The following is a 109971-nucleotide window of genomic DNA, read 5'->3' as shown; positions in this document are numbered from 1 at the left end:
CCGTTGACGGAAGCTTACGGCGTGTGCGATGTTAACGGCGTTCGCAGTAAACGATGTTCACTCTAGTGACAGTGTGTAGCGGGGTGGGGATGTTCGAGAGTTGGGGGCGGTGGACCTACCGGCGGCGCCGGCCGGTCCTCGCGGTGGCGTTGCTGTTCGTGGCCGTCGCCGCGGTGTGGGGGACGGGGGTGTTCGGCGCGCTCTCCCCTGGGGGCGGCTTCGATACGCCCGGGAGCGACAGCGACCGGGCGGAGCGCGTCTCCGAGCGTGAGCTGGGACGGGACGCAGCCGATGTGGTGATCCTCTACCGGGCCGATGGTGGTCTCACGGTGGACGATCCCCGCTACCGGAGTGCGGTGGAGGCGGCGTTGGGGGCGCTGCCGCGTGACAAGGTCGCCTCCACCGGGACCTACTGGTCGACGGGTTCTCCGCAGTTGGTCAGCCGGGATCGTGCGTCCACCTATGCGGTGGTGCGGCTGGCCGGGGACGCGGAGGCCCGGCAGGACGGGTACGAGGCGCTCCGCGGCCGGTTCGGGGAGGTCGGCGGCGGGCTGACCGCGAAGGTCGGCGGGACGCTGGCCACCGAGGTCGCGATCAACGAGCGGGTGTCGTCCGACATCGCCCGGGCCGAGGGGATGGCGCTGCCGGTGCTGGTGGTGCTGCTGATCGTGATCTTCGGCGGGCTGGTGGCGGCGAGCCTGCCGCTGCTGGTGGGCGGGCTGGCGATCCTCGGGTCGTTCACGGCGCTGCACCTGCTCACGTACGTGACCGACGTGTCGATCTTCGCGATCAACATCACCACGTTCCTCGGGCTGGGGCTGGCGATCGACTACGGGCTGTTCATGGTGGGGCGGTTCAGGGAGGAGCTGCGGCGCGATCCGTCCACCGAGCGGGCGCTGGCCGCGACGATGGCGACGGCGGGGCGCACGGTCGCGGTCTCCGGCGTGACGGTGGCGGTGTCGCTGGCCGGGCTGCTGCTGTTCGACCAGCGGTTCCTGCTGTCGATGGGGTACGGCGGGATCGCGACCGTGTTCGTCTGCATGGCGGGCGCGCTGACCGTGCTGCCGGCGCTGCTCGGGGTGCTCGGGCACCGGGTGAACGCGCTGCCGGTCCGCAGGCGGGAGGGCGCGGGGTCCGGCTGGTGGCCGCGGCTGGTGCGCAGTGTGATGCGCCGTCCGATCGTCTACACGGTCGCCACGGTGGGGTTGCTGCTGGCGCTCGGCGCCCCGTTCCTGGGGATCAACTGGGGCGGCGTGGACGGCAAGGTGCTGCCCGCCGGGAACGAGGCGCAGGTCGTGGCGGAGACGCTGGAGACGCGGTTCCCGCGCAACGCCACCAGCCCGATCACGGCGGTCGTGCACGGCACCTCTGATCAGGCCGCGGTCCGCGCGTACGCCGAGCGGTTGGAGGGGGTCTCCGGCGTCACCGGAACCGTCGTCACCGGTGCGAAGGGCGAGACGACCCGGATCGCGCTGGGGTATGACCACGATCCGAACTCCGATGCCGCCCGCGACCTGGTGGTGAGGGTGCGGGACGTGCCGCCGCCGCCCGGCGCCGAGTCCTACGTCGGCGGTGTCACGGCCGCGGTCGTGGACCAGCTCGACAGCATGGGGGCCACGCTGCCCTGGCTGGGGGTGACGGTCGGGCTGGCCACGTTCGTGCTGCTGTTCCTGGCCTTCGGCTCGGTGGTGCTGCCGCTCAAGGCGATCGTCATGAACCTGCTGTCGCTGTCGGCGACGTTCGGGGCGGTGGTGCTGATCTTCCAGGACGGCCACCTGTCGGGCCTGCTGGACTTCACCGCCACCGGGTCGATCTCCCCGGCGATGCCGATCCTGATGCTGGCGATGCTGTTCGGGATCTCGATGGACTACGAGGTGTTCCTGCTGTCGCGGGTCCGCGAGCAGTACGACCTGACCGGCGACAACACCACCGCGATCGCCGCCGGGCTGCAGCGCACCGGGGCGGTCATCACCAGCGCGGCGCTGCTGTTCGTGGTGGTGATCGGGGCGTTCGCCACCTCGGGGATCACCTTCATCAAGATGACCGGGGTGGGCATGGTGATCGCCATCGTGGTGGACGCGACGATCGTGCGGGCGCTGCTGGTCCCGGCCGCGATACGGCTGCTGGGCCGGGCCAACTGGTGGGCGCCGGGTCCGCTGGTCCGCGTGTACCGCCGGTACGGGATCCGGGAGGGCGAGGAGTCTCCGGCGCCCGAGCGCGAGCTCGAACCCGCCGGCACCTGAACCCCGAGGGGAGAACGGGGCGGGGGCGCGGCCCCGGCGGCACGGACCAGGCCGCCGGGGCCGCGCCTGGTCTTGCGTTGGTGAAATCTCGGCCTCACGCCTCCCACGCGCGGTCACGGAGCGATGCGCGGGCGTCACGCCCTGGGCATGATCGGCCCCGTCCTTCAACCGACGAAGGGGAAGATGATGCCGACGAAGAGACGCGCCGCCCTGAGGCGCGCGGCGGTCACCTCGGCCGCGGCCGGGATCGCTCTCGGCCTGATCGCCGCGCCGGCGGCGGCGTGCCCGAAGCACCGGCAGGGCGTGACCAGGGTGAAGGGGCCGACGCACACCTACCACCGCGGCTACTCCGCGGTGAAGGAGGTCGTCACCGTCCACGGCGCGCGCGGCAGGACGGTCGTCGACCTGCGGGTGTCCGGGTTCCCGAGGTCCGCCGCGGGCAAGCGTTTCGGCGCCCACGTCCACCAGAACAAGTGCGGGCCCAAGGCGTCCCATTCCGGTACGCACTACCAGCGGCTGGCCAGGTCGAGCACGCCGCTGCGCTTCAAGGAGATCTGGCTGGACGTGCGGATCGACCGCGACGGCCGCGGCCACTCCCGGGCCGTCGTGCCGTGGCGGGTCGCCAAGGGCCAGCGTTCGGTGGTGATCCACGCCAAGCCCACCGACCGCCGCACGGGGGAGGCGGGTGCCCGGCTCCTCTGCACCACGGTCCCGTTCGGCCGCTGATCGACCGCGCGCGGCGGCGGGTCCGGCACGGGCCCGCCGCCACGCCGCAGGACGTTCCGGTCACCGCCCCTGGTCGGGCCGTCCCGCCACGAAGTCCTGGAACCTCATCATGAACCGCTGCACCGGCGCCCGGAGCCTGCGGTCGCGGACCTGGGCCTTCGACCACTTGCGGGACCCCTCGGTGTAGCGGTGGTGGGCCCACGGCGATCCCGGACGGGCCAGGCGGATCGCGCCGACCAGTGCCAGCGGCCCGATGAACAGGCCGATCAGCCCGGTCCAGGTCTTCCCCTTCAGCAGCGCGATCAGCGACATGGCCAGGTTGAGCAGCAGCCCGAAGGCGATCTGCCAGGGCTCGCCCGGCACGTCCTTCTCGCCGACGCCCAGCGGCCGCAACCCCAGCAGGAGCAGCCCGGAGAGGGCGATCGCGATCATCACGACCTGCACCGACAGCCGCCCCTCCTCGGTCCAGTAGACGTCGCTGAGGTGCAGGACGAGGGCGAACTCGTCCAGGACCAGCGCCGTCCCCACGCCGAACACGGCGGAGGTCGCCGCGGCCCAGCCGGAGGAGACCCCGGGCACGACCAGCCCGCCGATGCCGCCGACGCACATGAAGACCATGCCGAAGACCACGTGGTGGATGTGCCGGCCGCCCGGGGTGACGTTCCCGGGCCACCAGCGGGCCTGCCTGCGGATCATCCGGACGCTGAAGCGGATGAACAGGAACGCGGCGATGAAGGCCAGCAGGAAGCACAGCAGCCGCAGCCTGCCGCCGTCCACGATCTCCTTGGTGAACCACGCTTGCACCGCGACCTCCCCGGGAGCGATTCCCGGGTCGGGCGGGGCGGAGACGGCCCCCGGCGTGTTCTTGACCGATTGCGTGCCCTCCCTTGAAGGGGAGGGCCCCGCGGCCGGCTAGGCGGACTTGCGGCCGCGGGGCTTGGACTCGCCCTTCTTCGACGACGAAGACGACGACGCGGACTGCGACGAGGCGGCCTTCCCACGGCCCTTGGACTTGGCCGGCGGCTTCTTCTCCCCGCGTTCCTTCTTCGCCGCCTCGACGCTGGCGCGCAGGGCCGACAGCAGGTCGGCGGCGGGCTCCTCGGCCGCCTCCGCCTCGGGACGGGTGACCTCGCGCCCCTCGATCTTGGCCTCGATCACGGCCTGGAGCGCCTCCCGGTAGGCGTCCTTGTACTGGCCCGGGTCGAACTCGCCCTGCATGCTCTCGATCAGGGAGGTGGCCATGCTGAGCTCCTGCTTGCGGACCTCGATGTCCTCCTCCAGGAACGGGAAGTCGGGCTCGCGCACCTCGTCCGGCCAGAGCATGGTCTCCAGCACGAAGACGCCCTCGCGCACCCGCAGCGTGGCCAGCGACTCGCGCTGCCGCAGCGCCACCTTCACGATGGCGACCTGGTCGGAGTCCTCCAGCGCGTCGCGCAACAGCACGTACGGCTTGGCCCCCTGCTGGTCGGGCTCCAGGTAGTAGGTCTTGGCGAAGTAGATCGGGTCGACCTCGTCGCGCTCCACGAACTGCAGCACGTCGATGCGGCGGCTGCTCGACAGGGGCAGGTCGGCGAAGTCCTCGTCGGTCAGCACGACAATCTCGCCGCTGGGCAGCTCGTAGCCCTTGGCGATGTCGGAGTAGGGGACCTCCTCGCCGTCCACCGTGCAGACCCGCTTGTACTTGATCCGGCCGCCGTCCTCGCGGTGCACCTGGTGGAAGGACACGTCCCGCTGCTCCGTCGCCGAGTAGAGCTTCACCGGGATCGTGACCAGCCCGAAGGAGATCGCGCCCTTCCAGATACTGCGCATGGTCCGTCCTTACCCCGGGGCCTGTGCTCCTTAGCGTCCCAACCGGTGGCGAATTGCACCAGAACGCGCTCTTGATCCTTTTTTCTCCGAACGAAGGGGAGGGTAAGACGCGGATATGACCATGCCGTGGCCCGTGCACCCCATGATGGCCGCCACCGGAGAACTCCCCGACGACACCGGACGCTGGGCCCTGGAGCTCAAATGGGACGGCGTCCGCGTCATCAGCTACGTCTCGGCCGACGGCGTGCGGGCCAGCGGGCGCCGCGTCACCGAACTGGCCGGCCGCTACCCCGAGCTGTCCGCGCTGGCCGACCTCCTCCCCCACCACGACGTGGTCCTGGACGGCGAGGTGGTCGCCTTCGAGGACGGCCGCCCCAGCTTCGAGCGGCTGCAGCGCCGGATGCACGTCGGCCGCCCCGACCCCCGGCTGATCCGCGAGGTCCCCGTCCGCTACGTGGTGTTCGACCTGCTGTTCCTGGACGGCCGGCTGCTCTACGACGTCCCGTACACCGAGCGCCGGGCGCTGCTGGCCGAGCTGGACCTCGGCGGCACCGGCCCGGTCGAGGTGCCCCCGTTCCTGGACGGCGGCGACACCGCCCAGGTCGCCGAGCTGATGGAGTTCACCAAGGAGCAGCGGCTGGAGGGGCTGCTGGCCAAGCGGCTGGACTCGGTGTACCGGCCGGGCCGCCGGGTCGACTTCTGGCGCAAGGTCAAGAACTTCCTCACCCGCGAGGTGATCATCTGCGGCTGGAAGCCGGGGAAGGGGCGGCGGGAGGGCGGCGTCGGGTCGCTGCTGCTGGGCGAGTACGACGCCAAGGGCCGGCTGTGCTTCGTCGGCCACGTCGGCACCGGGTTCAGCGACCGGGCCCTGGACGAGCTGTACGAGACGCTGTGGCCGCTGCGCCGCGCGGTCGGCCCGTTCGACGAGCCGGTGCCGCGCGAGTTCGCCCGCGACGCCCAGTGGGTTGAGCCGGTCCTCGTCGGGGAGGTGGCCTACAGCGTGCGGACCAGGGACGGCCGGCTGCGCTTCCCCTCATGGCGCGGTCTGCGCGACGACAAGGACCCACTCGAGGTGATCCGTGAGCCCTAAGAAGACCGCCGTCACGGTGGAGGGCCGGGAGCTGGCGCTGTCCAATCTGGACAAGAAGCTGTACCCGGAGTTCACCAAGGGCGAGGTCATCGACTACTACGTGCGGGCGGCGCCGGTGCTGCTCCCGCACCTGAAGGACCGTCCGGCGACCCGGATCCGGTACCCCGACGGCGTGGACGGCCAGAAGTTCTTCGAGAAGAACGCGCCGTCGCACACCCCCGACTGGGTGCGCACGGCGCGCGTCCCGACGCCGGGCAGCTCGTCCGGGCGCGACTCGCTGGACTTCGTCGTGGTGGACGACCTGCCCACGCTGGTGTGGTGCGCCAACCTCGCGGCGCTGGAGCTGCACGTGCCGCAGTGGACGGTCGGGCCGCGCGGCGGGCTGCACGACCCGGACCTGGTGGTGTTCGACCTGGACCCGGGGGCGCCGGCGACGATCGTGGAGGCGTGCGAGGTCGCCCGGCTGCTGCGCGATCTGCTGGCGGAGGACGGCCTCGACTCGTACCCGAAGACCAGCGGGAAGAAGGGGCTCCACCTGTACGTGCCGATCAGAGAGAGCGAACGGACCTCCGAGTACGCGAAGAAGGCCGCGCAGCGCCTCGCCGCCGACCACGGCGACCTGGTCGTCAGCCGGATGGAGAAGCGGCTGCGCAAGGGGAAGGTGTTCGTGGACTGGAGCCAGAACAACCCGGCCAAGACCACCGTCGCCGCGTACTCGCTGCGGGCCGCGCCGAGCCCGTCGGTCTCCACCCCGGTGACCTGGGAGGAGCTGGACGACTGCGACGACGCCGCGGCGCTGGTCTTCTCGCCGGACGAGGTGCTGGAGCGGATCGAGGAGCACGGCGACCTGCTGGAACCGCTGCTGGGCGAGCACGGGCGGGCGCTGCCGTGACGACGACCCCCGATCGGGCCCCGATCCACGGCATAGACCTCGTCGCGGCCGGGTAGTACGTCGCCGCCACGGCCCGGACCTCCCCCAGGAGGAGCGATGAGCGAGATGAACGAGGCCGAGCCCGACCGCGCGACCGCGGCCGAGCCTGACACGGAGCAGGAGGCCGAGCTGAGCGTGGACGCCCCCGAGGCCGACGCGGCCGAGCAGCGGACGGCGCTGCGCGACGACGAGGACCGCTCCGGCTGGCCGCAACCGGTACCCTTCGACGCGGACGAGGCCGACGCGGCCGAGCAGCGGCGGGTGGTCGAGCTCGACGAGGACGACTACCGCTGAGGCCGGACGAGGGGCCGCCGCGGCCGCGCCCGGGAGGGCCCGGGACGGTCCGGGCCGGCTCCGGTCGGGCGACCTCGGTGTTGCGGGTGACCGGCGAGGTTACCGGCGCGTAGGATGTTGGGATTGGTTCCCAGCGACGGGTACCCCTTTCCGTCGCACTGATTCGGTGATCGGAGAGTGTGGTGACCGCGACCCCGGACGCCCGCCCTCGTGGCACGCGACTGCCGCGACTGGCGCGCCGCAGGCAACTGCTCGGCGCGGCCCAGGAGGTGTTCGTCGCCCAGGGCTATCACGCCGCGGCGATGGACGAGATCGCCGAGCGCGCAGGCGTCAGCAAGCCTGTGCTCTACCAGCACTTCCCGGGCAAGCTCGAGCTCTATCTGGCGCTGCTGGACGAGCACGCCGAGGCCCTGGTGAAGACCGTGCGGGACGCGCTGGAGTCCACCTCGGACAACAAGCTGCGGGTGCAGGCCAGCATGCAGGCCTTCTACGACTTCGTGGCCGGTGAGGGCGAGGCGTACCGCCTGGTGTTCGAGTCCGACCTGCGCAACGTGGCCCCGGTGCGGGCCCGCGTCGAGCGGGCCAACCAGCAGTGCGCCGAGATGATCGCCCGCGTGATCGCGGAGGACACCGACGCGCCCGGCGACGAGGCGCACCTGCTCGGCATGGGCCTGGTGGGCATGGCGGAGGTCAGCGCCCGCTACTGGCTGTCCCAGCACCGGGCCATCCCCAAGGACACCGCCGAGAAGATCATCGCCCGGCTGGCGTGGCGCGGGATCTCCGGCTTCCCGATGACGCCCGCCGGCTGACCCCGGCGCCGCCGCGCGGCACGGCGCCCGGGACCGGCCCCGGCACCGGGCCCGGCGGCCGGTCCAGTGCCGGGCCCTGCGCCCGGTTCACTCCGGTTTCACTCGGGGCGAAGCGTCCGGAGGGCGTTTCGCCCCGTCCGCGTGCGACCATCGGAGCAGGACGTCCCGCCGGGGGTGGCGGGGCGGGTGAGCACAGGGAGCTTCGCGTGCAGGTTCGCATCGGCGTCCAGTTCGTGCCCAAGGAGCTGGTGGTCGAGACCACGCAGTCCGCCGACGAGGTGCAGCGGGCGCTGGCCGACGCGCTGGGAGAGGAGCGGGGCGTCCTGGTGCTCCGTGACCAGCGCGGCGGCCGGGTGGTGATCCCGGCCGACCGGGTGGGTTATCTGGAGATCGCCGAGGAGGAGCGGCAGACGGTGGGCTTCGGCGGGAGCCAGTACGCCTGACCTGCGCTTTCATCCCCTTTTCCGGGTCCGTCCGGCGAGGGGCACGTTTGAAACCGACACAACGGGCATATCGATCGCCGACCGCGGGTCGTGAACGCGGAAGATGCACAACGACCCCCAGAAAAACGGATGGTGATCGACCATGCTCACGACGATTCTCTGGTTCATCATCGTCGGTGCCGTCGTCGGGGCACTGGCGCGACTGATCGTTCCCGGCCGCAACCCCATCGGGATGCTGCTGACGATCCTCGTCGGGATCGCCGGCGCGATCCTCGGCGGCGTGGTGTCGGACGCGCTCGGCGCCGGCACCCTCGTCGCGATCGTGTTCTCGGTGCTCATCGCCGCGCTCGGCGTGGCCGTGCTGACCTCGGTGAACTCCCGCGGCGGCGGGCGCCGCTGGGGCGCGCGCCGGCACACGCACTGACGCGCCGCTCCCCCGCGCGGGGTACGGCGCACGAGGAGAACGAAGAGAACACGAACACGGAAACGGCGTCCAGAGAGTCGGCGCCCCGAGACCGGAAGGCCCCCGCGCCCTGCACGCGGGGGCCTTCCGCACGTCCACGTGCCGTCAGGATCGTCAGGACGGGCTGGGCGTGGGCGTCGGAGTGGCCGAGCGCATCTCCTTGAGCACGGCAGGCGTCAGGAAATCCGCGAGTTCGTCCACCGGGACCCTCGCGTCCGTCACCTGGCACACCTGCCCCGCCATGGTCATGTCGAGGCGTTCCACGGCGATCTCGAACCGGGCCTCGCGCGGCGCCAGGGCGATCTGGACCGGCGAGCCGGTCCGCTGGAGGTCGGACGCCTTGATCCGGAAGGGCTTGTTCGCCTCGCCCGGGACCGGACCGGGCCGCAGGCATCGCCGCTCGTCGTGCGGGGCGATCCGGTCGGCCAGCCGGACCAGCCCGGCGGGGGTGAACGCGGCGGCGGTGAACAGGTCGTTCGGACCGAGCGTGCGGCCCGTGACCAGGTCGACGACGATCGTGGCCTCGCTGGTGAAGTTCTTCACCCAGTTGCCCGAGCCGTCCGGGACGGGCGTGACGCCGAACGAGTACGACGCCGAGACCAGCCGGTTCGTCTTCAGGGTGATCTCGGCGGTGGAGTGGACCTCCTGCACGTCCGGGCGGCCCGCGTACTCCCGGCGGTAGGTGGACAGTCCGCGGTCGGACGCGGCGCGCAGCGCGGCGTTGATCCGCCGCTCGACGGCCTTGTCCCGGTGCCCTCTGACGGTGACGTACTGCTGCGCGGCGGCCGCCGCGCCGCCGCCCGCGGGCTGGTTCGCGGTCACCACGCGGGCGCTGACCGGGACGAGCGCGGGCGTGGCCCCGGCGGGCGGCCCGTCGTCGCGGGTGCCGACGGCGTAGGCGCCCACGCCCCCGGCGGCGAGGGTGGTGGCGGCCACGGTGGCGACGATCTTCGCACTGGCGGCGGCGAAGATCCCGCCACCGCCGGCGCCCGAAGCAGTCCCCGCCGCGGTGCCCCCGGCCGCGCCGCCTCCCACCGCCGCGCCTCCCGCGCCCGCCGCCGTTCCTCCCGCCGCAGCGCCTCCCGCGCCCGCCGTACCCACCGCGCCCGCGGCCGTCCCGGACGCCGCGGCGGTGCCCGCCACTCCCGTCGCGGACGGCGCCAGGCCCGCGGCGACCAGCGGGAACATCGCGGCCAGCGCCACCGCCCCGCCCGCCATGGCACGGATCCCGCGCTGCTCCCAGCCCGGCCCGTACGCGGCCAGCGCCGCCGTCTCCAGCTCCGTGACGAACTCCGCCGCGCCGGGCGGGCGTTCGGCCGCGCCCTTGGCCATGCCCCGTCGCAGCAGGTCGCGCAGCGGACCCGGCACGGCCTCCACCGGCACGGCGCCGTTCAGGTGGCCCTCGCGCAGCGCGCCCAGCCCCTCCCCCACGGCGTAGGGGCGGCGGCCCGTCACGCACTCGAAGAACACGCAGGTCGCCGCGTACACGTCGGTCGCCGGGGACGCGGGCTCGCCCAGCCACTGCTCGGGCGCCATGTACGCGGGCGTCCCCGACCGCGAGCCCTCGCCCGCCGGCTCCGCGATCCCGAAGTCGATCAGCTTGCTCAGCCCGTCGCCCCGCACCACCACGTTCGCCGGCTTGTAGTCGCGGTGCACCACCCCCACCGCGTGCGCGGCGGCCAGCCCCAGCAGCGACCCCTTCAGCACGGTCAGCGCCGCCTCCGGCCCCAGCGCGCCGTGCCGCGCCAGGATCTCCTTCAGCGAGGCGCCGTTCACGGCCTCCATCACCAGCGCCGCGCCGTGCTCCCCGTTCACGAACCGGTACAGCCGCACCACGTGCGGGTCGGTGATCCGGCCCAGCATCACCGCCTCGTCCCGGAGCCGCTCGATCGCGGCGTCGTCGCCGTCCCGGCGGACCAGGTACTTGATCGCGACGGGGCTCCCGGTCGCGTGCCGGGCCAGCACCACCCGCCCCTGGGCGCCGGAGCCCAGCTCGCGCACCTCGGTGAAGCCGTCGACCTGCCAGTTCACGCTCATGTCCGTTCCGGGCTCGGGGACGCACCGGGCAGCAGCGCCGCCACCTCGGGCTTGATCAGGTTCATGATCCCGGAGTACGGGACGGGCCAGACCACGAAGGTGCCGCACGCCAGGCCCGGCGCGACCAGGGTGAGCTCCGCCCGCTCCCGGGTGAAGACCACCTGGATCGGTGCCCCGCCCGCCTGGGCGGGTTCGAGGTCGGCGCGCCGCAGGCGGCCGCCGGGCAGGCAGTCGCGCTGGGCGTCGCCGATGTCCGGCATGACGCGGGTCAGCGCGGCGAGGCCGTTCGGGCCCAGGTCGCGGAAGATGTCGGCCGCGGTGAGCGCCCGGCCCGTCCGCAGGTCGACGTTGACGGCGCCCTTGAACCCCGGTTGCTCATCGGCGACCGAGCAGGTGCGGGTCTCGAACTCGTACAGCACCGAGACCAGCCGCGGGCCGCTGTAGCGGACGGCGGCGCGGCTCCCGACGGTGGCGCAGCGCGGGCGGTTGGCCTCGCCGAAGACCGGCCCGGTCACCTGCCTGCGGAGCCCCTGGATCGCCTGGTCGAGTGGCGCGCGCAGCGCGGTGTTGACGCGCCGCAGCAGATCGGCGTCCGGTAGGCCGCTGATCCGGATGAACTGGGCGTTCTGGACCTGGAGCGCGGGCCGTCCCGGCAGCGGGGTCGACTGGTTGAGGGTGGAGACGGCGGCGACCGGGCGCACGGCCGGCTCCTCTCCCCGGTCGGCGGCGACGTAGGCGGCCGTCCCCCCGCCGGCGGCCACGACGGTGGCCGCGCCGACCGCCACCGCCACCTTCGCCCCGGTCGCGGCCATGACGCCGCCGCCCGCAGCCGCACCGCCCGACACCGCGCCCGCGCCGACTCCCGACCCGGCGGCGCTCGCCGCCCCGGCCGCGCTCACCCCCACGGCCGCACCGCCCGACCCGATCGCGGCGGCGCCCAGCGGGAACAGCGCGGCCAGCGCGACCGCGGCCACCGCCAGCGCGCGCACGCCGCGCCGCTCCCAGTCCGCGCCGTACGCCTCGGCCGCCGCCGACTCCAGCTCCGCCACGAACGCCTCGGCCCCCGGCGGCCGCGCGCCCGGCTCCTTGGCCATGCCGCGCGCCACCAGGTCGCGCAGCCGCTCCGGGACGTCCTCGACCGGCACCTCCTCGTTCAGATGCCGGTGCATCAGCCCCGCCGCGGCCTCGGCCCGGAACGGCCGGTCACCGGTCACGCACTCGAAGAACACGCAGGTCGCCGCGTACACGTCGGTCGCCGGGGACGCCGCCTCGCCGCGCCACTGCTCGGGCGCCATGTACGCGGGCGTCCCCGACCGCGAGCCCTCCCCCGCCGGCGCCGCGATCCCGAAGTCGATCAGCTTGCTCAGCCCGTCGCCCCGCACCACCACGTTCGCCGGCTTGTAGTCGCGGTGCACCACCCCCACCGCGTGCGCGGCGGCCAGCCCCAGCAGCGAGCCCTTCAGGATCGCCAGCGCCGCCTCCGGCTCCAGCGGGGCGGTCTCGGCGAGCAGCCGTCCGAGCGACACCCCGTCCACGGCCTCCATGACCAGCGCCGCGCCGTGCCGGCTCGTCACGAACCGGTAGAGCCGCACCACGTGCTCGTCGGTGACCCGGGAGAGCATCGCCGCCTCGTCCCGCAGCCGCTCGACCTCGGGGACGTCGCCGTCCCGCCGGGCCAGGTACTTGATCGCGACGGGGCCGCCGCCCTCGTCGTGCCGGGCCAGCACCACCCGGCCCTGCGCACCGGCGCCCAGCTCCCGCACCTCGGTGAAACCGGGCAGCCGCCACAGGGCCCCGGAGGCCCCGGACGGCGCGCCCGTCATGTCCCTGCCATCGCTCACGAGCCAAGAATGTCAGGATCATGCGCATGCCGTCCGTGACGAACGACGCGGGAACGATCGAGGGGCCGGGAACGTTCCGATGGCCGACTGTGGCCGTCTCGGTCCTTCCCTGAGACGGCCGGGGCCCGGGGGCGCGTCGTCCCATCCGTCCCGCGAACGCCGCCCCGCCACCGCGAATCAACCGCCCCATATACACCAACCTCCGGCGCCCGGGGAATAGCCGTTACGGGTGGAAGCGTTCCTTCCTATGATCGGCCATTGGTGTACGGATCCAACGGTCGGTACACTGCGTCGCGGAGTGTGACCGCACGCAGCCACAGCGAGTGACTGCTTTCAACCCCTGACTGCGGTCGCCGAAGGAATTTTGATCGACGGCTGGTCCCTCCCGCGCGAGCGCGCGGCCACACCTGGCGACCCGGCGACCGTCCCCGCGGGACGGCCCGGCCGGCGCCGGTGTGTTCGATCGGCCCGGCCCACCGCGGCATCGCGGTGCCGGGTCCCGGAGCAGCGCCGCCCCGGGAGCGAGGACCCCGCACTTTTGGAGGCTGGAAGCCCTGGTTACCTTTCGTGAACTCGGGGTCGTACCCGAGATAACCGATGCCCTCGCCAGCGAGGGCATCGTCGACGCGTTCCCCATTCAGGAGCTCGCCCTGCCGATCGCGCTGGGCGGGCACGACATCATCGGGCAGGCCCGCACCGGCACCGGCAAGACGCTGGCGTTCGGCGTGGCCCTGCTCCAGCGCATCACCCACGGCCGCGGCCGCCCGCAGGCGCTGGTGGTGGCCCCGACCCGCGAGCTGGCGCTGCAGGTCACCGACGACCTCCTGGTCGCCGGCGGCAAGCTCGGCACCCGCGTGCTGTCGGTGTACGGCGGCCGCGCCTACGAGCCCCAGATCGAGGCGCTGCGGGAGGGCGTCGACGTGGTCGTCGGCACCCCCGGCCGGCTCCTCGACCTGGTCAAGCAGAAGCACCTCGACCTCTCCGAGGTCGGCGTGCTGGTGCTGGACGAGGCCGACCGGATGCTCGACCTGGGCTTCCTGCCCGACATCGAGCGGATCGTCGAGCGGATCCCCGCGCAGCGGCAGACGATGCTGTTCTCGGCCACCATGCCGGGCGAGATCGTGGCGCTGTCCCGCAAGTACCTCACCCGGCCCACCAACGTGCGGGCCGAGTCGCACACCGAGTCCGAGGCCACGCCGCAGGTCGTCCAGCACGTCTGGCAGGCCCACCAGATGGACAAGCCCGAGATGGTGGCGCGGCTGCTGCAGGCCGAGGGCCGCGGGCTGACCATGGTGTTCTGCCAGACCAAGCGGGCCTGCGACCGGGTCGCCTCCGACCTGGCCGGGCGCGGCTTCGCCGCCGCGGCGGTGCACGGCGACCTCGGGCAGGGCCAGCGGGAGCGGGCGCTGCGCGCGTTCCGCAACGGCAAGATCGACGTGCTGGTGGCCACCGACGTGGCGGCCCGCGGGCTGGACGTCGACGACGTCACCCACGTGGTCAACTACGAGTGCCCCGACAGCGCCGACACCTACGTGCACCGGATCGGCCGCACCGGCCGGGCCGGCAAGGAGGGCGTCGCGGTCACCCTGGTCGACTGGTCCGACCTGACCCGGTGGAAGCTGATCAACGGCACCCTGTCGCTGGACTTCGCGGCACCGGAGGAGACCTACTCCACCTCCGAGCACTTCTACGCGGCGCTCGGCATCCCCGAGGGCACCACCGGCAAGCTCCCCAAGGAGCAGCGCGGCGAGCGCGCCGGGCTGGACGCCGAGGAGCTGGAGGACATCGGCGAGACCGGCAAGGTCCGTTCCTCGCACCGGCGCGACCGGGACCAGGACCGCGACCATGACCGGCCCGCTCGCCGGCGTAAGCGCAGCCGCGCCCGGACCCGCGGCGGCAAGCCGGTCGACGCGGCCGCGCACGAGGGCGCCGGACAGGCCGCGACCAGGGCCGTCCGGGACGAGCCGGCCGCGGCCGACGAGCCCGGAGGCGAGGGCGAGCGGTCCGGCGGAGCCGTCGCGACCGAGCGCAAGCGCAGCCGGGGCCGCCGCCGCACCCGCGCCGGCAAGCCCGTGGCGGAGGGCGAGACCGCCCCGGCCGCCGCGAGCGAGGCCTCGCAGAACACCTGACACCTGACGACACGACGACACCTGACCGACACGACCGACCGACCGGCCGGGATGCGCCGCACCGATCAGCGTCCCGGCTCCCACTGCGGGATCACGCGCTCGCCACGTGATCTCGCAGTGTCCCGCCCGAGACGGCGGGCGACCCGGAGGGCGCGGCCACGGTCGCGCCCCTTCGGCGGCGCTCTCGCTCAGCGCGGCGGGCTCAGCGCCGCCGGTGGTCGCGCAGCCGCACCGCGGCCCCCGGATGGTCGGTGATCAGCACGGCGACCCGCGGATCGTCCAGGAAGCGGCGCATCAGCGGCACCGCGTTGACCGTCCAGATCATGGCGGGGAACCCGGCCCGCGCGCACTGGCGCAGCACGCCGGCCCGCGCCAGCCGATGGTTGAGCGCCACCATGTCCGCCCCGCACTCGCGGATCGCGCGCAGCGGGACGAAGTCGCGCACCGCGCCGCGCTCCCACAGCCCGCGCCCCACCGACAGCGCCGCGGTCACCCCGGGGAAGTCCCGTTTGATCAGCGCGATCGACCCGGCCTCGCGGGTGGTCACCACGAACCCGTCCTCGCCGAACGCCTCCCGCGCCAGCTCCACGGCCTCGTGCTCGCAGCCCCGCTCCTTGAGGTCCAGATGGCCGCGCGCCCGGCCCCCGATGATCTCCAGCGCCTCCGTCACCCGCGGCACCGGATCGGGCGCCAGCTCGCGTACCCGCGCGTAGGAGCAGCGGTTCAGCGGCACACCCGCGGCGGTACGATCGTGATGGACGACCAGGACTCCGTCGGCGGTACGCCGGACATCGATCTCCACGTACTCGGCACCGGACGCCACCGCGTCCCGCAGCCCGGCGAGGCCCGCCTCGTCCCGGCGGTGCGCGGAGATCGCCGCCGCGGCGCCCGGCAGCGGCGGCACGCCGTCGTCCCGTGCAGCGCCCTGATCCACGGCCTGGACGCTACCACCGAAGCGCCTTGACCGGTGTCGTCCCGTCGAGATTGAGTATGGTGGCCACCTGTGAGTACGCCCCGGTTCCTGACCTTGCCCCCCGGCGTTCGCCGGACGTCGGTCGAGACCTCCCGCGGTGCGTTCGCCGTGCTGGAGGCCCTCCCCGGATCGGGTGTGCCCGAACGCCGTCCGGCCCTGCTGGTGCCCGGTTACACCGGCAGCAAGGAGGACTTCCTGGCGGTGCTCCAGACGCTCGCCCGCGCCGGGCGCCGGGTCGTGGCCGTCGACATGCGCGGCCAGTACCAGACCCCGGGGCCCGACGACCCGTCCGCCTACACCCGGGCCGCGCTCGGCGACGACATCGCCGCCCTGGCCGCGGCCCTGGGGCCCGACCCGGTTCACCTGGTGGGGCACTCCTTCGGCGGCCTGGTCACCCGGGAGGCGCTGCTGTCGGGGAACCTCCGGCCCGCCTCGTACACGATCATGAGCTCCGGCCCGGCCGGGCTGACCGGGCCGGTGGCCGCCAGGGCGACGGCGCTGCGGGACGCGATCCCGCAGCTGGGCCTGGGGCAGATCTGGACGCTCAGCCTGGAGCCGGACGCCCGCAGGCGCGGCCTCCCGCAGGAGATCGTCGACTTCCTCCAGGCCCGCACCATGGGCAACTCCGAGACCGCCCTGGTGGCGATGGCGCACGAGCTGCTGGGCTGCCCCGACCAGGTCGACGAGTTGGCCAAGCTGACCGAGGACACCGGGCTGCGCACCCTGGTGCTGTACGGCGAGGACGACGACGCCTGGGACCCGCGCGAGCAGGCGTCCATGGCCGAGCGGCTCGACGCGTCCAGGGTGGTCATCCCCGGCGCCGCGCACTCCCCGGCCGTCGAGGCGCCCGAGACGACCGCCCACGCCCTCACCGACTTCTGGAACCACTGCGAACGCTGCACCCGCTGACCTGCGCCGACGCGCCTGTCACGGGGGCCGGTGATGCGGGCGCGCCCGTGTAATGACACACTTACTGAAGTTTGTCTCACGATGCGAGGTGCGTGCATGCCGGCGACCGTCCAGCCCCCGGAAAGCGTCACCTGGCGCGTCCACATCGACCGGTCCATGTGGGTGGGCGGGGTGCGCGGCCTCATGCTGCAGGCCCTCCACCCCGTCGCCATGTGGGGCGTCTGGCAGAACTCCAACTTCCAGGAGGACCCCTTCGGACGGCTCCAGAGGACGTCCGACTTCGTCGGAATCGGAACCTTCGGCAGCCCCGAGGAGGCGGAGACCGCGGCCAGACGCGTCCGCGACATCCACCGCAGCCTGCGGATCCACAACCACGACACCGGCAGGAAGGAACGCCTCGACCAGCCCGAACTCCTGCTCTGGGTGCACTGCGCCGAGGTCTACTCCTACCTCCAGGTCGCCCGCCGCGCCGGACTCCTCCTGACCGACGCCATGGCGGACCGCTACCTGGACGAGCAGCGGCGCAGCGCCACCCTCGTCGGCCTGCACGCCGAGGACGTCCCCGGCAGCGTCGCCGAGATGGAGGCCTACTTCGCCGAGATGCGGCCCCGGCTCCGCGTCACCGAGGAGGCCGCCGCCACCGTCCGGTTCCTGATGTGGCCCACCATGCCGGACAACCTCAAGTACCTGGCCCCCGGCAAACCCGGCTGGTTCCCCTTCGGCGCCCTGTGCTACTACACGCTCCCGGACTGGGCCCGCCAGATGTACGGAGCCCTGCCCGAAGTCCCCCGGCCCGCCGTCACCACCGCCTTGCGGTCGTTCCGGATGGCGATGAACTCCGTACCGGAACGTATGCACGACTACGCCTTCGCCAAGCCCACCCGCGACATGCTGGACCGGGCCCGCCACCGCCTGGCCGCCGAAGGCTACGACCTGAGCCACGGCCTCTACGGCCTCAAGAGCCCCCGCCGCTGGAAAGAGCGCGAAGCGCTCGTATCCGCCTGACAGAGACGGTAGTAACACTCTGAGGGTGGCGACCCCTCCGACTCCCCGGCAAAAAGCCGGACTGACCCTCCGACGCCTGACCACCGAAAACCAAGAGGGCCGTGCGGCACGGAACCGCGCGGCCTCTTCCCCTTTCGGACGAGCTCAGCCCGTCGACTCAGCCCCGAACGGTCGCTCAAGCGCTGCGATCGCGTGCGAAGCCAGGTTCGAGCGAAGCGAGAACCTGATCGCGAAGCGAGCCGTCAAGGCGAGTTCGGAGCGATGCAGCGATCGCCGCGTTCGCGACAAGCGACGAGCCGCCAGGCGAGGAGCGCAGCTCGCGAACGCAATAAACACAGCGACGAGCCGCCAGGCGAGGAGCGCAGCTCGTGCATGCAAAAACTAAACAGCGGCCCAGGGGTCTTTGCGGGGGGCGGCCTCCAGGCCCTCGGGGCAGTGCCTCGCGAAGTCGCAGTAGGAGCACAGGCCGCCGGGGCGGGGCGGGAAGGCCTCGTCGTACGGGGTGTGGTCGACCGCGGCGCCCTCGCCGGGACGGGGGCGCGGCACCGCAGGCGGGCGCAGCCGTTCGCGGTACGCGGCGTCGGCCTCCGCCGCCTCCGCCGCGATCTGCTCCGCGCGCCGCAGATGCCGTTGCAGCGACTCGTCGGTGTGCTCCCAGACCGCGACCTCGCCGCTGGGCAGGTGGTGCAGCTCCACCCGCCGGCAGGGGCGGCGCAGCACGCGGGCGGCGGCCAGCGCGTACAGCGCCAGTTGCAGGGAGCCGCGGGCGTCGTCGGAGGTCAGGACGTGCCGTCCGGTCTTGTAGTCGACCACGACCAGTTCTTCGCCGCGCGCGTCGAGGCGGTCGATGCGTCCCGACACCGCGATCCGGTCGGTGCGGGTCGCGACCGTGCGCTCCACGCCCAGGGGCTCGTCGGCGGGATCGAGGCGCGCGACGTACCGCTCGACCATCTCGCGGGCCCGGCCGCGCCACTCGGCGGACTGGGCGTCGTCGCGGAAGCCGTCGGTGAGCCAGCCGCGGGCCAGCAGCGACCCGGCGGCCTCGACGGTGCGCTCGGGCTCGGGGAGCCGCCACCAGGCGGCCAGGGCGTTGTGCACGCTGGAGCCCACGCTGTTGTGCGCCCAGGGCGGTCCCTTGGGCGGCGAAGGCCGGTCCAGGTAGGTCATCCGGTACCGGCGCGGGCAGTCGAGCCAGTTGTTCAGCCGTGACGGCGTGCACGTGTAGAGCCGCTGCGGCATACCTTCGAGGCCGAGTTGCTCGGCGACCATGAGAGGAACCGTCCGTCGGAGGCGGGGAGCGGGTCAGTCCTTGTCGCCCTCGCGGGCGAGCTCGCCCCAGCTCTCCCAGCGGGCGTCCTCGTCGCCGACCGTGGTCTCCTCGCCCTGGCCCGGCAGCACCCGCAGGTCCTTGGGCAGCGGCGTCAGCAGCGCCCCGATCGAGTTGAGCTGCTTGCGCAGGTCCTCGAACTGGCCGCCGATGGAGCCGGGCCGGTTGCGGTGCAGGGTGTCGCCGGAGAACAGCACGCCGAGCTGCTCGCTGATCACGCAGACCGCGCCGGGGGTGTGCCCGGGGGTCTGCACGATCTCCAGCTGGGCGTCGGCGATCTCGAACACGCCGCCGTCCTCCAGCCAGATGTCGGGCTCCACCGAGCGCAGCGCCTTGGCGTCGTCCTCGTCCTCCTCCTCTTTGGCGAGGCGGCCGAAGTAGTCGCGCCACAGCAGCCGGTCGGCGCGGTGCAGGGCGATCGGCGCCCAGTTCTCCTCGTCGTCCTCGCCGGCGGCGGCGACCTCCAGCACCACGCCGAGGCGGTGCTCGTTGCCGTCGGTCAGGATGACGGCCATGACCTCCCGGTCGCCGACCTCCTTGAGGATGGCGTCGGCGTCGTAGGCCGGGTCGATCACGATGACCTCGTCGTCGTCGCCGACCAGGTAGGTGTTGTTCTCGACGTCGTACTCGGTGTCGTCCAGGGTGATCGTCCCCGACGTCACCACCTGTTCGATGCGCGCGTCCACGCCCGCACCCTATCGCGCGCCGTCCACCGGATGGGGACGCCGGAGATCGTCCGGGCGCGCCTTGCGGCAGGACGATCTCCGGCGGGTCCGGCGTGGGCTCAGGTGCTCGTGAGTGGTCGTATGGTGCCGGAGGTCGAGGTGAGGAGGGCCTCGTAGGCGGGGACGGCGGTGGTCTCGCGGCCGAGGCGGTCGTCGGGGAGTTCGCCGTGGTAGTCGCTGGAGCCCGTGCCGAACAGCCCCAGCCCGGCGGCCAGGTCGCGCAGCCGGGCCCTGTCCTCGGGCGCGTGGTCGGGGTGGTCGACCTCGATCCCCGCCAGCCCGGCCGCCGCCAGCTCCTCGATCGCCTCGTCGCCCAGGGTGTAGGCGCTCCGCCCCGGCCGCGGGTGGGCCAGCACGCAGGCGCCGCCCGCCTCCCGGACCAGCCGGACGGCGCGGGCCGGGTCCAGCGGGTACGGGCCGACGTGTGCCCTGCCGCCATCGGCGATCCAGTCGCCGGTGAACGCCTCGTCGAGGGACGCCACCACCCCGGCCTCCACCATCGCGCGGGCGACGTGGGGCCGTCCCACGGATTCGCCGCCGGCCAGCTCGCGCACCCGGTCCCAGGAGACGTCCGCGCCCAGGGCGCGCAGCCGGTCGACCATGTTCCGGGCCCGGTCCACCCGGTGCGCGCGGATGGCGGTCAGCTCGGCGGCCAGGGCGGGGGCGGACGGGTCGAAGAGGTAGCCGAGCAGGTGCAGGCTGCGGCCCTCGTACCGGCAGGACAGCTCGATGCCCGGAACCAGCGTCAGCCCCTCCGGGAGGGCCCGCGCGGCGTCGTCCCAGCCCGAGACGGTGTCGTGGTCGGTCAGCGCCAGCACGTCCAGCCCGGCCTCCCGCGCACGGCGTACGACCTCGGCGGGCGGCCGGATCCCGTCGGAGGCGTCGCTGTGGCTGTGCAGATCGATGCGCATGCCCCGTATCTACCAGGAAGCGGTGACGTCAGCTCTCCAGGCGGGGGCTGAACGCCCCGTACGGAAGGTCGACCTCCATGCCGGGCTCGCGGAGGTCGATCAGGTGGGGCCGTTCCAGCATCAGGACGCCGGCGTCCGCGGGCCACAGCACCACCCACAGCCATTCGCCCATGGCCTCGCCCACGTACACGGCCCGGTCGGGCTTGGACGGCACCGCCCACATCGGGACCGAGTGCCCGCAGGTCGCCGTGGGCCCCTGGACGTCGATCTTGACGTCCGCCGGGCTGCCCTCGAAGACGTTGCCGGGATCGGGCGCGTCCAGGCCCGCGTAGAAGGCCCCCAGGCCCGTCCCCGGCTGCTCGGCGATGAGGAGCATGTCGGCGGGGCCGCGGAGCAGGCCCGGCCCGGACAGGGCGACCGTGCAGGCGCGGGCCCCGGTACGGTCGTCGCCGACCGTGCAGAAGCCCGTGACAAGCCATCCCAGGGGCAGCGGCCACGGCACCCACACCGGCACCCGGGCCTCGCGGAGGACGGCGGCGAGCCCTTCGGCGCTGGGGCTTCGGGGCGGCTGCCTCGGCAGCACCACGCCGTGAGCGTCGCAGCTCCAGTCGCTCGACCAGAGGCTGGGCGCGTGCAGCGGCCCGCCGCAGCGCGGGCACGTGGGCTCCGCCCTCATGGCTACCAACAGTGCGGTGTAAGGAGTCTTCACGTCAAGTTGTCCCAGCTCAACCCGGCGGAAAAGGGGCACAAAATGCCCGGGCGCGGGGGCACGGAGAATGGGCACGTGAACGTGCGCTGCGTAGGGGGAATCGTCCGGGACGGCTCGGGCCGGCTGCTGATGGTCAAGCGCGGCCGCGCGCCCGCCGCCGGGACGTGGTCGGTGCCCGGCGGCCGGGTCGAGCCGGGCGAGAGCGACGAGGCCGCCGTCGTCCGGGAGATGCGCGAGGAGACCGGCCTGGAGGTGGCCGTGGGCCGCCTGGTGGGCACGGTGGAGCGGCCGGGCCCGGACGGCGTCACCTACGAGATCCACGACTACGAGGTCACCGTGCGGGGCGGCGCCCTGCGCGCCGGGGACGACGCGGCGGAGGCCCGCTGGCTCACGCCCGCCGAGCTCCGCGCCCTCCCGGCCGCCCCCGGCCTCCTGGACGCACTGGGCGGGTGGGGCCTGCTGTGAGATGGTGGGCCGGACGAAGGCATCACCGCGGTCGGGGGAGCCATGCGCCGGACGGGGTCGCCGCCGGCACTGCTCGCCGGCCTGCTGGCCCTCATCGTCATCGGCACCGTCGTGCTCGTGCGGACCGTCTCCTCCGATCCGGACGAGACCGGCCGCCCCGCCGGAGCCCCGCCGCCCACGGCGCCGGCGCGGACCGTCCTGCCGTCGCCGTCCGGCGGCCTGCCGAGTTTGGGCCCCGCGACCACCTACGCCGCCCGGGTCAAAGACTCCCGCGCGGTGGTGGCCCTCACCGTCCAGAACGGCGCCGCGATCGCCTACGTCTGCGACGGCGAGCGGCTGGAGGCCTGGCTGCGCGGCCGGATCCACCCCGAGGGCCTGATCCGGCTGCAGGGACCCGAGGGCCTGGTCACCGGGTCGGTGCAGGGCGACAGCGTGGTCGGGGCGGCCAGCCTGGACGAGGACGGCCTGTTCGCCTTCCGCGCCGGGGCCGTGAAGGCGCCCGCGGGCCTGTACCGCGCGACCTCGACGGTTCGGGGGTCCCGGCTCGCCGGCGGTTGGATCGTGCTACCCGGCGGTGACCAGGTCGGCGTCGTCACGCTAGGGCGGGCGACGCGTCCCGCGCCCGCGCTGAAGCCCGCCGCCGGGGCCGTCACGGTCGACGGCGTCCGGGTCCCGGTCGCGCCCGCCGACCCCGCCAAGCCCTGACCCCGGGGCGGACGGTCAGCGCCAGCCGGTTCCGGGGCTGATCTGGGCGTCGGGCACGTCGTCCACCGGATCCCCGGGAGCGGTCGCGCCCGCGTGCTCCGCCTCCGGCCCGGCCGGAGGGGCCGGAGCCTCGGGCGAGGCGAGCGCGGCGGCGTCGGGATCGGGCACCACGGTCTGGATCCTCAGCCGCTTCACCAGCCACGTCACGGCGACCGCGTACAGCACCATCGGGATCACGTCGGCCACCACGTACTGCCACGGCACCGCGCCCTGCACGATGTCGAGCTGCCCCACCGCGGCCGGGATCAGGAACGCCATCAGGTTGTTGAACACGTGCAGCGCGATGGCCGCCTCCAGGCCGCCGCTGCGCACCGTCATCCAGCCCGCGATCGCGCCGAAGACGAAGACGTCCAGCATCCCCCAGCCGGTGTAGCCGTGCCCTGACGTGAACAGCGCCGACCCGATCACGATGCCCGGCCAGGGCGTGCGGAACACCACGCTGAGGGCCCGCCCGACCCGTCCCCGCCGGGTCTCCAGCGTGCACGCCCCGACGGCCTGCAGCAGCCAGCCGCGGAAGACGTACTCCTCGGCGGACGCCTGGAACGGCACCAGCGCCACGATCAACGCGGCGGCGACCAGGAAGCGCTCCCACCCGACCCACTGCTCGGCGGCCGGTGCGGGGTCGTCCACGGCCAGGCCCGCCACCCAGGACGTGCCGAGCGAGACCGCGCAGAACGCCAGCGCCAGCCCGGCGCAGACCAGCAGCCAGCGCCAGCGCAGCCGCCCGACCACCGAGGACACCGTCCCGGGGCGGCGCCGCTGCACCCACCAGGGCACCAGCATCGCGAACGGCAGGAAGACCGCCAGCGCGGCCAGGTTGAAGCCCAGATCGGCGATCTCGTTGCCGAGGATGGTGGTGCCGGAGCCGGTCCCGTCGGGCACCTCGCCGGTGACCACGGCCGCGATGACCATCGCGCCGATGCCCAGCACCATCACCGAGGAGAAGCCGCCGAACAGGATCGCGAGCGTCCCCACCCAGGGCCGCCACCAGCGGTGCACCGCCGTGCGGGCCATGCGGTGGTACGGCGATCCGGGCGGAGTCGGCACGTCCCACGGGCGCTTGACCGGAACCCCATAGCCCGCGTAGGGCATCCCCTGCGGGCCGTAGGGCTGGGGATATCCGCTCTGAGGCGCGTACGGGTGAGGGTAGGGCTGGTGCTGAGCCTGCGGGTGCCACTGGTATTGCTGCGGGTGCGGGTACGGCTGTTGTTGCGGATGCGGTTGGGTGCCGGGCGGAGCCCCGTAGAGGTGCGGGTAGGGCGGCGGGTATTCACCCGGACCAGGCCCCTGACCAGGGCTCATGCCAGGGCGGGTGTCGGGAGCCATCTCAGGCCAGCCCTGAGGGCCCTCCTGCGGCCCCTGTCCCGGCCAGGCCGGTGCCGGGGACGGCGGGGACGGGTTCGCGGGAGGCAGAGGCGCTGCGGGCCCCTGAGAGCCGTTCTCACCCGGCAGCCCGGGATCGGGCGGAGCCCAGCCGTTGTCCGCCGGATCCGACACGCGCGACCTCCCTGTTGGGTCAGCGGCCCGAAGGCCCTTCCGCTGTAACAGAGCGTACGTGCCGGAAGGCGACGCTTGTGCCGATAGTGATCCCGCGGGCCGGGGCCCTCAAGGCACCGGTCAGGCCTCGGGCGGCTCGAACGCCGAGGTGCGGACCAGCCCGGCGGCCCGGCCCTTGGCCGCGATCACCAGCGCCATCTTGCGGGACGCCTCGTCGATCATCTCGTCGCCCAGCATCGCGGCGCCGCGCCCCTCCACCCGCGTGCTGTGGTCGTAGGCGTCCAGGATCAGTTCCGCGTGGTCGTAGTCCTCCTGCGCGGGCGAGAACACCCGGTTCCCGGCGTCGACCTGCGACGGGTGCAGCACCCACTTGCCGTCGAAGCCGAGCGCCGCCGACCGCTGGGCCACGCGCGTGAAGGCGTCCACGTCCCGGACGTTGAAGTACGGCCCGTCGATGGCCTGCAGGTCGTTCGCGCGGGCGGCCATGAGGATGCGCATCAGGATGTAGTGGTAGGCGTCGCCCTCGGTGTAGCCGGGCGGCTGCTCCCCCACCACCAGGGTCTTCATGTTGATCGAGGCCATGAAGTCGCCCGGCCCGAAGACCAGGGTCTCCAGCCGCGGCGAGGACGCGGCGATCGCGTCGATGGCGACCATGCCCCGGGCGTCCTCGATCTGGGCCTCGATCCCGATCCGGCCCGGCTCGTACCCCATCGCCTTCTCGATCTGGGTGAGCAGCCGGTCCAGCCACTGCACGTGGGACGGGTCCTGCACCTTGGGCAGCATCACGCAGTCCAGGGCCGCGCCGGCGCCCTCCACGACCTCGATCACGTCGCGGTACGCCCAGTGCGTCTCCAGGTCGTTGATCCGCACCACGCGGACCTTCCCGGTCCAGTCACCCTCGTTGAGCGCGGCGACCACGTTCTTGCGGGCCTCCTCCTTGGCGCTGGGCGCGACCGCGTCCTCGAGGTCCAGGAAGATCTCGTCGGCCGGGAGGCCCTGGGCCTTCTGGATAAAACGGGGGTTGCTGCCGGGGACCGCAAGGGTGGTACGTCGCGAGCGCATGGCCCGGATGCTATCCACCGCCGTTTTGTGGCACGCTGCCGGTATGCCTGCCGGTACGAGCGACGCCGCCGCCGACCCCGCCGACCAGCGGGCCGGGGAGCCGTCCGGGGAGTCCACGGAGTCCAAGGAGTCCGCCGGGCGGAGCTGGACGGCGCTGGTGGAGGAGGCGGCCAAGAAGTCGGGGCTGCTGTGGCTCGACCTGCCCGGTCTCCCCCAGCCCCGCGCCGCCTGGCACCTGTGGCACGACGGCTCGGCCTACGTGCTCACCGGCGGCGAGGGCGAGCAGCCGCTGCCGGGCCTGCCGGAGGCGGAGCGGGTGCCGGTGACGCTGCGCAGCAAGGACAAGGGCGGGCGGCTGATCTCGTTCGTCGCCGCCTGCGAGCGGGTCGAGCCGGGCACCGGGCTGTGGGACGAGGTCGCCCCGCTGCTCATGAAGGACCGCCTCAACGCCCAGACCCACGAGGGGCAGCTGGTGCGCTGGGCGGAGGAGTCGTACATCGTCCGGCTCACCCCGACCGGCGAGGTGATCGAGGGGCCGCACGACCGGCCGGAGGGGTACGCCGTGGTGCGGCCGGTGCCGAGCCCGGCGACCACCGCCGGTCCCCCGCCGCGGCTGCTGGGCGGGAAGAAGCGCCGCGTCGACCGCTGACCCGCCCGCGCCGCTTCGCCCCCGCTTCCCCGCCCCCACTTCCCCGCTTCCCGTTTCCCCGCCGTCCCCGGTTCACATCGGGAGCTCGCTGTTCGCGCTGATGGCGCGGAGCTTGTCGGGGTTGGCGACCATGTGGATCTCGGCGATCCGGCCCTCGCCGTCGACCTCCAGGGTGATCGTGGCGATGGGGCCGTCCGGTCCGTCGAGCACCAGGCCGGGCAGGCCGTTCAGCTCGGCCCACCGCAGCCGCATGTCCTCCGGCCGGACCCCCGCGTAGGGCAGGCCCGTCACGGCGACCACCCAGCGCGCCACCTTCGCCGCGCCGTGGATCGTCCGCCGCGCGGCCCTGACCTTCCCGCCGCCGTCGGTCCACAGCACCACGTCGGGCGCCAGCGCCTCCATGAGCTTGTTGAGGTCCCCGCCGAGGGAGGCCTCCAGGAACAGCTCGGTGGCCTCCCGCCGCGCCCGCCGGTCGGTCTCGAACCGGGGACGGCGCGCCTCCACGTGCTTGCGGGCCCGGGTCCCCAGCTGCCGCACGGCCGTCTCGGAACGGTCGAGCGCCTGCGCGATCTCCCCGTACGGGAACCCGAACACCTCCTTCAGCAGGAAGACGGCGCGCTCCAGCGGGCTGAGCGTCTCCAGCACCACCAGCATCGCCATCGACACCGACTCCGACAGCTCGGCGTCCTCGGCGACGTCCGGCGCGGTCAGCATCGGCTCGGGCAGCCAGGGGCCCACGTACGACTCGCGCTGCGCCTGCGCCGACCGGAGCCGGTCCAGCGCCAGGTTGGTGGTGATCCGCACCAGGTAGGCGCGGGGATCGGCGACCCCCGACCGGTCCGCCGCCGACCAGCGGAGCCAGGCGTCCTGGACGGCGTCCTCGGCGTCGGCCGCGATGCCGAGCATCCGGTACGCGACCGCGAACAGCAGGTTGCGATGCTCCTGGAACACCGCGTCCGGTCCCCCGCCGGGCTCCTCGCCCATGACCGCACCGCCTTCCTGGCCCCCGCCGGGCTTCTCGTTCACGACCGCGCCGCCTCCCTGCCGCGTCCTCCGTCCCGCCCGGGGCCGGACGGGATCTCGCAGCGGTCCTTGAAGCCCTGGCCGGTCAGCCCGGCCGCCGCGTTGAACCGCGAGCGCAGGTTCTCCAGCGCCACCATCATCGTCAACTCCACCAGCTGCCGCTCGTCCAGGTACCGGCGGAGGGCGGCGGTCAGCTCGTCGGTCACCTCGGGCGGGTCGGCGCTCATCGCCTCCGCGTACTCCATCACCAGGCGCTCGTCCTCGTCGAACAGGTCGCTGTCGCGCCAGTGCGGGACGGCCTCCAGCTTCTCCAGCGGGACGCCGTGGGTGGTGGACTCCCAGGTGCCGAAGTCCACGCACCACGAGCAGCCGATCCTGACCGCGGCCGCCATCACCGCCAGATCCTTGAGCCGGTGCGGCACCGCCTTCCAGCGCAGCGCCTGCATCTCCATCGTCGCGTACCCGGTGGAGACGCCCATGTGGTGCCCCATCGCGCGGCCCGGGTCCAGGTCGGTGCCGAACTTGCGGCGGAAGAACCAGGAGCCGACGCGGTAGCGCAGCGTCCGTGGCGGATCGAGGGAGATGCGGGCCATGACGTCCTCCGTTTCGCAGTCCCCGCGTCCTTCGCGGGACGTCACCAGCAAGGACGCGGCCGGGCCCGAGGATGTGACACGCGTCCGCGAAGCCGCACGCGCGCCGTCCCCCCGCCATGTACCCGTTCCCCGCCCGACCCCCGCCCGTCCCCCGGCGGGGATCGGATGACCTCGGTGATCGTGGGTAACCTCCGTCCCATGACCGGAGTTCCGGCGCGGGTGTTCATCGCGCGGCTCGCCGGGATCGCCGTGTTCGACCCGGCCGGCGACCAGGTGGGCCGGGTCCGCGATGTCGTGGTGGCGCTGCGCCTGGGCTCCCGGCCGCCGCGGGTCCTCGGGCTGGTGGTGGAGGTCTCGCCGCGCCGGCCGGTGTTCCTGCCGATCACCCGGGTCACCGTGATCGAGGCGGACGCGATCGTGTTCGACGGCCGCCTCAACGTGCGGCGCTTCGAGAAGCGCGAGTCCGAGACACTGGTGATCGCCGAGATGCTGGACCGCACCGTCCGGCTGGTGGAGGGCGACGACCCGGTCGCGGTCGTGGACGTGGCGATGGAGCCCACCCGCACCCGGGACTGGCTGGTCAGCAAGGTCGCGGTGCGCCGCATCAAGGGCGGGCGCAACGGCCGCCCCGGGCGCGGCCGCACCCCGCTGCGCCGCCCCGGCGGCGAGACGATGGTCATCGACTGGGACGCGGTGCACGGCTTCTCCGCCGTCGAGCACGGCCAGGGCGCCGCCGGGCTGATCGCCGCGTTCGAGCGGATGAAGCCCGCCGACCTGGCCGGGATCGTGCACGAGCTGACCGCCAAGCGGCGCAGCGAGGTCGCGGCCGCGCTGGACGACGAGCGGCTGGCCGACGTCCTGGAGGAGCTGCCGCAGGACGACCAGATCGAGATCCTGGGCCGGCTGGAGGTGGACCGGGCCGCCGACGTGCTGGAGGCCATGGACCCCGACGACGCCGCCGACCTGCTCGGCGAGCTGCCCACCGAGCAGCGCGAGCGGCTGCTCACCCTGATGGAGCCGCAGGAGGCGGCCCCGGTGCGGCGGCTGCTGACCTACCCCGACGACAGCGCCGGCGGGCTGATGACCACCGAGCCGGTGGTGGTGCCGCCGGACGCGACCGTGGCCGAGGCGCTGGCCCGGATCCGCAACCCCGACCTCAACCCCGCGCTGGCCGCCCAGGTGTACGTGTGCCGCCCGCCCACCGCCACGCCCACCGGCCGCTACCTGGGCACCGTGCACTTCCAGCGGCTGCTGCGCGAGCCCCCGCCGACCCTGGTCAGCGGGATCGTGGACAGCGAGCTGGACCCGCTGCGGCCCGCCGTCTCACTGCAGGCCGTGGCGATGTACCTGGCCGCCTACAACCTGGCCGCGGGCGCCGTCGTCGACGAGAACGGGCACCTGCTCGGGTCGATCACCATCGACGACGTCCTCGACCACCTGCTGCCCGCGGACTGGCGGGAGAACGTGATGGACGCCACCGCCGAGGCCGTCGCCGACCCCGAGGAGGAGGCGCTGCGCGGCGGCCGCTCCGGCCTGACCACCTGATCACTCGATCAGCTGATCACTCGATCGGCCGATCGACCGACCACCGGCACGACGACTCGGGGAACGCACTGATGACGACGCCACGCCTGGACCAGCCGCGCGAACTGCGCCGCACCCTGCTGCCGCGGCCGCACTACGACCCGGAGTCCTTCGGACGGCTCGCCGAGGTCTTCGCCCGGTTCCTGGGCACCGCCCGGTTCCTGGTCTACATGACCGCGTTCGTGGCGGTGTGGATCGGCTGGAACATCCTGGCGCCGTCGTGGCTGCGCTGGGACCCCTACCCGTTCATATTCCTGACGCTGATGCTGTCGCTGCAGGCGTCGTACGCGGCGCCGCTGATCCTGCTGGCGCAGAACCGGCAGGGCGACCGCGACCGGGTGCAGTACGAGCAGGACCGCTCCCAGAACGAGCGCAGCATCGCCGACACCGAGTACCTCACCCGGGAGATCGCCGGGCTGCGGCTGGCGATCAGCGAGGTGGCGACCCGCGACTTCCTGCGCTCGGAGCTGCAGCAGATGCTCAAGGAGCTGGACGGGGAGCGCAAGGAGTCCCATCCCACGCTGTCGTGACCGCCCTGCCGCCCGCCGCGGAAGGATCGCCGCCCGGCGGGGGCTGGTCGTCGGCGAGCTTGCCCATGACGTGGGCGAGCGTCCGCAGGTCGTCCTCGTCGAGGCGGCTCAGCACGGAGTCCTGGACGCCGCGCCGGTAGGTGGGCCCCGCCTCGTCCAGCTTCGCCCTGCCCCGCGGTGTCAGGACGGCGTACAGGCCCCGCGCGTCGCTGGCGCAGGACTCCCGCTCCACCAGGCCCTCCCGCTGCATCCGGTCGACCAGGCGGGTCAGGCCGCTGCGCGACAGCAGCACCCGGTCGGCCAGGTCGTTCATCCGCAGCCGCCCGCCCGCCGATTCCCCCAGCCGGGTGAGCACGTCGTAGGAGGCGAGCGCGAGGTCGTGCTCGGCCAGCAGATCGGCCTGGAGCCGCCGGGAGATCCGCGCCTGGGCGCGCAACATCGCACGCCAGACGGCGAGTTCCTCGGCGGAAAGGGAACCGCCAGGGATGGTCACGACACGATCGTAGCGGGCCGGGTTCGCGACCACGGCCGGTCAGTTCATACCATGGGGGCATGGCCTCCCAGTTGACGACGGAGCAGGTGACCGAGGCGCTCGCCACGGTGAACGATCCCGAGATCCGCAAGCCCATCACCGAGCTCGACATGGTCAAGGGTGTCGACATCGCGCCAGGCGGCGCGGTACGCGTCGGCATCTACCTGACCGTGGCCGGCTGCCCGATGAAGGACACGCTGACCCGCGACGTCACCCAGGCCGTCTCCCGGCTGGAAGGTGTGACGTCGGTCGCGGTCGACCTGGACGTGATGAGCGAGGAGCAGCGCAAGGCGCTGCAGACCAAGCTGCGCGGCGGTGAACCGGCCAAGGAGATCCCGTTCGCCAAGCCCGGCTCGCTGACCAAGGTGTACGCCGTGGCCAGCGGCAAGGGCGGGGTCGGGAAGTCCTCGATCACCGTCAACCTGGCCGCCGCGCTGGCCGCGCAGGGCCGCCGGGTGGGCGTGGTCGACGCCGACATCTACGGCCACTCGGTGCCGCGGATGCTGGGCGTGGACGCCCCGCCCACCAAGGTCCAGGACATGATCATGCCGCCGTCCGCGCACGGCGTGAAGGTGATCTCGGTGGGCATGTTCACCGCCGGGAACCAGCCGGTGGTGTGGCGCGGCCCCATGCTGCACCGCGCGCTGCAGCAGTTCCTCGCCGACGTCTACTGGGGCGACCTCGACATCCTCCTGATGGACCTGCCGCCCGGCACCGGCGACATCGCGATCTCGGTGGCTCAGCTGCTGCCCTCGGCGGAGATCCTGGTGGTCACCACCCCGCAGCAGGCGGCGGCCGAGGTGGCCGAGCGGGCCGGGGCGATCGCGGCGCAGACCCACCAGCAGGTGGTCGGCGTGATCGAGAACATGTCGTACCTGACCTGCGCGCACTGCGGCGAGCGGCAGGAGCTCTTCGGCTCCGGCGGCGGGCAGACGGTGGCCGACGCGCTGACGAAGACGCTCGGCACCCGGGTCCCGCTGCTGGGGCAGGTGCCGATCGACGCCCGGCTGCGCGAGGGCGGCGACAACGGCACCCCGCTGGTGCTGTCCGACCCCGACGCCGAGGCGGCCAAGGAGCTGCGCACGATGGCCGACACGCTGGGCGGACGCTCCCGCGGCCTGGCGGGCATGTCGCTGGGCCTCAGTCCCAAGCGCCGCTGACCCGTCCCGAACACCAACGACGCCCGTGGCCGGAGCCCCCGAAAAGGGGCTCCGGCCACGGGCGTTCCAGGGCTCTGAGACAGCCCCGCGTTCCAGGCTTCGCGTTCCAGGGGCCCACGTTCAGGGCCCCACGTCAGGGCCTCGCGTTCCAAGGCCTCGCGTTCCAGGAGCCCTCACGTTCCAGGGCCTCCAGGGGCGTCCTCGGGTGTCAGGGGCCTTCGGGGGCGGCCTCGGGCGTCAGGTCGCCTCGTTGTCGAACGGCGGGCGCTCGCCGTACTCCAGGCCTCCCGGCACACCCGCGTACTCGGGCTCGTCGTCGAAGATTCCGTCGCGCTTCACGTTGGAGCGCACGTCATCGTCGGGATGGTCCTCGAGGAGGTGCTTGCGGACGAAGGTCTTGGGATTGAGGTCGGCGACGTCGAAGTCCTTGAACTCCGGCCCCAGCCCCTCCTGCAGATCGGCCTTGGCACTGTTGGCCATCTGGCGCAGCTGCCGCAGCGCACGGCCCGCCTGACCGGCGGCCTGGGGAAGCTTGTCCCCGAAGATGACCAGGGCGAGCACGACGAGCACCAGCATCTCGCCCAGTCCGACGTCGAACAACTCGACCTCCACGAACACCAAGGGGGGCCGGCCCTGAACGGCCCGGTCCCCCCAGCGTATCCGGCTCCGGCGATCACGCCGCCGGTCGCTCCGCCCGATCGCGCCGGACCGACCGATCGGGCCGGTCCGGCGGGATCGCTCAGCCGGCGGTCAGCGTCACGTCCACGGTGCTCTCCTGGCCGCCGCGCTGGTAGGTCACCTTGAGGCGGTCCCCGGGAGCCTTGCTGCGGATCAGCGCGATCAGGTCGGTGGCGTCCTCGATCGGACGGCCGTCCACCTTGGTGATCACGTCGCCGGGCTTCAGGCCCGCCCGGTCGGCCGGGCCGTTCTTGGTGACCGGCTCCTGCCCGCCGGTCGCCTGGTCGATGATCCGCGCGCCGCCCTGCTGGTAGCGCGGGTCGGGGACGACGCCCATCATGGCCGTCTTGACGCTGCCCGTGTTGATGATCGACTCGGCGACCCGCTTGCCCTGGTTGATCGGGATGGCGAAGCCCAGCCCGATGTTGCCGGCCTGGCCGCCCTGGCCGGGCAGCCCGCCCCCGCCGCCGCCCAGGCTGACGATCGCGGTGTTGATCCCGATCACCCGGCCCTTGGCGTCGACCAGCGGACCGCCGGAGTTGCCGGGGTTGATGGCCGCGTCGGTCTGGATGGCGTTGAGGAAGGTGGTCTCGCCGCCGCCCTCGCCGCCGGTGGGCACGGCCCGGTTCAGCGAGCTGACGATGCCGGTGGTCACCGAGCCCTGCAGGCCCAGCGGGGACCCGATCGCGATCACCGGGTCGCCGACCGCCAGCTGGTCGGAGTTGCCGGGCGTCAGCGGCGGCAGCGAGTGCTGGCCCTCCGGCTTGAGCACGGCGATGTCCGAGCGGGGGTCGCGGCCCTTGACCGTGGCGCGCAGCGTCTTCTTGTCGTTGAACACGACCTGGATGTCGCCGCCCTGCGCCACCACGTGGTTGTTGGTGATGATGTAGCCGCCGTTGACGATGAAGCCGGTACCGCCGGTACCGCCCTCGCCGCCCGCCGACACCCTGATCATCACGACGCTGGGCAGGACCTTCTGGGCCACGCCGGCGACCGAGTCCGGCGGCCGGTTGACCTGGCCGGAGCCGTCGCCGCCGCCGAGGCTGACCGAGCCCGGGGCCTCGCCGTCGGCCGCCATCACCCCGATGCCGGCGCCCAGGCCCCCGGCCACCAGCGCCACGATCAGCACGACCACGGCGAGGACGCCGAGGCCGGGACCGCCGCGCGAGGCCGACGGCAGCGCGGGCACCGGGGCCCAGTTGGGCGAGCCGGGAGGCGCCCCGGGCGGGCCGCCGGGGACGCCCATCGGCCGGGGACCGCCGGGCGGCGGGCCCATCGGCCCGGCACCCGGGGGCGGCCCGCCCGGGGGACGCCCGGCGAGCGGCGGAGGCTGCTGGTGGGACTGCTGCGGCGGCCACCCGTAGGGCGTGCCCTGGCCTCCCCCGCGGGGGTCGCCGGGCTGCTGGTGGGCCGCGGCCATCCGCGGGTCCTGCTGTTCGTAGCCGTGCGGTACGAAACCGGGCCGGGGCCTCCCCTGCTCAAGGCCGGGTCCGGCGCCGGGGCCGGGCGCGGGCGGCACGGGGCCGTCGGGCACCGGGCCGTCCGGGACGATCCCGTCGGGCACCATCTCGTGCCCGACCGGCTCCCCCGCTCCGGGACCGCCCGGCGCTCCGGGACCGCCGGGACCGCCAGGGCCTCCAGGACCGCCCGGGCCCCCGGAGGCGCCGGGGAGCGGCTGGTCGAAGGCGGTGGCGGGCGGCGGGCCCGGGATGTCGGTGTCACGGGTGAAGGAGTCCGGCGGGGCGAAGCCCGCGACCAGCTGGTCGGCCACGCCGGGACCGCCCTGCCCGGGCGGGTCGTCCTCGGGCCTCCGGTCCTTGCCGAGGTTCAGACCGGCCCCCGCCCCGGAGGCCGGGGGGTCGTCCACCGGCGTGTCGTCGAGGCCACCGGCCTGCTGGGGACCGTCCACGACCTCCTGGGCACCGGCCGTGGACCCCGCACCCGGGGCGTCCTGGCGGCCGTGCCCGCGACCGGGGGCGAGGTCGTCATCGTCCGACGTCCCCCTGACCGGCTCGCGGCTCTCTTCCGTCATCCCCATCTCTCCTACCGAGCATGGTCCTCGTCATCGCGCTCATCCTGCCCAGCGGGGCGTGTGATGAGCATAAAAGGCCCGAGTCCCCGTTTCCTGCGGACCTGTCCTACTGCGCGTTCCCACTGGCTGTGACGCGCGCGCCCCGCGATGGGCTCCATGACATCATTCCCCGCACGGCGCCTCAATTCGCACAATTCCACCAGAAGGACATCTCGGCCCTTTCAGCCGACCGGGTTGATCCAGGACACCAACCTGCGGAAACCGCGTCCCAGCCGGGCCCGGAAGGCGTCCTCGCCATGCGGGAGGGCGGCGACCACGGAGTCGGCCGTGTCCTCCGGGGCGTCGGTCAAGACCGTGAAAACATAGCCGTCCCGTTCCCAGACCGCCCAGCGCTGGAGGGAATCGCGCCGGAACACCGTGCGCCCGCGGGAGGCGGTGCGCCGCCATCCCGAGAACGCGGTCTCGTCGAGGGTGCCGCGCTGGACGAACACCGACACCGCGGCCACGCCGTCGGAATAGCTGAGGTGGACGACACCGCCCCCGGCGCGGTCGCGGCCCCCGGCGCCCGAGGCCGATCGCCCCGGGCGCTTCTCTTTGGACGCGGGGCGGCGCGCGTCGTACAGGGTGAGCCGCCCGGGCAGGGCGCCCGGAACCGGCCAGCCCTGGTCGCGCAGGACGGCCAGCTCCTCGTCCTCCAGCCGGTCGGCCCAGGGAAGGGCGGCGGGGACCGACGCGGACGGCCGTGCCGACGGCACCGGCGTCTTCGTGCCGGCCATCGCGAGCGGCTCGTTCCCGCCCCCGCCGGCCGGCGACACGCGCAGCTCGCTGAAGCCCGTCGCGGCGACCGCGCGGCCCCGGCCGTCGATCATCTCGCGGTGCAGCATCAGCCCGGTCGCGGCGTCGATCCAGAAGCGCCCGGCGGCCGTGCCGTCGGCGCGGCGGGCCTCCACGACCCGGGCGCGGCGTCCGCAGACGACGGCCTCGGGCCCGCGGACGACCGCGTAGTTGCGGATCAGCAGCCCGAGGATCTCGGCGGTGAAGCCCACCGAACCGCCCCACACGGGCAGCGTGTCGGGCTGGTACGCCCGCCCGGCCTCCGGTCGCGCACCGGCCGCGGACGGCGCCTCCGCGCCGGGCGCGGCCGAGGCGCCGACGCGCCTCGGGGCCTGCGACTGCGGGGCCGCCGGCTGCCCGGACCCGGGCAGGTCCTGCGGGCCGGCGGGGGTGGACGAACCGGAGGCGGGATCGGGGGTGAAATACGTCCCGTCGCCGGGCGTGTGCTCGACCTTGACCCGGTGGGTGGCGGGCCCTGAGGCGTTCCAGGTGGTGAGGAACTGGGTGCCCTCGTAGTGCACGCGCAGCGCCGCGTCCGCGGCCGCCCTCAAGAGGCGGACCGCGTCGGGATCGTTGCGGACGCGCCGTTCGCGGGTGTCGCCGGCCAGCGCGGCGGCCAGCGTCACCGCCCCGGCGAGCCCGCACACCAGCGCGACCCGCATCCGCCGCCCTGGCCACCCGGCCGGGGTCCGCCCGATCACGGCTCCGGAACGGACGGCACCGGGGTGGCGCCGTCGACCGGATCCGTCATCGGCACATCACCCGAGGTCAGCGCGTGCTCCACGGCGAACCGGTCGAAGGCGGGGCTGACGGTGGGCACCTCGGCCTGCCCGCCCGCGGCGTAGGAGGCGGCGCCGAGCCCGATCACCAGGGTGGCGGCGCCGACGGCCAGGTAGCGGCGCGAGGAGCCCCGGCGGACCGCCACGGCGCCCGCTCCGCGCCCGCCGCCGGGCGCGAGGGCGACCCGTCCCGCGGGGCGGTTGTCACGGGGGCGCGCCGATGTCGACGAGGCTCCCAGGCCCCGCTGCGGGCGCGTGCGCGGCGCCGGCGAGGGCGCGTCGTCGGGGCCGCGCCGCCCCGGAAAGTCGTCGTGATCGCGGCGCCGGTCACCCGGGGAGCCCTCGCCCGGGAGGCCGCGTTCGCCCGGGAGGCCGCCGCCCTCGGGCTGCGCCAGGCCGCGCAGCCGGGCCATGAAGTCACCGGAGGGGAGGTCGTCGGCGCCGTCGCTCGGCGGGAGGCCGCCGAGACCGCGCAGCCGGCCCTTCAGCTTGCGCAGCGAGTCGGCCTCCGACCGGCAGCGCTCGCAGACCGCGAGATGGGCGTGCGCACGATCACGCTCCTCGTGCCCCAGCTCACCGTCGACCAGAGCGGTCAGACGCTCCCCCAGACAACTCACGCGGCTCCTTATTGATCCGATCCAGTCTCGCGCAGTCTCTCGACCCGGCCGTCACGCGCCTTCCGGCGCCCCCGTGAACGCGGCCGCGGCGGTGGCCCCGGCGATCTCCCCCGGCACGCCGGTCGCGGCCGTCGCCCCGGTCGCGGCCGTCGCGATCGCGGCGGTGGCCCCGGCGACCTCGGCGGCGGCCGTACGGCGGCGCGGCGCGCGGTGCTCCAGCGCGGCCCGCAGCTGCGCCCGCCCCCGGTGGATGCGGCTGCGCACGGTGCCGAGCTTGACGCCCAGCGTCGCGGAGATCTCCTCGTACGACAGGCCCTCGATGTCGCACAGCACCACGGCCGCGCGGTACTCGGGGGCGAGCGCGTCCAGCGCCGCCTGCACGTCGGCGTCGAAGTTGCGGTCGTCGAACGCCTGCGCCGGCGTGGGCTCGCGGCCCTGCAGCCGCTCGGCGGCGTCGTCGCCCAGCCCCTCGAACCGGATGCGCTGGCGGCGCCGCGCCATGTCGAGGAACAGGTTGGTGGTGATCCGGTGCAGCCAGCCCTCGAACGTGCCCGGGGTGTAGTTCGACAGTGAACGGAACACCCGGACGAAGACCTCCTGGGTGAGGTCCTCGGCGTCGTGCTGGTTGCCGGTCAGCCGGTACGCCAGCCGGTACACGCGGCCGGAGTGCTCGCGGACCACCTCGTCCCAGGAGGGCGGCGCCCACTCGGCGTCGGGGGCGTTCTCCCGCGCCGCCGCGGCCGCCCGGCCACGTCCGGTCGCGGCGGAAAGCCCACCGCCCTGCCGGGGACCGACCCCCACCGCGCCCTTAAATGTCAGTGCTGCGACTCCCATGGTGCCGGGCTGTTCCTCTCTGATGGCCAATGCTGTCGCTTGGGAACGACACGGTCGCGCCTGGGCTGGGGCGGTCCTGTACCGAGTTCGACTATCAAGTTCTCGTCCCCCCTGACGGGTGGACGCGGTCATTGGCTACAACGCGCTGAACGGCCGGGTGGTTCCCGACCAGCGATATGGTCTTTCCAGCATGAGCCAGGCGGGGGTCCCGCGAGGAGGCAGCCATCGACGCCATTCAGGCCACCCTGGCCTACGTGGAGGAATTCGTTCCCGAGGACGAGCCGCTCCTGAACGCACGGCGGCGCGGCGAGGAGGTCGGTGCCGCGCCGATCGGCCCGGGCGGCGGGGCGGCGCTGCGTTTCCTGGCGTCCCTGATCGGCGCGCGCACGGTCGTGGAGGTCGGGTCCGGCTGCGGGGTCTCGGGCATCTGGCTGATGCGCGGGATGGCCAGGGACGCGGTGCTCACGAGCGTGGACGTGGAGCCCGAGCACCAGCGGCTGGCCAAGCACGCCTACGCCGAGGCCGGGCTGGGCGCCTCCCGCACCCGGATGATCACCGGGCGGGCCCTGGAGGTGCTGCCGCGGCTCACCGACGGCGCCTACGACATGGTCTTCTGCGACGCGCTCAAGAGCGAGTACCCGGAGTACCTGACCGCGGCGCTGCGGCTGCTGCGCCCGGGCGGGGTGGTGGCCTTCGACAACGCGCTGTGGCACCACCGGGTGGCCGACCCGTCCCAGCGCGACCCGGACACGCGGGCGATCCGCGAGGTCAACACCATGATCCGCGAGGACGAGCGGCTGGTGCCGCTGCTCCTGCCGGTCGGCGACGGGCTGCTCTGCGCGGTCAAACGCGACTAGAGTCCCCGGCCATGAGCGAACCGGCCGAGAACGACACGGCGACGCCGCCCCCCGAGACGACGTTCCAGGTCCGGATCAAGGCGACCTGGCGCGACTCGGGGCAGCTGATCGCGATGCTGGTCCTGGTCGTGGCCTCGGCCGGGTTCGTCGGGAGCGGGCTGATCCGCGGCGCCGGCACGGGCAGCGCGGTGTTCGTCGTGCTGGGCGCGCTGGGGCTGGTGGTGTTCGGGGCGGGCCTGCTGGGCGCGTTCGGGAAGCTGCTCGGCCGGCGGCCCCTGCTGGAGCTGACCGACGAGGGGGTGCGGCGCCCCGCCCGCTGGCCGATGCCGCGCAGCGGCGACCGGCTGCTTCCCTGGTCGCGGGTCACGGCGATGGCGGCGGTGCGCCGCGGCATGGCCGGGACCCGCCGGGGCGAGCAGGACTTCCTGGTGTTCCTGCCGTCCGGCGAGCTGCTGGAGATGGCCCGGACGGCGGAACGGCCCCAGCTGATCGCGCTCACTCTCCCCGACGTCCCGGCGACCGCGGAGGCCGCGGCCTGGTGCTTCGAGGTGGAGCGGGGCTGGGACGTCCCGTTGAAGGAGGTCGTGGTGCAGGCCCGCCGCCGCCACGAGATCCCGGTGGTCGACCGCCGGAAGAAGTGACCGGCGGCCGGACGCCCCGGACCGCCCGGGAACGCCCGATACCGCCCCAGGCCGTTCAGGACGCGGCGGCGCCGGTGAGCCAGGCCAGCAGCAGGCGGGCGCCGTAGCCGGTGGCGCCCTTGGTCAGCTCGCCGTCGTCGGACGTCGACCGTCCCGGGCCCGCGATGTCCAGGTGCGCCCACGGGCGGCCGCCGGTGAACTCGCGCAGGAAGAGGGCGGCCATGATCGACCCGCCGCCGAAGCCGCGGCGCTCGATGTTGGCCACGTCCGCGACGTCGGACTCGATGGCCTTCCGGTAGTCCTCGACCAGCGGCAGCCGCCAGACCGGCTCGCCCGCCGCGGCGCCCGCCTCGGCCAGCGCCCCGGCGAGGTCGTCGTCGCGGGCGAACAGCGCGCCGTGCCGCAGGCCCAGCGCGACCTTGGCGGCGCCGGTCAGGGTGGCCACGTCGACCACGACGTCGGGGTCGAGCTCGGCGTCGGCGTAGGCGAGCGCGTCGGCCAGCACCAGCCGGCCCTCGGCGTCGGTGTTGAGGACCTCGGAGGTGGTGCCGCCGTAGTGGGTGATCACGTCGCCGGGCCGCATCGCGGAGCCGGAGGGCATGTTCTCCGCGGCGGCCACGAGCCCGGTGACGCGGTCGCGCACGCCGAGGTCGCGCAGCGCGCTCATGACCGCCATGACCACGCCGCCGCCGGCCATGTCGGTCTTCATGGTCTTCATGCCCTCGTTGGGCTTGAGCGACAGGCCGCCGGTGTCGAAGGTGATGCCCTTGCCGACCAGGACCACGTGCCGCCCGCCGCCGGCGCCCGGGTAGGACATCTCGATCAGGCGGGGCGGGCGGGCGGATCCCGAGCCCACCGCCAGCAGGCCGCCGAAGCCGCCCTCGGCCAGCTCCTTCTCGCCGCGGACCCGTACCGTCAGGCCGGCCTCCGCGCCGATCTCCTCGGCGCGCCCGGCCAGCCAGGACGGGTCCTTCTCCCCCGAGGGGGTGTTGGCCAGGTCGCGGGCCAGCGCGGCGGCCCCCGCGATCCGGGTGCCGCGCTCGGCGGCGTCCCGGAGGGCGCCGGGGTCGTCGCCGGTCAGCGCCAGGGTCGCCAGGGCGGCGCGGCCGGGAGCGGTGCCGATCTTGAACGTGTAGGCGCCCAGCAGGGCGCCCTCGGCGAACGCGGCCAGACCGGCCGGCGCGGCGTCCGGGGCCTGCGCGACCAGGGCGGTGCGGCCCCGGCCGCGCCGGGCCAGCGCCGCGCCCGCCCGGCGCAGCTCGGCCGGGCTCCCCTCGCCGACGCCGTACAGCAGCAGCTCGCGCGGCTTGTCGCCGATCCGTGCCGAGGTGGAGACGATCTCCCCCGCCTCGCCCTTGGCACGGTGCAGGGCGAGCAGCTCGTCCAGCGTGCAGGGAAGCGCGTCCGCGACCGCGGTCGGGGGCGCCGCCGGGCCGGGCCGTACGGGGACCGCCAGCACCTCGGCGCCCAGCCGGCCGGCCGCCTCCAGGAGGTCGGTCCCGGCTTCCCGGACGCGGGTCTCGATGGGCATGGCAGTGGTCCCCCCTGATCTGGTTCGACGACGGTCAACGGCGCCCGGGCCCGCGTACGCGGGCTCGCGGGCTCGAGTCACGGGCGCGGGTTCGCACGGGTGCCGGCCCGGCGGCGGGCGGGGGCCGGCGGTCCGAGCGTTCGGGCGCCGCCTGGCGCCGGGCCCCGCCGCCGGGGTCAGCCCACGACTGCCTTGAGCGCCTCGCCGAGCTCCTTGGCCTCGTCGGCGGACAGCTCGACCACTAGGCGACCACCACCTTCGAGCGGGACACGCATGACGATTCCGCGCCCCTCCTTGGTCACTTCGAGCGGACCGTCTCCCGTCCGCGGCTTCATCGCCGCCATGCGTGCATCCCCTTCCTGCCTAGGGCCGCGTGGGGCCTCCGGGCACCGTTGGCCGCGTGGCCGCCTGTCGCATCCGCGTCATCAGTAGTGGTTCATTATCCCGTGTCCAGGGCGCGAAGTGGTAACGATCAGCCACTGGGGGCCGGGAGACTGCTGCCATGAACGCTCGTTCGGCGCTGTTCGATCTGTACGGCGACCACCTCAGGGAACGTGGAGGCAAAGCCCCGGTCGCGGCCCTGGTCAGGCTGCCGGCCGCGCTGGACGTGGCCGCCCCCGCCGTCCGCACCGCGGTGTCCCGGATGGTGCGGCAGGGGTGGCTGGAACCGGTCCGGCTCCCCCGGGGCCTGGACGGCGGCGCCCCGGACGGTGACGGCCCGGCCCCGGTGCCCGGTTACGCGCTGACGCCGCGGGCCGTGCGGCGCCTGGACGAGGCCGCGCAGCGCGTCTACCGCGATCTCGGCCCGTGGGACGGCCACTGGCACCTTCTGGTCGTGGAACGCGTCCGGGCCCGGGCCCGCCGTGAGCGCCTCGTCGCCGGGCTCTCCTACCTCGGCTACGCCCGCCTGGACGAGGCGACGTGGATCGGCCCCCTCGCCAACCCCGAGCTGGATCCGCTGCTGGCCGCCGAGTCGGTGCGGGCGGAGCGCTTCCGCTCCGCCTACGAGGGCGACCCGCACGGCCTGGTCGCGCGGGCGGCCCGGTTCTTCGACGAGGCCGCCGCGCGTCTCTTGCCCCCGCCTCCCGCTTCGTCGATCGTTGCCTGGAGGATGGGCGAGAGGCCGCGCCGCGGAGGGCGGGCACGCGGCACGAGCACGGAGAAGGCGAGGACGAGGGTGCCTGAGACGGTGCTGTACGACCTGACCGACGGTGTGGCCACAATCACACTGAACCGCCCGGACGCGATGAACTCGCTGACGGAGGAGATGAAGGAGGCGCTGCGCGCGGCCGTGGAACGCGCGGCCGGCGACCCGGGAGCCCGGGCGGTGCTCCTCACCGGTGCGGGACGGGCCTTCTGCGCAGGTCAGGACCTGCGCGAGCACGCCGACAACCTGGCCTCGGGCAAGGGCCTGGACGACACCGTCCGCAAGCACTACAACCCGATCGCCGGGGGCCTGGCGTCGATGCCCAAGCCGGTGGTCGCGGCGGTGAACGGCGTCGCGGCGGGCGCGGGCGCGGCGCTGGTGTTCGCCTGCGACCTGGCGGTGGCGTCGGAGAAGGCGTCGTTCGCGACCGCGTTCACCAAGATCGGGCTGGCTCCGGACAGCGGGATGTCGTGGACGCTGCAGCGCCTGGTGGGGCGGGCCAAGGCGGCCGAGCTGCTGCTCCTGGCCGACCCGGTGAAGGCGCCCGAGGCCCTGGAACTGGGCCTGGTGAACCGGGTCGTTCCCGCCGACGAGCTGGCGCCCGCCGCGGTGGAGCTGGCGCGCAGGCTGGCCGCGGGGCCGACGCGGTCGTACGCCGCCGTCAAGGCCGCGCTCGACCACGCCGCCTCGCACGATCTGGCCTCCACCCTGGAGAAGGAGGCCGTGCTCCAGGACGAGTGCGAGAAGACCTCGGACCACCGCAACGCCACCGAGGCGTTCCTCAAGAAGCAGCAGCCCACCTTCGAGGGACGCTAGAGGGAGACGCCGCGCAGGTGGGTGAGCACCGCCAGCACGCGCCGGTGGTCGTCGGGCGTCTGGTGCAGGTCGAACTTGGTGAAGATCGACCCCACGTGCTTGATCACCGCGGCCTCGGAGACGACCAGGGCGCGGGCGATGGCGCCGTTGGAGCGGCCCTCGGCCATGAGCGCGAGCACCTCGCGCTCGCGGCCGGTCAGCCGTTCCAGCGGCGCGTCGGCGCCGCGGCGGGCGAGCAGGCCGCGGACCACCTCGGGGTCGATGACGGTGCCGCCGGCGGCGACCCGGTCGAGCGCCTCCACGAACTCGGCGACCTCCCCGACCCGGTCCTTGAGCAGGTAGCCGACGCCGCCGCCGGTCTGGAGCAGGTCGGCGGCGTAGGACTGCTCGACGTACTGCGACAGCACCAGGATGGGCAGCCCGGGACGGTCCGCGCGCAGCGCGAGCGCGGCGCGCAGACCCTCGTCCCGGAAGCCGGGCGGCATCCGCACGTCGGTGACGACGATGTCGGGGGCGTGCTCGGCGACGGCGGCGGCGAGCGCGGGGGCGTCGGCGACCGCCGCGGCGACCTCGTGGTCGAACCGGGCGAGGATCTGGCCGAGGCCCTCGCGCAGCAGCACCGAGTCCTCGGCGATCACGACGCGCATGGGATCTCCACCCGCACGATCGTAGGGCCGCCGGGCGGGCTGGACAGCCGGACCGTGCCGTCGTGCACCGCCACCCGGTCGGCCAGTCCCTGCAGGCCGGTGCCGCCGGACGGGTCCGCGCCGCCGGAGCCGTCGTCCCAGACCTCGACGACCAGCGCGGCGCCGGTGAGCCGGGCGGTGACGCGGGCGCGGGCGGCGCCGCTGTGCTTGGCCACGTTGGCGAGCGCCTCGGCGACGACGAAGTAGGCGGCCGACTCCAGGCTCTCGGGCGGGCGTTCCGGCAGGTCGGCGCGCACCTCGACGGGGATCGCGGACCGTTCGGCCAGGGACTCCACGGCGGCGCCCAGCCCTCGGTCGGTGAGCACGGAGGGGTGGATGCCGCGGACCAGGTCGCGCAGCTCCTCCAGCGCGGCCCTGGCGTCGGCGCGCGCCTTGTCGATGAGCCCGGGGTCGGCGCCGTCCAGCTTCGCCAGGCCCAGCGTCATGATCAGGCCGGTGAGCCGCTGCTGGGCGCCGTCGTGCAGGTCCCGCTCGATCCGGCGGCGCTCGGCCTCGAACGCGTCGGCCATCCGCGCCCGCGACGCCCGTACCGCGACCAGCTCCTCCTCGACGGGACGCACCAGCAGCGCGCGGGCCAGCGCGGCCCGCGCCCCGGCGAGCGCGCTCAGCGCGTACAGGGTCAGCGCGAACAGCGGGACGGACGCCAGGGCGACCGGCCACGCCTCCTCCTGGCTGTCCACGGTCACGTGGGGGCCGTACATGATCTGGTCCCCGCCGCTGATCATGGCGGGTGCGGAGGCCGAGACGGTGGAGCCGACGATCAGGACGAAGGGCACGCCGAAGTCCACGACCGCCAGCAGGGACGACAGCAGCGCGTACCCGAACTCCCGCCAGGTCGCCGCCTCCCGCAGCCGGAAGAAGAACCACGGGCGCAGGCCGGGACGGGACGGCTCGCGGTGCGGGGTGGGCGCGGGCCGGGGGTCCAGCCAGCGGGCCCGGCGCCGCTCGACGGCCGCGTACCCGACCGCCGACACCGGGATCAGCGCCAGCAGCACCAGGCCGACGACCACGGGCGCCAGCAGGATCCCGGCGAAGATCAGGCCGCACACCACCGCCAGCCAGACGAGGGCGACGAGCGGGCCCGTCGCCAGGTACGCCAGCGACCGCCAGGGCCAGGAGGACAGCAGGAACCGCCGGGGGCTCCCCGCCATGGCCCGCCAGACCCCCGCCCCCCGTTCCTCCTCGGTCATGCCCCGACCGTAGAGGACGCGCGGCGCAGGAGCTCACGGAGGCGTTCGTACGAGGCGTCCCAGGTCCACTCCTCGCTGACCCAGGCGCGGCCCTTCCGGCCCATCTCGGCCCGCCCCGGGGCGTCGCCCAGCATCTCGACGAGCCGGGCGGCGATCGCCTCCACGGAGGTGCCGTCGACGACGTGGCCGGTCTCGCCGTCGCGGACGGCCTCGGGGGCGCCGCCCGCGTCGCCCGCCAGCACGGGCAGGCCCGCGGCGGCGGCCTCCAGGTACACGATGCCGAGCCCTTCGGTCTCCAGGCCGAGCCGGCGGGAGCGGCACGGCATCGCGAACACGTCCGCGGCGGCGTAGTACGGCGGGAGCTCGGCGTGCGGGCGGCCGCCCGCGAACACCACGCCCTCTCCCGCCTGGCCGTGCAGCCAGAAGTCCTGCGGGCCGGAGCCGACGATGAGGAGGGCGGCGTCCGGTACGGCCTCGCGCACCAGCGGCAGCGCGCGGACAAGCCGGTCGTGGCCCTTGCGCGGGACGAGCCGTCCCACGCTCAGGATGACGGGCCGGTCGCCCAGCCCGTACCGGTCCCGGACGGTGGTGCCGTCGGCGCCGGGACGGAACGCCTCGGCGTCCACCCCGGGGACCAGCCGGGCGGTGCGGGCGCGGGGGCCGAGCGCGGGCGCGATCCGCGCCCGGGTGTGCTCGGTGAGGTGGGTGACGATGCCGGCCCGGTCGCCGATGCGGCGCAGGATCCGGCGGGTGCCGGGGACGTTCGCCCACCAGATCTCGTGGCCGTGGGTGGTGGCGACCGAGGGCAGGCCGAGCCGTCCGGCCAGCAGCCCGAGCGGGGCGGCGGCGCCGAACCAGGCGCTGTCGCAGCCGTGGCTCCGGGCCAGCGCGCGGGCGGTGCGCGCCACCCGTGCGGTCGGGAGGAGGGTGCGCGCGGGGTCGCGGACCACCGGGAACGGCAGCGCGCGGTCGAAGGCCGCGGCGCCCGGCTCGGACGAGGTGTAGACGATCACCTCGTCCGGCGGGAAGCGGCGGGCCACCTCGTACACGAAAGTCTCGATGCCGCCCTGCCGGGGCGGGAAGTCGTTGGTGACGATCAGGCAACGAGGCACAGCTCCTCGTCCTCCTTTCGCGGGGCGGGCTTTCGCGGGGCGGGCGGGACGCCGAAGCGGGCCCAGAGGGCGAGGACGGCCGGGTAGACGAGGTAGCCCCAGCGGGTGGCGGGCATCAGCGCGGTGGCCAGCAGCAGCCCGAGGGCGAGCCGGAGCGCGGCCTGGCGGGCGCCGGCCGGGGGCCGGACGAGCAGCGAGGCGCCCATCGTGAGGGCGGCGAGGCCGAGCAGGGTCAGGGCGGTGGCGTGGCCGTGGGGGCCGAGGTCGGCGAGCAGGCGGCCGGGCAGCGGGCTGTCGGCGGGCGAGGCCGTCCCGGCCAGGCCGAGCGGGAACCGGACGACGTTGAGGACGAACCCCTCCGGATCCACGAGCGCGGGGAGCAGCACCCCGGCCGCGAGGACGCCGGAGGCCGCCGTACCGTACCGGCGGATGGCGGCCCGGCCCTGCGCGCTGGCCGCCACCAGGGCGAGGCAGACCAGCAGCGCGGGCCAGCCCGTGGCCTTGAGCGAGGCGGCCAGTCCGAGCGCGAGCCCGGCCGCGCCGTGACGGTCCCGTACGGCCAGCGCCAGGCCCAGGCAGACCAGCCCGATGACCGGGAGGTCGTCCCCGCCGACCACCAGCGGCAGCGAGACCAGGGGCGACCCCGCGAGCACCAGCAGCGGCAGCGACCGCGCGCCGATGCCTCCATGCCCGCGCAGCAGCAGGCCGCCGGCGGCCAGGAGCAGCAGCAGGAAGAGCCCGCCGAACAGCAGCCGGGCGTCGATGCCCGCGACCGCCCACGGCAGGCCGAGCAGCGCCATCCCGGGCAGGTAGGGGTTGTACGCCTCGTAGCCGCCGTGCGCCGCCAGCTCCACCGCGCCCAGGTAGGGCGTGCCGTGCTCCAGCAGGTGGGCGCCCGAGCGCTGCACGACGCCGACCTCCGGCTGCGCCTGCCCGGTCGCGACCAGCACGGCCAGCGGGACGAGCACGGCCGACGCCAGCACCCCGGCCGCGACCCGCGCGCGGTGGCGGCGACCCCACGGCGCCAGGGCGGCGAGCGCCCCGAGCCCGTACGCGACGGCGGCGAGCCCGCCCCACGCGCGGTGCGGCGCCAGCCCTGTCACCGCCGCGGTCACGGCCGCGAAGACCGCGAACCCGGCGTAGAGGGCGGGCTGGACGGCGAAGGAGCCCCGACCCCGTCCGCGCACGGGGGCGGGGAGGTGTCTCAGGGCATGCGTGGGCGTCATCGATCTCCGCTCCGAGGGTCGCGTGAGGGCTGTTGAGCAGCGCTTTCGCGCCCTTCAAGGCAACCGTTCCGAAGCGTGGAGATCTCTAGGTCTGACCGCCGACCTTGGGGTAGAGCCAGGTCTACCTCCGGGGTCGAGGCGGCCGTAGTAGGGCTGGCCCCACGGCGCCTTCTCCGGTCCACGCCACTGCGCGGGCGGGGTCCTCCGGCGTTGGGTGGTGGCATGGCATCCACATCCGCCGCGCCCGCCCCGGCGCACCTTCACGACGATCACGCGGCCGCCGCGATCGGCCTCGTCCGCACCTACGGGTCGGGGGACGGCGCGGTGACGGCGCTCCGGGGCGTCACGGCCGCGTTCGCCCGCGGCCGGTTCACCGCGATCATGGGCCCGTCCGGCTCCGGGAAGTCCACGCTGCTGCACTGCCTGGCCGGGCTGGACTCGGTCACCTCCGGCCAGGTGCTCATCGGCGGGGTGGACATCACCCGGCTGTCGCGGACCGGGCTGACCCGGCTGCGCCGCGACCGGCTCGGGTTCGTGTTCCAGTCGTTCAACCTGCTGCCGATGCTGACCGCCGAGGAGAACATCCGGCTGACCGGGCGGCTGGCCGGACGGCGTTCGGACCCCGAGTGGTTCGGCACGCTGGTGGACGCGCTCGGGCTGCGCGACCGGCTCGGCCACCGGCCGGCCGAGATGTCCGGCGGGCAGCAGCAGCGGGTGGCGGTGGCGCGGGCGCTGCTGACCCGTCCCGAGGTGGTGTTCGCCGACGAGCCCACCGGAAACCTCGACTCCGGGTCCGGGGCGGAGGTGCTGGGCTTCCTGCGCACGGCGGTGGACGCCTACCGGCAGACGGTGATCATGGTGACGCACGATCCGGTGGCGGCGGCGCACGCCGACCGGGTGCTGTTCCTGGCCGACGGCGGCGTCGTGGACGAGCTGGACGGCCCCACCACCGACACCGTGCACGCCCGCATGCGCCGGATGGAGAGCTGAGGGCGATGGCGATGTGGCTGATCGCGCGCCGCTCGTTCACCGAGGGCTGGCCGCGGCTGCTCGCGACGCTGCTGGCCGCCGCGTTCTCGGTCGCGCTGATCGCGGGGTCGCTGCAGTTCACGCTGCGCGCGCAGGAGGCGGTCTCGGGCAGCGACGCCAGCGAGTACGCCCGCGCGGACGTGCTGGTGCAGGGCGGGCAGGCCGACCCCGACGACGTGTACGCGCCGCCGGACGGCCGCGTCCCGCTCGACCGGGTGGCGGGACGGCCGGGGGTCGCCGCGGTGGCCGGGGACGCCATGGTCACCGCGTCGGCGGCGGGACGGGACGGGAAGCCGATCCTGGCCCCGGCGGGCGGCCGCACGCTGCTGCGCCCGTGGGTGGCCGACGCCCGGCTGAACCCGTACACGCTGGTGGAGGGGCGTGCCCCGGCGGCCGACGGGGAGGTCGCGGTCGTCCGGCATGTGGCCCGTGCCGGGAAACTCTCCTCCGGGTCCGATCTCACGCTGCTGCTGCCGCGCGAGTCCCGGCGGATGAAGGTGGTCGGGGTCGTGACCGTGCAGGGGCGGAGCGCGGTGGCCGCGGGCGACCTGATCCTGGCGCCGCCGCAGACCGTCCAGCGGGCGGCGGGCCTGCCCGAGGGGACCTGGCAGACCGTCTGGGTGAAGGCCGCGCCCGGCGTGCCCGCGGCGCGGCTGCGCGCCGACCTCGCCCGCGGCCTCCGCTCCGGTGGAGGCGACGCGGTGACGGTGCGGACCGCGGCGTCCCTGCGCGACCGGCAGTCGGCCGACACGCAGGCGGCGGGCGTCTCGGTCGGCGGCGCGATCGGCATGCTGTCCACGGTGTCGGTGTTCGTCGGGCTGTTCGTGGTCGCCAACACCTTCGGCACGCTGGTCCGGCAGCGCACCCGGCGGCTGGCGCTGCTCAGCGCGATCGGCGCCACCCCGCGGCAGATCGGCCGGCTGATCCGGCTCGAGGCGCTCGCGCTGGGACTGGTGGCGTCGGCGGCGGGGGTGCTGCTCGGCTACCCGGTGTCCTCGCTGCTCACCCGGCTTTTCGCGGAGGACGGGTTCGACATCTCCGCCGCCGACGCCCAGTTCGGGTGGATCGCGCTGGCCGTCCCGGCGGCGGCCGGGCTGCTGGTCACCCAGCTGGCCGCCTGGCGGGCGGCGCGGCGGGCCGGCCGGGTCGCGCCCATGCAGGCGCTGCGCACCGCGTCCGCCGAGACCGCCGGACGCCGGTGGCCCCGGCTGGCGGGCGCGCTGGCGGTCTTCGCCTGCGCCTGGTTCTTCTACGGCCCCGCGTTCGCGATCGCCGCGGAGGAACCGCCCGGCCCGGAGCGCACCATCGGCGTCTCCGTGCTGCTGCTCCTGGGGTCGATGGTCACGGTCGCCGCGCTGGCGGTGCTCGCGCCGTTCTTCGTCGGCCCGCTGGGCGGGCTGGTCGGCCGGATCGGGATGGCGGTGAGCGGCGAGGCCGGGCGGCTGGCCCGCGCCACCATCACCCGCAGCCCGCGCCGGGTCTCCTCGGCCGCGTCCTCGCTGATGCTGGGCGTGGCCCTGGTCGCCGCGACCGCGCTGGTGATGCTGTCGGCCCAGGACCGCTTCGACGAGGCGGGACGGCAGGTGCTGCGCGCCGGCCACGTGGTGACGACGACGGGCAAGACCGCGTCGGGCACCGCGCCGCTCCCCGCCGACACCGCCGCCAAGGCCGCCGCCGTGCCGGGGGTGACGCACGCCGCGTCCCTCACGGCGACGACCGTCAAACTGGTCGACCCGGCGCCGCGCATCCCCGAGGCAGGTGAACCGCTGCCCGCCGACTTCATGGTCAACGGGATCGACCAGGCCGCGCTGCCGGCCGTGCTCGGCCTCGGCGGACGGCTCCCGCCGCTGGCACCCGGGCGGATCGGGCTGTCGTCCACCACCATGAAGGCCTTCGGGCTCGAACCGGGCCGGCGGATCGTGGTGCGCGGGCCGCAGGGCCGGGTCGCGCTCACGGTCGCGGGCGCCTACCACGACCCGTCCCACCTGTTCGCCGACCAGGCCCTCGTCGCGCCCGCCACGATGGAGCGGCTCGACCGGCAGGCGCAGACACAGGCCGTCCTGGTGCGCGGCGGCGACCCCGGCGCGCTCGCCCGCGCCATGGCCGGAGTGCCCGGCGTCACGGTGATGGACGAGGCCGCCTACGTGGAGCACGCGTCAGGGGCACTCCTCAACGGCGTCCACGTGGCCTACGGCTTCATCGGTATGTCGCTCGTGCTGGCGCTGTTCGGGATGGCCACCACGGTCTCGATGAGCGTCGCGGAACGCACCAGGGAGTTCGGTCTGCTCGGCGCGGTCGGCGCCACCGCGGGCCAGCTGCGCGCGATCGTGCGCTGGGAGGCGGCGACGGTCGTGCTGCTGGGCTCCCTCATGGGCCTCGGCGCGGCCGTCGGCACCGTGGGGCTGCTGCACGTCGCGACGGGCAGCTCCTTCCTCGATCCGAACCCGCCGCCCTGGCTGGTGGCGCTGGTGGTCGCCGGGGCCGCCGCCGTCACCGCGGCCACGTCGGCGCTGCCCGCGCGCCGGGCCTCGGGCGTCCCCGTCCTGGAGGCGGCCAAGGCCGAATGACCGTCCGGACGGCGGGTCAGGCGTAGGCGCCGCGGCGGTGGCAGTCGATCAGGTGGTCGTCGACGAGCCCGCACGCCTGCATCAGGGCGTAGGCGGTGGTGGGGCCGACGAAGCGGAAGCCGTGCTTCTTCAGCTCCTTGGCCAGCGCCTTGGACCCGTCGGTACGGGCCGGGACGTCCTCCAGCGCCTTGGGCGCGGGGGGCGTCCCGGTCGGCGTACCGCCACGCGGTCGCGGCCAGGCCGCCGGGCAGGTCGAGCGCCGCCCGCGCGTTGGCGATCGCGGCGTCGATCTTGGCCCGGTTGCGGACGATGGCGGCGTCGCCCATCAGCCGCTCCACGTCGCCGGGCCCGAACGCGGCGACCTTCGCGAGGTCGAACCCCGCGAAGGCGGCGCGGAAGCCCTCGCGCTTGCGCAGGATGGTCAGCCAGGACAGGCCGGACTGGAACGCCTCCAGGCACAGCCGCTCGTACAGGCCCTGGTCGTCGCGGACCGGGCGGCCCCATTCGTCGTCGTGGTAGGCGACGTAGTCGGGCGCCGACAGCCCCCAGGGGCAGCGGGCCAGACCGTCGTCACCGAGGATCGCGGTGGTCACCGACCCGTTCTACCGCACCCCTCCGACATCCTTGACCGCCCCGGCCCCGTCGTCCGCCCCGTCGTCCGCCCGTGCCGCCAGCCCGGCCAGGCGGCGCAGGCCCAGCCGCAGGAACGCGCCGATCACCGGTCCGGCCGCGAGCCAGCCGATCCGGCCCAGCGGGCCCAGCGGGAGATCGATCGCCTCGGCCCAGCGGATCCGGCTGCCGCCGTCCGGCAGCGGGACGACCTCGAAGAACGCCTCGCCGCGCACCAGTTTCCCGGTGTGGCGGACATGCACCCTGCGGCCCGGCAGCCACTCGGTGACGACCATGGTGTCGGTGAACCCGACCGGGCCCACGCCCGTCCGGGCCTCCAGCTCGGCGCCCACGCCGCGGCCGCCGCGGGCCGAGGTGAACGGCATCCACTCGTCGTGGCGGGGCCAGTCGGTCAGCAGCTCGAAGACCCGCTCGGCGGGCGCGGACGACTCGGCGTCGGCATGGATCGCCACACGGCTCATGGACGGGCCTCCTCCTGGTTCGCGGTGCCGCCGTTGTTCTTCGCCAGGTCGACGTCGGCGATGCCGCCCGGCTCGGAGGACGCCCAGGGCGGCGCGATCTCCCCGGCGTCCGCGCGTCCCTCGGAACCGCCGTGGTCGCGCTCCCGGAGACGGCCCTCCAGGTCGGTGACCTGCCGTTCGAGGGCGGCCATCCGGGCCTCGCGCTCGTGCAGGGCCGTCATGATGCCGTCGATCGCCCGGTCGGCCACATCGGTCTGATAGCCCCAGAGCCCGCGCGGCAGGCGCGGATGCGGCGAGGACCCGGCGAACGGCGGAACCCCCGGCGCCGGCGGCCGCAGCGGCGGATGATCGCGATGCGCCGGCGACAGCTCGCCGCCCAGGCCCATGGCCAGGGCCACGACGGCGCCCAGCACCGCCAGGCAGGCCAGGACGAGGACCACAACCACGATCAACTCCGATCTGTCGACGCCACCCGTAACAGATCGTGCCACGATCGGAGGCATGGAGTCGCACGAGCCGTGGGTACTGCCGGACAAAGCACCCGTGCCGGAGGGGCTGCTGGACGCCGGAGCGGCGCCATCGGCGGACCGCGTGGCGGATCTGGTGGCCACCGGGAAACCGGTTCTGGTCACGCTCGCCCTGGATGCGCCGGAGGCGCCGGAGGGGACGGAGCCCGATCCCGGCCTGCTCGCGGCCGCCTCGGTCTACGCCTGGCTGGGCGTACGGGCGTTCCGCGCGCCCGAGGGGCAACTGCCCGCGCTGCGGCAGGTGCTGGACATGGTGGCCTCGATCGAGGGGACGCGCCCGCCCGCCCTCACCCGGCGCGGCCTCGCCTGACCCCGGGGTCCGGAAACGCGTGAGCCCGCCGCGGGGGGCGACGGCGGGCTCACGCTCCGGGGAAGAACCGGGGATCCGGAGATCCTGAAGGGAGGGTCGGGTCAGGCGCGGACCTGGTTCCAGGGGCCGGTGATCGCGAAGGTCAGGCCCGGGGTCTGCCGGTTGGCGTACAGCGTCCGGCCGTCCGGGGAGAACGTCACGCCGGTGAACTCGCTGTCGTTGAAGGCGTTGCGGCCGAACGCGAACGGCTCGCCCTTGCGGGTCGTGCCGACCAGGTACTGCTCGCCGTCGCCGTCCTCGGCCAGGATCACGCCGCCGCCGTACGGCGAGACCGTGATGTTGTCGGGGCCGTCGAACCGGCCGCCCGGCTTGAAGATCAGCTCCAGCCGGATCCGGTCGGTCTTCGGGTCGTAGGTCCAGACCTGGCCGGCGTGGTCGGCCGCGGCACCGTCCTCCTTGGAGGAGTAGCTGGCCACGAAGTAGGCCTTGCCGCGGCCCCACCAGGCGCCTTCCAGCTTCTGGCTGCGGGTGACCTTGCCGTCCTCGAACTGCTTGCGGATCGAGGTCGTGGCGGCCGACGGGTCGGGCACCTTCACCCACTTGACGCGGAACTCCTCGCCCGGCGTCTGCGCGAGGGAGAGGTCGGGCAGGTCCCGGGAGTACATCGCCTCCAGGCGGCCCCCCTCCAGGTAGGCGCCGTACTGGCCGCGGTGCGCGCGGGGGCGGAAGCGGTAGAACAGCCCGAACGGCCCGCCGGCGTCCTCGGTCAGGTACGCCTCGAGCGTCTTCGGGTTGATGGCGACGGCCTCGTGCGCGAAACGGCCCATCCCGGTGATCGGCACCGGCTGGGTCCGCTTGCCGGTCGGGTCGACCTCGAACACCCAGCCGTGCGACTTGGTCTGCGCGCCGAAGCCCTCGGTCTCCTCGCAGGTCAGCCAGGTCCCCCAGGGGGTGACACCGCCGGCGCAGTTGGTGGCGGTGCCGGCGAGGCTGATCTCCTGCTTCACCAGGTTGGCCTCGCGGTCCACCTCCAGCGTGGTGGTGCCGCCGAACGCGGCGGGGTCGTACACCAGCCGCGCGTCCGCGACGGGCTTGACGCCGCTGGCGGTCTGCTCGTGGTTGCGGACCAGGCGGACGGTGTCCTTACGGGAACCGGTGAACGTGGCGGTGCCGTCGTGCTTGCCGGGCACCCGGACGCTCCCGGAGATGACATCGCCCTCGGCGGACAGGGTCTTGTACGAGAAGCCCTCCGGCAGGTCCAGCACGCCCTTGGGGTCGGGCACCAGCGGGCCGTAGCCGTAGGCCTCGCCCTTCCCGGCGGCGGAGGCCGAGGTCTGGAAGATCGTGTCAAGGCTTCCGGCGAGCGCGATGGACAGGGCGCCCGCGGCGCCGCCCTTCACGACCCCGCGACGGGACACGGACATGGCGTCTCCTTCACTTCAATGCGATCACGGGGAGCTTCGTGCGCCGCCCTGAACCATCGGTGAACGACCACCGTCCCAGGGAAAAACCCCCAGGACACAGTTCCGCACGGCGAACTTCCACCTAATCCCGCCGTTACGCAAAGTGACGGAAAGGAAAGTTCGCCGTGCGTCGGATTGGTCCCGTGCCGGGGGTCAGAGTTCGGCTTCGGCGTAGTCCTCGGGGGTGGCCTCGATCCGGGGCTGGGAGCGTTCCAGGAGGTCGAACGCCTCCGCGACCGAGCCGGTCCAGCCGATCGCGTCGAAGATCTTCGGACGGGCGAAGCCCTTGTCGGCCAGGCTCTTCATCAGCTCGCGCAGCGGCTCGTACACCCCGGCCGGGTCGAGGATCACCACCGGCTTGGCGTGCATGCCCAGCACCCGGGCGGTCCAGATCTCGAACAGCTCCTCCAGGGTGCCGATCCCGCCGGGCAGCACCAGGAACGCGTCGCTGCGCCGGTCCATCTCGGCCTTGCGGGTCCGCATGTCCGGCGTGACGACCAGCTCGTCGTTGTCCTCGTCGGAGATCTCCACGCTGACCAGGCCCTCGGGGATCACCCCGACGGTGCGGGCGCCGCCGGCCCGGGCGGCGCGGGCGACCGCGCCCATGCACGACACCTGGGCGCCGCCGCTGACCAGGCTGTGGCCGCGGCGGGCGAGCTCGGCGCCGGCCTCGGCGGCCAGCTCCACGTGCACCCTGTCGATCTTGCTGCTGGACGCGCAGAACACGCACACGGCCAGGCCGGAGGACGGGGACATCAGGTGCCGTTCCCGGCCGCGCGGGCGGCCTCCCTTGCGGCCTGCTCCTCCTCCTGCAGCCGCGCCTGCTTCACGTGCGCGTCCACGATCACCCGGACGACCTCGTCGGGGTCGTCGGTGACGTGGAACAGGTCCAGGTCCTCCTCGGAGATCTTGGCCGAGGACAGCATGACCTGCTTCACCCAGTCCAGCAGCCCGCCCCAGAACTCGGTGCCGACCAGCACGATCGGGAAGCGGGTGATCTTCCCGGTCTGCACCAGCGTGATCGCCTCGAACAGCTCGTCCAGCGTGCCGAACCCGCCCGGCAGCACCACGAACGCCTGCGAGTACTTCACGAACATCGTCTTGCGGACGAAGAAGTAGCGGAACTCCAGCCCGATGTCGATGTGGTCGTTCAGCTTCTGCTCGAACGGCAGCTCGATGCCGAGACCGACCGACAGCCCGCCGGCGTCGTCGCAGCCCTTGTTGGCCGCCTCCATGATCCCGGGCCCGCCGCCGGTGATCACCGCGTATCCGGCCTCGTGCAGCCGCCGGCCGATGTCCACGGCCAGCTCGTACTCGTCCGAGCCGGGCTTGGTGCGGGCGCTGCCGAAGACGCTGACCGCCTTGGGGATCTCGGCCAGCAGGCCGAAGCCCTCGACGAACTCCGCCTGGATGCGCAGCACGCGCCACGGGTCGGCGTGCACCCAGTCGGACGGCCCGCGGCCGTCGAGCAGGCGCTGGTCGGTGGTCGTCTGCGGTACGGCCCTCCCGCGCAGCATGGCGGGCCCCTGCCGCCGGCTGCGCCGATTCTCTTCGGATGTCATGCCCCACACCGTAGCCAAGCCCCCGCCCGGCGGGCCGCCTGTTTCCGGCGGCCCGAAGTGACGGTTCCCTGGCGTTCGGCGCTGTTTCCAACGTGGCAACAGATCCCCACAAAGCCCCCGAACCCCGGACACGCGGCCGGCACGCCCGCCCCCCGGCGGAGCCCGCCCCGCGGAAGCCGGTCCAGCGGATGCCCGCCCGGCACGCTCAGCGGCCAGCGCCGCAGGCGCCCGCGCCGCTCGTCCCGGCGTGGCTGCCGCCGTCGCCGCCGGACCGCGTGCCCGAGGACACCGCCTCGCGAACGGCGGTGCTGCCCGTCGCCGACGCCGCACCCGTCTTCGTGGACGCCTCGGGACGCCGCGCCCGTCTCGTCCGGCGCCTCGGGATCCTCGCCAGTGTCGGGCTCCTCGCGTACCTGGCGGTGATCGGCCTCAACCTGGCCATGGGCGCGGACGCCCCGCTGACCCCCTGGCCATCGGGATCCGGCGCGACCCGCGAACCAGCGGGCGACGGCGGCAAGCCGGGCACCCACTCCCCGAGCGGCCCGGCCCCGGCCGCCTCCAGCACCGTGGCCCCCCGGTCCGGCGCATCACCGTCCGGCGGCACGACGGCCACGCGCAGCGCCTCTTCCTCGGCGACGCCCGCCCCGCCGTCCAAGACCCGCGGCAGGGCCCCGGCCACACCGCCCGGCCAGACGCGCGGCAAGCCCAAGCCGAACGGCTAGCGGTGCGGACCAGACCCCCCAAGGGCCATTGGATCCTGCTCCTGCTGACCGGTGTCGCGCTGTTCGCGGCGCTCCTGGTCAACGGGTTCGCCACCGGCGAGATCGGCGAGGGCACCGAGCGTCCCGGACCCGCGGGCGGCAGGGCGCCGGACGCCGCGACCCGGGCCGGGCCGGTGCTCAACCTCACAGGCGGCACGCTGCGCAGCGCACGCCCCTCCGCCGGGACGATCGCGCTCACCTTCGACGACGGCCCCGACCCGGAGTGGACGCCGCGCCTGCTGGAGGTGCTGCGCCGCCACAACGCGCGCGCCACGTTCTTCTCCGTCGGCTCGAAGGTCGCCCGGCATCCGGGCCTGGCGCGGCGGATGGTGCGCGAGGGCCACGAGATCGGGTCGCACACCTACACCCACGTCGACCTCGGCAACGCGCCGTCCTGGCGGACCCGGCTGGAGCTCGACCTGAGCCAGCGCGCGCTGGCGGGCGCCACCGGCCGCGGCACCCGCCTGCTCCGGCAGCCGTTCTCGGGGACGCCGGCCGCGCTCACCGGGGCGCAGTGGCGGGCGGCGCGGGACGCGGCCGGGCGCGGCTACCTGACGGTGCTCACCGACCGGGACACCGAGGACTGGGCGCGTCCGGGCGCCGACGCGATCGTGCGGCGCGCCACCGCCGGGACGGGCCGGGCCGGGGCGATCGTGATGCTGCACGACTCCGGCGGCGACCGCGGCGAGACCGTGCGGGCGGTCGAGGAGATCCTCGAGCGGCTGTCCGCACGCGGCTACCGGTTCACCACGGTGTCGGAGTCGATCGGGCTCCGGGACGGCAACCCGCCCGCCTCGTTCACCTCCAGGGTGGTCGGCAAAGCGCTGGTGCTGGGGCAGCTCGGCTCCGGCTGGGTGGTCGGCGGCCTGACCGCGCTGTTCGGGGTCGCGGCCGTCCTGACGGTGCTGCGGCTGGTGCTGCTGCTGGCGTTCGCGCGGACGCACATCGCGGGGACGCGCCGGGCGCGGCACCGCCGGGCCCGGCGCGGGGCGCCCCCGTTCCTGCCGCCGGTGTCGGTGATCGTCCCGGCCTACAACGAGGAGGCCGGGATCGCGGCGACCATCGGCTCGCTGCTGGACACCGGCTACCCGGGGCCGCTGGAGGTGATCGTCGTCGACGACGGCTCCACCGACCGCACCGCCGAGATCGCCGCGTCGTTCACCGGGATCCCCGGCGTCGCGCTGATCCGCAAGCCCAACGGCGGCAAGCCGAGCGCGCTCAACGCCGGCGTCGCGCGGGCGCGCGCGGAGATCGTGGTGCTGGTGGACGGCGACACGGTCTTCCAGCGCGACACGATCGGCAACCTGGTGGCGCCGATGGCCGACCGGCGGGTCGGCGCGGTCAGCGGCAACACCAAGGTCGCCAACCGGGGCGGGATCATCGGCCGCTGGCAGCACATCGAGTACGTCATCGGGTTCAACCTGGACCGGCGGCTGTTCGACGTGCTGCAGTGCATGCCCACCGTCCCGGGCGCGATCGGCGCCTTCCGCCGCGAGGCGCTCGCCGCCGCGGGCGGCGTGCCCTCCGACACCCTCGCCGAGGACACCGACCTCACCATGGCGATCTGCCGCGCCGGCTGGCGGGTCGTGTACGAGGAGACCGCGCTGGCCTGGACGGAGGCCCCGGCCACCCTCCGGCAGCTGTGGCGGCAGCGCTACCGGTGGTGCTACGGCACGCTGCAGGCGATGTGGAAGCACCGGCGCGCCCTGGTCGAGCGCGGCGCGTCCGGCCGGTTCGGCCGCCGCTGCCTGTCCTACCTGGCGCTCTTCCAGGTGGCGCTGCCGGTGTTCGCGCCCGCCGTGGACGTGTTCACCCTGTACGGGCTGCTGTTCCTCGACCCCGGCACGCTCGCGCTCACGTGGCTGTCCTTCACCGCGCTCCAGGCCCTGGCCGGCTGGTACGCCCTGCGGCTGGACGGCGAACGCGCCCGCACCCTGTGGGTGCTGCCGCTCCAGCAGGTGGTCTACCGGCAGCTGATGTACCTGGTGGTGGTCCAGTCACTGGTCACGGCGGTGCTGGGGGCACGCCTGCGCTGGCAGACCATCCGCCGCGCCGGCACCTTCGACCCCACCCCCGACCTCCCCGCCCACCAACCCGCGCCCTAGGGGCCGGGGCGCAGCGCCTGGAGGAGGTCGTCGGCCAGGACGGAGGAGGCCAGTGCCACGGTCTCGGGTTCGCCGATGCCCTCCTCGGCTCGGCCCGCCATCTCCGAGCCGAGCGCGCCGGGCCCGGCGGCGAAGAGCACGGAGAGGTGCTCGACCGCCTTCCCGGTGGCGGCGCCACTGGTCGGGTCGGCCCGCAAGACCTCGAACGCGGACGCCAGCTCGGCGGTCTGGACGCCGATGAGGATCCGGTAGACGTCGTGGGCGTCCTTGTCGTTCAGCCTGGTCGGGTTCCCGGCGCGTTCGCCGATCTTGTGAAGCTTCGCGACCAGCAGGGCGGCGGGGCCCGCGACCTTGACCCGGTAGTCGCGCGGGTCGGCCGGATCGAGGGCGGGGACGCTCATCAGGGAGTTGTCCACGACCGCGGCCTCGAGCCCGCGGGCACGCCGGGCGACCCGGCGGTCATGCGGAGGTATGCGAGCGGCCCTGGCGGTTCTGCCGCCCGCCCCCGCCAGAGCCTCCGGCACCATGAGGTCGACGGGGATCCCTTCGGGATTGCGCCACGCGCCGGGCTGGCCGTCGTCCGAGGGCCGGAAGCCCGCACGGCTCATGGCCTCCTCGACACGGGGGTCGTCGTCGAGTTCCCTGGGGTCGAGCGCGAGGTCGCTGTCCTTGGTCGCCTCGGCCAGCGCGACGGGGGAACGGGCCGTTCGCAGGTAGACGGCCTGGGCGCCGATCACGATCACCGCGTCCCGATGGGCCTCCAGGGCCTCCAGGGCGTCGAGGAGCGCCGATCGCGACCGGACGAGAAGATCGTCACTGTCGACGCCAGGAGGATTCATTGCGCTTCATCCATTCGATGAGTTCCTCGGCCTCCGAAGGAGCACGGCCGGGTCCGGTCATCAGATCGACCGAGACCTGGGAGGGCGCCGCAATGGTGACCCCCGCGGCGGTGACCAGAGTACGGGCGAAGACCACGTCGATCTCGGGTTCGGCCAGGATCACGTTCGCTCCCGCCTCCGCGGGCCGGAGCCCCCATTGCTCCGCCGCCCGTTCCGCGCTGTCCGTATAGATCATCGCGGAGCGTGCCGGGGCGTAAGGGGCCCATTCGGCGGCGGCGAGCGTTCCCGTCACGGCGTACCGCGCGGAAACGTCCACCGCTCCGCGCAGCAGATCCGGCAGCCCGCGCGGCACGATCCATCGCGTGACCCGGCTGTTGCGAACGAATCCGTAGTCCTTGCTCCAGCGCCGCAACAGCGGCTCCCAGTCGGGCACCGTTATCGATCCGGATCTGTCGCGATTCACCAGTTCCTCACCTTCCAGGAACTCGACAACGCGATATGCCGAACCCGTCGAGACACCGGCCATCTCAACGAGCGACCGAACCGTCCACGAAGTGGGGAAATCCAGGAGTGCGCGGACGATCCTCGCCGCCGGCGCCCCCTTCAACATGCCCCGCGGCCTACCGGGACCACGCCACGGGTCGCGGTCGGCGCCGCGATCCGCGACATGGAGTCCAGGCCGGGAAAGGCTCACTCGCACGTTCCCCGTCGCGTCGACGTACCCCAGCCCCGCACCGGCCAGGCGCTCGCGAACCGGCGGCGAAAGGTAACGGGCGACGACCACCCCCGCGGCCTCCGGCCACCGCGGCATCAGCGCCGACAGGGAATCCCTGATGACGGCCACGTCGCGCCCCTCGACCACGCGCTTGGCCTCCACCACCAGCAGGCCCGACGTCCCGTCCGGCGCCGCCACCTGGAGAAGCCCGTCACAACCAGGGAACGGCTCGTCGAGCAGCCGCAGCGTCCACCCGGGAGGCAGCCGTCCGGTCAGGACGGCCACGCCCGCCCGCAGCACCTCCGCCTGTGTTCGCGGCTCCGGCACGCCCGACCTCCCCGTGTCGACGTTCGGGAAATAGCCTATCTCCACCGCCGACGGAAACCCTGCATTTCCCGAACAGGGTCAGGAGAGCCAGGCGCGCATGCGGTGTTCGCAGTCGCGGATCAGGGGGATCTCGACGTACTCGTCCTTGGTGTGGGCGAGGGTGGGTTCGCCGGGGCCGTAGTTGACGGCGGGCACGCCCAGGGCGGAGAAGCGGGACACGTCCGTCCAGCCCAGCTTGGCCCGGACCTCGGCGCCGCTGGCCTCCACGAACGCGGCGGCGGCCGGGTGGTCGAGGCCGGGGCGGGCGGCGTCCGCGCCGTCCACGAACCTCACCTCGAAGCCGGCGAAGGCGTCCCGGACGAACGCCTGGGCCTCCTCCAGCGACTTGTCGGGTGCGAACCGGTGGTTGACGGTGACGACGCACTCGTCCGGGATCACGTTCCCGGCCACGCCCCCGCGGATGAACACGGCGTTGAGGCCCTCGTGGTACTCCAGGCCGTCCACGACGGGGCGGGCGGGCTCGTAGGCGCGCAGCACGTCCAGGATCCGGCCCGCGGTGTGGACGGCGTTGGAGCCCATCCAGGCGCGGGCGCTGTGGGCGCGCTCGCCCCGCGCGGTGATCTCGGCCCGCAGCGTGCCCTGGCAGCCGCCCTCGATCAGCCCGCCGGTCGGCTCCATCAGCACGGCGAAGTCGCCCGCCAGCAGTTCGGGGCGGGTCTCCACGAGCCGCTTGAGGCCGTTGCGGTCGGCCTCGACCTCCTCGCACTCGTAGAACACGTAGGTGACGTCGCGGCTGGGCTCGGGCAGGGCGGCGGCCAGCTTGAGGGCCACCGCGACGCCGCTCTTCATGTCGGTGGTGCCGCACCCGTAGAGCCGGTCGCCGTCCACGCGCGAGGGGAGGTTGCCGTTCAGCGGGACGGTGTCGAGATGCCCGGCGATGACGACCCGCTGGTCCCGGCCCAGGTCGGTGCGGGCGATGAGGGTGTCGCCGTCCCGGACCACGGTCAGGTGCGGGAGGGGCGCGAGCGCCTCCTCCACGGCGTCGGCGAGGGCCTTCTCGTCCCCGCTCACCGACTCGACGTCGACGATCGCCGCCGTCAGCTCCACCACGTCCACACCCAGATCAAGCCGCATGCTGCCCCAGCGTACGCACCCCACCGGGACGGCAGGGCTCCGGTGGGCGGGGCCGCCGGAGATTGTCGTCTCATGACCTGGTCGTGCGTAGGGTCGGAGGTGGTGGCGAGGGCGTCGGGAGACTCTGCGGACACGGGGGGAACGATGCCGAAACTCGAGACCAGACGGGTCGAGGTCAAGAACTTCCAGCGGCCGGACGAGACCCGCATGTTCGAGGGCAAGGGCCGCGCCGAGGTGATCACGCTGGCGGGCCAGCAGGTCGGATGCGGGACGTTCGAGCCCGGCTGGCGCTGGTCGAACAACGTCAAGCCCATCGCCGGCACGGAGCTGTGCGAGTTCTCGCACCTGTCCTACTGCCTGTCCGGGCGGATCAGGATACTGATGTCCGACGGGACGCAGGAGGAGATCGGACCGGGCGACGTGGCCGCCATTCCACCGGGCCACGACGCCGAGGTCGTGGGGGACGAGGCATGCGTGCTGCTCGACTTCGGTGAGTTCGGCGACTACGCCAAGCGCACCTGAGTGAAAAAGGGGCCCGCGGCGAACGCCGCGGGCCCCTTCTCACTCGACGGTCACGTGTTGATGCCGTGGTCGCGGAGGATGTCGTTCAGCTCGGCCTTGTTGTGCCGCCGGCCCTCCTCCAGGCGCTTGAGGATCAGCACCGCCGGGAGGCCGAACGTGCCGCCCTTGAACTCCTTGGTGCGGGTGCCGCCGACGGCCACGCACCAGTCGGGGATGCGGCCGCGGCTGATCTCCTCGCCGGTCTCCACGTCGATCACCGGCATCGACGCCGACAGGTTGGTGCCCGAGCCGACCACCGCGCCGCGGCCCACCCGGGCGCCCTCGACGATCATGGAGCGACTGCCGATCATGGCCTCGTCCTCGACCACCACCGGGACCGCGTTCGGCGGCTCCAGCACCCCGCCGATGCCGACGCCGCCGGACAGGTGGACGTTCTTGCCGATCTGCGCGCAGGACCCCACGGTCGCCCAGGTGTCGACCATCGTGCCCGAGTCGACGTAGGCGCCGATGTTGGTGAAGGAGGGCATCAGCACCACGCCCGGGGCCAGGTAGGCCCCCCAGCGGGCGATCGCGCCCGGGACGACGCGGACGCCGTCCAGCCGGCTCTTGAGCGGGATGCGGTCGTGGTACCGGAAGTCGCCGACCTGGGAACGCACCATGCCGAGCACCTTGAAGCTGAGGAGGATCGCCCGCTTGGCGCGCTCGTCCACGACGACCTGGTCGGTCGCGGGGTCGACGAGGGCGACCCGGGCCTCGCCGGAGTCGATCTGGTCGACGGCCGCGACGATGGCCGCGCGGGCGTCGGCGTCGTCCGGCGTCAGGTCGGCGCGCCGCTCCCACAGCTCGTCGATGGTGCCGGAGATCGGGCTGGTGAACGTTTCGGTCATGGCCCCTGAGCTTAGTAGGCGCCATCTCCCGGTACGGTCGTCGCGTGGCTGCATGGGCGAGATTGAGGGCGCGGGCCCCCAAGGGCCTGGGGAACCGGCGGTGGCGCTGGACCGGCGTGGCGCTGGTGATCGTGGTGGCGCTGGCCGCGGGCGGGTACGCCCTGTTCCACAGCGCGCGCCCCTACCTGCACGGGTCCAACTGCGAGGCGCAGACGACGCTGGGCAAGATGCCGCTGGACCTGGAGCAGGCCGCCAACTCCGCGACCATCGCGGCGGTGGCGTACCGCAAGCAGCTGCCCGAGCGGGCCGCGGTGATCGCGTACGCGACCGCGATCCAGGAGTCGCACATCCGGAACCTGCCCGACGGCGACCGCGACTCGGTCGGCATGTTCCAGCAGCGCCCCTCGCAGGGCTGGGGCACCCCCGAGAAGCTGCGCGACCCCGTCCAGTCGACCAGCAAGTTCTTCGACGCGCTGGTCAAGGTGAAGGACTACCTCGACCGCGACCTGCACGACGCGGCGCAGCTGGTGCAGCGCAGCGCGGACGGCGACGCCTACGCCCAGCACGAGCCGGACGGCAGGCTGCTCGCCCGCGCCTTCACGGGCCGCGAGGCGTCCTCGGTCCGGTGCTGGTTCACCCCGTCCAAGAAGACCGCGCCGCGCCGCGCCGAGGCGATCCGCGAGATGCGCCGCGCCTTCGGCGGCCGCCTCCAACTGGACGCACCGCAATCCTCGCTCCGCAAGGCCGAAAACGGCGCGGTCGCCCCGTCCCCCAACGCCGCCCCGCCCCGCCACTACGACGCGGTGAAGGTCACCAACCAGCGCACCGGCTGGGCGGTGGCCACGTGGGCGGTCACCCACGCCCAGGCGTACGGGCTCACCGAGATCCGCCACGCCAAGAAGCGGTGGCTCGCCGACTCCGGCCACGACGGCTGGACCCCCGACGGCCAGGCCCCCGCCAACCGCGTCATCATCCGCTGACCGCGCCCGGTTCCAGCATGCCGTCCATGGCCAGCCGCAGGAGCCGGTCGGCGTGCTCGGCGGGCATGCGCTCGCGCGTCCAGGCGGCGGCGTTCATGAGCGTGAAGACGTCGGCGCCGGTCACGTCCTGGCGGAGGGCGCCGGCCGACCGGACGGCGGCGATCAGCTCGTCGCTGATCTCGTTCATGGTGACGCAGGAGGCGTGCAGTTCCGATTCCTGGTCGTCCAGGCCACCGGCGAGCAGGGCGGCCAGCCCCTGGTAGGCGGCGGCGTGCTCGACCACCGCGTGCACCCAGTCGGTGAGGGCCCGGACCGGGTCGGCGCCGGCGAGCAGGTGCCGTCCGTGCTCGAACAGGGCCTCGTTGCGTTCGCGCAGGAGCGCGCCGACGAGGGCGCGGCGATTAGGGAAGTGGCCGTACAGCGTGCCGATCGCGACCCCTGCCCGGCGCGCGATGCCCTCCAGGGACGCGTCCGTGCCCTGCTCGCGGAAGGCCGCGTCGGCTTCGGCCAGCAGGCGTTCGTAGTTGCGCCGCGCATCGGCGCGCGGCCGTCGGCGAGGCGCGGCCATGGTCCCCCTTGCTAATTCGAGGCAGCCTCGGGTTAACTTTCCCGAGGCATCCTCAGGTTATCGCTTGGAGAGACATGATCTTGGTGACGGGGGCCACCGGCTCCATCGGCGGGCATCTGGTGCGCAGGCTGCGCGGGCAGGGCGCGGCACTGCGGGCGCTCGTCCGCGACGAGGCCAAGGGCCGCGCCCTGGGCTGCGACTTCGCCGTCGGGGACTTCTCGGACCCCGACTCGGTCGCGGCGGCGCTCGACGGCGTGGACCGGCTGTTCCTCAACGGCCCCGGGGCCCTTCCCGTGGACGGCGAGCAGCCGATGGTCCGCCAGCAGAAGGCCGCGATCGACGCGGCGCGCAAGGCCGGCGTCACGCGGGTGGTGAAGGTCTCGGTGCTCGACGCCCAGCAGGGCGGACGGCTCGCCCAGGGCGCGCACTGGGAGATCGAGCGGCACCTCGAAGCCTCCGGCCTGGCCTGGTCGCTGCTCCAGCCGTCCGGTTTCATGCAGAACTACCTGGCGGCCGGGGCGTTCAGCCCGGACGGACGCCTGATCAGCTCCTTCGGTGAGGCCCCGGTGGCCCACATCGACTGCCACGACATCGCCGCCTGCGCCGCGGTCCTGCTGACGACGCCGCGGGAGAGGAACGAGACCTTCGTCCTCACCGGCCCCGAGGCGCTCACCGACGCGCAGGTCGCCGAAAAGATCTCGACCGCGCTGGGACGGCCGCCGGCCCGGCTGGAACTGCCCGCCGACGATCTGGCCGCCGCGGTGAAAGCCCAGGGGGCGCCGGCCCGGTTCGCCGACGACCTCGCCGTTCTCGTCCGGGACGTGGCCGCCGGAGCCCAGGCCGCCACGACGACGGCCGTCCAGGATCTCACCGGCCGCCCGGCGCGCACGTTCGACGATTTCCTCACCGCCAACCTGGACGCCCTGCGCACCGCCGCCCCCGTCCCCTGACGGCGCTAGCCGGAGGCGGCCACCTCGATATTCCCGAGTCCTGGATCAATATTTGCGGCCATCATGCCAGAACAATGGATCGGACCAGGCCGGGGAAAGTACCGGTCAATTGATGCCGAGCAATTAACCGTCGCAGATAGGACCTAACGCCCATGGGTAGAGCAGCCGTTGTCAGCAGTCCAACGGCCACCGATACTGTAAGGGCATCTTATGACGACGACTGCGGAACAAGCCGCGCCGACCGAGGCACCTGAAAGCGAAGAGCGCGCCTTCGAGGCGCTCATGTTCGCCGCGCTCGCGGCCCGCCGTGAGCAGCGCTCCGAGTCCATCATCGAGCACCCGCTCCTGCTCGCCGCGCTCATGCGCCGCCGCGAGGGGCGCGGCGAGTCGGGCATCGAGCACCCGCTCCTCCTCGCGGCGCTCGCGGGACGATAAGAAAGGCCCCGGGCCGACGGCGAAGGAACTCCCCAGTCGCCGCGACGAATCGCGGCGACTGGGGAGACGGGTCACATCAACCGAAGAGGAGCACCTCATGGTGTCGGAGGAATCTGGCGAGCCGGCCGGCCACGACATGGCCGAGTCTTTGATCGACGATCTCATCCGCGACATACTCAATGAGGCCGGCCAGTCCACGAAGTCGCGCGCACGCGGCGGCGGGGACCCTATGGCGGCCCTGATCGAAACGGCGATCGCATCGTCATCGAACGCGCCGCCGAGGGCCTCGGTGCTCGAAAGGATCCTGCTCACCCAGGCCCTTGCGTCCGCCCTGGCCGATGCCCTCGCGCCCGCGCTGGCGGAGGCGCTGGCTCCCGAAGTCATGAAAGCCCTGGACCATTACGGTTCCGACGGCAATGAAGAGCACCGGACGGCTCCGGCGACCAGGACGGCGAAGGGACGGAAGAAGACGACGTGAACGACGCGGTCGCATCAAGGCCGCGGGCCTGACCCACGGCTCCGGCCCCTCGGACGAGGAGATCGCCCCCGGCCGTTCGACCGGTTGCACGCTGGTGATCCGCACGGACGTGATGCCGCCGCGGGCCGCGGCCCGTGCCCTGCACGCCCTGGCCATGGCCTGACAATGGAGGGGTGCGCGTACGTCCGATATCGCCTGAGCTGCTGGTCGAGGAGCTGAGCGAGCGACTGGCCTCGGCCTCACCGGGCGAGTGGCTGCGGGTCGCCGTCGACGGGCCCGATGCCGCCGCGCCCGGGGAAATGGCGGACGCGCTGGTGGCGCCTCTGCGTGCCCGGGGGCGGGACGTGCTGCGGGTCTCGGCGCGCGATTTCCTGCGTCCGGCGTCGCTGCGGTACGAGTTCGGGCGGCACGACCCGAACGCCTTCTACGACGACTGGCTCGATTCCGGCGGGCTGCTCCGCGAGGTCCTGGCGCCGCTCGATCCAGGCGGGACGGGCAAGGTGCTGCCGAGCCTGTGGGACCCCGTCCGGGACCGGGCCACGCGCGCCCGGTACGTCGACGTCCCTCCCGGAGCCGTCCTCCTCCTGGACGGGGCGCTGCTGCTGGGCCGGTGGCTGCCGTTCGAGCTGACCGTCCACCTGAGCATGTCGGCCGCGGCCCTGGCCCGCCGCACCCCGCAAGAAGACGCCTGGACGCTCCCCGCCCACGAACGCTACGAGCACGAGGCCGACCCGCGCCACACGGCGGACGTCGTGGTCAAGATGGACGACCCCCGCCACCCCGCCCTGATCGAGGACCTCGGCTAGTGCCCGGGCAGGAGGCACATGGTGTCGAGGCCCAGGACGTGGTTGAGGCGTCCGAAGGCCAGCCAGGAGCCGAGGCACATGCTCAGCTCCACGATCTCCAGTTGGCTGTAGCGGGCGGTCATCCGGGTCCAGAAGTCCTCGTCGAGGCCGTGGTGGTCCAGGGTGTACCGCTCGGCGTACTCGGCGGCGAGGCGGGTGCGGTCGTCGAAGGCGTCGGTGGTGCGCCAGTTCGTCACCGCGTCGGCGAACTCCTCCTCGACTTTCTCGCCGTCGCGTTCGGTGCGCCAGTCCAGGCAGAAGGCGCACCCGTTGATCTGGGCGACGCGGAGGCGGGCGGCCTCGAACTCGCGGAGGCCGAGGGTGGTGTGGGCGTAGACCGACATCGCGAAGGTCGAGGCGGCGGGGCCGATGCCGGGCACCATCTCCCCCCACACGTAGCCGATCGCGTCCTTGCCCTCGGGGATGTCGATGTTCACGGCCGTCTCCTTCCCAGTCTGCCGGTCGCGGGGCGCAGCGGGACGTCGAGGGCGTCGTAGAGGCCGGGCGCGGCGTCCGCGAGCCAGTCGACGGCGCCGACCAGGCGGCCGACCGCGGTGGCGTTGCCGCCCGCGGCCATGTTGCCGTTCTCGTCGCGGGCCTCCACCGTGACCTCGATGCGCGGGCGGCCCTCGACGATCACGCGGTGGGCGCCGTCGCCGCCGGGCGGGACGGGCCAGTCGGGCGCGCAGGACGGGTGGATGCGGGTGACGTGCTCGATGACGATGAGCGGTTCGCCGTCCACGACGCCCTGGACCTCGAACCGCACCGCGCCCTGGGTGCCCTTCTCGAACTCCCCCATCGTGCGGGTGGACACCGTGGTCTCCAGCGGGCGGCGCTCCAGGGTCTCGCGGACCTCGTCCAGCTCGACGCCGAGGGCGCGGGCCATCAGCCGCACCTGCCCGCCCCACACCATGGTCGGGACGGTCGGCGCCAGCATCGGGGGCTCGTAGTCCATCGGCTGGCCCATGCCGACGAGGTAGCGGACCGAGTCGGGCTGGTCGTAGGTGGAGTAGTCGAAGATCTCCTGGCAGCGGATCGCGTCCACGTCGGTGCCGAGCCCGCTGAGCAGCAGCGGCAGCACGTCGTTGCCCCAGCCGGGGTCGACGCCGGAGACGAACAGCGAGCCGCCGCCCTCCTTGACCGCGTCCAGGACGGCCTCGCGCTGGTCGGGCGGGGCGTTGCGCTGGTCGTAGAAGGCGTAGAGGGCGGGGGTGACGACCACGGCGCCGCCGCGGACCGCCCGGACGATGTCGGCGAGGGCCTCGTCGGGACGGATGTCGCCGGACGCCGCGTACACCACGGCGCGGGGCCGGGCGGCGAGGACCGCGTCGAGGTCGGTGGTCGCGGCGATCCCCAGGTCGTGCCCGAGGCCGCCGAGGTCTCCGGCGTCCCGGCCCGCCTTGCCGGGGTCGTGGACGATCACGGCGGTGAGCTCCAGCGCCGGGTGGGCGTGCACGGCGCGGATGGCCAGGCGACCGACGTTGCCGGTCCCCCAGACGATCGTGGGGATCATGCGCTGGAATCTAACAAGGGGGCGGGGTCCTGCCTAGGGTTTTCCCTAGCAAGCATTTGGTTGCTTTGTGTGCATGCCCGATGACCTGGCGTTTCACCAAAAGCTACTCATCAGTAGGTAGTGACGCACCTCACAGCACAATGTAGAACCTGTTCTAATCGCGCCACGACCGAGGAGGGTCACATGAGCGAGGCGACCAAGCGAAGTAGCAGATCCACGGACGTCACCCGCCGTGGATTCATCGCTGGAACGAGTTCTATCCTGGCGCTGGGGGCGCTGTCCCGCACCGCCGCGGCCGCCCCCGCGCCCGCGCCCATCGCCGACGGCGCCCACGTCCCCGTCCTGGTCATCGGCACCGGGTACGGCGGCTCCGTCGCCGCCCTCCGGCTCGCCCAGGCCGGCGTGGACGTGCACATGGTCGAGATGGGCATGTCCTGGGACACCCCCGGGTCGGACGGGAAGATCTTCGCCAACACCAGGACGCCCGACGTCCGCTCCTACTGGCTCCGCACCCGGACCAAGCAGCCCCTCAGCAACTTCCTCGGCTTCCCGCTCGACAAGGACGTTCCGCGCCACACCGGCATCCTGGACGCCGAGGACTTCAGCGGCATCACCGTCTACCAGGGCCGCGGCATCGGCGGCGGCTCCCTCGTCAACGGCGGCATGGCCGTCACGCCGCTGCGCCAGCGCTTCGGCGGCATCCTGCCGTCCGTGGACGCCAACGAGATGTACGACGTCTACTACCCGCGCGCCAACGCCGGCCTGGGCGTCAACCACATCGACCCGGCCTGGTTCGACACCACCGACTGCTACCAGTACGCCCGCGTCGGCCGCAAGCACGCCCAGCGGTCCGGGTTCCCGTTCGTGTTCGTCCCCAACGTGTACGACTTCGGCTACATGAAGCAGGAGGCCGCCGGGAGCGTCCCCACGTCGGCGCTCAACGCCGAGGTCCTCTACGGCAACAACCACGGCAAGAAGTCACTTCTGAAGACCTACCTCGCCCAGGCCAAGGCCACCGGCAGGGTCGCCATCTCCGCCCTGCACAGGGTCACGAACGTCACCCCGGCCTCGGGCAACCGCTACACGGTCACCATCGAGCAGCTCAACACCACCGGCGGCACCGTCGCCACCAAGGCCGTGACCGCCGACCGGGTCTTCTTCGCCGCGGGCAGCGTCGGGACGTCCAAGCTGCTGGTCAAGCTCAGGGCGACCGGCGCGCTGCCGAACCTGAACGGCGAGATCGGCAAGGGCTGGGGCGACAACGGCAACGTCATGTGCGGCCGCGCCAACCACCTGTGGGACCCGACCGGAACGATCCAGTCGTCCATGCCCACCGGCGGCATCGACAACTGGGACGCCGGCGGCGCCTTCGCCGAGGTCGCCCCGCTGCCCACCGGGATCGAGACCTACGCCTCCTTCTACCTGTCGATCACCAGGAACCCCAACCGCGCCCAGTTCACCTGGAACGCCGCCGCGAACCGGGTGGACCTGAACTGGCAGACCGCCTGGAAGCAGCCGTCCATCGACGCCGCCAAGACCATCTTCGACAAGATCAACTCGAAGGAGGGCACGATCTACCGGACCGACCTCTTCGGCGTGTACAAGATCTGGGGCGACCACCTGACCTACCACCCGCTCGGCGGCGCCGTCCTGAACCGCGCCACCGACAACCACGGCCGCCTGCACGGCCACCCCGGCCTGTACGTCATCGACGGCGCGCTCATCCCGGGCAACACCACCGTCAACCCGTTCGTCACCATCACCGCCCTCGCCGAACGCAACATCGACAAGATCATCGACACCGACTTCTGACGAGGACCCCGGCCACCTGGCGCGAGTGGCCGGCCTCAGAACAGGCCGCGCACGGCAAGCCGCGCCACCTGGCGCAACTCCTCGCGCGTACGCCCGCTCGCCGCCTGGACCGCGATACCGTCGCAGACGGTGAGAACGAGCCGCGCAAGCGCGGCGGGGTCACACCCCTCAGGCAGGTCGGACGCCCCCTCGAACCGCCGCCGAAGCGCCGCCTCCCCGGCCATCCGCCGCGCGACGGTCTCCCGCCGCACCCCCACGGAATCCGGCCCGCAGGCATGGACGGTATTCACACTCAGGCACCCCAGCGGAGTATCCGGGCCCGTGGTCAGCGCGACGGCCCCCTCGACCATGCGCTCGACGACCTCCCGCACGGTGGGCGCCCCCACCGCTTGACCGGCATAGGCACCAGGCCCGCTGCCGTAGCGATCCAACGCCTTGACGAACAACTGCTCCTTGTTGCCGAAGGCCGCGTACATGCTGGGCCGGTTAATGCCCATCGCGCCGGTCAGATCCGACAGCGACGTCCCCTCGTACCCCTGCCTCCAGAAGACCTCCAAGGCGCGGTCGAGCGCGGCATCGGCGTCGAAAGCCCGCGGACGACCACCCGGCATGGCCCACCTCCTTGAAACGGCACCCCCGCACACTCTAGTTTCTTACCGATAGGTACATAACTAGGAGCAGCCTTGATCAGAGTCGGAGTCGTCGGTGCCAGTGGCTGGGCCGCAGGGTCGCACCTGCCCGCCCTCGCCGCACTGCCCGAGTTCGAGGTCACCGCGGTAGCCACGACCAAGCAGGCCAGCGCCGGCAAGGCCGCGGCCGGACACAACGTCCCGCACGCCTTCACCGACGCCAACACCCTCGCGGCACACCCCAGCGTGGACCTGGTCGTCGTCTCGGTGAAGGCGCCCGAGCACTCGAAAGTGATCAGGGCCGCGCTGAAAGCGGGCAAGCACGTGCTCTCAGAGTGGCCGCTGACCGCGGATCCCGACGAAGCACCGGACCTCGCCGAAGCCGCCACGGCCGCCGGCGTGCTCCATGCCGTCTCCCTTCAGGGAACCCACTCCCCCGACGCCCGCTTCGTCGCCGACCTCATCAATGGCGGCCGGATCGGCCGCCTGGAGTCGGCAGTCCTGGTGGCGTCGGGCGCCCCGTACGGGGGCGGCAGCATCTACCCGGACCTCGCCTGGTGCGCCGACCCTGCCGGAGGCGCCACCATCCTGACGATCATGGCCGGCCATTTCATCGCGACGCTGGAACGCATGACCGGCAGCCTCGCCGAGGTCTCCGCCAGACTCCCCCGCCTGTACGACCAACTCACCCTGGAGGGAACCTCCCGAACAATCCCCAACCAAACGCCCAGCCACGTACTGGTGCACGGCACCCTGGAGAACGGCGCCACGGCGTCCATCACCGTCCATGGAGCCTCCGGCAGCCCCGACGGCTTCCTCGTCAAGCTCGTCGGCTCCGAGGGAACGATCGTCATCACGCCACCCCAGCCGGGCACGTACATGCACTGGACCGACTGGGACATCCGCGTCAACAACGAACCGACGAAGGTGCCGGACGCCTACGTGACCGTCCCCTTCGACCCGTCCGCGGGCCCGGTCGCCAACGTCGCCGCCGTCTACCAGGAGTTCGCTCGCGCCCTCACCGAGAACCGCCAGCCGACCCCGAACTTCCACACCGCCGCCCGCCTCCACCACCTGCTGACGACCATCGAAGAAGCCGCCCGAACCGGCAACCCCGAAGAAGTCCGGCCGCGACGGTGAGTACCTGAGCAGGCTCGTCCAGAAAATGACGCTCCGCCGACTTGGTCCAAGCGCGCCGAGAGCAGCACGGATCCGACGAGGAGTGACCCGTACCCGCCGGGGCTAGTCCGTGTGGACGGCCGCGCGGACGTTGATGGCGGCCGTCCCGAGCGTCGGGCCGTACGTCCACAACTCGCTCGCCCCGTAAATCCAGGCGTTGTGACCGATGATGTAGCCCCAGCCACGGGAGAGCGGCATGTCGGTGATCCACGGCCCGCCGCTGGCGCCCTTGCCCATGTCGCAGGCCATCCGCCGGAAGAGGGCGTCCGGCGCCGCGTAGCCGACGCAGAACCTCAGCTGCTTGGAGTCGATCCCGGAACGGGGCGGGTGGGTGTCGGACGGGTAGCCGAACGCCCGCGTGTCCTGGAAGCTGGTCTCGTTGTGGCCCTCGCCGAACTTGTAGCCCTGGTAGCCGACCACGTTGCCCGCCCTCCGGCCCGAGGAGAGGTTCAGGGCGATCGCCCCCAGGTCGTACCTGCTGTTCTTGCCTTCGTGGTAGCCCTTCGGCACCGCCCAGGACTTGGCGGTCCACGTGCCGTACGGCCTCTTCCCGTCGTGGTAGTCCGGCACGAACGCGAAGTTCGAACTCCAGCCCCCGTTGCCGTTGCTGACGCAATGCGCCGCCGTCCAGATGGTGTTGCGATTGGACGCGTTGATCGTCGCGGCGGAGCACGACCGGCTGGAGCCGTTCTTGGTGAAGAAAAGCTTCCCGATCGTCGCGGCGGGCATCTTCCCGTGCGTCGACCACACTCGGGATGTGGAGAAGTAGTCGAGCGCCAGCGTTCCCGGAATGGATCCGCTGACGGGCGCCTCGGGGACGAATCCCTCACCGCTTTCCGCTTGGGTGCTCGGAGGCACCTCCCCGGCGTCGTCCCCGCCCGGTGTCGCCTCGGGCACGGGCATCGGGGTCGCGGATTCCATGCGCTCCGCAGTCCAGAACTCCTCGACCTGTATGGGCGACAGAGACGTCTTTTCCGGGGCGCCGGTGGCCGCGTCCCAGGGTTCCGTGGCGGCCGGTTCGTTCTCCACCGCCTGCGCGCTGCCCGCGGTGAGCGGGGCCGCAGCGACGAGGGCCAGCAGGGTGGTGCCCAGCAAAGTGGAACGCCGTGTCATCGTTTCCGTCCTTGACCGCGCGGGCGCGTCGTTTGTCGAGGTGGAAACGTGACCGGGATTCAGGCTCGATGACTCCACCTGTGCCCTTGTGACACACCCCGATTCTGTCGGGGCCGATCCGGGAAGTCCTTCGCGCAGAGTCCACAGTCCCTTGACGACGAGTCCACGCCGTCTCAGAGCGCAGTGACGAGGAAGATCGTCGTCCGCTAAAAGCCAAGCCCCCCATGCTTCACCCGCACCAACAAACCGGCGAACACCGCACGTTCGAACTCCGACCGACCACCATTCGGATCCTTGGAATCTCGCACCCACACCCCACCGGCCGACTCCGCCGGCTCGACGCACGGGTCATCGTTTCCGCCACCACTGTGAGAGCTCTTCCGCCACTCCATCCGGCCCTGGCACCGCTACGATCCGCCGTTCCGGGGCCACCGGGTCGCCACCCGGGACACCGAACTCGGCCCCCCTGCTGCCGACCTGGCCCGCCGCCAACCGCGACGAGGCCGCCTACACGGCCGACTGACGTAAGACCCCAGCGCGCCGGGGCAGGCGCCAGTGAATCAGGAACCGGAATCACTGAGATTCTCCGAATGGTGCATGAACGGACTCAGGCATGCAGGGTGGGCCGGTAGACGAGCTCTTGGATGTGGCCGTCGAGCGTCCGGCTCTCGATCAGTTCGAGGTCGAAGTCGGCCGCACCCCGGAAGATCGGGTCCGCTCCGGTCTGACCGGTGATCACGGGGAAGAGCGTCACCTGGACGCGGTCGACCAGGTCGGCGGCCATGAGCGCCCGGTTCATCGACAGGCTGCCGTGCGAGCGCAACGGCACGTCGGACTCCTCCTTGAGCCGGGCGACGACGTCGACGGCGTCGCCGCTCACGACGGTCGCGTCCGGCCAGTCGAGGGGGCTCTCCAGCGTCGTCGACACCACCGTTGTCGGCAGGTTCCGCATCCGGGTGTTCACCGGGTCGGTCACCTCGGGCGCGGTGCCCGGCCCCAGCACCTGCACGAACTGCCGGAAGGTGGTGGCCCCGAGGACCATCCGCTGCTCCTCGCCGTACAAGGCGAGGCGGCGGTCGAGAAACTCGGGACCCTGCTTGCCCCAGTAGCCGCCCCAGTCGCCGCTGCTGGTGTAGGAGCCGTAGCCGTCGAGGCTGCAAAAGACGTCGAAGGTGTAGGTAGCGGTCATGACGCTCTCCCTGTGAGTGGCGACCGGCCCGTGCCGGCCTCTTACCTTGGCTACGAACCGGCTCGACGAGATTCGACACCACCGCGCGACGGACATGAGATCCGCCTCGCCATCTTGCGGCTCCCGCGCCGCCCACCAGGTGGACGGCCCGTCAGACGCATCGAACGCGATGCTCATGGCATTCCCTCAGACCGCGTCGATGGCCGCTGGCCGGATCACCCGGCCCCGCTCTCCCTGATCTCCACTGGAGAGACTGAACAAGAGGCCGGCCCGGATGCTCGTCCCCGAGCGTGGTGCTTGTCCAGCCACGCTGAAACACACCCCGAATTGAGGTTGCTCATGGCCCCCACCAGTGACTCTGAGCCCATTCTGGCGAGAATGCCCTTCCAGCCCCCGTGGGAACTGTGGGAGGTGGTCGGGCTCGCCTGGCCCTGGCGGTGGTAGCGGCCCTGGTCGGCTGGTGAGGCCACCTGTGGCCCGGACCAGGGGCCGCGGGCGGCGCAGCGCCCGGCACCATCTCCCGCGGCGTGCGCCCGGCGTGCTCGACCGGCGCCCCTCGTGCCCAGACAAGAGCGGGACGGCCCCTCAGAACCCCCGGAAGATTCCGTCCTCGTTGGGTGTGCGGATGGCCACGCGAACGGCGTCCCACGCCCCCTGGCCGGAGAAGTCCGTGCGGAGGACCGGCGTGCCGCCGTGCCGAGGGAGCATCTTCATGATCGAACGTTCCCGCAGCGGGGCCCGTGCCGCCACAACTGTTTCAGCGTGCCCGCCCGACGACTGGGGGCGTTGCGCCCAAACCTTCGATCCGGACCGTCCTGCCACCACACGGTCCGGGCGTCAACCGCTACAGGCCAAGCTCCCCACGCTTCACGCGCATCAGCAACCCGGCGAAAGCCGAGCGCTCAAACTCCAACCGACCACCATCCGGGTCCTTGGAATCACGCACCCACACCTCACCAGCCGACTCCGCCAGTTCGACGCACACGTCGTCGTTTCCACCACCGGTGTAGGAGCTCTTACGCCAGGTGATCACTCGCGGCCCAGTTCCGTGCACTTCACCCGCCCGAGCAGTCTCGCGAACGTCACACGATCGAGCTCCAACCAACCACCGTCCGGATCCTTGGAATCCCGCACCCACACCTCACCGGCCAACGCCGCAAGCTCGACGCACGCGTCATCGTTCAACCCTCCGCTGCGGGAACTCTTACGCCACTCGATCACTCGCGGCCCAGTTCCCCGCACTTCACCCACTCCAGCAACCCCGCAAACGCCGCACGCTCGAACTCCAACCGACCACCGTCCGGATCCTTGGAGTCCCGCACCCACACCCCACTGGCCGACTCCGCAAGCTCGATGCACAAGTCATCGTTTCCACCACCACTGTGAGAGCTCTTCCGCCACTCCATCACTCGTACCTCCCTAGGGTCTCCTGGATCAGAGCCTTCGAGTCCTCGCGGGGGAGGGCAATTGCCCCGATCTCGTCGAAACGTACTTCAAGAACGGCGGACTCGTCACCAGCATCGATCAACCTGCCCGCAAGCTGCGCGACGGCATACGAGACTCCCTTGCCACCGACCGTCGCCACCTGAAAGTGGCCGTCGTGCCCTGGATGCCACCCCGCACCTCGCGGCACGACACGCACACAGACGCGATCGACTTCCGCCAACTCCAGCAGAAAGTGCAGCTGACCTGCCATAACGTCGCGATCACCGACTACGTTTTCCAACACCTCCTGATCGAGCAGAAGCCAGAGATAGGGCGGATTCCTACGCTTGAGCACGCCTTGCCGCTTCATGCGCGACTTGGCCTCGTTCTCAACGTCGCCGCTGCGTCCAGCCGCCTTGACGATCGCCCGCGCATAGGGCTCCGTCTGAGCCAATACGGGCACGCTCTTGCCGTGATACATCTTGATCACGTCTGCGGCCGCCTCGTACTGGACGTACTGCTTGCGCCAGTCGGGATCATGGCCGCTACACGCGTACATGTGAAGCCGCTCGAAGTGCCCGCCGGTGTTCCATGCACGGTCCAACGTCTTCAGATATGTATCGCGAGGGCGAAGGCGACCGGCCTCCCAGTTCGATACGGTTCCCCGCGCCACGTTGACGATCTTGGCGGTCTGGGCTAGCGAGAGACCACGCTGGGTGCGATAAAACCACAGGTCAAACGCCATCCACGCCCAGAGCGACGAGTTCGGATCGATGGTTTCCCGGACAGTCATCGCTCCCCCAAGGCGTATTCGGCGGATTCCAATCCACTCCACGTTAGCGCGCGAACACTCAGAGTGAGAGAACGTTTCCCGACCTCTGGGTGGTTCTCCATGAGTGATCAAGAACTGGTGGCGCCGACTGCCGCCAGCCCGGAAATGCGCCTGACTCTGCTGGCCGAACCTTCGTCGGTCGTTCTGGCCCGCGAACTGGTGCGGTACGCCCTCACGGGGTGGGGGCACCAGGGGGATCTCGTGCACGACTCGATGCTTGTGATGAGCGAGATCGTCACCAATGCCGTGTCCGCCGCGCGTGGGGCGCAGATTCGCCTGCGTTGCGCGCTACGCGAGGGGGCTCCGCTTCTGGAGTGCTGGGATCCTTCGTCGGCGCTGCCCGTCGCGGCCGATGCCGCCGCGTTGGACGAGCACGGGCGGGGTCTGGCGATCGTCGCCGCATACGCCAAGGACATGGGCGTCCGCCCGTCCGCGACCGGGGAGGGCAAGGTCGTCTGGGCGCTCATGCCCGTCCCGCGGCGCTGATTCGCCGCAGGCCTTTCATCAAAAACTTTGGACGCTGTACGGTGTTTCGCATGCGCACCGAGACCGTGATCCCGTGCCTGCCCTGCCGCCGACTCGACGACGTCCTGCCGTTCTACGAAGCGCTCGGCTTCGAGCTGACCTACCGCCAGGACCGTCCCAACCCGTTCGCCACCGTCCGCCGGGACGGGATCGAACTGAACTTCTTCGGCGTCCCCGAGTTCAACCCGGAGGACTCCATGGGGACGGTGGTCGTGCTGTCCCCGGACACCGAGCTGCTGCACGCCGCGTTCGCCGCGGGCCTGCGCCGCACGTTCGGCAAGATCCCCGTGTCGGGCATCCCCCGGATGACCCGGCCGCGCCGCATGCAGGGCACCGCGGGCGGCTTCACCGTGGTCGACCCCGGCGGGAACTGGGTGCGGATCAGCCGATACCAGGACGACGCCGACGAACCCGACGCGGCGGAGGGGCGGCTGGCGCGCGTGGTGGCCACGGCCGCGCGCCAGGCCGACTCCCACGGTGACGAGGCCGCGGGCATCAAGGTGCTGGAGATCGGGCTGGCCAGGCACGAGGACGCCACGCCCGCCCAGCGGCTACCCGCGCTGGTCTACCTGGCTGAACTGCGAATACGCACCGGGGATCGCGACGGCGCTACGGCGTCGCTGGCCGAGGCCGAGGCGTTGCCGCTGACCGAGGCCGAGCGCGAGGCCCTCGCCAAGGACCTCGCCACCGCCGCCGAGCTGACCGCCGACCTCGCCCGCTGACAGAGATGATGTAGGTGAGCACCTCCCGTGGAGGTCTGACCGACCGACCTCGGGTCTTCAACGGGCTCTGTCGGCCCTGGCCGGGGGGGTGTGCGCCTGGTCTCGATCGGGTGGACGGTTCTCACGACCGGGCGGCGGCGGTGTCGGCCTGTCCCCGCCGTTTCCAGTGCGACCTGGCGGTTCGGGCGATGGTGGGGATAAGCCCGCGCACGCCGAGCGCCTGCACGCCCGCAAGGGGGCTCCAGTAGTCGCGCCAGGTGAGGATCTCCCCGTCCCTGGCCCTGAGCAGCTGGATGTAAGGCATCGTGTACGGCCTGCCGGTGCTGACCACCCTTCCGTGTCCTTCGTACTCGGCAATGAGCGTCTCGGGGTCTTCGGTCTGGTAGACGGCCAGGGAGTCGAAGCGGGTCAACTCCAGCGGGGTCGAGGTGATCGAGGTCAGGTACTGCCGGATGGGCTCGCGGCCCCGTAGGAACTTCGGCACTCCGGGCGGGGCGAAGGGCAGCTCGTGGGTGCCGTCCACAGCGAACATGTCGGCGAAGCCGTTGAGGTCCTTGGCGAGGAAGAGGTGCTGCGCACGCTCCAGGACCGCGCGCGGGCCGGTGTCGTCCATGACGCCCCCCATTTAAGTCTACGAGTGTTGACTGAATGAGGCTAGCAACCGTCCGCCAAATGAGTCAACACATGTAGACTGAACGGCATGCCGGACGAGCCACCACCCCTGTCCCGCGCCGAGCGGCGCCGGCGAACCGAGGCGCGCATCCTGGAGGCCGCGCGCGAGTTGTTCGCCCGGTCCGGCTACGACCGCACCACCATCCGGGCCGTCGCCGCCGCCGCCGGCACCGACCCCGGCCTGGTGATGCGCTACTTCGGGTCGAAAGAGGAACTGTTCGCGCGCGTCGCAGAACTCGCACCGGACCAGCCGGTGACCGGCCCTGCCGAGGACGTCGCCGAAGTGCTGCTGGCCTCCCTGGGCGACAAGCTGCGCGGCGACCTGTCGGGCACGCTGGCGATGTTGCGCTCGATGCTCACCCACCCGGACGCCGGCCGTGAGGTGCGCGCGGCGATCACCGAACAGCAGCGCCAAGTGGCCGCCGCGATCCCGGCCGACGACGCCGTCCTGCGCGCCGGCCTCATCGGCGCGATCACCCTCGGCGCCATCATCGGCCGCGACCTGCTCCACCTGGAGGGAGTACGGGACGCCAAAGCAGAGGACATCGTCGAAGTGCTGCGACCCGCCATCCACGCCATCGCCCAGAGCGCACCAGCCCACGCCCCCGCCGAACTGACCGCCGACCTCGCTCCCTGACCGTCAGCGCTTGCGTTTCTTGCCGCGGCCGGTGGGGCGGCCCTTGGCGCCCGGCGCCGCGCGACGTTTCCGGCGTCCATCGATCGCGTGGACGGCGGACATGCGCGCTACCAGCTCGCGGAACTCGCGGAGGCCCTCCCGGTCGGGATGGCCGGAGTTCAGGACCGCCTCGGCGAAGGTCGCCAGCCCGCCGGGTTGGAGCTCGCCCGCGAGCTGCTCGCGCACCACGTCGGGTCCGGCCGCCTCCAGCAGCGTCAGGATGCTCTCGGTCATGCCCAGCAGGCCCTCGGCCTCGGTGAGGTCGTCCTGGCCGCACATGCCTTCGTCGACCATGTACGCGATCACGGCCGGTGCGAGCCCCGGGTCACCGCGCCAGCGGCGCAGCGCGCTCGTCCCTTCGGGCAGGGCGGTGACCAGCGCGTCCAGCATCATGCCCGCCCGCCTGCGGAAGGGGCAGGTGCGGATCGCCTCCAGAAGCGGTTCGAGGTCACCGCCGTGCGCGTCCAGCCAGCCGGCGATCTCGGCCCGGCCGGTCTCCGCCGTGTAGTGGTCGGCGACGACGCCGAGCAGCCCTTCGGGAGAGGCGTCCCTCAGCTCGCCGACCAGGCCCGCCTCCCGGCCCTCGGCCACCAGCCGCTCGCGGACGGCCGCCGCGCCGAGGTCCGTCAGCCGGACCAGCGTGCCGGGGCGCCGCAGGTCACGCCTCAGCCGCTCGGCCGCGTCCGGCGGGAAGGGAGGCTCGGCGTCGGGGGGCAGGACGCCGTCCCCGGCGGTGAGGTCCATGCTGTAGAGCGGGTCGGCGATGCCCTCGGTCAGTTCCACGGCGCCGAGATCGGCCAGCACGTCCAGCAGGCGCGCCACGTCGTCGCCGACGCGTGCGCGCTCGGCCTCCAGCAGCGGCGCGTCCACCGGTTCGAGCAGGTAGTCCTCGGTGGAGCTCAGCCATACCGACTCCGCGATCCGCCGGACGGGGACGGCGGGCTCCAATCCGTAGATCGTGTTGAGCACGTCGGGCACGACGAGCGGGAAGTCCGCGTACATGAAGGAGAATCCGCCGTCCGCCCAGATGGACCGGCAGATCTCGTCGCGCAGGTCGGGAACCGCCTCGAACGCCCGCCGCCACAGCGCCGGCGGATCGGCGAGCACCGGGGCCGCCTTGGCGACCGCGTACAGCCGCCCCTTGGCCACCCGTACCAGCCGGGCCCGCTTCGCCCACGACAGGACGAGGTTCAGCCCGGCGAGCTCCCCGGCGCTGCGCACCCCCTCGACCTCGTCCCCGGTGCCGAGGAGGTCGACGAGTTCCCGGGCGTCGGACATCCGCAGGTAGCCGTTGGGGGTGAGGGCGCGCCCCTGTTTACCGGCCCATTCCGCCAGCGCGCGCAGCCGCTCGATGACCGGGCTCGCCGCGGCGGCTCGGGCGAGCTCGTCCTCCGGCGGCAGGAACACCGGCGGCTGCGCGAACAGCCGTTCCCCGTCCAGGTCGTCGCCTTCGACTAGACGGCCGAGCAGTTCCTCGTCGAAGTCCACGCGGCCCGCGTGCACGTCCTCGGTGAAGCGCTCCAGGGCGTCCGGATCGGCGAGGTCCACGCCGGCGCGGGCGGCGGTACGGGCCCAGAACGTGGCGAGGCCCTGCCGCAGCGGGTCGCGCACGGCCGTCTCGAAATCCTTGGCGGCCTTGTCGATCGCCGCCGAGTTCTCGGCCGCGCTCGCGCCGCGCGGGTCGAGCAGCCCGGTGGCGTCCAGGTAGCCGATCAGCGTGCGCAGCGTCTCCGGGGCACCGGTCAGTTCCTCGGGCTCGGCGGCGACGCGGCGGGGAATCCACTCCAGGAGGAATCCGTGCACCTGGTGGGGCGTCCACCACGCCAGCCGTCCGTCGGCACCGTCGTGCCTGTACTCCAGGGCCGAGGAGAGGATGAACGGGTCCGCCGCCAGGTCCCGCTCCCCGGCCCAGGCCGTGCAGCGGCGAAGGATCAGGTCCCTGGCGGCCTCGAACTCCTCGGTCTCCTCAGGATCGAATCGCGTGCGCACCCGGCCACGCTAGTGGCCTGCGGCGGGATACCGGCGTCAAACGCCGAGGGAGCGGCCGATGATCTCTTTCATGATCTCGGTGGTGCCGCCGAAGATGGTCTGGATGCGGACGTCCTGGTAGGCCTTGGCGATCGGGTACTCGGTCATGTAGCCGTAGCCGCCGTGCAGCTGGACGCACCGGTCCACCACGCGCTTGAGCAGCTCGGTGTTCCAGTACTTGAGCATCGCGGCCTCTTCGGCGCTCAGCTCTCCCCGGCTCTCCTTGGCGATGCAGTCGTCGGTGAACGTGCGGGTGACGGTCAGCTCGGTCTTCATCTCGGCGAGGGTGAAGCGGTTGTGCTGGAACTTGCCGATCGGGCGGCCGAACGCCTCGCGGGTCTTGCAGTACTCCAGCGTCTGCTCGAAGGCGACCTCGGCCCCGGCCTGGGCGGTGACGCCGATGGACAGGCGCTCGCGGGCGAGGTTCTGCATCAGGTAGATGAAGCCCATGCCCTCCTCGCCGAGGAGGTTGGCCTTGGGGACGCGGACGTTGTCGAAGAACAGCTCGGCGGTGTCCTGGGCGTGCATGCCGACCTTGTCGAGGTTGCGGCCGCGCTCGAAGCCCTCCATGCCGCGCTCGACGACCAGCAGGCTGACGCCGCGGGCGCCGGCGGACGGGTCGGTCTTGGCCACCACGATCACCAGGTCGGACAGGATGCCGTTGGAGATGAACGTCTTGGAGCCGTTGACGACGTAGTCGTCGCCGTCCTTGACCGCAGTGGTCTTGATGCCCTGCAGGTCGGACCCCGCGGCGGGCTCGGTCATCGCGATCCCGGTGATGAGCTCGCCCGAGCAGTAGCCGGGCAGCCAGCGCCGCTTCTGCTCCTCGTCGGCCAGCCGCAGCAGGTAGGCGCCGTTGATGTCGTTGTGCACCGAGAACCCGGGGCCGCTGACGTTCGCGCGGGCGAACTCCTCGTTCAGGACGACGTAGTAGCGGTAGTCGGGGTTGCCGCCGCCGCCGTACTCCTCGGGGACCTCGATGCCGAGCAGGCCCTGCCGTCCGGCGGCCAGCCACACCTCGCGCGAGACGACGCCGTCCCGCTCCCACTGCTCGTGGTACGGGGTGATCTCCTTCGCGATGAAGGACCGCACCATGTCGCGGAACGCCTCGTGCTCCTCGGTGAAGATCTCGCGTGCCATCCGGCCGGCTCCTTGTAGTAAGTGCATCCTGATACAGGATTAATGTAACACTAGGACTGTCACATAGGAGAGGCGGCCATGGACCCGGTCGAAGAGATGACGGTCGACGAGCTGGCCGCCCGCGCCGGCCTGACCGTGCGCACCGTGCGCTTCTACGCCGGGCGCGGCCTGCTCCCGGCGCCCCGCCTGCGCGGCCGCACCGGCCTGTACGGGCCCGACCACCTGGCGCGGCTGGAGCTCGTCCGGGAACTGCAGGCCCTCGGCCTCACCCTGGCCGCGATCGAGCGGCACCTCGAACGCATCCCCGCCGACGCCTCGCCCGAGGACCTCGCCCTCCAGCGCGCCCTGCTGTCACCGTGGGCGCCCGAGGAGACCGAGATCCTGGACCGGCACGAGCTCGACCGGCGGGCCGGGCGCCACCTGGACGACGAGGCGCTGAAGAAGATGGCCGCGCTCGGCGTGATCGAGCAGACCCCCGACGGCACCCGCGTCCTCAGCCCGGCACTGCTGAACACGGCGGCGGAACTGTCGGCCCTGCCGCTGGACACCCTGATCTCCACGCACGAGCTGATCGAACACCACACCTCGGAGCTGGCCGCCGAACTCCAGCGCGTCTTCCAGGACACGGTGGTGCGCCCCTACCGCGAACGCGGCCGTCCCCCGGACGAACGCGAGCAACTGCTGGAACTGGCCGCCAAGCTCAAGCCCCTGATGATCCAGTCACTCGTCGGCTCCTTCCAGCGCGCCGTGGACCGCGCCATCCGCAGATCGACCACCGGCGACGAGGACCGCCCCTAGACCAGGACGCGGCAACGCTTTCCGGCCGCGGCGGGGTTGTCAGGCCCTCTCGGAGACGACGACCTGATCCACGCCGGGACGCCCGATCATGGCCCGCCCGACCTTGCTCCGGTCCCCCGGGTCGCGGACCGTCACGCGGAACGAGTCGGGGATGTCGCCTTCCCTGGCGGATTCGACGAAGCCCGGCCGTTCCTCGAACTGCTTCTTGAACCTCTCGAAGGCCTCTTTCCTGCTCTCATACTCCACCCGATGGACCCAGGGCAGTTTCGCCAGCTCCTTACTGAGTGCGTCCTTCTGCACCTGTGTCGCGTCCTTCTTGCCGCAGACGGGGTTGGACGAGGTGCGCGCGCACAGGTAGACCACGACGCTGTTGTTCTCGTCGGCCTGCCGCGTGAGCGGTCCGGGCTCCCGATCGGGTCGGGAGCCGCCGATCGTGACGGCGGCGGCTCCGGCGCCGACGACGATGGCGGCCACGGACGCGGCCGCCGCGGCAAGGATCAGTGGCCTGGCAAGGACCGACCGGCGGTGCTTCGACGAGAGGTCCAGCGGGGGGACGTCCCCCGGACCGAGCGTGTCGCCCGCGGTCTTCAGCGCGTCGGCCAGACGCCTTTCGGTCGCGTTCACAGTTCCTCCTCCAGGATCCGGCCCAGCGCGGCGATCGCCCTGGACGTGGTCGACTTGACGGTGCCTCGGCTGACCCGCATGGCATCGGCGATCTCCTCTTCGGTGAGATCGCAGAAGTAGCGGAGCACCAGTGCCTCGCGCTGCCGGGCCGGCAGCCGGTGCAGGGCCGCCAGTACCTCGCGCCGGTCCTCGCCGACCATCACCGCCGCCTCCGCCGACCACACCGGAGGCAGATGCTCGCCGCGGAACGGCCGCCCGCGCCGCCGCAGCGCCGTACGGCAGCCGTTGAGCACGGCCGACCGCACGTAGGTCAGTGCCTTGTCCCGCTCCCTCAGGCGTGACCAGCGCCGGTAAAGCCCGATGAACGCGTCCTGCACCACGTCCTCGGCCGTCACCCGATCGCCCACCATCACCAGGGCCAGGCGCATCAGTCCGAGCGCGTGCCCTCGATAGAGCTCGGTGACCGCGATCGTCGCCTCGTCGGCCGCCTGGTCCGCCGCGCGTTCGGGGAGCACCGTTTCAGCTTCCATGTCTCAGAGACGCCCTGAGCCTCCGCTGGTTGCCTCCGGCGCGAAAACGCACCACGGCGGCCCCCGGGATACTCGGGCGCCGCCGCCACCCGGCCTGACCCTGGCCCTGTCCGGGCCCGGGTCAGGCTTCCTTCCATTCGTCGTTCTCGTACTCGACGAGGCGGGGGTGGAGGAGGGTGTTGATGTCGACGTCGCGGTGGCGGAGGTCCTTGCCGAAGACGGCGGCGGAGCGGAGTACGTCGGCGTCCAGGTAGCGCAGGCCGCCCGGCAGGGACGGGGCCAGTTCGAGCTTGGGGGGGTCGGGGGTGGGGGCGGCGAGGACGTAGCCCCAGTCGCCGAAGCTCGGCACGTCCACGTGGTACGGGACGGTGGCCAGCCCGGCGGCGCGGATGGTCTTCTCGATGCACCAGAACGAGCGGGGCGCGAAGTAGGGCGAGCCGGACTGGACGACCATGCGCCCGCCCGGTGCCAGGGCCCGTTTCACCAGGCCGTAGAACTCGACCGAGTACAGCTTGGCGGTGGCGACGTCGTCGGGGTCGGGCATGTCCACGATGATCGAGTCGTAGCGCCGGGTGGCGGTGCGGAGCCAGGAGAAGGCGTCGGCGTGGACGGTCCGGGCGCGGGGGTCCTCGAAGGCGTGCCCGTTGAGGTCGGCGATCTCCTTGTACGTGCGGGCCAGCCGCGTCATCTGCGGGTCGAGTTCGACGAGGGTGGCGCTGCGGACGTCCGGGTAGCGCAGCACCTCGCGGAGTGCGAGGCCGTCGCCGCCGCCGAGGATGAGCACGTTCCCGCGCGTGCCCGCCATCGCCGGGTGGACCAGCGACTCGTGGTAGCGGTACTCGTCGACGGAGGAGAACTGGAGGTCGCCGTTCAGGAACAGCCGCAGGTCGGGGCGGCCGGACAGGGCCACCTTCCGGGTGATCACGATCTCCTGGTACGGGGTGCGTTCGGCGAGCGCGATCGGGTCGCGGTAGAGGACCTGGCGGGCGGAGACCTCGAACCGGTCGGCCAGCGCGTACGTGCCGCCGAGGACCGCGAGCACGGCGGCCATGCCCGCCCACAGCGCGGTGCGGGCGCCCCGGCGGATCTGCCGCCGGAACAGCCACAGCACGACGGCGATGCCGGCGACGGCGTTGACCGCCCCGACCAGCAGGGCGCCCTTGATGTGCCCGAACAGCGGCAGCAGGAAGAACGGGAAGGCGAGGCCGCCGATGAGGGCGCCCACGTAGTCGGCGGCGAACAGGTCGGCGACGGCGCTGCCGGCGTCCTGCCGCCGGATCCGCTGCAGCAGCGTCATCAGCAGCGGGATCTCCGCGCCGATCAGCGCGCCGACCGCGAACGCCACGACGACCAGCGCGGGGACGTACAGGTTCAACCAGGCGAACGCCGCGTACAGGACGAGCACCGACAGCCCGCCGAGCAGGGCCAGCACCCCCTCGACGACGGCGAACGCGACGATCGGGAAGCGCTGCAGGGGTTTGGCGGCCAGCGACCCGACGCCCATGGCGAACACCATGACCGACAGCACGATGGACGCCTGGGTGACGGAGTTGCCGACCAGGTAGCTGCCGAGGGCGACCAGCGCCAGCTCGTACACCAGACCGCACGCGGCGCAGGTGAACACCGCCGCGAGCACCAGCGCGCGGGCGGCGCGGGCGGGCAGCCGCAGCGCCGCCGGGGCCTCGGCCTCGGTGTCGTCGGTCTCGGTGTCTGCCACGGAACGGGTCGTGCTCAGGAGATGGCGGCGGCCACGATCGCGGCGGTGCCGAGGTCGGCGGCGGCGACCACCCAGCAGGAGGGGTGCAGCTCCCGCGCGTCGACGACGGTCGCGCCCAGCTTGCCGGGCGTGAGCAGGTCGAGCATGTAGAAGGCCGCGGTCATCAGGACGATCCCGATGACGCCGTAGGTGACCGTGCCGAGCAGCCCGGCGGCCAGGTCGTCCTCGCTGACGGCGATGGCGGTGGTCACGATGGCGCCCACGCCGAGCAGCTTGGCGGCCAGGATCAGCGCGGCGCCCCGGTTGCGCTCGGTCCAGATCTGCCGGCCGAGATTGCCCGGTGTGGTCACCTCCACCACCAGGTAGCCCAGGGCCATCAGCCCGATGCCGATGGCGCCGTAGGCGAGCGCGGCACCGCTCTCCTGGAGGATGTCGTCGATCATGAGCTGGTGCCCCTCCGGTTCCGTACGGCGGCGACGGCGATCCAGACCACCCCGCCCGCGATCAGCGCGATCCCGATTCCGATGAAGATGGTGCGGCCGAGGTTCAGCGGCTCGTCGAGCCGGTCGGCGGCCGGCGCGGCCTGGGCGGCGGGCGCCGGTGAGGCGGCGGGCACCGGCGCCGCCAGGCCCTCCTGGGCGACCAGCATCGGCATGGAGCCGATGACGTCGGAGAGCCGGGCGATGGAGTTGGTCCCGAGGATGTCGTCCTGCTTCTGCTGGGAGACCTGCGCCTCCAGCTCGAACCGGTTGGTGGTCTCCAGGTCGAGGTCCCGGCTGGTCTCGATCTCCATCGTGCCGGAGGTCCATTCCTGGTCGGACGAGGAGTAGCTGTAGTCCGCCGTGAGGACGGCCCAGCGCGGGCAGCGGTCGAGGTGCCGGCGCGGGTCGACCCCGACGCCGAGGTTGGAGCCGTACTCGACGCCGCTCACCTGCAGTTGCATCAAGGCCCGGTCGATCTCCCTGCGCTCGGAGGGCGTGAGGGTCTTGGAGGGTGAGGGCACGGTGCCGGGCCGGCGGGTGGGCTGGGCTGTGCCGGTCTCCGGCGTGCGGCGCGGGGCCGGGGACACTCCGGTACGCGGTGTCGTCTCCGGGGACGCTCCGGTACGCGGCACGGTCGGCGAGGGCCGCGTGCTCTCCGGGCGGAACGTGCCGCTGTAGGACGGCGTCACCGTCGGGATCGCCCGGTACCGGCCGGACTCGATCACCCAGCCGTAGCAGACGCCCTGGGCCCTGGACGCGGTGGCGAGCCGTTCGACCAGCTGCCCGGTCTCCCTGGGGCCGAACACCGGCGCGGACTCGATCCCCGGGTCCTTGCGGTCGAAGACGCCCTCGTCGTACAGGCCCCACAGGAAGGGGACGACGAACACCACCAGGAAGATCGCGACCAGGCAGCCGCAGCCGCCCTTGGACATCTCGCTGTTGGCGGCCTGGAGCGCCTTCTGGTCGCTCTCGGTCCGCCCGGCGCCGGACCCGCCGCCCTTCTGGCCCTTCTGACCGCCGCTCACTTGCCGCCCTCCCCGGGGCCGCCGCCGCGGAACGAGGACGCCCGGCCCCCCGGGCCTCCCCAGTGCCCGCCCACCGAGGAGTGGTAGCGGGCGTATCCGCGGTCGGGGGTGTCCAAGGTGATGCGGGAGCCGCGCCCGTCCGGCAGGATCCCGACCACGGCGTTGTGGTAGCGCAGGAAGACGCCGTTGGGCGTGTAGACCCGTTCGTCGGTCTCGAACCGCCGCAGGATCTCGCGCGACACGGTCAGCGGCGGCCGCTGCGAGGCGTAGGTGTCGTCCGCGACCCGCGTGTAGGTGTCGGGGATCCAGCCGCGGGGCGAGGTGCGTCCCGCGAACAGCGCGATCAGCAGCACGATCGCGCCGAGGCCGGCCAGCACCAGCGACCCGATCACGGGCGCCTTCATCCCGCGCCCGCCGCTCCCGGCGGGCGCCGCGTCCTCGCTCATCGCTCGCTCACCAGCCGGCTCCGTGTCATGACGATCTCCCGGGTCTGCGGATAGGCGTGCCAGGTGCGCCACCCCAGCCCGCCGGGGGCGTCCCCGGCGGCCACGGCCAGGGCGGTGACGGCGTGCGGGGAGCCGGGGAAGGTCCCGGTCAGCGCGTCGGCACGGCCCGCGAGACGGTCGCGCAGGCCGTCGACGGCCCGGCGGAACGCCGCGTCGCCGTCGTGCGCCACCGTGGTCGCGGTGAAGTCGTAGGCCCAGCCGCCGGCCGTGGCGCGGAACCGTCCGGGCACCGGGTCGTGCCCGCCGGGGAGGCAGGCCACGGTCTCGCTGAACGGGCCGGCGAAGACCTGGTGGGACGCGCCGAGCAGGCGGAGCTCCACCACCGCGTTCTCCGGCGCCTCGACCGGCAGGACGGCGAGCGCGTCGAGCCGGGGCAGCCCGAGCGCGAACGACAGCGCGTCGGCGCGCGAGTCCGCGTAGGGGATGTCGAGGGAGGCGAGCAAGACCGGCTCAGCTTCCGGGGTAGATCGTCAGGGTGCCGGTGGGGACGCGTTCGCCGGTCCCTGCCTCCCAGGCGCCGCCGCCGTACCGCTCGAACGACAGGTAGCGGCCGCCGGACGCCTCGTAGTCGACGTACTCGACCCGGCCCTCGGCACCGACGCCGGTGGTGCCCTCGCTGGAGTAGTCGGCGGTGCCGTGCTCGTCGCGCCGGTACTCCACGCCGTCGACCGTCAGCGTCCTCCTGTCGGGACGCAGGTCGCCGGCGTCCAGTTCGGTCCACCAGACGACCTCGAGGTCGGGGTCCTCCTCGACCGAGATCCAGACCTTGGTGCCCTCGATGGTGTCGGCGTCCAGGAGGTGCTCGCTCCAGGTGAAGCCGCCCTCGCGGAGCCGTACCGAGCCGCGCACGAAGTAGCGGACGCCGAGGTACTCGACCATGTCGCCCGCCTTGATGGTGCGCGGGTCGCCCGCCACCTGGTCCTCGGCGGCGAACGGGTCGCGCGGGGCGGCGGCGTCCGCGGGGCGGGCGGCGGCCGTCCCGGACGGACGGCGCCGCACCATCAGGACGATGATGACGACGAGAGCGCACAGGATGAGCGCCAGCAGGACGGCAATCACTCGCCCGTCCACGGGCACCTCCGTTGAAGCAGCGGTATCTGGGGCAACGCGCGGATCCTACCGAGATCAGGAGGAAATAACTATGCGCGCCTCAGACGTCACCCAGGTCACGCTGGTTCCCTGGATACAACTGTTTCGCCGGTTTTGCGGTTCGCCGGAACTCAGAGCCGTGCGACGGCGGCCGCCACGCGCTCGTCGGTGGCGGTGAAGGCGATCCGGACGTGCCGTCCGCCCGCCGGGCCGTAGAACTCCCCCGGGCCGACGATGATGCCCAGGTCGGCGAGGTGCCCGACGGTGTCCCAGCACGGCTCGTCCCGGGTCGCCCACAGGTAGAGGGACGCCTCGGAGTGGTCGACGCGGAAGCCGTGGCCCTCGAACGCGGCGCGCAGGGCGGCCCGGCGCCGCGCGTACCGCTCGCGCTGCTCGTCGACGTGCGCGTCGTCCTGGAACGCCGCCGTCATCGCCGCCTGCACCGGGGCCGGGACGATCATCCCGGCGTGCTTGCGGATCTCCAGGATCCGCTTCACCAGGGCCAGGTCGCCCAGCACGACCCCGGCCCGGTACCCGGCCATGTTGGACCGCTTGGACAGCGAGTTCACCGCCAGCAGGCCCTCGTGCGAGCCGTCGCAGACCTCCGGGTGCAGGATCGACACCGGCGGGTGCCCGGGGTCCCAGCCGAACTCCAGGTAGCACTCGTCGCTGACCACGACCGCGCCGCGCTCGCGCGCCCAGGCCACCACCTTGCGCAGGTGCTCGGCGGGCAGCACCCGGCCGGTCGGGTTGGACGGCGAGTTCACCCAGACGATCTTCGGTACGGCCGGGCCGAGCGCCAGCAGCCCGTCGGTCGCCACCGGCTCGGCGCCCGCCAGCCGGGCGCCCACGTCGTAGGTCGGGTAGGCCAGTTCGGGGAAGACGACCCGGTCGCCCGGGCCCGCGCCCAGCAGCGTCGGCAGCCAGGCCACCAGTTCCTTGCTGCCGATCACCGGGAGCACCGCGTCCGGGTCGGCCTGGGCGATCCCGAGGCGGCGCCGGGCCCAGCCCGCCACCGCCTCGCGCAGCGGCGGGGTCCCGTAGGTCTGCGGGTAACCGGGCGCGTCGGACGCCTTGGCCAGCGCCTCCTGCACGAACGCGGGGGTGGGGTCCACGGGGGTGCCGACCGACAGGTCGACCACGCCTCCGGGGTGCCGGGCGGCACGCTCCCGGTACGGCCGCACCGAATCCCACGGAAAGTCCGGCAGCGCGCGCAAATCCACCCCTCCTACACCTTCTTCACCAAAGCCAACATGGCTCTCAAGAGCCCTCAAGGCCGTGGCCTCGACGTGAGGAGGCCACGGCCTTGAGGGTACGCAACCCTTGTCTCGCGGGAACCGCGCGCGCGGGATCGTTCCGTTACGCGCCCCGGAGTCTTATTCGTCGTGCTCCTGGGGAGGCAGCGCGGCCACGATCGGGTGGTCCTTGTCGATCTTGCCCACCTTGGAGGCGCCGCCGGGCGAGCCCAGGTCGTCGAAGAACTCCACGTTGACCTTGTAGAAGTCCTTCCACTGGTCGGGCACATCGTCCTCGTAGTAGATGGCCTCAACCGGGCAGACCGGCTCGCAAGCACCGCAGTCGACGCACTCGTCGGGGTGGATGTAGAGCTGGCGCTTCCCCTCGTAGATGCAGTCGACCGGGCATTCCTCGATGCATGCCTTGTCGAGCAGGTCCACGCAGGGCTGCGCGATGACATAGGTCACGTTCGTGACTCCTCTCGGGTGTACCGGCCCCGCCGCACGTCACGGCTTACCGCACGCTCGCTGTGAATAGTATTGCCACCACGGCTCAGTCGATTCGACACGGGGGTCCTCACATGTCCGGCCACTTCGCCGCGCGGCTGGTCGTGTCCATCACTCCGGCGGACGTGGGTCAGCGGGTCTCGCTTCGCCGCCGCCTGCCTACGGGAGAGTACAGCGACGTGGTGGGCGTGCTCGAATCGTGGTCCGGCAAACGGCTCCAGGTCCGCCGGCGCACCGGTGAGCTGGTCGAAGTGCCCGAGGAGATCGTGGTGGCCGGCAAGGTCGTCCCGCCGCAGCCCCCGCCCAGGCGCCGCCCCCGCTCCGACGGCTGATCACCGCCTCGGCGCCTTCCGAGTTCAGCCGAGGGCGACGCGTCCCAGGGCCGCCTGCGCGATGCGCGCCAGTTCGGCGACGCCCCGGTCGCTTCCGGCCGCGCCGCCGTGCACCCACTGCATGGTGAGCACGACGTTCGCCCGGCGGGCCATCAGGAGCGTGTCGCCAGGCCCCGGCTTGGCCTGGGCCTCGACGCCTTGGCGGACGTGCGGGTCCCCTACGGGCCGATAGGCCCCGGGCCCGCCGCGTTCGTAGGCCATCCAGGAGGCGGCCCGGCCCGAAGCGCTCTCCAGGTACCTCCTCTGGTGGACCTCGACCTCCATGAACAGCCGCCCGCGTCCGGCCTGCTCCCGCTGGCACCGCCGGGCCCCCGGGTGGCCGGTCCGCTTCCAGGGGCCGCCGGGCCCGGCGGAGCCTGCGGCGGGGACACGCCACGCCCCCTGGCCCAGCTCAGGGCCCGCCAGCGCGCACGGGTCGGGGACGCTGAGGGCCTCTCCCCTGCCCGGCCACCACGAGTCCAGCCACGGAGACCAGGCCGCGAGCGGGAGGGGCACGAAGGCGAGCAGGGTCAGCAGCACCGTCTTCCGGCGCGTCCGGCCGGAAGTGCGCTCCCGCAGGCCCGGAGGCGCGTGCCGGTACGCCGCGGCGAGGGCGCGGAGCACCTGCAGCCGTTCGCCGAACGAGCCGTCACGGGAGAGCGCCCCTTCGACGGGGGCGGCCAGGGTGACGGAGCCCGCGTGTCGCCTGAGCACGACCACGGAACGTCCGGAGCGGGTGGCGCGGACCTCGAAGCCGGTCATCTCGTGCCAGGGGATCCTGCTCGTCGTCCAGAACCCCCGGTTCACGATCCCCTCGGGCCCCGCGAGCGTGGCGCCGCGCCTGCTCAGGAGCAGAAGCGCCAGGGCGGCGGACGGGGTCAGGGCCGCCAGGCAGTACGGCGCGGCGGCCCAGAGCGGGCCGGTGGCCCCGGAGGCGAGGATCAGCGCGCAGAGCACGGCGCCCAGCAGGATCGCCGCGGCCAGGGCCGCGCGTTCGCCGGTGGTCGCGGGCGGCGGGCGGAACTGCACCGTTCCAGGCTCGGCGCCGGGAGAGGGCGGCGGCGTGGGCGTCGAGGGGGTGCTTGGCGGACGCGGGGTGCCTCGTGTGGCCTCGTGGCCCTCGAACAGCGCGTCCGGCCCAGGAGACGGGAGCGACGGGTCTTCCACGATTCCTCCAGGTCGCGAACCGAGCGGGCACGGCGTCTCCTCTTCCGATGCGCCTTCGCCTTCACTTGTTCACGCCACCCACTGGAAGAACGGCCTCGAAGTGCTTTTGCGGCACATCAGACCCGCCGTCCTCCTTGGACCCCTATCGCTCGGGGTTCACCACAATTCGGTGTATCGAGAACCCGCCCTCAAGGTTCTGGCCTGGAAAAGCTCCGAGACCGTGACGAGCGTGAAGCCCCGCTGCCTCAGGCCCGAGAGGATGCTCGGCGTCGCCTTTACCGTCGCCTGGTGAATATCATGAAAAAGTACGACGCCGCCGGGTTTGGGTTGTTTGACGCCGGCGCTCACATTGCGGGCCATGTTGCGGTGCAGCCAGTCCATGCTGTCCACGCTCCACATGATCTGCGGCATGCCCACGGCACGGCCCACCTGCGCGTCGGTCGCCCCGTACGGGGGCCTGAACACCTTGGGCACGACCCCGGACGCCTCCTGGATCGCCCGCTGCGTACGGCTGATCTCCGAACGGACCGCACCGCCGGACATCCCCGTCAGCTTCGGATGCGACCAGGTGTGGTTGGCCAGCTCATGCCCCTCGTAGGCCATGCGCCGGACGAGGTGGGCGTGCCCGCGGACGTTCTCGCCGAGCATGAAGAAGGTGGCGCGGGCACCCGACCTCCGCAGCATGTCCAGAAGCTGCCCCGTGTACGCCCCGGGCCCGTCGTCGTAGGTGAGGGCCACGCACTTGAGCCTCGCGCAGTCGAGCCGCCGCATCGCGGGCGGAGCGGCGGGCCGCGCCGGCGGGGCCGCCTTCTTCTTCAGCGCGACGTGCTGCCGCGCCGCCGCCGCTTTGCGCTGCCCGTCCTCCCCCTGGCCGCCGCAGCCCGCGGTGACGGCCAATCCCAGGACCAGAAGAATCGCCGGATTTCTGCTTCGCACCACGCACCCCCGAAACGTGTTGCACCGCACTGAAATCAACTATCCCGGGCGCTACATACCCTTCGCTAACTAACCACACACATCCGACCATTTACCGGCATGCCGAGGAGCGGCCGGAAGGGGACCGAGTTTCCCCGTTCCCGGCGACGCGCCGCCGAATCAGAGGTGAAGAACGGGAATCAGCGGACGGGCCAGTCGGGAACCTCGGCCGGCAGATCCTTGCTGACCTTCATCGGGAATTCGGCCGGCCGCTTCTGCAGGAACGAGGTCACGCCCTCGTCGGCGTCCGGGGCGGCGCCCATCGCCGCCATCAGCCGGGAGTCGGCCCGGTGCGCGTCCCACGGGGACGGCGCCGACAGGCCCGACCACATGAGACGGCGGATCGCGGCGACCGACACCGCCGAGGTGTTGGCGGCGATCTCGCCCGCGAGCGCGTAGGCGGCGGGCAGCAGCTCGTCCGGCGGGTACACCCGCGACACCAGACCGCCCTCCAGGGCCTCCTGGGCGTCGAAGATCCGGCCCGTGGCGACCCACTCCATCGCCTGGGAGATCCCGACCAGCCGCGGCAGGAACCAGCTGGAGGCCGCCTCCGCGACGATCCCGCGCCGCGCGAACACGAAGCCGAACTTGGCCCTCTCGCTGGCCAGCCGTATGTCCATCGGCAGCGTCATGGTGACGCCGACGCCGACCGCCGCGCCGTTGAACGCGCCGATGACCGGCTTCAGGCAGCCGGCGAGGCGCAGCGCCACCGTGCCGCCGCCGTCGCGCGGGGTGCCGTCCTCCAGGACGTCGTCGATCCCGGCGAACATCTCCTGGCTCTTGTCCTTGTCGAAGGAGCCGCCGCCCCCGCCGAGGTCGGCGCCCGCGCAGAACGCCCGCCCGGCCCCGGTGACCACGACCACGCGCACGTCGTCGTCGGCGTCGATCCGGTCGAGGACGTCGAGCGTCTCCCGCCGCATGGTGTTGGTGTAGGCGTTCATCCGGTCCGGCCGGTTCAGGGTGACGGTGGCGATCCCGTCCCGAACCCCGTACTCGATCTGCCTGTACGACACTGCGGCCCCTCCTCGCGCCCGATGACAGAACCAGATTCTAGGATTGGCGGAGGGCCCGGCCGCATCCGGGTCGGCCCGGCGCCGCCCGGGGTCTCAGGCGTGGGCGGACGGGAACAGGGCGAGCAGGACCTCGCGCCGCCACTCCTCGTCCCGGCCGGTGAATCCGCGCGGCGGCACCGGGACGAGGTCGTCCCCGTCGGCCACCAGCCCCACCGTGACCTCCGGGCCCAGCTCGACCGCCTCCGGCACGCCGCCACCGCCGTCCGGCGCGTCGCGGGCCGCCAGGCGCCCGGCCAGCGCCGCCAGCACGCGGGCCCACCCCTGGCCCAGGTACGGCGCGAGCCCGGAGACCCGCAGTTCCGGCACTCCGTGCGCCGCCAGGCCGCGCGTGCGCAGCTCCAGGCCGTCCGGCCGCTCGGCGCCGACGATCCGGATCTCGCCGCCGCCCGCGATGTCGCGTTCACCCATGCCCCGACCGTACGCCTGACCTGGGTGAAACCGATCACCCCACGCGCCCCGGCCTTGGCAACGCCCTCTCATGTTCATGACCGATCGGATAAATTACGACGGTGAATTGGGCCGTCACGACGTACGACTCCGCCTTCGGCTACGTCTCCGCACATGGCGCGCCCCTGATCGACCTGCTCGACCCGCAGCCCGGCGAGCGGGTCATCGATCTGGGGTGCGGCACCGGCACGTTCGCCGCGGAGATCGCCGAGCGCGGCGCCGACGTGCTGGGCATCGACGGCTCGCCCGAGATGATCGCCCAGGCCACGTCCCAGCATCCCGGGCTGTCCTTCGCGGTCGGCGACGCCCACGAGTTCACCACCACCGAGCCCTTCGACGCGGTCGCCTCCAACGCCGCGCTGCACTGGATGACCCGCGACCCGGACGCCGTGATCGCGCGGGTGCACGCGGCGCTGCGGCCCGGCGGCCGGTTCGTCGGCGAGCTGGGCGGCGCCGGCAACTGCGCCGAGCTGATCGTCGCGATGCAGACCGCCTGGCGGGTCTTCGGCCTCGGCGAGCCCGAGCTGCCCTGGTACTTCCCGAGCCCCGCCGAGTACGCCACCCGCCTGGAGGACGGCGGCTTCACCCTCCGGCTGCTGGAGCACGCCGACCGCCCGTCCCGCATGACCGAGGGCCCGAACGGCGCCGCCGACTGGGTCCGGGCCTACGCGCCGGGCGCGCTGGCCGACGTGCCGCCGGAACTGGTCGAACCGCTGCTCGCCCGGATCAACGAGCTGGCCGCCCCGGCGCTGCGCCGCGAGTCGGGCTGGGTCGCCGACTACGTGCGCCTGCGGTTCGCCTGCGTGCGCAAACCGGACGGCGCCGCGCCCATGCCCGAGGGCCCCCCGCTCTCCGGCTCGCCCGCCCTCTGACCGCCGCGCACCCTCCGGAGGCGGGGCGTTCAACGCGTTCGCGCCGGGTCGTCCTGGGTTCCGCGCGGCCGCGACCGTAGGGTTGGGGCATGCTGCGCCTGCAGGACCACCGCACCGGACAGGCCCTGGAACTCCCGCCGAATGCGATGCACGTCCACGTCCACTCCGGCCGTGAGCGGGCGCTCGTCACCGCCGACCTGCTGCGCAGGCTCGCCGAACGGTCCCGCCGCCGCGTCACGCTGACCCGTGCCGCCCAGGTGCGTCCGAAGGCCGACTTCTCCGAGCTCAACCTCCCGGAGGTGGAGGTCGCGACGGAGGGCGAGCTGCCCGGCGGGGCGATCTGGGTGGGTTCGGAGGACGTCCTCGACCACCGGTGCCTGATCGTGCCGCCGGAACGGTACACCTGGGACGAGCTGGCCGAGAGCGCCAGCACCGACCCGCTGTGCGTGCGCCTGGCGATCCTCCGCGAGCGCTACCGCGAGCCGGACGAGATGGACGGCGACCTCGTGGTCGAGGCGGGACGGGACCTGGCGCACTGGCGCGAGGCGATGGCCGAGTGGGCGACCCGGCCCGGCCGTCCGATGGACCGGCCGTACGCGACCAAGGCGGAGGCGGCCCTGGCCGACGACCTGGACAGCCCCACCGCGCTGGCCGTCCTGGACGACCTGACCGCCGACCCGGACGTCGCGCCGGGCGCCAAGCTGGAGACCGTCATCCACCTCGACCTCATCCTGGGCCTCGACCTGGTCTCCGGCATCGGCCGCGCCTGAGGGTCAGGCGTCCTAGACGGCGACGAGGGAGCCGTCGGCGACCAGATCGGCGAGGGAGCGGGCGAAGACGTAGGCAGTGCCGCCGCCCGGCTGGTCGAACCACGGCACCGCGACCCCCGTGAGCGCCCGCAGCGGCCGCTGCAGCCGGTAGGCCCGGTACGGGCGGTTCGCCCAGTCCGGCGGCAGCGAGCGCTCGGCGAACGGCGTCCGCACCGCGTAGGTGACGTTGCCGGCCTCGCTGCCGTACCGGTCGACGGTCGTGCCTGCGGGCACCTCCACCTCGTGCCTTCCCCGGAACAGCGTCAGCGGCGGCTCGCCCGCGAGCGGCTCGATCGAACGACGCGCGTCCCCGGCCGGGGACTTGAGGAGGAGGGATCCCAGGAGGTACGCCGCCGCCTGCTCCTCGGTCTCGAAGACCACCCGACGCCGGCGCTCGCCGTCCTCGGAGAGGAAGACCGCCCATTGCCCGCCCTCGGGCAGCAGGCTCCAGGCGCCGTCCGCGACGCCGCCGATCCGGTACGCCCCGGACGCCACGCCCAGCTCGTTCAACCGCCCCTCCAGCGCCGAGGACACCGAGGAGGGCGCGGGCCGCGAGGCTCCCGGGTCGGTGTTGATGCGGGGCGGCGCGGGCCGGCCGGTGACCGCGGCGCTCGCGGCGTCCATCGTGTCGTCGTCGATCACGGGGATCTGGAAGCCGCGAGCGCGGGCGTGCGCGACCAGGTCGGGCTCGGGCGGGACGCCGTGCTCCTCCAGGTAGTAGCCGACCGCTCCCGCCCACACCCAGGACCCGTCGGTGTGGAAGGTCAGCGGCACCCGGTCGCCGCGCGAGGCGTCGATCTGGTCGGGCGCGTACGACCGCGCAGCCAGCACGACCGGCGCCCGCCTCAGGTACTCGACCAGCCGCGCGACCTCGTCCTGCGGGACGGCCGGACGCGACACCGACGGCCCTTCACCGTCCGGGCCCACATGGTCGAACACGCGCGCCCTGCGGATGCCGCCGCCGACCGGGGCGCCGTCGGGAGCCGGGGAGTCGTCGGGGGACGGCACCTGGTCCGGCGCGCCGTCACCGGCCGCCTCGAGACGGCGCTTGATCCAGTCGCGCGTACCGTGCTCGGGGAAGCGCTCCACCTCCAGCCGCACGTCCTGCACCGACGGCTCGGCGTTCCAGGGGGGCTCCTCCTGGTTGGTGAACTGCGCCTGGACCCGGACGGACCCCTCCTCGTACAGCACCCGGTAGTCGATCCGCGACCAGGCGCCGCGCTGGAAGGCGTAGGTGCCCGCGCGCAGCCGCTGCAGCAGCGCCTGCGCCCCGGGCGGGACGCTCCACGACGTCATCGTGCGGTCGGCCACCCGCACCATGGCCGGAGGGCACTCCACATGGTCGCCGACCACCTGGTAGTGGCCGAACACCTGGTCCCACAGGGGCGGGGCCTGGTCGGCCACCAGGATGCAGAACTCGTTGGAGAGGATCTCCATCTGCTCCATGGGATTGAGGGCCTCGGCCTGGAAGACCCCCTCGTACGCGGGCTCGCGGCCGTCCAGCCGGTCCCGCAGCCACGGCGGCATGTGCGCGCCGTCGCGCGGCATCACGATCTGGTCGCGCTGCCAGCACTCCACCTGGATCGACGGGTCCCAGTTCGGGTCGAAGTCGTAGTTGAAGATGGGCCGGATAGGCGCGCCCGGCTCCAGCATGAACCGCGCGGAGAACCAGGTGCCCTGCTCGGGCAGGTAGTGCGCGCGGCGGAGCTCCAGCATGCTGTCGGTCAGCTCCTGCGGCATCGCCTCGGGCCGTACGAGCTTGCCGTCCTCGGTGAGCACGGTGAGGGCCATGTCGTTCACCGCGACCGTCGCCAGGCAGTGCAGATCGATGCGGCGGCTGCCGGGAGGGGTGTTCCGCGACACGAACTCGATGATGCGTCGCTGGATCTCGGCGATGCGCTCGTTCTGCCCGCTCACTGACCGTTCCCCCATTTCAGACGACTCACGCTGACCGGCAGATTATCGAGCGATCACCGGAAGGGCGCTCCACGCCGGACAAAACCGATTGCCCGGACGGCGCGCGCTCGGCCACGCTCGGACGCATGCGCATCGACGACCTGCTGGAGCTGGAGCTGCACGGCACGCTGCCCGAGTTCGTCCTGTTCTGGGGCGGGACGCAGGCGAAGGGCTGCCTCAGCCAGTGGCATCCGTCCCCGTTCGAGGTCGACGGCGTCACCTACCCCACCGCCGAGCACTACATGATGGCGGAGAAGGCCCGGCTGTTCGGCGACACGGCCAGGGTCCGCGAGATCCTCGCCACCACCGACCCCGGCCGCGCCAAGGCCCTCGGCCGCCGCGTCGCGAACTTCGACGAGGACACCTGGGTGCGGGAGCGGTACGGCATCGTGGTGCGCGGCAACGTGGCCAAGTTCGGGGCGCACGAGCGGCTACGCCACTACCTGCTCTCCACCACCGGGAAGGTCCTGGTCGAGGCCAGCCCACTGGACGTCATCTGGGGCATCGGTTTCGACGAGCACAAGCCGGAGGCGCTGCGCCCGTCCGAGTGGCGCGGCCTCAACCTCCTCGGCTTCGCCCTCATGGACGTCCGCGACGCCCTCACGTCCTGACGCCGCTACCCCAGCAGCGCGGCCGTCTCCGCTACCAGCTCGGTCTGGCGCATCCGGTCCTCCGGGAACGGCATCGCGATAATCCGGTGCGCACCCGCCTCGGCCAGCTCGGCGAACCGTTCGGACGCCCGCTCCGGCCCGCCCACGATCAGCGACCCGCGCGCCTCGTCCTCGCTCATCCCGTAGTCGGTGAGCCCGCGCACCTGCGCGTCGATCCGCGCGGCGGGCAGGTCGCCGAGCCCGACGCTGACGCCGACGGTCAGCCGCGGCACCGGACGGCCGTACTCCTCCGCCAGTTCCCGGAGCCGGCCCAGCCCGGCGGCGATCTCCGCGGGCCCGGAGAACGCCGCGTACCACTCGTCGCCGAACCGCGCGGCCCGCCGCAGCGTCGCCGCGCCCCCGCCGACCAGCACCGGCGGCACGGTCGCGCCGGGCGACAGCACGACCTCCTCCCCGTCCACCTTCGCGGGCCTCCCCGCGATCAGCGCGGGCAGCGCCTCCAGGGCCGCGTCGGTCCGCGCGCCGCGTTCGCGGTAGGGGACGCCCACCGCCCGCCAGGCCGCGTCGCCGTGCACGGGCCCGCCCGACCCGACGCCCAGCAGCACGCGGCCCCCGGACAGATGCTGGAGGCTCGCTACCTGCTTCGCGACCCACGCGACCGGCCGCAGCGCCACGATCATCACCCCGAAGCCCAGCCGGACGCGCTCGGTGACGGCCGCGGCGGTCGCCAGCGCCAGCGTGCTGTCGAGGTACGGCCTGTTGGGAATCAGGTGGTCGCCGACCCAGACCGACTCCAGGCCCACGTCCTCCGCGTGCCGCGCGTGCTCGGCCGTACCCGCCGCCGGGTCCACCCCGAACGCGGGCAGGTGCACTCCGACCTTCACCGCACCTCCAGCAGGGTCTTGCCGACGGAGGCGCGCGACTCGATGGCCGCGTGCGCGTCGGCGGCCCGCTCCAGCGGGAACCGCTGGCCGATCAGCGGACGCAGCCGGCCCGCGGCGGCCTCCCCCAGCGCGCTCTGCGTGGCCTCCCGGATCACCTCCGGCGTCGGCTGCGCCTGGACGAGAGCGACGCCGCGCCCGGCGGCCCGCTCCTCGGGCACGCCCGCCCACTCGCCGCTGGCCAGCCCGTAACTGATCATCCGTCCGCCCGGTTCGAGCAGCTCGAACGCGGTCCGCCCGATCTCACCGCCGACCCCGTCGAACACCGCGTCCAGCCCGCCCACCGCCGCGCGCACGCGACCGTCCCAATCCGGCAGGGTGTAGTCGACCACCACGTCCGCACCGAGATCACGCGCGATGCCGGTCTTGCGCTCCCCGCCCGCCGCCGCGACGACCCGGGCCCCGGCCGCCCCGGCGAGCTGCACCAGCAGGCTCCCCACCCCGCCCGCGGCCGCCTCCACCAGCACCCGCTCGCCGGGACGCGGCCCCACCGCGTTCAGCATCATCGTCGCGGTACGGCCGTCGGCCAGCAGCGCGACGGCATCGTCCAAGGCCAGCTCCGCGGGCACCGGGAACAGCCCCTCGGCGTCCACCGCGGCCAGCTCGGCATAACCGCCCGAACCGCCCGTGGCGCTGACCACCCTCGTCCCCACCAGCGACGCGTCCACGCCCTCACCGACCTCGCGGACGACGCCGCCGACCCCGTTCCCCGGGATCAGCGGCGGCTCCGCCTTGAACGGCGAGAAACCGCCCGACCGGAACTGCGTCTCCACGAACGTGATGTTGGCGAACACCACCTCCACCAGCACCTGGCCGGGGCCCGGGACCGGGTCCGGCGCGTCCCCCGCGACGAGCACCTCCGGCCCGCCGAACTCCTTCAACCACACCGCGCGCATCGCCACGCCCTCCGCTCGATCGGCAACACCCCCACCCTGCAACCTCGAGCTAAGTAGAGGTCAAGCGATCAGGTCTTCCGCGGCGACGGCCCCGGCAGCAGCGCCACGATCTCCGGCCTCAGCAGATCGCGCACGCTCGCGTACGGCGCCGTCAACCGGTCGTACGGGCACTCGCTCCCGGCGATCGAGTAGTTGATCTCGAACTGGTCCGTCCCGAAGAACGGCGTGGACGCCGGCCACTCCCGCTCCACGGCCCGGTTCGGGTAGAAGTCCGCACGCTCAGGCCCCTCCCTCCGGCACCCCTCCGGCCCCCACATGTCCCCGGACGCGGTGCTGGTCAACCGGCCCCACAGCGTCCTGACACCACCAGAGGTCAGCGTCGCGGGCTTGAACACGTCCTCCGAACCCAGCACCTTCCCCGTCTTCAGATTGACCGTCACCGCACGCCCCGGCATCTGCCCGTCGGCCGGCAAGCAGTACCCCACCCGCACCCGGTAGACAACAGAGATCAGCGTCGGCCCCCGCAGCCCGATCCGGGTGGTGGTGTTCACCTCCGAGTTCTGCGTGCACGCCGCGCCCGCCTCCCTGGTCGACCGCCGCAGGGACGCGATGGTCTCGTCCAGCGGACCCCGCAGCGCCTGGTTGATCCGCTGCTGCAGCGCCGCGTCCCGAATCCCGGAGACCTGCGCGTACTGCGCGTTCTGGACCACCAGCCGCACATCGGTGTACGACTGGTTCATCGTCGAGATCACCGCCGCCACAGGCCGCGACGGCGGCTGCCGCGGCTCGTCGTCGTTCAGGTTGGTGTACGCGTAGGTGCCGCCCGCCCCCGCCACCACCGCGGCCCCCGCCACGGCCAGCGCCGCCTTACCTCCCACGCCCGCCAGGAACCCGGAACCGCCCGCAGCGGCACCCGCGCCGCCGCCGCTCGCGACCGCACCGCCACCGGCGGCCGCGGCCGTCCCCGCCACGACCGGCGCCGCGGGCGCGAGCCCAGCCGCCACCAACGGAAACAGCGCCGCCAGCGCCACGGCCGTACCGGCGAGCGCACGCACACCGCGCTGCTCCCAGTCCGGCCCGTACGCCTCCGAAGCAGCCCGCTCCAACTCCCCCACGAACGCCGCCGCACCATGCGGACGCTCCGCGGGCTCCTTGGCCATCCCCCGGCTCACCAGGTCCCGCAACGCCTCGGGCAGCACGTCCAGCGGAACGGGCGCGTTCAGGTGCCGCGCCATCAACTCCGGCCCCGACCCCGTATACGGCCGCTGCCCCGTCACGCACTCGAAGAACACGCACGTGGCCGCGTACACGTCCGCCGCGGGCGTCGCAGGCTCACCCCGCCACTGCTCAGGCGGCATGTACGCGGGCGTCCCCGATCGCGTCCCCTCCCCCTGCGGAGCCGCGATCCCGAAGTCGATGAGCTTGCTCAACCCATCGGCCTGCACCACGACGTTCGCCGGCTTGTAATCCCTGTGCACGACCCCGACGGCATGCGCCGCCGCCAGACCCTGCAGCGACCCCTTCAACACCACCAGGGACGCCTCCGCCCCCAGCGCCCCATGCTCGGAGAGCACCCGCTTCAGCGACACCCCGTTGACCGCCTCCATGACGATCGCCGCCCCGCGCTCGCTCTCCACCAGCCGGTACAGCCGCGCCACATGCGGATCCGACACCCGCCCCAGCAGCACCGCCTCATGCCGGAGCCGCTCGAGCTCCGGCAGCGACCCCTGGAACAGATACTTGATCGCAACCGGCGTCCCCGCCGTCCGATGCCGGGCCAGCACCACCCTTCCCTGGGCACCCGCACCCAGCTCCCGGACCTCCTGGAACCCGTCAATCCGCCACTCGTCCACCGCGCACCCTCCTGCCACGATCTTGCGGCACGCAGGGTGAGATCGCCGCCACCCGCCGGAAAGTTCGTACGAACCTCCGCCTCCCTTTCCGCAACGAACCGCTTTTCTCGTCACAGGCTCCTCTGTAAGCTTTCGCAGGTACTCCGCCCCGTTGTCGAGACTGGACGATCAGGGATGGCGATGCGCGCCCGGTTGGTACGTTCCTCCCCGCACCGGCGGCCTCGCCTACGCACCACCGCCACGCTGGCGCTCCTGGCCGCCGCGTCGCTGTCGGCGTGCGGCGACGAGCCCTCCTCCGGCACCTTCAAGCCCAACGGCTCCCTGGCCAGCGGCACCCCGCCCACCCCGCCCACCGCGGCCCGTCCCCCCTCCACCATCCCGACCCCCCAACTCGACCAGACCGTCCTCACCCGCTACCGCGAGTACCAGCGCGTCTTCAAACGGGTGTACGAGATCAACGACCCGGCGGAACTGGGCGCGGTCGCGATGGACCCGCTCCTCACCCAGGTCACCAAGGACGTCGAGCGCACCAGGGCCAAGGGCGAGATCTGGCGGTTCACCAACGTCTCGAACGCGAAGGTCTACGCGCGCGCGAAGGACGGCATGACGGTCTACGTCGTCGACTGCCTGCGCACCCTCGCCGGCTACCGCTTCTCCGCGAAGACCGGCAAGCGCATCGGCGGCGGCCCGGGAGGCGCCTACCTGCACCGCTCCGCGGTCCGGTACGACGGCGCCACCTGGAAGGTCTCCGAAACCATCCGGGACGACAAATGCTGACCCCCCGCCCCCCGCACCGCTCCCCCCGCGCGGCCCCGCGTTCGTCCGGCTCCGAGCCCCACCCACCGGCGGCACCCACCGAAGGAACCCTCATGCCCCACCACCCGCACCCCAGGCTGAAGGTGCTGGCAGGCGCGTCCTTGGTAGGCGCGCTCGCCGTCCCCTTCCTCACAGCCGCCCACGCCAACGCGGCCCCCTGCGGCTCCCCCGGCAACCTCGTCTGCTTCCCCGAAAGCGACGGAAGCCAGTCCGGCGGAGGAGGCGGCACCGGCGGAGGCGGCTCAGGAGGCGGAGGCGGCGGGATCCCCACCCTGGGCGGAGACGACCAAGGGCTGGGCGTCGGAGGCGGCCCGGCTGCCCCACCGGCGGCCGCGCCCCCGGCCACCATCGACCTGGCCGAGCGGGCCCGCGTCGAAGCGCCGTATCCGGTCCCGACCGCGCATACCGCGCCGGCCGACAAGACGTACGTCAGGATGCGCACGGCGTTGTGGGTGGACGGCTTCCAAACGGTCTCCACCCCGCCCATCTCCGCCGGTGACCAGCTCGTCCAGGCGACCGCGACCCCGCGTTCGGTCCGCTGGGAACTCGGCGAGACGACCCTCGACTGCAACGGGCCGGGCAGACCCAACAGCACGGAATGCGGCCACACCTACAACCGCTCTTCAGCGTCCGCCCCCGGTGGCGCCTACCGCATCACCGCGACCATCACGTGGAGCGTCAGCTGGACGTGCCAGGGCGGCGAGTGCGACGCGCCAGGGGGCGACCTCGCCGACATGTCCATGACCTCGCCTCCGACACCGCTGGTCGTGGGCGAGATCCAGACCAACACCCGGTCATGACGTGGCGGAGGGGCCGTGCCGGGTCCGGCCTGCGACTCCCGGCCGTGATGCTGACCGTTTCGGCGTTGGCGATGACCGGCTGCGGGGGCGGTGACGAGCCCAAGGCACCGCCCCGCCCGAGCCAGGCGGCCCCGAGCACGTCCGCGCCGCCCCCGGTCTACACGGCGGAACAGGTGAAACGAGGGCTGATCGGCCCCGGCGACATCGGTTCCGGAATCCGCGAGATCCGCACCGTGGCCGACGTGCTCAAGGACGGGGGCGCCCCCATCTGCTCGCTCACGGCGACCAGGCTCCAGGGCGACCCGCAGATCACGACCCGCCAGTTCAGCAGCCGTGCGAGCGGAAAGAACGAAGTCAAGTACACCCAGGTGCTGGCCCGTTACGCCACCGCCCAGGCCGCCGCCGGTTCCTACGAGGATCTGAAGAAGAAGGCGCGTTCGTGCCCCGCAAAACGACGGGTGGCGGCCAAGAAGATCCGCGAGGACTTCACGCTGTACGCGCACAACGACACCTGGAAGGTGAGCGAGGACACGCTCGCCGGATGGAATCGGCTGCGCGGCACCGAACGGCAGGAGTATTCGGCCTCGAACACTGAATACAACATCTTCCATGTCATGTACGACTACGCGGCGCGGGGCAACCTGGTGGTCGCCACGATGTACTACGAGCGGACGGAGCCGGGAAAGGAGTCCGGGCCGATCGCGGAGCGGGCGAGCGGGGTGCTGACCAAGCAGCTTCGGAAGATCGGATGAGTTCGGGGGGCTGGCGGCTCCCCGGGCATGTGGAACTCCAGGAGTTGGGCGCCGGCGCGCAGGGGCGTGTCGTGCTGGCGCGCCACGAGGTGTCCGGTCAGCACGTGGCGATCAAGTATCTGGCGTCCGGGCTGCTGGGGGACTCGCATGCCCGGGCCACGTTCCGCAGCGAGGCCGAGCTGCTGAGGCGCGTGGCCGATCCCCATGTGACGCGCCTGCTGGACTATGTCGAGGCTCCGCGGGGAGCGGCGATCGTCATGGAGGTGGTCGCCGGTCCCTCGCTCCGCGCCGTGCTGGACCGGCGCGATCGGCCGCTGGAGCCGGAGGCCGCGCTCACCGTCCTCAAAGGCTCGCTACGCGGCCTGGCCGCCGCCCATGCCGTCGGTGTGGTTCATCGTGACTACAAGCCGGCGAACGTCCTGGTCCAGAGCGACGGCCAGAGCAAGCTGATCGACTTCGGAGTGGCCGTCCTCTCCGGCCAGGGCGGCATCATGGGCACGCCCGCCTACATGGCACCGGAGCAGTGGCAGGGGGCGCCCGCGACGCCTGCCACCGATGTCTACGCCGCCACCTGCGTCTTCTTCGAATGCGTCACCGGCCGCAAGCCTTACGGCGCGGCGACGCAGGGGGAGTTGCGGGCGCAGCACATGGCGGCGCCCATTCCCATCGACGGCGTGCCGGAAGCCCTGCGATCCCTCATCGTTCAAGGGATGGCGAAGCATCCTGGCCAGCGCCGAGGGAACGTGGCGGCGTTTCTCGACGAGCTCGAGGCGGCGGCCGTGGCGAACTACGGTGCCGGCTGGGAGCGGCGGGGCCTGATCGCGCTGGGAACGGCCGCGGCGGTCCTCGCGGCCGCCCTTCCCTTCGCGCTGATCAGCAGTGCCCTCTCGCCCGGGGCGGTCATCGGCTCTGCGGGCGAAGCCGCACATGCGCTCGGCGGGAATGGCCTGCTGGCCAAGATCGGGGGAGCGAAGGCGGCGGGCGGGGCCGTCGCCGGGACGGCGGCGGCCGTCATGATCGCGACGTACTTTCTGCCCGCGGGCGCCGATGTGGGAGGCACCTCCACAGGCGACTACCGCGCGTATTTCGGCAGCCCTCGTGTCGTCCTGGACAACACCTCGATCCCCGACGGCGACACCGACGCGAGCCCGCTCATCAGCGAGAAGATCACCGTGTCCCCCGCGCGGGCCAGGGCCGGAACGCGCGTCCGGGTCGACACGACCTGGCACGGACGGACGCCGTGGGGCCTGCAGTATCTCGGTCCGGGACGGTTCCGCTGCCACGGTCCCGACTCGGAGAGGGGAGACGCCTACCACAGTTCGTACAGCGTCGCCCTGGGAGAGCAGAAGAACGAGAGCAAGGACTCCAAGAAGCCGAAATTCTGGCTCTACCGCACGAGTGAGAAATCACCCAATGACATTCCCTCGGGCACGCCCGTTCCCGTCCAAGGCGCACTCCTCAGGCAGAACGACCAGGAAAAGTACTACGACCACAAGCACTGTTCCTGGACCTTCAACGGGACGACGGCCGCGGAGGTCATCATTCCCGCCGAAGCAGCGCTCAAGCCGGGAAAGTACCGGCTGTCCCGGCACAATCCGGTCGGGATAGGTTTCGTGCGGGCGGAGGTGGGCGAGCGTCTGACGACGATCAGTCCGGCTTCGGCCGACGCGCGGGTCGAAGGCTCCCTGCCGACGCTCGAGGTTCTTGAGTGAGGGGGTGGCCAGGGTCCTTGTGCCGGTCGCGGGGTATCAGAATTCGAAGGCGGCTACTCCGCAGCCTGGGCGGGTCTGGGCTTCGCGGGTCCATTCGATGCAGTAATCGATGGCTTCCAGGACCTCGTGGTCAAGGGAGTCGCGCTGTTCCTGGGTGGTCGACTCCCATTGGGTCAGGGCCTCCGCGCACTGGTCGGGTGACCATTCGCCGTAGCAGGGCAGGTGCTCGGGGGCGGGAAGCGCGGAAGGGACCGACCCGTAGGTGAAGTCGGTGACGCTGACGGCCTTGATGCCGAGGTCGGAGAGGCCCTTGTCCACGGTTTCCAGCCAGCCGCTTCGGTACGGCGAGAAATGGTTGTTGAAGAGCCGCCGGCCGTAGAACTGGCAGATCATCTCGTAGGCGTAGGCGTACTGGAAGGCGTGCGCCTCGTCGTAGGGGCCGCCCTCGATGACGGCCCGTACGGCGTCGTAGCGGGTGGGGGCGCCGTCTTCGATCAAGGAGGAGAACTCCTCGTCGGCGTGCGCGAGCTGGGACTTGAAGCGGCCGCCGATCATTCGTCGCAGCTTGTCGTCCCCGCCGCCGATGGCGCCGTTGGCCTTGGCGAGGTCGACGAGGTAGAGGCTCAGCGAGTAGCTCATGCGCGCGACGGTAGCGGCCGCCGCCGACAGGCGGGGCGCGGTTTCGGGTTCTGGATCGATCGTTTCAAAACGTGGTAGCGTGCCGCCATGGCCCGGCCGCGGAACTTCGACGAGGAACGGGCGGTCGAGGCAGCGATGCGCGCCTTCTGGACCGCCGGGTACGAGGCGACCTCCACCCAGGACCTGTGCGAGGCCACCGGCCTGGGGCGCAGCAGCATCTACAACACCTTCAAGAGCAAGCACGAGCTGTTCGAGCGGGCCCTGCGGCGCTACATGGAGCTCAAGGCCGGCGACTACACCGAGCTGCTGGAGGGGTCCGGGACGGTCCGGGAGAAGATCGCCGAGCTGTTCCGGCGGATGATCGACGACGAGACCGGGGACGGGCTGGGCTGCCTGGTGGTCAACACCGGGATCGAGCTGGCGCCCCGCGATCCGGAGATCGCCGCGCTACTGGAGCGGGACTACCGGCGGCGGCTGGAGATCCTGCGGTCGACGTTCCGCGCCGGGCAGCGCGAGGGCGAGATCGATCCGGGCCGCGACCCGTCCGAGCTGGCCCACTTCGTCATCGCGACGATCGGCGGGATCCGGGTGTCGGCCCGTTCGGGGCTGGGGCGGCCGGCGCTGGAGGCGGTGGCGGGCGCGGCGCTCCGCGCGATCTGAGCGCGGTCGGGTTTCGCCTTTTTTGCGGGCATTTTTTGGACTGATCGATTCAAAACAGGGAGGAGAGCGCCTGTGCCGTGGGCGATCTACGTGCTGGGATTCGCGATCTTCGCGCAGGGCACCTCGGAGTTCATGCTGGCCGGGCTGCTGCCCGCCATGGCGGACGAACTGGGCGTGTCGGTGCCCACCGCGGGGCTGCTGATCTCCGCGTACGCCCTCGGGATGGTGGCCGGGGCGCCGGTGCTGGCGATGGCCACGCTGCGGCTGGCGCGCCGCACCGCGCTGCTCGCCTTCCTCGCCGTCTTCGCGCTGGCGCACGTGGCGGGCGCGCTGACGCCGAGCTACGAGGTGCTGTTCGCGACCCGGCTGGTGGGCGCGTTCGCCAGTGCCGGGTTCTTCGGCGTGGCGGTGGTCGCGGCGGTCGATCTGGTGCCGGCGGACGCGCGCGGGCGGGCGGTCTCGATCGTCATCGGCGGGATCACCGTGTCGACGGTCCTGGGCGTTCCCGGCGGGACCTTCCTCGGGCAGTACCTGGGCTGGCGGGCGGCGTTCTGGACGGTCGCTGTGCTGTCCACGGTGGCCCTGGTGGGAGTGGGCACCGCGTTGGCAGGTGCGCGCCGCGCGTCCGTTGGCAACGTTCCGGGGGTGCGCGAGGAGTTGCGCAGCCTGGCCTCGCCCGGGTTGTGGATCGCGTACGGGACGAGCGCCCTGTCCTTCAGCTCGATGATGGCGACGTTCAGTTATCTGGGGGCGATGCTCACCGACACCACGCGCCTACCGGAGGGGTGGGTGCCGGGCGTGCTCGCCCTCTTCGGCGTGGGGTCGCTCATCGGCATCGTCATCGGGGGGCGGGTGGCCGACGCGTACCCGTTCCGCACGCTCACCATTGGAATGACGGGCGTTGTGCTGGCATCGGCCGGTATCGCTCTGGGGGCTTCCAACGCGGTGGCCGTCATCGTGCTGGTGCCCTTGCTCGGCGGCTTCGGTCTTGCGACCAACCCCGCGGTGAGCGTCCGCGTGTACGCGACCCTTGGCGAGGTACGGACCCTTGCGGGGGCCACGGTCACTTCTATGTTCAACGTCGGCAACACCATCGCGCCTTGGCTGGGCGGGCTCGTCATCGGCGCGGGCTTCGGCTACCGCTTCGCCGCGTGGGTGGGCGCGGGGATGGCCCTGGCGGCCCTGGGGACGGTGGCGCTGGGGGCCTGGGTTGCACCCCGCTCCCCCGGGCGGGTCGCTGCTGTGGCCGTCACGCCTGAGGTCTGCGTGCGCCAGTAGCGCTCAGCACTGCGGCTTCTTCATCCCGTAGAGCGCGCGCTGCCCCGGGTGCTCGGCGACCGTCCAGACCTGGTCGGCCCCGCGCCAGCAGGACAGGTCCTCGGGGCCGAAGGAGACGGTCTCGCGCTGGACGTCCTCGAAGCCGTCCGCCCACACGGCCTGGACGAGCTGCCCCTGGTTCTTGTTCTGGCCGGGCGGGTAGGAGTGCTCCGCCAACGGGACGTTGCGCGTGAACCACCACGTGCCGTCCGCGGTGGCCCCTCCCTGGACGTAGGAGGCCGGAAGGCGGGCCACCCAGGACGGCGTGGCCCGCCCCTGGGCGTCGGTCTCCAGGTCGCTCGATCCGGGGCTGCCGCTGGTCAGGGGGAACTGCGCCACGCGCCCGTTGCCGTTCTTGCACCACTCCCCCGTCACCAGCCTGTCCTTGCCGGTGCGGTTGATGGACAGCCAGGAGTGGTTCGGGGTGCCGTTGACGGTGCAGGGCCCTCCGGACGGCCTGTCCGGGACGTACGACAGCACCTGCGGCATCACGTACCGGTACCCGTAGGCGTGGTAGGTCTTGCCGTGCAGGCCGACGAGGCCGGGCTTGGACGTGGACCCGTTCGCGCTCTTGCCCAGGTCGAAGATCTGCCGCATGTCGAACACGCGCAGGCCGGCGCTGGTGTCGGACACGTAGAGGCGGTTGCCGTACCAGGCGATGCCCCCGGCGTGGATCCCGGTGTCGGAGCCGTGCGTGCCCACGGGTTCGTAGGTGGTCCTGCCCCTGGCGTTGCGGTACGGCCACACCAGCAGGGCGTGCCGGTAGGTGTTGTCCTCGGTGTTGACGAAGGTCACGCGGGCGCTCTTGTGCGGCGCCTTCTTGTCGTGGTCGTACCAGCTGACCAGGAGGGGTTTCGCCGTGCCCCACCTCTCGTCCGCCTGGGCGTCGGAGACGCCGGTGACGCCCTGCGGGTACCACTCCTTGGTGGCGGTGTCGCCGGAGTTGAAGCAGAACACCTTCGCCCCGGCGGGGACCCCGGCCGAGGCGCCGCAGTTTCCGCCCCAC

General features: G+C 72.8%; 116 protein-coding genes and 1 pseudogene (1 of these 117 cut by a window edge). 47 read left to right on the top strand and 70 right to left on the bottom strand.

Features of this window, described 5'->3' with window-relative positions; all coding sequences use genetic code 11:
- Positions 1 to 89 precede the first annotated feature (89 nt).
- Complete coding sequence (locus tag ACZ466_RS31255; RefSeq protein ID WP_378285087.1) at positions 90 to 2243, top strand: MMPL family transporter; 2154 nt, start codon at positions 90 to 92, stop codon at positions 2241 to 2243.
- A 183-nt stretch (positions 2244 to 2426) separates the two neighbouring features.
- Positions 2427 to 2969: a hypothetical protein gene (locus tag ACZ466_RS31250; RefSeq protein ID WP_464041765.1), complete on the top strand. Its 543-nt coding sequence runs from the start codon at positions 2427 to 2429 to the stop codon at positions 2967 to 2969.
- A gap of 60 nt (positions 2970 to 3029) precedes the next feature.
- Here ACZ466_RS31250 and ACZ466_RS31245 read toward each other — a convergent pair whose 3' ends face one another.
- Both ACZ466_RS31245 and ku read right to left on the bottom strand, forming a co-directional pair.
- Positions 3030 to 3773, bottom strand: coding sequence for a hypothetical protein (locus tag ACZ466_RS31245; RefSeq protein WP_378285089.1), 744 nt, complete (start codon positions 3771 to 3773; stop codon positions 3030 to 3032).
- Between the two features lie 108 nt (positions 3774 to 3881).
- Entirely contained in the window at positions 3882 to 4778 is an 897-nt protein-coding gene (gene ku / locus ACZ466_RS31240; RefSeq protein WP_378285090.1) for a non-homologous end joining protein Ku, read from the bottom strand.
- Between the two features lie 115 nt (positions 4779 to 4893).
- Here ku and ligD (ACZ466_RS31235) point away from each other — a divergent pair, with 115 nt between their 5' ends.
- From ligD (ACZ466_RS31235) to ACZ466_RS31210, 6 genes are all read left to right on the top strand, one after another.
- Entirely contained in the window at positions 4894 to 5868 is a 975-nt protein-coding gene (gene ligD, locus ACZ466_RS31235) for a non-homologous end-joining DNA ligase (protein ID WP_378285091.1), read from the top strand.
- Positions 5858 to 6760 (top strand): non-homologous end-joining DNA ligase, encoded by a 903-nt coding sequence (ligD, locus tag ACZ466_RS31230; RefSeq protein ID WP_378285093.1) that lies wholly within the window; start codon positions 5858 to 5860, stop codon positions 6758 to 6760. Before ligD (ACZ466_RS31235) ends, ligD (ACZ466_RS31230) begins: the two co-directional genes overlap by 11 nt.
- A 96-nt stretch (positions 6761 to 6856) precedes the next feature.
- On the top strand, positions 6857 to 7093 hold the full coding sequence (locus tag ACZ466_RS31225) for a hypothetical protein (RefSeq protein ID WP_378285094.1): 237 nt from the start codon (positions 6857 to 6859) through the stop codon (positions 7091 to 7093).
- Between the two features lie 182 nt (positions 7094 to 7275).
- Positions 7276 to 7902, top strand: coding sequence for a TetR/AcrR family transcriptional regulator (locus ACZ466_RS31220; protein WP_378285095.1), 627 nt, complete (start codon positions 7276 to 7278; stop codon positions 7900 to 7902).
- Between the two features lie 206 nt (positions 7903 to 8108).
- Positions 8109 to 8345 carry a DUF3107 domain-containing protein gene (locus ACZ466_RS31215; RefSeq protein WP_378285096.1) on the top strand — a complete coding sequence of 79 codons (237 nt, stop codon included), beginning with the start codon at positions 8109 to 8111 and terminating at the stop codon, positions 8343 to 8345.
- 142 nt (positions 8346 to 8487) lie between these two features.
- Positions 8488 to 8769: a GlsB/YeaQ/YmgE family stress response membrane protein gene (locus ACZ466_RS31210; RefSeq protein WP_378285097.1), complete on the top strand. Its 282-nt coding sequence runs from the start codon at positions 8488 to 8490 to the stop codon at positions 8767 to 8769.
- A 153-nt stretch (positions 8770 to 8922) separates the two neighbouring features.
- Here the strand turns inward: ACZ466_RS31210 and ACZ466_RS31205 are convergent, their stop codons facing one another.
- On the bottom strand, positions 8923 to 10845 hold the full coding sequence (locus ACZ466_RS31205) for a serine/threonine-protein kinase (protein WP_464041764.1): 1923 nt from the start codon (positions 10843 to 10845) through the stop codon (positions 8923 to 8925).
- Positions 10842 to 12686: a serine/threonine-protein kinase gene (locus ACZ466_RS31200; protein ID WP_378285100.1), complete on the bottom strand. Its 1845-nt coding sequence runs from the start codon at positions 12684 to 12686 to the stop codon at positions 10842 to 10844. Before ACZ466_RS31200 ends, ACZ466_RS31205 begins: the two co-directional genes overlap by 4 nt.
- Before the next feature lie 455 nt (positions 12687 to 13141).
- Between ACZ466_RS31200 and ACZ466_RS31195 the strand changes: the two genes are divergently transcribed.
- Positions 13142 to 14815 (top strand): DEAD/DEAH box helicase, encoded by a 1674-nt coding sequence (locus ACZ466_RS31195; RefSeq protein WP_378285101.1) that lies wholly within the window; start codon positions 13142 to 13144, stop codon positions 14813 to 14815.
- Between the two features lie 202 nt (positions 14816 to 15017).
- Here ACZ466_RS31195 and ACZ466_RS31190 read toward each other — a convergent pair whose 3' ends face one another.
- Complete coding sequence (locus ACZ466_RS31190) at positions 15018 to 15749, bottom strand: glycerophosphodiester phosphodiesterase (RefSeq protein ID WP_378285102.1); 732 nt, start codon at positions 15747 to 15749, stop codon at positions 15018 to 15020.
- A 69-nt stretch (positions 15750 to 15818) separates the two neighbouring features.
- Here ACZ466_RS31190 and ACZ466_RS31185 point away from each other — a divergent pair, with 69 nt between their 5' ends.
- Together ACZ466_RS31185 and ACZ466_RS31180 are read left to right on the top strand one after the other, a co-directional pair.
- A complete protein-coding gene (locus ACZ466_RS31185; protein WP_378285103.1) occupies positions 15819 to 16697 on the top strand; it encodes an alpha/beta fold hydrolase in 879 nt (292 codons plus the stop codon).
- A 96-nt stretch (positions 16698 to 16793) separates the two neighbouring features.
- Positions 16794 to 17702, top strand: a complete 909-nt coding sequence (locus tag ACZ466_RS31180) for an oxygenase MpaB family protein (RefSeq protein ID WP_378285104.1) — start codon at positions 16794 to 16796, stop codon at positions 17700 to 17702.
- A 381-nt stretch (positions 17703 to 18083) separates the two neighbouring features.
- Here the strand turns inward: ACZ466_RS31180 and ACZ466_RS31175 are convergent, their stop codons facing one another.
- From ACZ466_RS31175 to ACZ466_RS31160, 4 genes are all read right to left on the bottom strand, one after another.
- Positions 18084 to 18971, bottom strand: coding sequence for a RecB family exonuclease (locus ACZ466_RS31175; RefSeq protein ID WP_378285105.1), 888 nt, complete (start codon positions 18969 to 18971; stop codon positions 18084 to 18086).
- A gap of 33 nt (positions 18972 to 19004) precedes the next feature.
- On the bottom strand, positions 19005 to 19715 hold the full coding sequence (locus ACZ466_RS31170) for an MBL fold metallo-hydrolase (protein ID WP_378285106.1): 711 nt from the start codon (positions 19713 to 19715) through the stop codon (positions 19005 to 19007).
- Positions 19716 to 19813: 98 nt separating this feature from the next.
- Positions 19814 to 20665: a PHP domain-containing protein gene (locus ACZ466_RS31165; RefSeq protein ID WP_378285107.1), complete on the bottom strand. Its 852-nt coding sequence runs from the start codon at positions 20663 to 20665 to the stop codon at positions 19814 to 19816.
- 28 nt (positions 20666 to 20693) lie between these two features.
- Entirely contained in the window at positions 20694 to 21341 is a 648-nt protein-coding gene (locus tag ACZ466_RS31160; RefSeq protein WP_378285109.1) for a DUF6758 family protein, read from the bottom strand.
- Between the two features lie 108 nt (positions 21342 to 21449).
- On the opposite strand from ACZ466_RS31160, the gene ACZ466_RS31155 reads away from it, so the two are divergent.
- Together ACZ466_RS31155 and ACZ466_RS31150 are read left to right on the top strand one after the other, a co-directional pair.
- Entirely contained in the window at positions 21450 to 21839 is a 390-nt protein-coding gene (locus ACZ466_RS31155; RefSeq protein WP_378285111.1) for an NUDIX hydrolase, read from the top strand.
- Positions 21840 to 21881: 42 nt separating this feature from the next.
- Complete coding sequence (locus ACZ466_RS31150; protein WP_378285113.1) at positions 21882 to 22544, top strand: hypothetical protein; 663 nt, start codon at positions 21882 to 21884, stop codon at positions 22542 to 22544.
- Positions 22545 to 22559: 15 nt separating this feature from the next.
- On the opposite strand, the gene ACZ466_RS31145 is transcribed toward ACZ466_RS31150, so the two are convergent.
- Complete coding sequence (locus ACZ466_RS31145) at positions 22560 to 23618, bottom strand: CPBP family intramembrane glutamic endopeptidase (protein WP_378285116.1); 1059 nt, start codon at positions 23616 to 23618, stop codon at positions 22560 to 22562.
- A 603-nt stretch (positions 23619 to 24221) separates the two neighbouring features.
- On the bottom strand, positions 24222 to 25163 hold the full coding sequence (locus tag ACZ466_RS31140) for an HpcH/HpaI aldolase/citrate lyase family protein (RefSeq protein WP_378285117.1): 942 nt from the start codon (positions 25161 to 25163) through the stop codon (positions 24222 to 24224).
- A gap of 43 nt (positions 25164 to 25206) precedes the next feature.
- Here ACZ466_RS31140 and ACZ466_RS31135 point away from each other — a divergent pair, with 43 nt between their 5' ends.
- Complete coding sequence (locus tag ACZ466_RS31135; RefSeq protein WP_378285118.1) at positions 25207 to 25812, top strand: hypothetical protein; 606 nt, start codon at positions 25207 to 25209, stop codon at positions 25810 to 25812.
- Between the two features lie 72 nt (positions 25813 to 25884).
- Here ACZ466_RS31135 and ACZ466_RS31130 read toward each other — a convergent pair whose 3' ends face one another.
- Positions 25885 to 26838: an RNA polymerase sigma-70 factor gene (locus tag ACZ466_RS31130; RefSeq protein WP_378285119.1), complete on the bottom strand. Its 954-nt coding sequence runs from the start codon at positions 26836 to 26838 to the stop codon at positions 25885 to 25887.
- Positions 26835 to 27428 (bottom strand): carboxymuconolactone decarboxylase family protein, encoded by a 594-nt coding sequence (locus tag ACZ466_RS31125; protein ID WP_378285120.1) that lies wholly within the window; start codon positions 27426 to 27428, stop codon positions 26835 to 26837. The genes ACZ466_RS31130 and ACZ466_RS31125 overlap by 4 nt, the downstream gene beginning before the upstream one ends.
- Before the next feature lie 198 nt (positions 27429 to 27626).
- Here ACZ466_RS31125 and ACZ466_RS31120 point away from each other — a divergent pair, with 198 nt between their 5' ends.
- Positions 27627 to 28973, top strand: a complete 1347-nt coding sequence (locus ACZ466_RS31120) for a magnesium transporter MgtE N-terminal domain-containing protein (RefSeq protein ID WP_378285121.1) — start codon at positions 27627 to 27629, stop codon at positions 28971 to 28973.
- Between the two features lie 71 nt (positions 28974 to 29044).
- Complete coding sequence (locus tag ACZ466_RS31115; RefSeq protein ID WP_378285122.1) at positions 29045 to 29542, top strand: DUF1003 domain-containing protein; 498 nt, start codon at positions 29045 to 29047, stop codon at positions 29540 to 29542.
- Here the strand turns inward: ACZ466_RS31115 and ACZ466_RS31110 are convergent.
- Positions 29493 to 30035: a MarR family winged helix-turn-helix transcriptional regulator gene (locus tag ACZ466_RS31110; protein ID WP_378285123.1), complete on the bottom strand. Its 543-nt coding sequence runs from the start codon at positions 30033 to 30035 to the stop codon at positions 29493 to 29495. The two genes, ACZ466_RS31115 and ACZ466_RS31110, sit on opposite strands and share 50 nt — an antisense overlap.
- A gap of 59 nt (positions 30036 to 30094) precedes the next feature.
- Here ACZ466_RS31110 and ACZ466_RS31105 point away from each other — a divergent pair, with 59 nt between their 5' ends.
- Positions 30095 to 31234, top strand: coding sequence for an Mrp/NBP35 family ATP-binding protein (locus ACZ466_RS31105; RefSeq protein WP_378285124.1), 1140 nt, complete (start codon positions 30095 to 30097; stop codon positions 31232 to 31234).
- Between the two features lie 237 nt (positions 31235 to 31471).
- Here ACZ466_RS31105 and ACZ466_RS31100 read toward each other — a convergent pair whose 3' ends face one another.
- From ACZ466_RS31100 to sigE, 5 genes are all read right to left on the bottom strand, one after another.
- Positions 31472 to 31834, bottom strand: coding sequence for a sec-independent translocase (locus tag ACZ466_RS31100; protein ID WP_378285125.1), 363 nt, complete (start codon positions 31832 to 31834; stop codon positions 31472 to 31474).
- A 139-nt stretch (positions 31835 to 31973) separates the two neighbouring features.
- Complete coding sequence (locus tag ACZ466_RS31095) at positions 31974 to 33944, bottom strand: S1C family serine protease (RefSeq protein ID WP_378285126.1); 1971 nt, start codon at positions 33942 to 33944, stop codon at positions 31974 to 31976.
- A 221-nt stretch (positions 33945 to 34165) separates the two neighbouring features.
- A complete protein-coding gene (locus ACZ466_RS31090; RefSeq protein ID WP_378285127.1) occupies positions 34166 to 35479 on the bottom strand; it encodes a sigma-E factor regulatory protein RseB domain-containing protein in 1314 nt (437 codons plus the stop codon).
- Positions 35476 to 36174: an anti-sigma factor family protein gene (locus tag ACZ466_RS31085; RefSeq protein ID WP_378285128.1), complete on the bottom strand. Its 699-nt coding sequence runs from the start codon at positions 36172 to 36174 to the stop codon at positions 35476 to 35478. Before ACZ466_RS31085 ends, ACZ466_RS31090 begins: the two co-directional genes overlap by 4 nt.
- Positions 36175 to 36225: 51 nt before the next feature.
- Positions 36226 to 37008 (bottom strand): RNA polymerase sigma factor SigE, encoded by a 783-nt coding sequence (gene sigE, locus ACZ466_RS31080; protein ID WP_378285129.1) that lies wholly within the window; start codon positions 37006 to 37008, stop codon positions 36226 to 36228.
- Between the two features lie 254 nt (positions 37009 to 37262).
- Between sigE and ACZ466_RS31075 the strand changes: the two genes are divergently transcribed.
- Together ACZ466_RS31075 and ACZ466_RS31070 are read left to right on the top strand one after the other, a co-directional pair.
- The gene (locus ACZ466_RS31075) at positions 37263 to 37865 is read left to right on the top strand and encodes an O-methyltransferase (RefSeq protein ID WP_378285130.1); all 603 of its coding nucleotides are present in this window, start codon (positions 37263 to 37265) and stop codon (positions 37863 to 37865) included.
- An 11-nt stretch (positions 37866 to 37876) separates the two neighbouring features.
- Positions 37877 to 38506 carry a hypothetical protein gene (locus ACZ466_RS31070; RefSeq protein ID WP_378285131.1) on the top strand — a complete coding sequence of 210 codons (630 nt, stop codon included), beginning with the start codon at positions 37877 to 37879 and terminating at the stop codon, positions 38504 to 38506.
- Between the two features lie 55 nt (positions 38507 to 38561).
- Here ACZ466_RS31070 and ACZ466_RS31065 read toward each other — a convergent pair whose 3' ends face one another.
- Positions 38562 to 40037: a leucyl aminopeptidase gene (locus ACZ466_RS31065; RefSeq protein WP_378285132.1), complete on the bottom strand. Its 1476-nt coding sequence runs from the start codon at positions 40035 to 40037 to the stop codon at positions 38562 to 38564.
- Between the two features lie 176 nt (positions 40038 to 40213).
- Positions 40214 to 40381 carry a DUF3117 domain-containing protein gene (locus ACZ466_RS31060; protein WP_378285133.1) on the bottom strand — a complete coding sequence of 56 codons (168 nt, stop codon included), beginning with the start codon at positions 40379 to 40381 and terminating at the stop codon, positions 40214 to 40216.
- A gap of 158 nt (positions 40382 to 40539) precedes the next feature.
- Here ACZ466_RS31060 and ACZ466_RS31055 point away from each other — a divergent pair, with 158 nt between their 5' ends.
- Entirely contained in the window at positions 40540 to 42000 is a 1461-nt protein-coding gene (locus tag ACZ466_RS31055; protein WP_464041763.1) for an enoyl-CoA hydratase-related protein, read from the top strand.
- Here ACZ466_RS31055 and ACZ466_RS31050 read toward each other — a convergent pair.
- The 4 genes from ACZ466_RS31050 to ACZ466_RS31035 are packed head-to-tail and all read right to left on the bottom strand — an operon-like array spanning position 41997 to position 46235.
- Complete coding sequence (locus tag ACZ466_RS31050; protein WP_378285134.1) at positions 41997 to 42647, bottom strand: response regulator; 651 nt, start codon at positions 42645 to 42647, stop codon at positions 41997 to 41999. The genes ACZ466_RS31055 and ACZ466_RS31050 overlap by 4 nt on opposite strands.
- A complete protein-coding gene (locus ACZ466_RS31045) occupies positions 42635 to 43897 on the bottom strand; it encodes a sensor histidine kinase (RefSeq protein WP_378285135.1) in 1263 nt (420 codons plus the stop codon). Before ACZ466_RS31045 ends, ACZ466_RS31050 begins: the two co-directional genes overlap by 13 nt.
- On the bottom strand, positions 43894 to 45009 hold the full coding sequence (locus ACZ466_RS31040) for a glycosyltransferase family 4 protein (protein WP_378285136.1): 1116 nt from the start codon (positions 45007 to 45009) through the stop codon (positions 43894 to 43896). The genes ACZ466_RS31045 and ACZ466_RS31040 overlap by 4 nt, the downstream gene beginning before the upstream one ends.
- Positions 44994 to 46235: a glycosyltransferase 87 family protein gene (locus tag ACZ466_RS31035; RefSeq protein WP_378285137.1), complete on the bottom strand. Its 1242-nt coding sequence runs from the start codon at positions 46233 to 46235 to the stop codon at positions 44994 to 44996. Before ACZ466_RS31035 ends, ACZ466_RS31040 begins: the two co-directional genes overlap by 16 nt.
- A gap of 222 nt (positions 46236 to 46457) precedes the next feature.
- Here ACZ466_RS31035 and ACZ466_RS31030 point away from each other — a divergent pair, with 222 nt between their 5' ends.
- Positions 46458 to 47225, top strand: a complete 768-nt coding sequence (locus ACZ466_RS31030; RefSeq protein WP_378285138.1) for an ABC transporter ATP-binding protein — start codon at positions 46458 to 46460, stop codon at positions 47223 to 47225.
- A gap of 5 nt (positions 47226 to 47230) precedes the next feature.
- Positions 47231 to 49831, top strand: a complete 2601-nt coding sequence (locus ACZ466_RS31025) for an FtsX-like permease family protein (protein WP_378285139.1) — start codon at positions 47231 to 47233, stop codon at positions 49829 to 49831.
- 16 nt (positions 49832 to 49847) lie between these two features.
- Here ACZ466_RS31025 and ACZ466_RS31020 read toward each other — a convergent pair.
- The 3 genes and pseudogenes from ACZ466_RS31020 to ACZ466_RS31010 all read right to left on the bottom strand — a co-directional run bounded on the left by ACZ466_RS31020 (position 49848) and on the right by ACZ466_RS31010 (position 51368).
- Positions 49848 to 50424: pseudogene (locus ACZ466_RS31020) on the bottom strand (DNA-3-methyladenine glycosylase I).
- A gap of 9 nt (positions 50425 to 50433) precedes the next feature.
- A complete protein-coding gene (locus ACZ466_RS31015; RefSeq protein ID WP_378285141.1) occupies positions 50434 to 50922 on the bottom strand; it encodes an SRPBCC family protein in 489 nt (162 codons plus the stop codon).
- Positions 50919 to 51368, bottom strand: coding sequence for a hypothetical protein (locus ACZ466_RS31010; protein ID WP_464041761.1), 450 nt, complete (start codon positions 51366 to 51368; stop codon positions 50919 to 50921). Before ACZ466_RS31010 ends, ACZ466_RS31015 begins: the two co-directional genes overlap by 4 nt.
- Positions 51369 to 51423: 55 nt before the next feature.
- Here ACZ466_RS31010 and ACZ466_RS31005 point away from each other — a divergent pair, with 55 nt between their 5' ends.
- Positions 51424 to 51759, top strand: a complete 336-nt coding sequence (locus ACZ466_RS31005; protein ID WP_378285143.1) for a hypothetical protein — start codon at positions 51424 to 51426, stop codon at positions 51757 to 51759.
- Positions 51760 to 51860: 101 nt separating this feature from the next.
- Here the strand turns inward: ACZ466_RS31005 and ACZ466_RS31000 are convergent, their stop codons facing one another.
- The 3 genes from ACZ466_RS31000 to ACZ466_RS30990 form a co-directional block, all read right to left on the bottom strand.
- On the bottom strand, positions 51861 to 53183 hold the full coding sequence (locus tag ACZ466_RS31000) for an alkaline phosphatase PhoX (RefSeq protein WP_378285144.1): 1323 nt from the start codon (positions 53181 to 53183) through the stop codon (positions 51861 to 51863).
- Positions 53184 to 53375: 192 nt separating this feature from the next.
- A complete protein-coding gene (locus ACZ466_RS30995; RefSeq protein WP_378285145.1) occupies positions 53376 to 53978 on the bottom strand; it encodes an LOG family protein in 603 nt (200 codons plus the stop codon).
- Entirely contained in the window at positions 53978 to 54784 is an 807-nt protein-coding gene (locus ACZ466_RS30990) for an LOG family protein (RefSeq protein WP_378285146.1), read from the bottom strand. The genes ACZ466_RS30995 and ACZ466_RS30990 overlap by 1 nt, the downstream gene beginning before the upstream one ends.
- A gap of 188 nt (positions 54785 to 54972) precedes the next feature.
- Between ACZ466_RS30990 and ACZ466_RS30985 the strand changes: the two genes are divergently transcribed.
- Positions 54973 to 55506 carry a hypothetical protein gene (locus ACZ466_RS30985; RefSeq protein WP_378285147.1) on the top strand — a complete coding sequence of 178 codons (534 nt, stop codon included), beginning with the start codon at positions 54973 to 54975 and terminating at the stop codon, positions 55504 to 55506.
- A 2-nt stretch (positions 55507 to 55508) separates the two neighbouring features.
- Positions 55509 to 57650 (top strand): bifunctional polysaccharide deacetylase/glycosyltransferase family 2 protein, encoded by a 2142-nt coding sequence (locus ACZ466_RS30980; RefSeq protein WP_378285148.1) that lies wholly within the window; start codon positions 55509 to 55511, stop codon positions 57648 to 57650.
- Here ACZ466_RS30980 and ACZ466_RS30975 read toward each other — a convergent pair.
- From ACZ466_RS30975 to dapE, 3 genes are all read right to left on the bottom strand, one after another.
- Positions 57647 to 58489: a GSU2403 family nucleotidyltransferase fold protein gene (locus ACZ466_RS30975; protein ID WP_378285149.1), complete on the bottom strand. Its 843-nt coding sequence runs from the start codon at positions 58487 to 58489 to the stop codon at positions 57647 to 57649. The two genes, ACZ466_RS30980 and ACZ466_RS30975, sit on opposite strands and share 4 nt — an antisense overlap.
- On the bottom strand, positions 58464 to 59531 hold the full coding sequence (locus ACZ466_RS30970) for a hypothetical protein (RefSeq protein WP_378285150.1): 1068 nt from the start codon (positions 59529 to 59531) through the stop codon (positions 58464 to 58466). Before ACZ466_RS30970 ends, ACZ466_RS30975 begins: the two co-directional genes overlap by 26 nt.
- A gap of 78 nt (positions 59532 to 59609) precedes the next feature.
- Positions 59610 to 60665, bottom strand: a complete 1056-nt coding sequence (gene dapE, locus ACZ466_RS30965; protein WP_378285151.1) for a succinyl-diaminopimelate desuccinylase — start codon at positions 60663 to 60665, stop codon at positions 59610 to 59612.
- A gap of 144 nt (positions 60666 to 60809) precedes the next feature.
- Here dapE and ACZ466_RS30960 point away from each other — a divergent pair, with 144 nt between their 5' ends.
- Positions 60810 to 61187, top strand: coding sequence for a cupin domain-containing protein (locus ACZ466_RS30960; RefSeq protein ID WP_378285152.1), 378 nt, complete (start codon positions 60810 to 60812; stop codon positions 61185 to 61187).
- Positions 61188 to 61237: 50 nt separating this feature from the next.
- Here ACZ466_RS30960 and ACZ466_RS30955 read toward each other — a convergent pair whose 3' ends face one another.
- Positions 61238 to 62074 carry a 2,3,4,5-tetrahydropyridine-2,6-dicarboxylate N-succinyltransferase gene (locus ACZ466_RS30955; protein WP_378285153.1) on the bottom strand — a complete coding sequence of 279 codons (837 nt, stop codon included), beginning with the start codon at positions 62072 to 62074 and terminating at the stop codon, positions 61238 to 61240.
- A 44-nt stretch (positions 62075 to 62118) separates the two neighbouring features.
- On the opposite strand from ACZ466_RS30955, the gene ACZ466_RS30950 reads away from it, so the two are divergent.
- Positions 62119 to 63054, top strand: a complete 936-nt coding sequence (locus ACZ466_RS30950; RefSeq protein WP_378285154.1) for a hypothetical protein — start codon at positions 62119 to 62121, stop codon at positions 63052 to 63054.
- Here ACZ466_RS30950 and ACZ466_RS30945 read toward each other — a convergent pair.
- Positions 63044 to 63622, bottom strand: coding sequence for a TetR/AcrR family transcriptional regulator (locus ACZ466_RS30945; protein ID WP_378285155.1), 579 nt, complete (start codon positions 63620 to 63622; stop codon positions 63044 to 63046). The genes ACZ466_RS30950 and ACZ466_RS30945 overlap by 11 nt on opposite strands.
- A gap of 74 nt (positions 63623 to 63696) precedes the next feature.
- Here ACZ466_RS30945 and ACZ466_RS30940 point away from each other — a divergent pair, with 74 nt between their 5' ends.
- From ACZ466_RS30940 to ACZ466_RS30925, 4 genes are all read left to right on the top strand, one after another.
- Positions 63697 to 64572 carry an NmrA family NAD(P)-binding protein gene (locus ACZ466_RS30940; protein ID WP_378285156.1) on the top strand — a complete coding sequence of 292 codons (876 nt, stop codon included), beginning with the start codon at positions 63697 to 63699 and terminating at the stop codon, positions 64570 to 64572.
- 210 nt (positions 64573 to 64782) lie between these two features.
- A complete protein-coding gene (locus tag ACZ466_RS30935; RefSeq protein ID WP_378285157.1) occupies positions 64783 to 65007 on the top strand; it encodes a hypothetical protein in 225 nt (74 codons plus the stop codon).
- Between the two features lie 97 nt (positions 65008 to 65104).
- The gene (locus ACZ466_RS30930; RefSeq protein ID WP_378285158.1) at positions 65105 to 65485 is read left to right on the top strand and encodes a hypothetical protein; all 381 of its coding nucleotides are present in this window, start codon (positions 65105 to 65107) and stop codon (positions 65483 to 65485) included.
- A gap of 173 nt (positions 65486 to 65658) precedes the next feature.
- Positions 65659 to 66291, top strand: coding sequence for a nucleoside/nucleotide kinase family protein (locus ACZ466_RS30925; RefSeq protein WP_378285159.1), 633 nt, complete (start codon positions 65659 to 65661; stop codon positions 66289 to 66291).
- Here the strand turns inward: ACZ466_RS30925 and ACZ466_RS30920 are convergent.
- Positions 66288 to 66767 carry a carboxymuconolactone decarboxylase family protein gene (locus tag ACZ466_RS30920; RefSeq protein WP_378285160.1) on the bottom strand — a complete coding sequence of 160 codons (480 nt, stop codon included), beginning with the start codon at positions 66765 to 66767 and terminating at the stop codon, positions 66288 to 66290. The two genes, ACZ466_RS30925 and ACZ466_RS30920, sit on opposite strands and share 4 nt — an antisense overlap.
- The gene (locus ACZ466_RS30915; protein ID WP_378285161.1) at positions 66764 to 67843 is read right to left on the bottom strand and encodes an NAD(P)H-dependent amine dehydrogenase family protein; all 1080 of its coding nucleotides are present in this window, start codon (positions 67841 to 67843) and stop codon (positions 66764 to 66766) included. The genes ACZ466_RS30920 and ACZ466_RS30915 overlap by 4 nt, the downstream gene beginning before the upstream one ends.
- A 183-nt stretch (positions 67844 to 68026) precedes the next feature.
- Between ACZ466_RS30915 and ACZ466_RS30910 the strand changes: the two genes are divergently transcribed.
- Positions 68027 to 69655 (top strand): GMC oxidoreductase, encoded by a 1629-nt coding sequence (locus tag ACZ466_RS30910; protein WP_378285162.1) that lies wholly within the window; start codon positions 68027 to 68029, stop codon positions 69653 to 69655.
- A gap of 35 nt (positions 69656 to 69690) precedes the next feature.
- Here the strand turns inward: ACZ466_RS30910 and ACZ466_RS30905 are convergent, their stop codons facing one another.
- Complete coding sequence (locus ACZ466_RS30905) at positions 69691 to 70266, bottom strand: TetR/AcrR family transcriptional regulator (RefSeq protein ID WP_378285163.1); 576 nt, start codon at positions 70264 to 70266, stop codon at positions 69691 to 69693.
- Positions 70267 to 70338: 72 nt separating this feature from the next.
- Here ACZ466_RS30905 and ACZ466_RS30900 point away from each other — a divergent pair, with 72 nt between their 5' ends.
- Positions 70339 to 71424: a Gfo/Idh/MocA family protein gene (locus ACZ466_RS30900; protein ID WP_378285164.1), complete on the top strand. Its 1086-nt coding sequence runs from the start codon at positions 70339 to 70341 to the stop codon at positions 71422 to 71424.
- 102 nt (positions 71425 to 71526) lie between these two features.
- Here ACZ466_RS30900 and ACZ466_RS30895 read toward each other — a convergent pair whose 3' ends face one another.
- The 8 genes from ACZ466_RS30895 to ACZ466_RS30860 form a co-directional block, all read right to left on the bottom strand.
- Positions 71527 to 72576: a trypsin-like serine peptidase gene (locus tag ACZ466_RS30895; protein ID WP_378285165.1), complete on the bottom strand. Its 1050-nt coding sequence runs from the start codon at positions 72574 to 72576 to the stop codon at positions 71527 to 71529.
- A 206-nt stretch (positions 72577 to 72782) separates the two neighbouring features.
- On the bottom strand, positions 72783 to 72968 hold the full coding sequence (locus tag ACZ466_RS30890) for a DUF397 domain-containing protein (RefSeq protein WP_378285166.1): 186 nt from the start codon (positions 72966 to 72968) through the stop codon (positions 72783 to 72785).
- 215 nt (positions 72969 to 73183) lie between these two features.
- Positions 73184 to 73765 (bottom strand): dihydrofolate reductase family protein, encoded by a 582-nt coding sequence (locus ACZ466_RS30885; RefSeq protein WP_378285167.1) that lies wholly within the window; start codon positions 73763 to 73765, stop codon positions 73184 to 73186.
- Positions 73766 to 74350: 585 nt separating this feature from the next.
- Entirely contained in the window at positions 74351 to 74479 is a 129-nt protein-coding gene (locus tag ACZ466_RS30880) for a hypothetical protein (RefSeq protein WP_378285168.1), read from the bottom strand.
- A gap of 130 nt (positions 74480 to 74609) precedes the next feature.
- Positions 74610 to 74798: a DUF397 domain-containing protein gene (locus ACZ466_RS30875; RefSeq protein ID WP_378285169.1), complete on the bottom strand. Its 189-nt coding sequence runs from the start codon at positions 74796 to 74798 to the stop codon at positions 74610 to 74612.
- Entirely contained in the window at positions 74795 to 74986 is a 192-nt protein-coding gene (locus ACZ466_RS30870) for a DUF397 domain-containing protein (protein WP_464041760.1), read from the bottom strand. Before ACZ466_RS30870 ends, ACZ466_RS30875 begins: the two co-directional genes overlap by 4 nt.
- The gene (locus ACZ466_RS30865) at positions 74983 to 75171 is read right to left on the bottom strand and encodes a DUF397 domain-containing protein (RefSeq protein ID WP_378285171.1); all 189 of its coding nucleotides are present in this window, start codon (positions 75169 to 75171) and stop codon (positions 74983 to 74985) included. The genes ACZ466_RS30870 and ACZ466_RS30865 overlap by 4 nt, the downstream gene beginning before the upstream one ends.
- Positions 75171 to 75983 (bottom strand): helix-turn-helix domain-containing protein, encoded by an 813-nt coding sequence (locus ACZ466_RS30860; protein ID WP_378285172.1) that lies wholly within the window; start codon positions 75981 to 75983, stop codon positions 75171 to 75173. The genes ACZ466_RS30865 and ACZ466_RS30860 overlap by 1 nt, the downstream gene beginning before the upstream one ends.
- 99 nt (positions 75984 to 76082) lie before the next feature.
- Here ACZ466_RS30860 and ACZ466_RS30855 point away from each other — a divergent pair, with 99 nt between their 5' ends.
- A complete protein-coding gene (locus ACZ466_RS30855) occupies positions 76083 to 76508 on the top strand; it encodes an ATP-binding protein (RefSeq protein WP_378285173.1) in 426 nt (141 codons plus the stop codon).
- A gap of 50 nt (positions 76509 to 76558) precedes the next feature.
- Positions 76559 to 77269: a VOC family protein gene (locus tag ACZ466_RS30850; protein ID WP_378285174.1), complete on the top strand. Its 711-nt coding sequence runs from the start codon at positions 76559 to 76561 to the stop codon at positions 77267 to 77269.
- Between the two features lie 121 nt (positions 77270 to 77390).
- Here the strand turns inward: ACZ466_RS30850 and ACZ466_RS30845 are convergent, their stop codons facing one another.
- Positions 77391 to 77882: a nuclear transport factor 2 family protein gene (locus ACZ466_RS30845; RefSeq protein ID WP_378285175.1), complete on the bottom strand. Its 492-nt coding sequence runs from the start codon at positions 77880 to 77882 to the stop codon at positions 77391 to 77393.
- Positions 77883 to 77969: 87 nt separating this feature from the next.
- Between ACZ466_RS30845 and ACZ466_RS30840 the strand changes: the two genes are divergently transcribed.
- Positions 77970 to 78578: a TetR/AcrR family transcriptional regulator gene (locus tag ACZ466_RS30840; protein WP_378285176.1), complete on the top strand. Its 609-nt coding sequence runs from the start codon at positions 77970 to 77972 to the stop codon at positions 78576 to 78578.
- Positions 78579 to 78581: 3 nt separating this feature from the next.
- Here ACZ466_RS30840 and ACZ466_RS30835 read toward each other — a convergent pair whose 3' ends face one another.
- Both ACZ466_RS30835 and ACZ466_RS30830 read right to left on the bottom strand, forming a co-directional pair.
- A complete protein-coding gene (locus ACZ466_RS30835) occupies positions 78582 to 80606 on the bottom strand; it encodes a hypothetical protein (RefSeq protein ID WP_378285177.1) in 2025 nt (674 codons plus the stop codon).
- Between the two features lie 36 nt (positions 80607 to 80642).
- On the bottom strand, positions 80643 to 81785 hold the full coding sequence (locus ACZ466_RS30830) for an acyl-CoA dehydrogenase family protein (RefSeq protein WP_378285178.1): 1143 nt from the start codon (positions 81783 to 81785) through the stop codon (positions 80643 to 80645).
- A gap of 78 nt (positions 81786 to 81863) precedes the next feature.
- Between ACZ466_RS30830 and ACZ466_RS30825 the strand changes: the two genes are divergently transcribed.
- Positions 81864 to 82583 (top strand): MerR family transcriptional regulator, encoded by a 720-nt coding sequence (locus ACZ466_RS30825; RefSeq protein ID WP_378285179.1) that lies wholly within the window; start codon positions 81864 to 81866, stop codon positions 82581 to 82583.
- A 39-nt stretch (positions 82584 to 82622) separates the two neighbouring features.
- Here the strand turns inward: ACZ466_RS30825 and ACZ466_RS30820 are convergent, their stop codons facing one another.
- From ACZ466_RS30820 to fdxA, 10 genes are all read right to left on the bottom strand, one after another.
- Positions 82623 to 83207, bottom strand: a complete 585-nt coding sequence (locus ACZ466_RS30820) for a permease-like cell division protein FtsX (RefSeq protein ID WP_378285180.1) — start codon at positions 83205 to 83207, stop codon at positions 82623 to 82625.
- On the bottom strand, positions 83204 to 83737 hold the full coding sequence (locus tag ACZ466_RS30815; protein WP_378285181.1) for a SigE family RNA polymerase sigma factor: 534 nt from the start codon (positions 83735 to 83737) through the stop codon (positions 83204 to 83206). Before ACZ466_RS30815 ends, ACZ466_RS30820 begins: the two co-directional genes overlap by 4 nt.
- 121 nt (positions 83738 to 83858) lie before the next feature.
- Complete coding sequence (locus ACZ466_RS30810) at positions 83859 to 85454, bottom strand: polyamine aminopropyltransferase (RefSeq protein ID WP_378285182.1); 1596 nt, start codon at positions 85452 to 85454, stop codon at positions 83859 to 83861.
- Between the two features lie 14 nt (positions 85455 to 85468).
- Positions 85469 to 85897 carry a DUF350 domain-containing protein gene (locus tag ACZ466_RS30805; protein WP_378285183.1) on the bottom strand — a complete coding sequence of 143 codons (429 nt, stop codon included), beginning with the start codon at positions 85895 to 85897 and terminating at the stop codon, positions 85469 to 85471.
- Positions 85894 to 86961 (bottom strand): hypothetical protein, encoded by a 1068-nt coding sequence (locus ACZ466_RS30800; protein ID WP_378285184.1) that lies wholly within the window; start codon positions 86959 to 86961, stop codon positions 85894 to 85896. Before ACZ466_RS30800 ends, ACZ466_RS30805 begins: the two co-directional genes overlap by 4 nt.
- Positions 86958 to 87407: a DUF4247 domain-containing protein gene (locus ACZ466_RS30795; RefSeq protein WP_378285185.1), complete on the bottom strand. Its 450-nt coding sequence runs from the start codon at positions 87405 to 87407 to the stop codon at positions 86958 to 86960. Before ACZ466_RS30795 ends, ACZ466_RS30800 begins: the two co-directional genes overlap by 4 nt.
- Complete coding sequence (locus ACZ466_RS30790; protein WP_378285186.1) at positions 87404 to 87910, bottom strand: DUF2617 family protein; 507 nt, start codon at positions 87908 to 87910, stop codon at positions 87404 to 87406. Before ACZ466_RS30790 ends, ACZ466_RS30795 begins: the two co-directional genes overlap by 4 nt.
- A gap of 7 nt (positions 87911 to 87917) precedes the next feature.
- The gene (locus ACZ466_RS30785) at positions 87918 to 88538 is read right to left on the bottom strand and encodes a DUF4178 domain-containing protein (protein ID WP_378285187.1); all 621 of its coding nucleotides are present in this window, start codon (positions 88536 to 88538) and stop codon (positions 87918 to 87920) included.
- Positions 88539 to 88687: 149 nt separating this feature from the next.
- Positions 88688 to 89773: a succinyldiaminopimelate transaminase gene (gene dapC, locus ACZ466_RS30780; protein WP_378285239.1), complete on the bottom strand. Its 1086-nt coding sequence runs from the start codon at positions 89771 to 89773 to the stop codon at positions 88688 to 88690.
- 159 nt (positions 89774 to 89932) lie between these two features.
- Positions 89933 to 90259: a ferredoxin gene (gene fdxA / locus ACZ466_RS30775; RefSeq protein WP_197010200.1), complete on the bottom strand. Its 327-nt coding sequence runs from the start codon at positions 90257 to 90259 to the stop codon at positions 89933 to 89935.
- A gap of 113 nt (positions 90260 to 90372) precedes the next feature.
- Between fdxA and ACZ466_RS30770 the strand changes: the two genes are divergently transcribed.
- Entirely contained in the window at positions 90373 to 90630 is a 258-nt protein-coding gene (locus tag ACZ466_RS30770) for a putative acetyltransferase (protein WP_378285188.1), read from the top strand.
- Between the two features lie 24 nt (positions 90631 to 90654).
- Here the strand turns inward: ACZ466_RS30770 and ACZ466_RS30765 are convergent, their stop codons facing one another.
- The 4 genes from ACZ466_RS30765 to ACZ466_RS30750 all read right to left on the bottom strand — a co-directional run bounded on the left by ACZ466_RS30765 (position 90655) and on the right by ACZ466_RS30750 (position 94292).
- Positions 90655 to 91836, bottom strand: a complete 1182-nt coding sequence (locus ACZ466_RS30765) for a hypothetical protein (protein WP_378285189.1) — start codon at positions 91834 to 91836, stop codon at positions 90655 to 90657.
- Between the two features lie 156 nt (positions 91837 to 91992).
- Positions 91993 to 92733, bottom strand: coding sequence for a polysaccharide deacetylase family protein (locus ACZ466_RS30760; RefSeq protein WP_378285190.1), 741 nt, complete (start codon positions 92731 to 92733; stop codon positions 91993 to 91995).
- A 218-nt stretch (positions 92734 to 92951) separates the two neighbouring features.
- A complete protein-coding gene (locus tag ACZ466_RS30755) occupies positions 92952 to 93824 on the bottom strand; it encodes an enoyl-CoA hydratase-related protein (protein ID WP_378285191.1) in 873 nt (290 codons plus the stop codon).
- 93 nt (positions 93825 to 93917) lie between these two features.
- Entirely contained in the window at positions 93918 to 94292 is a 375-nt protein-coding gene (locus ACZ466_RS30750; protein WP_378285192.1) for a hypothetical protein, read from the bottom strand.
- Between the two features lie 101 nt (positions 94293 to 94393).
- On the opposite strand from ACZ466_RS30750, the gene ACZ466_RS30745 reads away from it, so the two are divergent.
- Both ACZ466_RS30745 and ACZ466_RS30740 read left to right on the top strand, forming a co-directional pair.
- Positions 94394 to 95203, top strand: a complete 810-nt coding sequence (locus ACZ466_RS30745) for a class I SAM-dependent methyltransferase (protein ID WP_378285193.1) — start codon at positions 94394 to 94396, stop codon at positions 95201 to 95203.
- Positions 95204 to 95292: 89 nt separating this feature from the next.
- Positions 95293 to 95973: a hypothetical protein gene (locus ACZ466_RS30740; RefSeq protein ID WP_378285194.1), complete on the top strand. Its 681-nt coding sequence runs from the start codon at positions 95293 to 95295 to the stop codon at positions 95971 to 95973.
- Between the two features lie 12 nt (positions 95974 to 95985).
- Here the strand turns inward: ACZ466_RS30740 and ACZ466_RS30735 are convergent, their stop codons facing one another.
- Complete coding sequence (locus ACZ466_RS30735) at positions 95986 to 97929, bottom strand: TNT domain-containing protein (protein WP_378285195.1); 1944 nt, start codon at positions 97927 to 97929, stop codon at positions 95986 to 95988.
- Between the two features lie 125 nt (positions 97930 to 98054).
- Here ACZ466_RS30735 and ACZ466_RS30730 point away from each other — a divergent pair, with 125 nt between their 5' ends.
- Positions 98055 to 98579, top strand: coding sequence for an NADAR family protein (locus tag ACZ466_RS30730; RefSeq protein WP_378285196.1), 525 nt, complete (start codon positions 98055 to 98057; stop codon positions 98577 to 98579).
- A 5-nt stretch (positions 98580 to 98584) separates the two neighbouring features.
- Here the strand turns inward: ACZ466_RS30730 and ACZ466_RS30725 are convergent, their stop codons facing one another.
- The 3 genes from ACZ466_RS30725 to ACZ466_RS30715 all read right to left on the bottom strand — a co-directional run bounded on the left by ACZ466_RS30725 (position 98585) and on the right by ACZ466_RS30715 (position 102269).
- On the bottom strand, positions 98585 to 99463 hold the full coding sequence (locus ACZ466_RS30725; RefSeq protein ID WP_378285197.1) for an LLM class flavin-dependent oxidoreductase: 879 nt from the start codon (positions 99461 to 99463) through the stop codon (positions 98585 to 98587).
- Complete coding sequence (locus ACZ466_RS30720) at positions 99460 to 100416, bottom strand: zinc-binding dehydrogenase (RefSeq protein WP_378285240.1); 957 nt, start codon at positions 100414 to 100416, stop codon at positions 99460 to 99462. The genes ACZ466_RS30725 and ACZ466_RS30720 overlap by 4 nt, the downstream gene beginning before the upstream one ends.
- Before the next feature lie 68 nt (positions 100417 to 100484).
- Positions 100485 to 102269 (bottom strand): serine/threonine-protein kinase, encoded by a 1785-nt coding sequence (locus ACZ466_RS30715; RefSeq protein WP_378285198.1) that lies wholly within the window; start codon positions 102267 to 102269, stop codon positions 100485 to 100487.
- 180 nt (positions 102270 to 102449) lie between these two features.
- Between ACZ466_RS30715 and ACZ466_RS30710 the strand changes: the two genes are divergently transcribed.
- The 4 genes from ACZ466_RS30710 (at position 102450) to ACZ466_RS30695 (ending at position 106349) form a co-directional block, all read left to right on the top strand.
- Positions 102450 to 103046: a hypothetical protein gene (locus ACZ466_RS30710; RefSeq protein ID WP_378285199.1), complete on the top strand. Its 597-nt coding sequence runs from the start codon at positions 102450 to 102452 to the stop codon at positions 103044 to 103046.
- Positions 103047 to 103138: 92 nt separating this feature from the next.
- Entirely contained in the window at positions 103139 to 103885 is a 747-nt protein-coding gene (locus ACZ466_RS30705; protein WP_378285200.1) for a hypothetical protein, read from the top strand.
- Positions 103882 to 104637: a hypothetical protein gene (locus tag ACZ466_RS30700; protein WP_378285201.1), complete on the top strand. Its 756-nt coding sequence runs from the start codon at positions 103882 to 103884 to the stop codon at positions 104635 to 104637. The genes ACZ466_RS30705 and ACZ466_RS30700 overlap by 4 nt, the downstream gene beginning before the upstream one ends.
- Before the next feature lie 29 nt (positions 104638 to 104666).
- A complete protein-coding gene (locus tag ACZ466_RS30695) occupies positions 104667 to 106349 on the top strand; it encodes a serine/threonine-protein kinase (protein WP_378285202.1) in 1683 nt (560 codons plus the stop codon).
- Between the two features lie 36 nt (positions 106350 to 106385).
- On the opposite strand, the gene ACZ466_RS30690 is transcribed toward ACZ466_RS30695, so the two are convergent.
- Positions 106386 to 106988, bottom strand: coding sequence for a DUF7691 family protein (locus ACZ466_RS30690; protein WP_378285203.1), 603 nt, complete (start codon positions 106986 to 106988; stop codon positions 106386 to 106388).
- 87 nt (positions 106989 to 107075) lie between these two features.
- On the opposite strand from ACZ466_RS30690, the gene ACZ466_RS30685 reads away from it, so the two are divergent.
- Together ACZ466_RS30685 and ACZ466_RS30680 are read left to right on the top strand one after the other, a co-directional pair.
- Positions 107076 to 107648, top strand: a complete 573-nt coding sequence (locus ACZ466_RS30685; RefSeq protein ID WP_378285204.1) for a TetR/AcrR family transcriptional regulator — start codon at positions 107076 to 107078, stop codon at positions 107646 to 107648.
- Positions 107649 to 107720: 72 nt separating this feature from the next.
- Positions 107721 to 108926 (top strand): Cmx/CmrA family chloramphenicol efflux MFS transporter, encoded by a 1206-nt coding sequence (locus tag ACZ466_RS30680; protein ID WP_378285205.1) that lies wholly within the window; start codon positions 107721 to 107723, stop codon positions 108924 to 108926.
- A 3-nt stretch (positions 108927 to 108929) separates the two neighbouring features.
- On the opposite strand, the gene ACZ466_RS30675 is transcribed toward ACZ466_RS30680, so the two are convergent.
- Positions 108930 to 109971: the 3' portion of a hypothetical protein gene (locus ACZ466_RS30675; RefSeq protein WP_378285206.1), read on the bottom strand. Its footprint extends 257 nt past the window's final position; only the last 1042 of its 1299 coding nucleotides appear in the window; the start codon falls outside the window, past its right edge; it ends in the stop codon at positions 108930 to 108932.

This window comes from Actinomadura rugatobispora (assembly GCF_055379765.1).
Note: the sequence above shows the minus strand (reverse complement) of the source record. Positions and strands in the feature narration are given on the sequence as shown.

Excerpts from the sequence above, each read along its gene's own strand:
- ACZ466_RS31045 (WP_378285135.1), bottom strand. The coding sequence starts at position 43,897 with ATGACCGAGGAGGAACGGGGGGCGGGGGTCTGGCGGGCCATGGCGGGG.
- ACZ466_RS31115 (WP_378285122.1), top strand. The coding sequence starts at position 29,045 with ATGACGACGCCACGCCTGGACCAGCCGCGCGAACTGCGCCGCACCCTG.
- ACZ466_RS30940 (WP_378285156.1), top strand. The coding sequence starts at position 63,697 with ATGATCTTGGTGACGGGGGCCACCGGCTCCATCGGCGGGCATCTGGTG.
- ACZ466_RS31055 (WP_464041763.1), top strand. The coding sequence starts at position 40,540 with ATGAACGCTCGTTCGGCGCTGTTCGATCTGTACGGCGACCACCTCAGG.
- ACZ466_RS30700 (WP_378285201.1), top strand. The coding sequence starts at position 103,882 with ATGACGTGGCGGAGGGGCCGTGCCGGGTCCGGCCTGCGACTCCCGGCC.
- ACZ466_RS30840 (WP_378285176.1), top strand. The coding sequence starts at position 77,970 with ATGCCGGACGAGCCACCACCCCTGTCCCGCGCCGAGCGGCGCCGGCGA.
- ACZ466_RS30795 (WP_378285185.1), bottom strand. The coding sequence starts at position 87,407 with ATGAGCGAGGACGCGGCGCCCGCCGGGAGCGGCGGGCGCGGGATGAAG.
- ACZ466_RS30685 (WP_378285204.1), top strand. The coding sequence starts at position 107,076 with ATGGCCCGGCCGCGGAACTTCGACGAGGAACGGGCGGTCGAGGCAGCG.
- ACZ466_RS31030 (WP_378285138.1), top strand. The coding sequence starts at position 46,458 with ATGGCATCCACATCCGCCGCGCCCGCCCCGGCGCACCTTCACGACGAT.
- ACZ466_RS31175 (WP_378285105.1), bottom strand. The coding sequence starts at position 18,971 with ATGGTCGCCGAGCAACTCGGCCTCGAAGGTATGCCGCAGCGGCTCTAC.
- ACZ466_RS31255 (WP_378285087.1), top strand. The coding sequence starts at position 90 with ATGTTCGAGAGTTGGGGGCGGTGGACCTACCGGCGGCGCCGGCCGGTC.
- ACZ466_RS31125 (WP_378285120.1), bottom strand. The coding sequence starts at position 27,428 with ATGGCCCGCATCTCCCTCGATCCGCCACGGACGCTGCGCTACCGCGTC.
- ACZ466_RS30860 (WP_378285172.1), bottom strand. The coding sequence starts at position 75,983 with ATGACTGTCCGGGAAACCATCGATCCGAACTCGTCGCTCTGGGCGTGG.
- ACZ466_RS31025 (WP_378285139.1), top strand. The coding sequence starts at position 47,231 with ATGGCGATGTGGCTGATCGCGCGCCGCTCGTTCACCGAGGGCTGGCCG.
- ACZ466_RS30815 (WP_378285181.1), bottom strand. The coding sequence starts at position 83,737 with ATGGAAGCTGAAACGGTGCTCCCCGAACGCGCGGCGGACCAGGCGGCC.
- ACZ466_RS30750 (WP_378285192.1), bottom strand. The coding sequence starts at position 94,292 with ATGGGTGAACGCGACATCGCGGGCGGCGGCGAGATCCGGATCGTCGGC.
- ACZ466_RS30945 (WP_378285155.1), bottom strand. The coding sequence starts at position 63,622 with ATGGCCGCGCCTCGCCGACGGCCGCGCGCCGATGCGCGGCGCAACTAC.
- ACZ466_RS31120 (WP_378285121.1), top strand. The coding sequence starts at position 27,627 with ATGACCGGAGTTCCGGCGCGGGTGTTCATCGCGCGGCTCGCCGGGATC.
- ACZ466_RS31135 (WP_378285118.1), top strand. The coding sequence starts at position 25,207 with ATGCCTGCCGGTACGAGCGACGCCGCCGCCGACCCCGCCGACCAGCGG.
- ACZ466_RS30880 (WP_378285168.1), bottom strand. The coding sequence starts at position 74,479 with ATGAAGATGCTCCCTCGGCACGGCGGCACGCCGGTCCTCCGCACGGAC.
- ligD (WP_378285091.1), top strand. The coding sequence starts at position 4,894 with ATGACCATGCCGTGGCCCGTGCACCCCATGATGGCCGCCACCGGAGAA.
- ACZ466_RS30890 (WP_378285166.1), bottom strand. The coding sequence starts at position 72,968 with ATGGAGTGGCGGAAGAGCTCTCACAGTGGTGGCGGAAACGATGACCCG.
- ACZ466_RS31105 (WP_378285124.1), top strand. The coding sequence starts at position 30,095 with ATGGCCTCCCAGTTGACGACGGAGCAGGTGACCGAGGCGCTCGCCACG.
- ACZ466_RS30910 (WP_378285162.1), top strand. The coding sequence starts at position 68,027 with ATGAGCGAGGCGACCAAGCGAAGTAGCAGATCCACGGACGTCACCCGC.
- ACZ466_RS30710 (WP_378285199.1), top strand. The coding sequence starts at position 102,450 with ATGCGCGCCCGGTTGGTACGTTCCTCCCCGCACCGGCGGCCTCGCCTA.
- ACZ466_RS30720 (WP_378285240.1), bottom strand. The coding sequence starts at position 100,416 with ATGCGCGCGGTGTGGTTGAAGGAGTTCGGCGGGCCGGAGGTGCTCGTC.
- ACZ466_RS30930 (WP_378285158.1), top strand. The coding sequence starts at position 65,105 with ATGGTGTCGGAGGAATCTGGCGAGCCGGCCGGCCACGACATGGCCGAG.
- ACZ466_RS30865 (WP_378285171.1), bottom strand. The coding sequence starts at position 75,171 with ATGGAGTGGCGGAAGAGCTCTCACAGTGGTGGTGGAAACGATGACTTG.
- ACZ466_RS30845 (WP_378285175.1), bottom strand. The coding sequence starts at position 77,882 with ATGGACGACACCGGCCCGCGCGCGGTCCTGGAGCGTGCGCAGCACCTC.
- sigE (WP_378285129.1), bottom strand. The coding sequence starts at position 37,008 with ATGGGAGTCGCAGCACTGACATTTAAGGGCGCGGTGGGGGTCGGTCCC.
- dapE (WP_378285151.1), bottom strand. The coding sequence starts at position 60,665 with ATGCGGCTTGATCTGGGTGTGGACGTGGTGGAGCTGACGGCGGCGATC.
- ACZ466_RS31050 (WP_378285134.1), bottom strand. The coding sequence starts at position 42,647 with ATGCGCGTCGTGATCGCCGAGGACTCGGTGCTGCTGCGCGAGGGCCTC.
- ACZ466_RS31140 (WP_378285117.1), bottom strand. The coding sequence starts at position 25,163 with ATGCGCTCGCGACGTACCACCCTTGCGGTCCCCGGCAGCAACCCCCGT.
- ACZ466_RS31060 (WP_378285133.1), bottom strand. The coding sequence starts at position 40,381 with ATGGCGGCGATGAAGCCGCGGACGGGAGACGGTCCGCTCGAAGTGACC.
- ACZ466_RS31065 (WP_378285132.1), bottom strand. The coding sequence starts at position 40,037 with ATGCCCATCGAGACCCGCGTCCGGGAAGCCGGGACCGACCTCCTGGAG.
- ACZ466_RS31015 (WP_378285141.1), bottom strand. The coding sequence starts at position 50,922 with ATGAGCCGTGTGGCGATCCATGCCGACGCCGAGTCGTCCGCGCCCGCC.
- ACZ466_RS30905 (WP_378285163.1), bottom strand. The coding sequence starts at position 70,266 with ATGCCGGGTGGTCGTCCGCGGGCTTTCGACGCCGATGCCGCGCTCGAC.
- ACZ466_RS31145 (WP_378285116.1), bottom strand. The coding sequence starts at position 23,618 with ATGGCCCGCACGGCGGTGCACCGCTGGTGGCGGCCCTGGGTGGGGACG.
- ACZ466_RS30885 (WP_378285167.1), bottom strand. The coding sequence starts at position 73,765 with ATGACCGCTACCTACACCTTCGACGTCTTTTGCAGCCTCGACGGCTAC.
- ACZ466_RS30825 (WP_378285179.1), top strand. The coding sequence starts at position 81,864 with ATGGACCCGGTCGAAGAGATGACGGTCGACGAGCTGGCCGCCCGCGCC.
- ACZ466_RS30955 (WP_378285153.1), bottom strand. The coding sequence starts at position 62,074 with ATGACCGAAACGTTCACCAGCCCGATCTCCGGCACCATCGACGAGCTG.
- ACZ466_RS31000 (WP_378285144.1), bottom strand. The coding sequence starts at position 53,183 with ATGTCCGTGTCCCGTCGCGGGGTCGTGAAGGGCGGCGCCGCGGGCGCC.
- ACZ466_RS31165 (WP_378285107.1), bottom strand. The coding sequence starts at position 20,665 with ATGCGCATCGATCTGCACAGCCACAGCGACGCCTCCGACGGGATCCGG.
- ACZ466_RS31095 (WP_378285126.1), bottom strand. The coding sequence starts at position 33,944 with ATGACGGAAGAGAGCCGCGAGCCGGTCAGGGGGACGTCGGACGATGAC.
- ACZ466_RS31225 (WP_378285094.1), top strand. The coding sequence starts at position 6,857 with ATGAGCGAGATGAACGAGGCCGAGCCCGACCGCGCGACCGCGGCCGAG.
- ACZ466_RS31160 (WP_378285109.1), bottom strand. The coding sequence starts at position 21,341 with ATGAGGGCGGAGCCCACGTGCCCGCGCTGCGGCGGGCCGCTGCACGCG.
- ACZ466_RS30850 (WP_378285174.1), top strand. The coding sequence starts at position 76,559 with ATGCGCACCGAGACCGTGATCCCGTGCCTGCCCTGCCGCCGACTCGAC.
- ACZ466_RS30770 (WP_378285188.1), top strand. The coding sequence starts at position 90,373 with ATGTCCGGCCACTTCGCCGCGCGGCTGGTCGTGTCCATCACTCCGGCG.
- ACZ466_RS31005 (WP_378285143.1), top strand. The coding sequence starts at position 51,424 with ATGGAGTCGCACGAGCCGTGGGTACTGCCGGACAAAGCACCCGTGCCG.
- ACZ466_RS30915 (WP_378285161.1), bottom strand. The coding sequence starts at position 67,843 with ATGATCCCCACGATCGTCTGGGGGACCGGCAACGTCGGTCGCCTGGCC.
- ACZ466_RS31205 (WP_464041764.1), bottom strand. The coding sequence starts at position 10,845 with ATGAGCGTGAACTGGCAGGTCGACGGCTTCACCGAGGTGCGCGAGCTG.
- ACZ466_RS30705 (WP_378285200.1), top strand. The coding sequence starts at position 103,139 with ATGCCCCACCACCCGCACCCCAGGCTGAAGGTGCTGGCAGGCGCGTCC.
- ACZ466_RS31070 (WP_378285131.1), top strand. The coding sequence starts at position 37,877 with ATGAGCGAACCGGCCGAGAACGACACGGCGACGCCGCCCCCCGAGACG.
- ACZ466_RS30740 (WP_378285194.1), top strand. The coding sequence starts at position 95,293 with ATGCTGCGCCTGCAGGACCACCGCACCGGACAGGCCCTGGAACTCCCG.
- ACZ466_RS30895 (WP_378285165.1), bottom strand. The coding sequence starts at position 72,576 with ATGACACGGCGTTCCACTTTGCTGGGCACCACCCTGCTGGCCCTCGTC.
- ACZ466_RS30690 (WP_378285203.1), bottom strand. The coding sequence starts at position 106,988 with ATGAGCTACTCGCTGAGCCTCTACCTCGTCGACCTCGCCAAGGCCAAC.
- ACZ466_RS30730 (WP_378285196.1), top strand. The coding sequence starts at position 98,055 with ATGCGCATCGACGACCTGCTGGAGCTGGAGCTGCACGGCACGCTGCCC.
- ACZ466_RS31150 (WP_378285113.1), top strand. The coding sequence starts at position 21,882 with ATGCGCCGGACGGGGTCGCCGCCGGCACTGCTCGCCGGCCTGCTGGCC.
- ACZ466_RS30805 (WP_378285183.1), bottom strand. The coding sequence starts at position 85,897 with ATGATCGACGACATCCTCCAGGAGAGCGGTGCCGCGCTCGCCTACGGC.
- ACZ466_RS30830 (WP_378285178.1), bottom strand. The coding sequence starts at position 81,785 with ATGGCACGCGAGATCTTCACCGAGGAGCACGAGGCGTTCCGCGACATG.
- ACZ466_RS30935 (WP_378285157.1), top strand. The coding sequence starts at position 64,783 with ATGACGACGACTGCGGAACAAGCCGCGCCGACCGAGGCACCTGAAAGC.
- ACZ466_RS31210 (WP_378285097.1), top strand. The coding sequence starts at position 8,488 with ATGCTCACGACGATTCTCTGGTTCATCATCGTCGGTGCCGTCGTCGGG.
- ACZ466_RS31180 (WP_378285104.1), top strand. The coding sequence starts at position 16,794 with ATGCCGGCGACCGTCCAGCCCCCGGAAAGCGTCACCTGGCGCGTCCAC.
- ACZ466_RS30985 (WP_378285147.1), top strand. The coding sequence starts at position 54,973 with ATGCCCGCCCGGCACGCTCAGCGGCCAGCGCCGCAGGCGCCCGCGCCG.
- ACZ466_RS30990 (WP_378285146.1), bottom strand. The coding sequence starts at position 54,784 with ATGACATCCGAAGAGAATCGGCGCAGCCGGCGGCAGGGGCCCGCCATG.
- ACZ466_RS31035 (WP_378285137.1), bottom strand. The coding sequence starts at position 46,235 with ATGACGCCCACGCATGCCCTGAGACACCTCCCCGCCCCCGTGCGCGGA.
- ku (WP_378285090.1), bottom strand. The coding sequence starts at position 4,778 with ATGCGCAGTATCTGGAAGGGCGCGATCTCCTTCGGGCTGGTCACGATC.
- ACZ466_RS30855 (WP_378285173.1), top strand. The coding sequence starts at position 76,083 with ATGAGTGATCAAGAACTGGTGGCGCCGACTGCCGCCAGCCCGGAAATG.
- ACZ466_RS30960 (WP_378285152.1), top strand. The coding sequence starts at position 60,810 with ATGCCGAAACTCGAGACCAGACGGGTCGAGGTCAAGAACTTCCAGCGG.
- ACZ466_RS30975 (WP_378285149.1), bottom strand. The coding sequence starts at position 58,489 with ATGAATCCTCCTGGCGTCGACAGTGACGATCTTCTCGTCCGGTCGCGA.
- ACZ466_RS30995 (WP_378285145.1), bottom strand. The coding sequence starts at position 53,978 with ATGTCCCCGTCCTCCGGCCTGGCCGTGTGCGTGTTCTGCGCGTCCAGC.
- ACZ466_RS31250 (WP_464041765.1), top strand. The coding sequence starts at position 2,427 with ATGATGCCGACGAAGAGACGCGCCGCCCTGAGGCGCGCGGCGGTCACC.